The following is a 115,343-nucleotide window of genomic DNA, read 5'->3' as shown; positions in this document are numbered from 1 at the left end:
ATTTACTTCCGAAGGACCCTCTGGCTACGCGGTTGGCATGGATGCCACAGCAGCCTATGGTGGTGACAGCAAGGGTGCTACACCCATGGAATTGTTACTGGCAGGTCTCGGAGGTTGTATGGGGATCGATATCACGATGATTCTGGACGCTTTCCTGGACAAAATTACTGGCATTGAGATTGAAGCACAGGGTACACGTAGTGAAGGTATGCCGAAAGGATTTACTTCCATTGACCTGATCTTCAAGGTGGACGGCGATATCCCGGATTACCGGATCTGGAAAGCCATCCAAATGGCTGAAGAGAAGTATTGTGCAGTTTCCGCTTCGCTTAGCGCTGATATTCATCCCATGCTGATTCTGAATGGGGTAGACACACCCCGTCCGTAACGGGACGGACATGGTTAAAGTATACAATGAAGAGGCACTTCCAATCATGGGAGTGCCTTTTTGATTGTTCTAACATTTCGACCATTAGGAAGTAAGGTCACGCTGGATGTTGAGCAAGGTCCCAGACACCCATAATTTCGGTGATAGCCTGATCAAGCGTTGCAAAAGGGATACCGTCCCGGGCTTGTGTAGAGATACCTTGCATAAAAGTATCAAATACGGTGGTCAGCATTGCCACATTCGTGGAGGCAGGCAGTTGGCCGATTTCCACAGCGCGCTGGATGCAAGCCTGCAGGCGGTTGCGAGTCAGCTTTCTTTTCTCGGCGGTTATGTCACGGATATGATTGTTTTTGGAAGAACATGTGCTGGCTGACAGCACAATTAAACAGCCAGATGGATGTGCGCTGTCTGTTTGCATTTTGGCGGTACTTCTTAAAGTTGTTTCAATCGCTTCTCTTGGAGATAGCGTAAGATCTGAGAAGCTTTCCGTAACGCGTCCAAATGAACCCATATATCGTTCTACCGCTTCTTTATAAAGAGCTTCTTTGGATTCAAAGGCTGCATAGAAGCTGGCTGCTGAAATATCCCCCATGACCGCTCGAAGTTGAAGCAATGAGGTGGCTTCAAATCCTTGTTCCCAAAAGAGCATCATTGCCTGCAACAGGGCTTCATCCCGATCAAAAATGCGCGGACGTCCGGTTCTTGCCATTAGAGATTCCCCCTCGTTTTTCTTAATTATATACTAATCGATCCAAAAGTCGTTGACAAGGTAGGAGAGGGTGGATAATATAAAGAATGATCGATCCATAATTCGATTCTATGTCCTATATTATCTAAAAAGGAGCTGCACAGATGTCCGATAAATCTTCTCAACGTTTCCCATGGTTGGGGCTACTGGCCTTGGCGATGGCTGGTTTTATAGCTATTATGACTGAAACTCTTCCCGCGGGGTTGCTGCCGCAAATCAAGGAAGGGCTGCAGGTCTCTGAGGCAGGGGCAGGGCAGCTTGTCACCTTTTATGCAGTAGGTTCTCTGATTGCCGCCATACCTTTGGCCGTGCTGACAAGGGGCTGGCGACGCCGTCCGCTTTTACTTCTAGCGATTATCGGTTTTCTGGTCTTCAACACGATTACAGCCCTCTCTTCAAACTATGTACTGACCCTTGTCGCTCGGTTTTTTGCCGGTGTTGCAGCCGGTGTCTCCTGGGGCCTGATTGGCAGTTATGCACTACGGATGGTGCCTGATCATCTCAAAGGCAGGGGCATGGCTGTTGCGATGATCGGTACACCGATTGCCTTATCATTCGGTGTTCCTGCAGGTACATTGCTGGGTTCCTTTATGGGCTGGCGCTCGGTATTCTGGCTTATGTCGCTGCTGGCGTTTGTATTGATCTTCTGGGTGCTCTGGAAAGTACCCGATTATCCGGGGCAGTCTGCTGATCAGCGCATTTCTTCAATAAAGGTACTGCTGACTCCTGGCGTAATTCCCATTCTGGCTGTCGTTCTGGCCTGGATGCTTGCTCATAATATTTTGTACACCTATATTGCCCCTTTCCTCGCCGATGTCGGTCTGGAATCAAAGGTTGGACTTATGTTACTTGTATTTGGCCTGATGGCATTGGTGGGCATCTGGATTACAGGTATTCTTATTGATCGTTGGTTGCGTATGCTGGTTCTCATCAGTCTTGCGGGCTTTGCCCTGATCTCTCTGGTATTGGGTCTTTGGAGCGAGCACATTGCCGTTGTATTTAGTTCAGTTGCGCTCTGGGGTCTAACTTTTGGCGGTGCGGCTACACTGTTGCAGACCGCCCTTGCCCAAGCTGCCGGGGAGCAGGGTGTGGATATCGTTATGCCAATTAATACGACCGTTTGGAATCTCGCTATTGCTATTGGTGGATTGGCGGGAGGTGTGCTTCTGAATCAATGGGGAGCCTCGTCCTTTACCTGGGCCATCCTGTTCCTATCACTTGTAGCTCTGGTTGTTGCGCTGCGTGCCAAAGGACACGGTTTCCGCTCAGCACGCAGCCGCTAAGCCATCTGTTTTTCTTCTTACATTAGAAATAGTTATACAAACTTCATGTTTGTTTTTCACTCAGCATACAGCCTTTTTTTGAAGCCCTCTTGTAGGGCTTTTGCTGTTATGTGGTATGATGAATTGGAAGGGCAGGCGTAATATGTACTGACCTTTATATGTAAGCGCTTATAAGCGACGGAAGGTGCAGATATGTTTAAAAGGCTCATACGAACATCCAACAATCTTAAATTAAAGCATAAATTGCTCATATCCTATGTACTAGTCGTCATGATTCCGGTACTGATTATTGGCCTGGCTGTAACCGGATACTTTCGGAAGCAGGCGCTGGATAATGCCATTGGACAGACGATTAACAACGTGGACAAAGTCAAAAGTCAGACCACCACATTGCTGCGTGTGCCTACGGATATTTCCAACATTCTGATGTTCAATAATGATTTGAAAGAAATTGTGAACAAACAATACCAAAGTGTTGTGGAGCTGACCTCGGCTTACCTCGCATACAAAGATTTTCAGGAATACAAGCGTCTGTACCGCGAGGTTGCGGGCATCCGGTTTTACTCCACCAATCCGACGCTGATCAACAATCTGGAGTTCATTCCTGTGGACAAGCAGACCGAGGAGAGCTACTGGTACCAGAAGGCACTGAAAACGACGAGCATCGGCTGGTTTTATATTCCTGACAAGGGAGATAATCCGGTGCACAAGCTAAGTCTGGTGCGCAAAGTGCCTTTTGCCGAATATCGGACCGAGGGTGTGCTGATGATTGTAATCAATCAGGATGAGCTGAATGGATTATTACGTCAGGAACCGTTCGAGACGTTGATTACGGACGAACAGGGTTATGTGGTTGCGGCCAAAAATACCGAACTAGTGGGCAAGACGCTGGACGAGCTTGATTTTGGTGTAGATCTACAAAATCAGACCAAAGGCACAATTGAAGCAGATTTTCGGGGGGAGCCATCCAATATTGTCATTGATGAGCTGCGCCCTGGATCGAGCATGAACAGCCTGAAGATCATTTCGGTTTTTGCCACCAAAAATATTGTCAAAGACGCCAATACCATTAGCATGATCGGTATGCTCTTCATTACGCTTGTGCTGGTCATTGCATTGTTGCTTGTATATATCATTTCATTTCTCACATCGAACCGATTGTTACGCCTTAGCAAACATCTGAATAAGCTCGCACTGGGTGATCTGAACGTCACCTCCCGCATTGACGGGAATGATGAGATTGGGCAACTGTCGAGGCAGTTCAATTACATGGTGAAGAGCATTAATGAACTGATGACTCAGGTGGTGGAGGCAACGGAACAGAACAATCAATTGGAAATCGCACAGAAAGAGATTAAACTGAAAATGATGGCCAGCCAGATCAATCCTCATTTTTTGTTTAATGCACTGGAGTCGATCCGCATGAAAGCCCATATCAAAGGCGAGGCGGAGATTGCCAATATTGTCAGGCTGCTAGGCAAACTGATGCGCAAGAGTCTTGAGATTGGCAGCGGCAAAACGACGTTCAGAGCCGAACTGGAGATGGTACGTTCTTATCTGGAAATTCAGAAATTCCGTTACGGCGACCGGCTTGCTTTCCAGATCCATATCGATCCGGAGGTGGAGAAGATGTACATTCCTCCTTTGATCATTCAGCCTCTGGTTGAGAATGCGATTGTGCATGGTTTGGAAAATAAAGAGGGCACGGTCCGTGTGAATATAAATATTCGTTTGGTGGAGGATGTCGTTCAGGTGCGTGTCGATGATGATGGGGCAGGCATTACGCCGGAGCGTCTGGCTGAAGTGATGCAGTTCATCTGTGGACCGGAAGAACAGGAGAAGAGCCGGATTGGCATGCGTAACGTACATCAACGTTTAACGTTGACCTACGGTGAGCCATACGGATTACAGATTAAGAGTGTGTACGGGGAAGGAACAGAGGTTTCTTTCACCTTGCCAGTAGGAGGAGACCAGCATGTATAAAGTGTTATTGGTAGATGATGAACCTAGCATACGTGAAGGACTGACAACGATCATTGATTGGGAAAAATACGGCTTTCAGGTGATTGGTACAGCTGCCAGCGGGCGTGAGGCCATCACCCGCTTCGAAGAGCTGGAACCGGACCTGACGATCATCGATATTCGCATGCCCGGCATGACCGGGCTGGATGTGATTGAAGAAGTGCGGCAGCACCATCCGGAGTCGCACTTTTTGATCCTGAGTGGGTACGCGGATTTTGATTATGCCAAGAAAGCCATCAGTTTTGGCGTGGATGGGTATCTGCTCAAACCGGTGGATGAAGAGGAGATTATCAGTGAGCTGGAGCGGATCTCTGTGATGCTGACAAGGGAGCGTCTGACACTGGCCCGCCATGCTGGTGAGGATACAGCCTACCGGGAGCACCAGATTGAAGCATTGCTTTTTGATAGCCTGGAAGGTACAGAAACGATGGAAGCAAATGCTCTAGGATTGAATTGGTCGCAGTATCAGGTTGTGCTGCTGGAGATGCATGCTGAACCTGATTTACAGCGTGGTAGTGTGGTGAAACGCAGACTGGCGGAAGCTTTTGACCAGAAAGATCGGGGCATTGTGTTTTCGTTCCATTCCGGACTGGGACTGTTATGTAAAGAGCCTATTTTGACTGTCCAATCTGCCCAGAGTTTATATGATGAGTTGGAAGGGCTGCTGGGAGAATGGAATATTCACATGTACGCGGCAGCAGGTCAACCTGTAAACTCCACAGCAGACATCGCACATTCCTATAATCAGGCCAACGGCGTATTGGGCGGACGTTTCCTGTTCGCGGAACAACGTATTATGTTATGGAACGAAGGCGAGAAGAGCAAAAGTGCTTCTGGGCCGGTTATTGCGCTGGATGAAGTTAGTGGTGAACCGGATGAAGCAGAATTGGCGGACAAGCTGTATTATGCGCTCGACATTCGGAGTAGCGAGTCCGTGATGCGTGTGCTGACCGAGATCGAGGAACGTCTGATCCCCCATCATCAGACAGAACAGGCGATTAAGACGGCGTTCTCCCAAGTGTTTTCATTGGCTATTAACAAACTTGCGGCAACGAATCAGCATATGCAATCTATTATGCAGGAGCATTCCGTTCTAATTACGGAGGTCTACCATCAATTAACGTTACTGGATCTCAAAGTAATGGCTGCTCAACACCTGAACCGGCTTATTCAGCGCATGGGTGGAGGAAGCAAGGATACGGTACTGAAACAGATGATTGAATTTATCCGTCGTAATCCCGGCGAAAATCTCAAGCTGGAGGTACTCGCTGAGGTATTTAACTACAATAGCAGTTATCTGGGCAAGCTGTTCAAAAATCATACCGGAGAATATTTCAATGCATTTCTCGATAAGGTCCGAATGGAGAAGGCGAAGGAACTGCTCGATGAAGGCTTAAAGGTGCACCAGGTTGCCGCGAGGGTGGGGTATGCCAACGTGGATTACTTCCACGGCAAATTCAAGAAGTATGTAGGGGAATCGCCTTCCGCATACAAACATGCTAGAGAGCTTGCTAGATCACAGCCCAAAGATTCTTCAGGAGAGCCAGAACGGGAGTAGCCCATGTTTCAGAGGATGGTACTTCTGGAGTTTGGTATTTCTCCTGATTAGGTAAAAAACGTTTTCGAACTAATAGTCTATTTGAAGGACCCTGGAGGTCCTTTTTCTTTTTAGTTTTACATGAAGTAAACGATTTCTATAAAACGTTTTCGATCATTACCAATTTCAAATTAAATTCTCTTGTAATTTCAATAATTATTAATAGATAGCGTCATTATCACTAATTTTATAGATATAATATCGGATTTTATAAGGGGATATCTAATTTTCATATGATTTTCTCTAAAATCCAGATGGTATTTTGAAAACGCTCTATCAGGTATGATTATTTTATAAATCAGAGGAGGGGGAACGGAGATGGAAACGCTAACAGAAAAATCCGCTTCCGCGAAAAAAAGCAGTGACCCCAATCCGCCAACACAAAAACGGCGGAACAGAGTTTGGGACAGTATGAAACAGCAAAAGTATCTCTATCTCATGTCATTGCCATTCGTAGCTTGGGTTTTTGTATTTAACTATCTGCCACTATGGGGATGGACGATGGCTTTCCAAAACTATAAACCGGCCAGATCGTTCGGTGATCAACAGTGGGTTGGTTTTAAACACTTTGCAGAGCTATTCAGCGATGATCGCTTCTATCTGGTACTTCGAAATACGCTTGCAATGAGCTTGATGGGACTGGTTATCGGTTTTATCGTGCCGATTTTCTTTGCGATTCTCTTGAATGAGATGAAAGGCATGTTCTTCAAGCGCGCCGTGCAAACGGTATCATATCTGCCTCACTTTGTATCCTGGGTCGTAGTGGCAGGGATTATTACCAAGATGCTCTCCACCGATGGCGGGATTATCAATGACCTTTTGGTAAACCTAAACATTATCGATCAGCCGATCCAATTCATGGCTAAGGGGAACCTATTCTGGTACATTGTAACCGCTTCAGATATGTGGAAGGAAACCGGCTGGAATGCGATCATCTATCTGGCGGCCATTACCGGTATTGACCAGGAGCTTTATGAAGCTTCCCGTGTAGACGGAGCGAACCGCTGGAGACAAATGTGGCATATCACGTTGCCAGGCATTCGGACTACGATCTCTGTACTGTTCATCATGTCCATCGGTCATCTGATCAGTATCGGTTTCGAGAAGCAATTTTTGCTGCAAAACAGTCTAGTGCTAGACTACTCGGAAGTGCTTGATCTATACGCGCTCAATTATGGTTTGAATATGGGACGATTCTCGTATGGTACAGCCATAGGCATATTCAACTCCGTTGTCAGTATCATCCTTCTGTTTACAGCGAACGGATTGTTCAAAAAATTCACCAAAGAAAGCATCATGTAGGGAGGGGACGACATTATGGCGAACAAAGCATTCAATGCTACTCGGGGCGATAAGCTGTTCGATATTTTCAACATCCTCGCGATGACCCTGGTGCTGATTGTAACACTGTATCCATTCCTGAACGTACTGGCTATCTCACTCAATAACTCGACAGATACCGTACGTGGTGGAATTTACTTGTGGCCTCGTGATTTCACATTGCAAAACTACAAAACGATCTTCCAATACGATGGATTGCTGCAAGGTTTGCAGGTATCCATTCTACGTACAATTGTAGGTACCGTGCTCGGTTTGATCAGTTCCTCAATGATCGCATTTACACTGAGTCGTCCTGACTTTAAGTTGAGAAAGTTTGTTTCTACTGCACTTGCACTCACGATGTATTTCTCCGGTGGTCTGATTCCGGTGTACATCCTGATGCGTGACCTGAACCTGATCGGTACATTCTGGGTATATGTATTGCCAGGTATGATCAGTGCGTTTAACGTGTTCATTATCCGTTCCTTCATTGATGGTCTGCCGTATGCATTGCAGGAATCAGCCAAGCTGGATGGTGCGAATGACTTTAAGATCTATTACAAAATCATTTTGCCGCTCTGTAAACCGGTACTTGCAACCATCGCGTTGTTCCTGGCTGTAGGCCAGTGGAATGCTTGGTTCGATACGTACCTGTATAATGGTTCGAAGGCGCATCTGACCACGCTCCAGTACGAGCTGATGAAAGTACTGCAAAGTACACAGCAAGGCTCGGGAGCCGGACGTAACGCCAATGACATGGCACAGCAGATGACACAGATTTCACCGGAATCCATCAAAATGGCGATCACGATCGTTGTTACGGTTCCAATCCTGATTGTGTATCCATTCCTGCAAAAGTATTTTGTTGGTGGTATGACATTGGGTGCAGTAAAAGCTTAAGCAAGTTTGTACAGGCCGCCACATAGATAGAGTGGCCGTATAATAAAAGAAGCATCAGAATGCCCGAAGCGCAGCCATTTGGCCTGCGCTTCACCGTATAGGGCTGCGGAGTGGCATTCATGAAGCTATAGACAGGGACAAAAAAGTCCCGGATAGACAGACATATGAAACGGGAGGATTACCATTATGGCAAGAAACAAAATGAAGATTGCACTGGCTCCAGTGCTTGCGATGTCTTTGCTCGCAGGTTGCGGTGGAGGAAACAGCGGCGAAACGTCGTTTAAGGACACTAGCGGTGATACGTCTCCGATTACTTTTGACTTTTTTAGCGTCGATCCCAGTCCGAACTGGAACGGTATGAAGGATGAAGTGGGCAAGGTCCTTACAGAGAAAACAGGAGTAACCCTTAACGGTGAGTTTGCCGTCAGTGGTGGTCAGGATAAAGTGTCCTTAATGGCAGCAAGCGGAGACTATCCGGATATCGTGTCACCCAAAGGAGAGCTAAGCAAGCTCGTGGATGCTGGGGCAATGGTCGATCTGACCGATCTGATCGAGCAATATGCTCCCAATCTGAAGAAGCTGTATGGTAATTACATGGACCGGCTGAAATATAGCAACGAAGATCAAGGAATTTATGTACTGCCTACGTATTATGCGGTAGACCAGAAGTATTTTGATGCAGGCGGCGGATTTGGGATTCAGCAGCGTGTATTGAAAGAGCTGGGATACCCTGAAGTGCGTACACTGCAGGATTATGAAAATGTATTGAAGGCATATAAGGAGAAACATCCAACGATTGACGGTCAACCAACGATTCCGTTATCCCTGGACGCAGATGACTGGAGAATCATGATTACGGTAACGAATCCGGCCTTCCAGGCAACAGGTGCTCCGGATGACGGCGAGTACTATATTGATCCTGAGACATATGAGGCAAGTCTGCATTACAAACGTCCGGAAGAGAAAGAGTATTTCCGTTGGTTGAACCATATGTACGCAGAAGGACTGCTTGATCAGGACAGCTTCGTACAGAAAACAGATCAATACAAATCCAAAATTGCAAGTGGACGTGTTCTGGGCGTCATAGACCAGGATTGGGGTTATTCCGATGCGGAAAACGCATTGAAAGCAGCGGGCAAAGATGAAGCGACCTATTCACACTTCCCGGTAACTCTGTCTAAAGATATCAAGGATCATTCCTTCCAGGACCCTGGTTTTGTATCTGGATGGGGTGTAGGGATTACAACATCTAATCCGGACCCGGTTCGTACAATTAAATTCTTTGATTACCTAGCTTCTGAGGAAGGCCAAGTGTTGATGAACTGGGGTATTGAAGGTGAGCAGTACGAAGTGAAAGATGGCAAACGTGTGATTCCGGCCGATATTCAGGACCAAAAAACGAATAATGCTGCCGTATTCCAGAAAGAAACAGGTATTGGCCTCTATACCAATATGTCTGGTCACTATGGAGATGGTGTCAAGGATTCAACGGATAACTATTACACAACGAATTTCCCTGAACAGATTGTAGCGGCGTATTCCGATGCAGAGAAAGAGACACTCAAAGCATACGGCGCAACAACGTGGAAAGATCTATTCCCAAGTGAAGATGAGTTCCCGGTTAAACCATGGGGAGCAGCGTACAATATGCCAACTCCAGGTGACTCGGATTACAACGTTATTTTCCAAAAAACACAGGATATTATCCGTAAACGGATTCCTGAAGCGATCCTCAGTTCCCCTGAACAATTCGATGCCATTTATGATGGGATGATTGCCGAGCTGAATAAAGCCGGAGCAGAGGACATGGAAAAACAATACACTGAGCTGGTACAAAGCCGTGTTCAATTGTGGAGCGGTGAAGAGAGCAAGTAATGCTTTTCAGCAGAATAGTTTTTTCGAAAAAAGGGCCCAGGAAACTGGGTTCTTTTTTATACCTAAAACGTTTTCCAAAAAACGTTTTCAATTTTGTGAATTCACTATTGACAAGGACTTTTAGAGGGATTATTATTCAAATATGAAAGCACTTTCATTAGTGATTTATCAAGGCATGTACATGAATCTCTTCAGTCAAAGGGAGTACGGATTAGTTCCTCAAATTACTGGATAGAGTGAGTGTTTTTCACTTCATTTTAGAAAACGCTTTTTATGTTATAAAATCAAACCTTTTACAATGAGAATCACCCAATTACGGTATGTGCAGGTCAGCCTGTTCTACAATAGATAGCTTCATTTTATCCATAAGGGGGATTACACATGAAGGGCAAAACACCAAAAACATTCGCAATGCTTCTGTTAGCCAGCGCTCTTGCCATTACAGCAGGATGCAGTGGTAGCGGAGGAGGAACTACGGCTTCAGAAACACCAACGGACACAGGGGATACGACCAGTCCAATCACCTTCACGTTCTTTGGTGCTGACGCAAGTCCAAACTGGAACAACATGAAGGACGCAGTCGGCCAAGAAATTACGAAACAAACAGGTGTTACAATTGAAGCTGAGTATGATGTGAATAATGGTGGCGACCAAAAGATACCTTTGATGGCTGCCAGCGGTGAATACCCTGATATTATCTATCCTAAAGGTAACTTGTCTAAACTTGTGGATGCAGACGCGATGCTTGACCTGACAGATCTGATTGACAAATACGCACCTAACCTGAAGAAAATCTATGGGGACCAGATGAACCGTCTGAAATACAGTTTGGAAGATCAGTCTATTTACACGATCCCAACGAACATGGGTGTAGATAATGTTGCGTTTGATGCTACAGGCGGATTCGAGATTCAGCAAAAGGTATTGAAAGAACTCGGCTACCCAGAAGTGAAAACGCTTGAGGATTACGAGAAAGTTCTGAAAGAATATTATGCAAAACATCCAACACTTGACGGACAGCCAACCATTCCGCTGACGCTGAATGCAGATGACTGGAAGATTATGATTACGGTAACGAATCCAGCCTTCCAGGCAACAGGTGGACCGGATGACGGTGAATATTATATTAACCCTGAAACATATGAAGCGGTGTTGCACTATAAACGTCCAGAGGAGAAAGAATACTTCCGCTGGTTGAACAAAATGTACAATGAAGGCATTCTCGACAAAGATACATTTGTGCAGAAGGACGATCAATACAAATCCAAAATCGCAAGCGGTCGGGTACTGGGGCTGATTGACCAGGAATGGAACTATGGTGAAGCTGAGAATGCTTTGAAATCAGTTAAAAATGGCGAGAATACCTACGCTCACTTCTCTGTATCCCTCAACAAGGATATTGTGGATCATACGTTCCAACCAACCGGATTCGATGGATATGGCATCGGAATTTCCAAAACTGCAAAAGACCCTGTACGTATTATCAAATTCATGGATTGGCTCGCTTCGGATGAAGGCCAGGTGCTGAGAAACTGGGGGATTGAAGGCGAACAATACAAAGTGGAAAATGGCCAACGTATCATTCCTGAGGATGTACAGGACCGCAAGACCAATGACAACTCGGCGTTTACCAAAGAAACAGGAGTCGGTATGTATAACATCTTCAGCGCAAGATATGGCGATGGTGTCAAAGATTCCACAGGCAATTACTACACAACGAACTTCCCTGAGCAGATCCAAGCAGGTTATACTGCGGCAGAGAAGGAAACATTGAAAGCTTATGGCATTACAACGTGGAAAGATTTCTATCCTTCTGAAGACGACTTGAAGCTGAAAGATTGGGGCGCAGCATATAACATGCCTGTACCTTCGGATACGGATTATAACGTAACGTTCCAGAAAACGCAGGACATTATCCGTAAACGTATTCCTGAAGCCATCCTTGCCAAACCTGAGAAATTCGACCAAGTGTATGATGATCTCCTGGCTGAACTTGATAAAGCAGGGGCGGTAGATATGGAGAAACAATATACCGTTTGGATCAAGGAACGTGTATCTCTCTGGACAGGTAAAGACGTGAAATAATACTGAAAATAAGGCATGATAAACGATCATTTTCAAAGCAAAATGGGTCCCCTAAAAGGGGCCTTTTTTGTTGTTGACGAAAGGGGGAGGATAGCATATAATCGTTAATGTAAGCACTTTCAGTAAGCGTTTTTAATTATTTTTCGAAAACGTTTTATGTAAGTTAATAAGAGAGATTTCATGGGTTTAGATTTTGATAAAAAGAGTGCAAATTTAATTTTTAGTAAGCGCATACAGAAATGCGTCTTATAACGGTATCCTCAGGCTTAAAGCCTGTTATACAGATAAAACCTTCATAAATAATAGGGGGACTAGACAATGAGAGGCAAAATGAAAGGCAATACACCCAAGACGTTTGCAATGTTGATGCTCGCAAGTGCAATGCTGGTTACAGCTGGCTGCGGAAATTCGGGAAGTAAAGAAGCCTCAGAGTCCAGTGGAACCGAACCGGTTACTTTCACATTCTTTGGTGCGGATGCGAGTCCAACCTGGAACAAGATGCAGGATGCAGTCGGTAAAGAGATTACCAAGCAAACAGGCGTTACGATTGAAGCTGAGTATGATGTAAACAATGGTGGAGACCAGAAAATTGCACTTATGGCGGCTAGCGGTGAGTACCCTGATATTGTTTTTCCAAAAGGTAACTTGTCTAAACTAGTAGATGCAGGGGCAATGCTTGACCTGACGGATCTGATTGAGGAGCATGCTCCAAACCTGAAAAAAATATATGGGGACCAGATGAACCGGCTGAAATACAGTTCGGAAGATCAGGCCATTTATACAATCCCAACGAATATGGGTGTTGATAATGTTGCGTTTGACGCAACAGGCGGATTTGAAATTCAGCAAAAAGTACTTAAAGAGCTCGGATACCCTGAAGTGAAAACACTTGAGGATTACGAGAATGTATTGAAAGAATATGTGAAAAAACACCCAACGATTGACGGTCAGCCGACCATTCCATTGACGCTGAATGCAGATGATTGGAAGATTATGATTACAGTAACGAACCCGGCCTTCCAAGCAACTGGAGCACCCGATGATGGAGAATATTATATCAACCCTGAAACATATGAAGCGATGTTGCACTACAAACGTCCAGAGGAGAAAGAATACTTCCGCTGGTTGAACAAAATGTACAATGAAGGACTGCTGGACAAAGATACATTTGTCCAAAAAGATGACCAATATAAATCCAAAATCGCAAGTGGTCGCGTACTCGGTCTGATTGACCAGGAGTGGAATTATCAAGAAGCAGAAAATGCACTCAAATCAGCGGGCAAAGATGACAGCACATATGCTCACTTCTCTGTATCCCTGAACAAGGACATTGTGGACCATACATTCCAGCCAACCGGATTTGACGGATATGGCATCGGGATTACAACTTCTGCCAAAGATCCGGTTCGTATTATCAAATTCATGGACTGGCTCGCTTCGGACGAAGGTCAAGTTTTGAGAAACTGGGGCATTGAAGGTCAACACTACAATGTAGAGGATGGTCAACGGGTGATTCCTCAAGATATTCAGGATCGTAAAACCAATGACAACTCCAACTTCACCAAAGAAACAGGAATCGGTATGTATAGCGTGTTTAGTGCGAGATACGGTGATGGCGTGAAAGATTCCACGGATAACTTTTACACAACGAACTTCCCAGAGCAGATCCAGGCTGGTTATACTGCCGCAGAGAAAGAAACGTTGAAAGCATATGGCATTACAACATGGAAAGAATTCTATCCTTCTGAAGATGATTTGCAACTGAAAGACTGGGGCGCAGCATACAACATGCCTGTACCATCAGGTACAGATTATGAGGTAACGTTCCGAAAAACACAGGATATCGTGCGCAAACGTATTCCTGAAGCTGTTCTGACTACAGCTGCGAACTTTGATAAAGTATACGATGATTTCCTCGCCGAGTTGGACAAAGCTGGCGCAGTTGAAATGGAGAAACAGTACACTGTTTGGGTTAAGGATCGTGTTTCCCTGTGGACAGGTAAAGACGTTAAATAACTTATGTTTTAATTGAATAGGCAAATATACAAAAAAGGCCCTGAGCAAGGGTCTTTTTTGCTGTCCATGTGATGTTTAACATTGACGCAAATTTCGAAATCAAATATAATTTTCTTACTGTAAGCACTTTCAGATAAACGACAATTTAGCCTTGTAGGTAAGCGGATTGCGATCAAGTAAAACAGTATTTATATTGGTTATTTAGTTATACCGAAAACGTTTTAGTAATGAATGAAAAATAGCTGATTAGGAACAGGAGTTATCTATGTCCCCATTTAATGAGAGAACAAAAGAAAATCGTCTGTGGTATCGTCAGCCTGCTACTCGCTGGGAAGAGGCGTTGCCTATCGGTAATGGTCGCCTTGGCGGTATGGTATACGGCGGAGCATCGGATGAACAAATCCAGCTAAATGAAGATACATTGTGGTCCGGATTTCCACGCGACACCATTCAGTACAGCAGTCAGCGGTATCTGAAACAGACCCGTGAACTGATTATGTCCGGGCAATATAGCGAAGCTGAACAATTGCTGAACCGCGAAATGCTGGGACGTGATGTGGAAGCTTATCAGCCGATGGGCCACTTTAAGTTGCAGCACGATGAACTGGATGGGATCCCGTACGATGAATTTGAGCGGGAGCTTGATCTCCATACCGGCATTGCAACGACGAAGTATTCATATAAAGCCATTCGTTATGTACGTGAAGTATACGCCAGTGCAACAGATGATCTCATGATCTGTACCATCACTGCTGATCGTATGGGCTCTGTAAACGTCAGTGTTTCGTTGGACAGTCCACATCCTTATAATGTTCAGGCTTCGGGCGATGCACTTACTTTGTTCAGTCGCTGTCCAAGTCATGTTGAATCGAATTATTTCAGGGATCATCCGGAGTCTGTCATCTACGAAGAAGATCGTGGAACGGCTTATGCTATGCGACTGGCCGCGACTGCGACGGGCAAGAATGCCGAAGTAACGGTTATGGACGGAAGACTTCATATTCAGGGAGCTGACCAGGTTATTTTTTATCTGACAGCGGCGACCGCCTTTGAAAGCTATGATGTGGCGCCTGTTAAGGATGGTGTGCATCTGGATCAGGAGTGTAGGGAGGTAATCACTAAAGCGATGGCTCATGGCATGAAGGCTCTTCGGGAGCGACATGTCCTGGATCATGGGACTTTATTTTCAAGAGTATCTATTGATCTCGGCGCTTCAGCCAATGAAGAATTGCCTACAGATGAGCGACTGCAAGCGTACCAGGCTGGAGCCAATGATCCTGGCCTGGAGGCACTCTATTTTCAATATGGTAGATATTTGTTAATGGGTAGTTCACGTGAAGGGAGCCAGCCAGCTAATCTGCAGGGAATTTGGAATCATCAGGTGGAGCCGCCCTGGCACAGTGATTACACGATTAATATCAATACCGAGATGAATTACTGGCCGGCAGAAGTATGCAACCTGAGTGAATGCCATGAGCCGCTGTTTGGCTTGTTGGAGGATCTAAGCGATACCGGGAGAAGAACGGCACGTATTTTGTACGGAGCACGTGGCTGGACAGCCCATCATAATGTAGATATTTGGAGGACATCCACGCCTACAGGCGGAGACGCAAGTTGGGCGTTCTGGCCAATGGGCGGCGTGTGGCTGACTTCACATCTATGGGAGCATTATCTGTTTACCCGTGATCAACAATTTCTCGCGGAACGCGCGTATCCAATCATGAAGGAAGCGGCACTCTTCTGTCTGGACTGGTTGGTGGAGGGACCAGACGGATATCTGGTTACGGCTCCATCGACCTCTCCGGAGAACAAGTTCCTGACTGAGGAAGGAGAGGCTCGCAGCATCTCCATGGCTTCGACGATGGATATGACATTGATTCGTGAGTTGTTCGATCGGTGCATTGAAGCAACGGAGCAGCTGGATGTGGATCAGCAGCTGGCGAAGGAGTGGAGCGAAGCACGCAGCAAGCTCTATCCATTCAAGATCGGAAGCGAGGGGCAGCTGCAGGAATGGTTTAAGGATTTTGCCGAATCCGAACCAGGGCATCGTCACGTCTCCCATCTGTATGGTCTGTATCCGGGGGAGCAGATCAACCGACTGGATACGCCAGAACTGGTGGAAGCAGCACGAGTGTCACTTGAACGTCGCATCTCACAAGGTGGCGGGCATACAGGTTGGAGCTGTGCTTGGTTGATCAATCTGTATGCGAGGCTGCTGGATAGCAAGCTGGCACATCAATTTGTCCGTACATTGTTGGCTCGATCCACGCATCCTAATCTGTTCGATGATCATCCGCCGTTCCAGATCGATGGCAACTTTGGTGGCACTGCCGGTATTGCCGAGATGCTATTACAAAGCCACTTGGGCGAATTACATCTGCTGCCAGCGCTGCCTGAGTACTGGGCCAGTGGCAGTGTGAAAGGGCTTCGGGCACGAGGTGCATACACAGTGGCAATCGCGTGGGCAGATGGCAGACTCTCAAGCGCCGAAATTAAGGCTGATCACGCTGGTTCGATAACCATTCGGAGTGCATACCCAATGCGTGTGGAAGGAAACGATCAGCCTAAGGCGCAGTTAACACCTCAGGGTGATTATGTAGTGATTTTAACCATGACCGCAGGACAGACGATCCGCGTGTCATCATGAGACGGAGGAGTAGACGATGACGATTTTTAAATTTCCACAAGATTTCCGCTGGGGAACAGCAACAGCTTCCTATCAAATAGAAGGTGCAGCGCAGGAAGGCGGACGCGGGGTATCCATCTGGGATACGTTTGCCCGTACACCCGGCAAAGTATTCAATGGAGATAATGGTGATGTCGCATGTGACAGTTACCACCGCTATGAGGAAGACATCGAGCTGATGAAAAAGCTTGGGATCAACACCTACCGATTCTCGATCGCCTGGCCGCGTATTATTCCTGATGGAGATGGCGAGATCAATCGGGAAGGATTGGACTTCTATCATCGATTCGTAGATAAGTTGCTTGAAGCGGGAATCGAACCTTTCTGTACGCTGTATCATTGGGACCTGCCTCAGACGCTGGAGGATATCGGAGGTTGGGGCAATCGTAGGACGGTGGATGCATTTGTAAAATATGCTGAGGTCATCTTTAAGGAGTTTTCCGGTAAAATTAATTTCTGGCTGACTTTCAATGAACCATGGTGTATTGCTTTTCTGTCCAACTTGCTCGGCATTCATGCACCAGGAAATAAGGACCTGCAAACATCCATTAATGTTGCTCACGGACTGCTGGTTGCTCACGGTAAAGCCGTTCAGTCGTTCCGTCGCTTGGGTACAACAGGACAGATTGGTATTGCACCCAATGTATGCTGGGCTGAGCCTTACAGCAAATCTCCAGAAGATCAGGCAGCCTGCGACCGTTCCATTGCACTGAATACCGATTGGTTCCTAGACCCGATCTACAAAGGATCGTATCCACAATTTATGGTGGACTGGTTCGCTGAAGCTGGAGCTACCGTACCAATTCAGGAAGGTGATATGGAAATCATCTCGCAACCCATTGATCTGTTGGGCATTAACTATTACACCATGGGAATCAATCGTTTCAATCCAGAGGCGGGTGCATTGCAATCCGAAGAGGTCGATATGGGACTTACTAAGACAGATATTGGCTGGCCTGTGGAATCACGCGGACTGTATGAGTTCATGCATTACTTGCAAAAATACGGAAATGTGGATGTCTACATCACAGAAAATGGTGCATGCATCAATGATGATTTGGAAAATGGCAAAATCAATGATGATCGCCGGATTGCATACTATGAGCAGCATTTGGCCCAAATTCATCGGATTATCAACGACGGAATCAACCTGAAAGGCTACATGGCTTGGTCTTTGATGGATAACTTTGAGTGGGCGGAAGGATACCGCATGCGCTTTGGTCTTGTGCATGTAGATTACCGTTCATTGGTCAGAACACCTAAAGAAAGCTATTACTGGTATCAAAATGTGATCAAAAATAATTGGTTGGAAACGCGAATTTAAGCTTTAATTTCAATATTCCAGGAAGAAGTGCTCAGAACCTGACATAACTAAGTAATTACGTTATTTCAATTGTTAAATACAGGGACATACATGTTTATTCAGAATAAAGACGGTGGTTCGGTAATCCGAATCAACGTCTTTTTTAGTGTTTTATTTTCAGCCATGACTCACATGTTCATGAAGGTTTCATAAGGTCTAAGCTGTTTCATGTTATGAGGAGAGCGTTTTTGGGTTATAAGAAGTAAGAAGAAGTGATCTGGTGCTTGTCAACAGTTAAAATACAAATAAAGTGTCCAAATTGCGAAATAAATTTGAACATTTGTTGACTAAAAATCATACTGATGTGGTATATTGGTATAAGGAAAGCACTTACAAAAAGGGAAAAGGAAGTGTTTACTATGGCATCGAAGACAGCAATGGTAAGCCAATTGGAACGCAAAGATAAAAATATGCGGCGTGCAGTGCTAACGATGACAGTTCTGGCTTGGATTGCCCTCATTACGGGAGTAGTCATGTGCCTGATCAACCTGAATGATTTTAATGATCGTAACCTCGGATTAATGGTGGGTATCGGTTTCTTGGTTGGCAGTGTATTTATTTACGTTATTGCCAAATCGATTGGACTTGTTCATACACGCCGGGAAGACGAAGGCGCCGATTAAATAATCTTGCGTTAATTCGTTCATAATAAGACTGGATGAGCACCCGGAATCCCAGTCAATAAAGCCCTTTGCGGATTCGTTGATACTGTTCAACGGGACTGCAAAGGGTTTTATTTTGTGACTTGAAGTGTAAAGATTACAATGAGGAAATATCAAGTATGCAAGTGATTTGTGAGAAAAAATTCACACATTTAAGGTGTAAAATCGACAAATTTGTTAACATGAACAAAAAAGTTGCTCATTTCTGATATCTTTAGAAGGAAGAGAGTAGTATACTGTTTTTTCAGTATGAGCGAATTTAAGGAGAGGGGATCAAGATGAACAAGAAACCTAGGTCGCTAATTCGGATAATCATTCCGGTTGTCCTGACGTTGGTTACAATTGCATTGATTGTCTGGCCAATGCTGGCAGGCGGGCAGTACGTTGTTCTGGATCCGAAAGGGCCTGTTGGCGCTTCGCAGAGAGATTTGATTGTCATTTCGACAATTCTGTGTGCAGTCGTTATTGTGCCTGTATTGATTTTGTCTGCTGTAATTGTATGGCGTTACCGCGACAAACCGGACAATAAATCTGCTTATGAGCCTAACTGGGCTCATAGCACTAAAGCGGAGGCTATCTGGTGGACCGTTCCGATTATTATTATTGGGTTGCTGGCGGTTGTAACAATCCGCTACACCTATGATCTGGAACCTTCGAAGCCATTGGCTTCTGAGAAAGCACCGGTGACCATTCAAGTATCTTCACTGGACTGGAAATGGTTGTTTATGTATCCGGAGCAAGGTATTGCAACGGTCAACACGTTGAATATCCCGGCAGACCGGCCCGTAAAATTTGAGCTCACCGCGGATTCACCGATGAACTCGTTCTGGATTCCGCAGCTTGGTGGACAGATTTATACAATGTCGGGTATGGCGATGACCTTGTACTTGCAAGCTGATCATGAAGGTCAATATTGGGGTTCAGGTGCCAACTTTACCGGGGAACACTTCGCCCAAATGCGTTTTGACGTCAATGCTACATCGGAGGAAGACTTCGACAAATGGGTGACTGAAGTGAAACAACAATCCCAACCGCTGACGCAAGAAACGTATAAAACACTGGCGGAACCGGGAACAAGCAATGTAGCTTATTATTCTTCCTTCCCTGAAGGACTGTTCCAAGACATCGTGACCAAGTATGTTATTGACGGTCAAAGCGCTCACAGCAAGCACGGTGAAGCTTCAGGTGCCAAAGAGATTACTACGCAAGACGTGGACAAGAGTGCTAACTAAAGATTCGAAAGGAGGCCCCCAATGTTAGAGAGACTTAAGGAGTTTGCATCGGAGTTTTTCGTTACCGGTGATCCGCTGATTTATGGTGCGGACGTGGCGATCGGAATTACGATGATTACCATCGTAGCGGTGTTGACTTATTTCAAAAAATGGGGCTGGCTCTGGCGTAACTGGTTAACTACCGTCGATCACAAAAAGATCGGTATTATGTATATTATTGCTTCCATTATCATGCTTTTCCGTGGTGGTGTGGATGCACTGATGATGCGTCTTCAGCTAGCTATGCCTAACATGGATTTCTTACATCCTGAGCATTATAATCAGGTCTTTACGACTCATGGTACGATCATGATCTTGTTCATGGCGATGCCGTTTATGTTCGGTTTATTTAATGTTATTGTACCGCTTCAAATAGGGGCAAGGGACGTTGCGTTCCCATTCCTTAATGCACTAAGCTTCTGGTTATTCTTCCTGGGAGCAATGCTGTTCAACCTGTCCTTCGTTATCGGTGGTTCACCGGACGCAGGTTGGCTCAGTTATCCGCCTTTATCGGAGCTATCGCATAGCCCGGGGGTGGGACAAAACTTCTATATATGGGGTATTCAGATTTCGGGTATCGGTTCCCTGGCTACCGGTATCAACTTCCTGGTTACCATCATTAAAATGCGTGCGCCAGGCATGAAATGGATGAAAATGCCGATGTTTACATGGTCGGTATTCTCCACTTGTATTATCATTCTGTTTGCATTCCCAATCTTGACAGTGACACTTGCATTGCTCTTCCTCGACAGGTTTGCGGGGGCGCATTTCTTCACACTTGATCTGGGCGGTAATCCGATGATGTATATCAACTTGATCTGGATGTGGGGTCACCCTGAGGTATATATCGTTGTCTTGCCGGCATTCGGTGTGTTCTCCGAGATTGTAAGTACATTCTCGAAGAAAAAATTGTTTGGTTACAAATCAATGGTATTTGCGATGCTGATCATTAGCTTCCTGTCCTTCTTTACATGGGCGCATCACTTCTTCACGATGGGTTCGGGAGCAGACGTTAATGCATTCTTCGCCGTAACCACGATGTTGATAGCCATACCAACAGGGGTTAAAATCTTTAACTGGCTGTTTACCATGTTCCGGGGAAGGATACGCATGGATACCCCGATGCTATGGACACTTGCATTTATTCCATGCTTTATCGTCGGAGGTATGACGGGGGTTATGTTATCCGTTGCACCTGCTGACTTCCAGTTCCACAACAGTTACTTCCTGATTGCCCACTTCCACCAAGTATTGATCGGTGGTGTAGTATTCGGATACTTTGCAGGTCTGTACTACTGGTGGCCTAAAATGTTTGGATTCCAACTGCCAGAAAAACTGGGTAAATGGGCTTTCTGGACTTGGAATATCGGTTTCTATGTCTGCTTCATGCCGCAGTACGCTGTCGGTTTGATGGGTATGACACGTCGTCTGAGCACCTATGGCTGGGATACCGGCTGGTGGGAACTGAACTTTGTATCCACAATCGGGGCTTTCCTGATGGGTGTCGGATTCTTGTTCCAGGTAGCACAAATCGCAGACGGCATTCGGAAATACAAAACACTCAAAGCATCTGGCGACCCTTGGGGTGGTCGTACGCTCGAGTGGTCGATTCCTTCACCTGCTCCTGAATATAACTTCGCCATTACACCGCGCGGAGATGATATTGATGAGTGGTGGGAAGAGAAAGAACGTCGTGCCAAAGGCATCTATCCACCTGAACAGCCGCTTGAGCCGATTCATATGCCTAAAAATTCCGCGATTCCGTTCATCATGTCTATATGCTGGTTCGTTGCCGGTTTCGGCTTTGTATTCGGATGGCTGTGGATGGCGATTCTTGGACTCGCTGGCGTAGGGATTTGCATGATCGCTCGTTCATTCTCATACGATACGGATTATTATATTCCGGTTGACGAAATTAAGCGTACCGAAGCGTCGTTAAGGGGGTCGGTATAAATGGCTCAAGCAGCCGCGAAGCACGGTCATGACCATGCACATGATCATGACCATGGTCACCATGACCCGCAAGAATTGAAAATACTCGGATTCTGGTTCTTCCTGATTTCCGACGTTATCCTGTTCTCCGTGTTGTTCGCAACCTTTATTGTGTTGCGTGACAATTCGGCGGGCGGACCTGTATTGTCTGAACTGATCAAAATGCCTGGCGTTATTGCCGAGACATTTATCTTGCTCACAAGTTCATTCACAAGTGGACTTGCGGTTCTTGCCATGAATCAGGGCAAGGTGAAGCAATTGATCAGCTGGCTGGCAGTTACAGCTGTTCTGGGTGCGAGCTTTATCGCCCTGGAAGTAACGGAGTTTATTGAGTTGATTCATGAAGGGTTCAGTTATACAACGAGTGCAGCTTCTGGTGCATTCTTCACCCTTGTGGGAACTCACGGACTTCACGTATCGCTCGGTCTGATCTGGATGATCGGATTGATGCTTCAACTGAAAAAACGTGGAATTACCGATGTTACTCGCGGTAAAATCAACGTAATCAGCTTGTACTGGCACTTCTTGGACGTCGTCTGGATTTTCCTCCTGTCGATCGTCTATCTGATGGGGGTGATGTAGATGGCAGAGCATAACTCACATGAATCCCATGGCCACGAACAGCATGGTTCACTCAAGTCCTATGTCATCGGCTTCATTCTGTCCGTTGTCCTGACCATTGTCCCTTTGGTAGTGGTTCTGAATGACATGATGGGCAGAACAGCAACACTGAGTGTCGTTCTGGTAACAGCAGCACTTCAGTTTGTGGTTCAACTCTTCTTCTTCATGCATATCCGTGAATCGGAGAAGCCGCGTTGGAATGTAATGGCTTTGATCTTTGGTCTGTTGATCATGATGACCATCGTTATTGGTTCCATCTGGATCATGTTGAACAATACAGTTGCACATTAAGTTTTATAGGTTCAGGGATCTCCCGACTTTATTTAAAAGTCGGGAGATCTTTTTTTTATCCTTTTTACATCCTGAATGCGGGCAGAATAAGGGAAGGGACGCATGAGATACAAAAAGTCGAAAATATTGTCGAAAAAAGTTCTTGATTTTTTTTCTTGAATCCGTATACTCAGAAATATAAGTAATCCGAAACGTTTTGGAGGAAAGCAATTGGCTACAATCAAAGACATATCACAAATGACGGGATTTTCGATTACGACCGTATCCAGAGCTCTGAATGGGTACTCGGACGTCAGCGATAGTACGCGCAAACTGATTAAAGAAGCCGCCGAAACCCTGAACTATAGTCCAAATGGTCTAGCGAGAGGCCTGGTCATGAAGGAAACCAAAACGCTGGGGTTGCTCGTATCAGGCATGACGTACAAAAACATCGATAACAACTTTGTTTTCGAAGTGCTTTGCGGTATTAATGATAGCGCTGCCAATTCGGATTATGATCTGATTTTGTTCAGCACAAATACAGCGAAGCAAAAGATGAAAACGTACACACAGCTGTGCAGGGAACGAAAGGTGGATGGTGTCATTCTTCAGGGTGTGAAGACGGATGATCCGTATTTGCAGGAAGTATTGGATAGTGACATTCCTTGTGTATTGATTGATATCCCCATTCACAGTGAGTATGTTGGTTTTGTATCAACGAATCACAAACAAAGTGCACAGACTGCTGTAGAGCACCTTATTGGTTTGGGTCATCGGCAGATTGCCATGGTGAACGGGTACCCCGAGGCTTTTGTATCCAAAGAGCGTTATGAAGGATATTCCGATGCAATGCGAAATGCAGGGTTGAGCTTGAAGCCTGAATGGATCGTAAACGGGAATTTCACGGAAGAGGAAGCACAGCAACAAGCTTCTGAATTGTTGAAGACATATCCGGAAATTACCGCAGTCTTTTGCGCAAGCGACATGATGGCTTTGGGTGTAATGAAGGCTGCGAATGAAATAGGCATCTCTATACCGGATGAATTATCTGTAGTAGGATTTGACGACATTCCAACAGCCGCTTATTTTCAACCACCACTCACCACCATCGGCCAGAACATGTATCAGTTGGGACATGAAGCTGCAAACCTGTTGATGGGCATGCTGAGATCGGAAGACAGTCCCAAATTTAATATTTTGCAAAATGAATTGGTTTTGAGATCCTCGACAGCCAAACCAGGTCGCTGAGTTTAGCTGAGAAACGGTTCGCAAGGGGTTGCAAAATGAACGAGATGAAGAGAGCACCGAAATGTTTTATTAAATCCGAAACGTTTCGGTATTATTTTCGCTCAAATCCAAAACGTTTCGGATACAACATAAGATAGACATAGGGGGAATACAAATTGCTGAAATACGATGCAGGACAAGGAGAATGGAGTAACTGGCTGGTAACTGAAACCGGGTTTGATCCGGCTCATCAAGGGAAAGGCGAAGCTGTGCTCTCACTTGGAAACGGCTACATGGGACTTCGCTCCGCAACGGACGAGAATTATGTTGGACAAGTGCGGAACTGGTTCGTAGCAGGAACCTTCAATAAGTTTGATGAGCATGAAGTAACAGAACTCCCTAATGCAGCGGATGTAACGGAACTTTCAATCACCCTGAATGGGGAAACCTTCAGCTTGGAAAAAGGAAGAACGATCAGCTACAGTCGTCAACTCAATCTCAAGAACGGTGAGCTGACCCGTAACGTGGTATGGCAGAGCCCAACTGGAGAAAGCTTCGAACTTCAATTCCGTCGCTTTGTTTCCTTGAGCAACCATCATTTGGTTGGTTCATCCGTAAGTATCAAGCCACTGGATGGTCAGGCACGTGTTCACATTGCGTCTGGTATTAACGGACAATGGACGAACTCGGGTGCGCAGCATTTCACGGAAGGCGAAAAACGGATATTTGAAAAGACTTATATTCAAATGACGTCAACGACGACACAATCGGCTGTTGATTTTGTAACCAATACGGTGCACCACTGGCAGCTGAATGGTGAAAAGGTTGAGCCGGAATTGCGTCAAACGATGGGACGCCGCAAGGTTGGCATCGAAGGCACAGTAACCGTGGAAGCCGGACAAGCGGTAACACTGGAAAAAATCTCGAATGTGCATACCAGCCGCGATCTGGTTTACAACAACGGTGGGTATTCACTGGAGCAAATGCGTGAATCGGCGCTGACGGAGCTGAAGCAAGAGTCGCAAAAAGGGTATGATCAGCTGTTTCATGAAAGCGCTAACGCCTGGGCGGATACCTGGTCCACATACAACATTGAAGTGGACAGCACAAGCGGATATGACCAGCTTGCTATCCGTTTCGCCATCTATCATCTCGTCATTATGACACCTGCTCATGATAATCGTATGGGTATCGGGGCGAAAGGATTAAGTGGTGAAGGGTACAAGGGACATTCCTTTTGGGATACGGAAATCTTCATCCTGCCTTTCTTCATCTACAGCAATCCCAAGATCGCAAGATCCTTGCTGGAATATCGATATCAGGGGTTGGATGGAGCTAGAAGCAAGGCCAAGGAGAACGGATTCGAAGGGGCCATGTATCCGTGGGAAGCAGCCTGGATCGAAGATGGCGAAGTTACACCGGTATGGGGAGATGTAGATATCGTAACTGGAGAACAGACGAAGATCTGGTCCGGCTTCATTGAACAGCATATTACCTCTGACATCGCTTATGCCGTTTGGCATTACGTCCAGTCTACAGGCGATGAGGCGTTCATGGATCAATATGGCTACGAGATCATTTTTGATACAGCAACGTTCTGGGCCAGCCGTCTGGAGTGGGATGAGGCCAAGGGCCGCTATCACATCAATGAGGTTGTTGGACCGGATGAATATAAGGAACATGTGGACAACAATGCATTCACCAATCATATGGCTCACTTCAATATGGAACTGGCCATTCAATATTATGAAAAGCTTGAGCAGGAAAAACCTGAATTACTCAAGGCATTGTCTGGGAAGCTTGACCTGACATCAGCTCGAAAAACATGGAACAAGCTGGATCAAATGTATCTGCCAGGGCCAAATGAACAAGGACTTATTCCACAAGATGATACCTACTTGCAGAAGAAAGTCATTGATCTTACCCCTTATAAAAATCAGACGAAAGTCGCCAGCATCTTCAATGATTACAACCTGGATCAGGTTGGTGAAATGCAAATTTCGAAGCAGGCTGACATCATGATGCTGTTCTTCCTGCTTGAGAATAAATTTGAACCCGCTATCAAACGTGCGAACTATGACTACTATGAGGAAAAAACATTGCATGATTCCTCATTGTCGCTGTCAACGCACAGTATCCTTGCCAGTGACTTCGGTAATCGTCCGCTCGCTTATGATCTGTTCCGCCGGGCGTCCGAGATTGATCTGGGACCGCATATGCACTCTTCGGATGCAGGCATCCACTCAGCTTCTCTGGGCGGAATATGGGAATGTGTCGTGATGGGATTTGCCGGAGTTCGCATGTTGGATGGCCAGCTTCATCTCGATCCGAAGCTGCCAGAGTCCTGGAGCAGTCTGAAATTCCCGCTTTACTGGCAAAACCAGCTGTTGCATATCACAATCACGTCCGAGGGTATTCTAATCGAGAGTGATGCAGAGGAAGAAATTTCTCTCCTTCTGTCCGGTCAGCAAGTTACTCTCAGCAAACGGTTTCAAACCTTGGTTTAATATAAATCCATGTGGAGGTCATTCAAATGAAAAAAGGGTCCGCAAGTTTGGTCATGATGCTGATTTTGGTATTAGTGTTATCCGCGTGTTCTTCAGGTGGAAGCAACAGCGCGGAAGGCGGAAAAGGAGAAAAAGTAAAACTCACCTTCTCCGTATGGGGAGATGTCAACTCCGGTGCGGATGAAGTGAAGCTTGCGGAAGAGTTCAATGCTGCACACCCGGATATCGAAGTGAAGTTTGAGCCTATTCCAAGTGAAGGTTATGGAACAAAACTCACTACATCTCTGGCAGCAGGTCAGGCACCAGACGTATTCCTGGTTGGTGAAGGCGACTACTACAAATACGTTGATAAAGGTGTAATTGAGCCACTCGACGATTATTTGAGCAAAGACACTGCCTTTAATCTGGATATTTTCCAAAAGGATCTCATTGAAAATATGAAAATCGAAGGCAAACAATACTACTTGCCTAAAGATTTCAACCCACTTGCACTTTGGTACAACAAACGCATGTTTGATGAAGCGGGAATCCCTTATCCAACAGATGAATGGACTTGGGATGACATGATTGCAACTGCACAGAAACTGACTAAAAAAGATGGAAAAAAATATACTCAATTCGGATTCAACGCAGGCAAATGGGAATATCCGATTTATACGTACCTGTGGGATAACGGTACAGACATCGCGAATGAGGATGGAACAGCTGCGGAAGGCTACATGAACAGTGAAAAAACGATAGCGGCAATGGATAAATATGTATCCTGGTCTCAAGGAGATAGCCGTGTATCCCCGACGCCACTGGATTCCGAGACACTTGGCGGAGATTCATCGATGTTCATGACAGACAAGCTCGCCATGATGATTACAGGTCGTTGGATCAAAGGTGATCTCGACAAATCGGATGTTCAATATGGTTCTGCACTGATTCCACAAAATACGGACGGTACTCGTTCAAGCATTATCGCAAGTGCAGGTTGGGCGATCAACGCAGCCGGTAAAAATAAAGAAGCGGCTTATGAACTGGTGAAATGGCTCTCGGGTACAGATGCACAGAAGCTTCGTTCTGCGAACGGTAAAGTACTGCCAGCGACTGTGAAAGAACTGGACGAAGTCAAAGCCAAAGAAGTAGCAGACAAACCGGTCATCGAAATGATGGATTATGCTAAAAAACCGGTTACCATGCGTTCTACAAACGGACCTGTGTTTGTTGAAGAATTCACCAAGGCGCTGGAAAAAGTGCTGCTTGGCAAACAGGATGTCAAAGGCGCTCTGGATGAAGCTGCGAAGAACGTTGACAGCAAAATCAAGTAAAAACCATGCGGGTGAGTCGGCGGCCATGCTGATTCACCCTCTTCATCAAGGAGGCTGCTATGCGTAATTCTAAATCCGAGCGTGCCGGGTATTGGTTCATATTGCCCTGGCTTATAGGCTTGTTGCTCTTTACCATTGGTCCAATGTTATTCTCCCTGCTGCTGGCATTTAGTAAATGGGATATTATCACCGGCGTACAATCGATCGAATGGGTCGGTCTGGATAACTTCAAAACGATGTTTCATGATGAGCTTTTCTATCAATCGTTGAAAGTTACCTTTATCTTCGCTCTGGTATCCGTACCACTATATCAAGTGGCATCACTGCTTATCGCCTTGCTGCTGAATATGCGGAACAGAGGCATGAAATTTTTCCGATTGATCTATTTCATGCCATCCGTCATTCCAGCTGTAGCGGCATCAATGATGTGGATTATGATTTTCAATCCGGAATACGGCATTCTGAACCGGGCGCTTGCCTTTTTCGGCGTACAGGGGCCAGCTTGGCTTCAAGATCCGAGCTATGCGCTGGGCGCACTGATTGTCATGGGTTTGTGGGGCGTCGGCAATACGATCATCATTTATTTGTCCGGCTTGCAGGGCGTTCCTGAAGAGCTGTATGAAGCTGCCAATCTGGATGGCGCGGGACCGTTTCAACGGTTTTTCAACATTACATTACCTATGATTTCCCCAACGGTGTTCTTCAACGTAATTATGGGTATCATCGGTGGATTCCAGTATTTTACACAAGCATTTGTTATGACCAACGGGGGACCGCTTAACTCGACCTTGTTCTATAACTTGTATCTGTACAATAAAGCTTTTACCGATTTTGAAATGGGTTATGCTTCGGCATTGTCCTGGGTATTGTTCATCATCATTCTGGCGTTTACGTTGCTGGTCATCCGCAGCTCTTCGATGTGGGTCTATTACCAGGGCGATAACGAAAAGGATTGAGAGGAGGACAAATGATGAATCAAGCAACGACACGGAAACCGGTCTACTCGAAACTATTCTCTATGCTCATGCTTATCGCTGGTGCAGCCGTCGTGCTGATCCCACTGTTATGGACGTTTGCAACGTCTCTTAAAACACCTGCCGAGGTGTTCAAAGATGATTTTTTCCCGGCTGTATGGATGTGGTCTAACTATAAAAATGCCGTCTTGGCCATCCCGTTTTTTACATTTTTGAAAAATACGCTGATTATTCTGATTCCGGTATTAGTCGGTACCGTATTCTCGTCTGCCCTATGTGCGTATGGTTTCGCCCGGTTTAACTTCCGCGGCAAACGCACGCTGTTCCTGGTGCTATTGGCGACGATGATGCTGCCTTCGCAGGTAACGATGATCCCGATGTTCATCATGTTCAAGGAAATCGGCTGGGTTGATACATTTTTACCACTCATTATCCCTGCATTCTTCGGGGGCGGAGCGTTTAACATCTTCCTGATTCGCCAGTTCATGCGCGGTATTCCGCGTGATCTCGATGAGTCTGCTTTTGTAGACGGAGCCAATAAAATGCAGATTTTCACTAAAATCATGCTGCCGCTTTCCATGCCGCCACTGATTGCCGTATCGATCTTTACCTTTATGGGCGTATGGAATGACTTCCAGGGACCACTCATTTATCTGAACTCCAGTGAGAAGTATACGCTGGCTCTCGGATTGTCCATGTTCAAAGGGTTGTATAACGTGGAATGGAACATGCTAATGGCTGCAACGATGCTGATTATGCTTCCGCCACTCCTTGTATTCTTTGTTGCACAAAAATACTTTATTGAAGGCATTTCCATCTCTTCTGCAATCAAGGGCTAATCGTCCGTATGAATAGAAGAGATGAGCGGTGAGCCAAACCGCAGAGGAGGACTATCATGGCCACATTAACAAGCAGACATCCTTTTAATTTGTATTATAACGCAGGTGAATATGTAAAGATTTGCGGTACCCAGGACGGATACTTTCCCGACTTTGGGCATCATATGGCTAACGAAATGGGCGGTGTATGGCTGCATCCGATCAAGCTGCTGGACGGCTTCTGGCTGAAGGTAACCGATCTGGATCGCAACATTGCGGTATGGGCAAGGGCAGACGGATTCACAAGTGAATCCTGGGGCGGAAGCCGGTTCGATTATGATCACGGATTGAGCCACATTCCGGTATCCATTGAACGCAACCAGTTTGCCCCCGATTATGAAAAAGGCATGGTCGCAGAATATGAGATCAGCGCTTACGGCAAAGGAACAACCCGGCTCAAGCTGGAGCTGCTGTCACGTACCGATCTCCGTCCAGTGTGGTATTCCGATGAGATCGGAATTATCCCAGGAGCGGGTGAAACGGCAGAAGCTATTTCTTCGCGCAAAGTCATCGTCAAAGATGATGCCCAAGACTGGTATGCCATGATTGGAAGTGATCTGCCTGGAACGGTAATGACGGTTGGTCCTGAGATTTACGGACCAGAACTGACGGCAGGCAAGGGCACAGGCATTTCTTTTGTAACCGAATGCACGCTGGAGGAGAAGGATGTGTTCCGCTTCCGGTTATTTGTTGCCGGTTCGGAGTCGTCCCGTGAAGCCTGTGAGCAGACTTATGCAGTCATCGAACGTGACTACGTCAGCTTGAAAGAGCAGAAGCAGCAACTCTACGACAAGTTGGATCAGCGCGCAGTGCTGACCATTGAAGGCGAGGATGAGCTGAACGAGCAATTTGCCTGGGTGAAGCGCAATAATCAGTGGCTGGTGCAACAAGTAGACGGCATTGGTCGTGGATTGACGGCAGGTGGACCCATATATCCGTGGTGGTTCGGCTGTGACAGTACGTATGCGCTTCAGGGTGTGCTTGCTACGGGAGACCATCAACTGGTGCGGGATACGCTGAATTTGTTGCTGGAGAAATCCAAGGAAGCAAACGGTAATGGACGTTTTGTGCATGAAGTGACCACGATAGGAGCCGTGTCTAATCGCGGCAACACGCAGGAGACGGCACACTATATCGCCTTTGTATGGGAAATGTTCCTGTGGACCGGAGATGATGCACTTCTGCGCGAGCATTATGACTATTGTGTTCAGGGAATCGACTGGCTGCTGGGTGAGATGGACCCGGACGGAGACCTGTTCCCTTCTGGTTACGGCATCATCGAGATTGCCGGATTGAATATGGAACTGATTGATAGTGCCGTATATACAGCCAAGGCTCTTCAGGCGCTGGAGCACATGAGTCTCTATTTGGGTGAAACGAAGCGGCATCAGACATATCAAAAACTGGCTGAAAGAGCGGTACGCGCAGTGAATGATGTGTATTGGTCTGAAAAAGACAGCCTCTATGCGGATGCCGTTGCACCTGTTTCTGATATTGTGCCCAAGGTGGATTACATGGTTTCTCTCGCTGAAAAGCAAGGGATCACAGACTACCGGGAGTACGTGGAAGGATTGCTTGCCGATGCAGGTGAGGATCAGAAAGATCGCGGTTGGTTGCTGAACAAAAACTGGGTCATTGTCACTCCAATGGAAGCAGGAATTGCCGATCAGGACAAAGCACAGCGTGCTCTGGAAGCGATGCGAAATCGCGACTTCATTGGTGAATACGGTACTTATCTTGCTGCCATTTACCAACAGGGCACGATGACAATCTCTACCGGAGCACATGCGGTTGCAGAAGCGGCGTACGGGCATCCGGATCACGCACTGGATTTACTGCGTCGGATGGGGAAAAGCTTCTCACGTGTAGTGCCAGGTTCTTTCTCGGAGATGTCTCCGGACTACGGCTGTGTAGTGCAGGCGTGGACCATCTATGCACTGGCTGTACCGGTCGTACGACATTTCTTCGGCGTTCAACCGGAAGCACAGCATCGCCGTTTAACCTTATCACCTAATATGCCGCAGGCATGGGATAACAAAACATGCAGTCTGGAGCATCTGATGGTAGGCGATGCAGAGTTCGATATCCATTTTGAATCCCGTGAGGGCAAACGTTATGCGAGCATTTCCAACGCATCGGGCTGGACGGTTGTTCTGGACTGGAAGGGCGAGAAACGGGAAAGCAACGAGAAACGAATTGAATGGCAACTAGAGCAATAACATGGGGAGGAACGGGGAAATGAAAGGGAACGGAGCACTTCAAGCCGTTATTTTTGATTTGGATGGTGTCATTACCGACACGGCGGAGTACCATTATGTAGCGTGGAAGAAGCTGGGGGAATCGCTGGATATTCCGTTTGATCGGGAGTTCAACGAGCAGTTAAAGGGCATTAGCCGCGGGGAGTCGCTGGCGCGCATTTTACGTCTGGGTGGCAAGGAAGAGACATTTTCGGCTGAGGAAAAGGAAGAATTCGCACAGCGTAAAAACGAACATTATGTCTCGTTGCTGGACTCGTTGACACCGGAGCATACCTACCCTGGAATTCGGGAATTGCTGCTTGAGCTGCAAGCCTCCGGCATTCCTGCGGTGATCGCCTCGGCCAGCAAAAATGCTCCTCAAATTCTGAAGGCGCTGGAGTTGGACTCGCTGTTCCGCTATGTGGTACATCCGGATTCCGTACCAAACGGTAAGCCAGCACCTGATCTGTTCCTGCGTGGAGCAGAAGAAGTGGGTGCTCACATTAAGGCCTGCATCGGCATCGAGGATGCGCAGGCGGGTATTGAGGCCATCAAATCCGCAGGCATGATCGCCGTGGGTATTGGTGAAGAAGCTGTACTTAAAGGTTCCGGAGCGGACGTGGTGCTGAAAGATACTACACAGCTCACGCTGTCCTTCCTGGAGCGTACGTTGCAGGAGCACAGCCATTAAGCAGAAAAGGGGAGATGCAGCATGAACCGGGCATGGTGGAAAGAAGCCGTGGTATATCAGGTCTACTGGCGGAGCTTCCTGGATGCGAATGGAGACGGCATCGGGGATTTGGAGGGCTTGATGCTCAAGCTGGACTATATCAAAAGTCTGGGTATTGATGTCATCTGGCTTAATCCCATCTATGAATCGCCGGATAAAGATAACGGATATGACATAGCGGATTATTATCGCATCATGGCGAAAGCCGGAACGATGGAGCAGTTCAAGCAATTGCTGGACAAGGTACATGAACTGGGCATGAAGCTCATTATGGATCTGGTGGTCAATCATACATCAGAGCAGCATGCATGGTTCGAAGAATCACGTTCATCTGTCGATAATCCGAAACGCGACTGGTATATATGGAAGCCAGGGAAACCGGATGGCCCGCCGAACAACTGGCGATCCTATTTTGAACCTTCAACGTGGACTTACGACGAGCGGACGGGAGAGTATTATTTCCACTCCTTTGCCAAGGAGCAGCCTGATCTGAATTGGGAAAACCCCGAGCTGCGTGAGGAGATTTACCGGATGATGCGTTTCTGGCTGGATCAGGGCATTGACGGCTTCCGCATGGATGTAATTAATCTGCTCGCCAAGCTGGAAGGTTTCCCGGATGCGGAGCACCCGGAGAACATTGATTATCTGGGCAATAATCCAGGCATTCATGAATATTTGCAGGAAATGAACCGGGAGGTTCTCCAGCATTACGACATCATGACTGTAGGAGAAATTCCGTTTGTCACACCAGAGGATGGCCTTCTGTATGTGGGGGATAACCGGAAAGAGTTGCATACGTTATTCCATTTCCAGGTGGCGGATGACATGCCTACTTGGGATCTGAAACGGTACAAGGAAATTCAGGAGAGCTGGTATGAAGCTTTCCGACATGAAGGTTGGAACTCCCAGTTCCTGAACAATCATGATCACACCCGACAGGTTTCAAGGTACGGGAATGATGGACAATACCGTGTGCAATCCGCCAAACAACTGGCGACCATGATTCATACCCTTCCGGGAACACCGTATGTATTCCAGGGAGAGGAGATCGGCATGACGGGTGTCCGGTTCTCTTCCATTGATGAATATCACGATATTGCAATGAAGAACAAATATAAGGAAGAAATCGGTAAAGGCCGTGCGCCAGATGAAGTGCTCCACAGTCTTCAGCCGCTGAGCCGGGATAATTCCCGCACGCCGATGCAGTGGGACAGCAGCAAGCACGCCGGGTTTACCGAAGGGCAGCCGTGGATGAAGGTGAATCCCAACTATGAAGAGATTAATGTGGAGCGGGATTTGGCTGCGCAGGACTCCATATTTGCATATTACCAGCAGCTGATTGCCCTGCGTAAAACACACGCGGTTATGGTCTATGGAGATTATCATGACCAATCGGCAGGGGAAGAGCATGTATATGCATATAGCCGCAGTCTGGATGGAGAGACATGGCTTGTCATTCTCAATCACTCGGACCGGGAGCAGTCCTACCGTCTGCCTGCTTCATTCGCTGATCGAGCTACGAATGCCCGCTTGATCATTGGCAATCTGGATCGGTCAACCTCCGATGAGCTTAGAGAAGACCATCTTCGTTTGCGTCCTTATGAGGCGCTCATTTACTCCTTGTAATACATCGCAAGATCACCAGAGCCTGGCGGGGATTTTCCCGTCGGGTTCTTTTTTTATAAAAAAAGGTACACAAAAGATACATAATGAACTAAAATGAACTTATATGAACATTATCTGACTAACGAAAGGAATGGATTAATGATGCAAAACCGTTATGCTGCACACCCAAATGAAGTGAAAAACTATGATACCTCCCGTCTGCGCGAGGAATTTCTGATGGAGCAATTGTTTGCCACAGATGAGTTGGTAACAGTTTACTCTCATGTAGATCGTTATATTGTAGGAACGGCTGTACCTCAAAGCAAGGATATCGCACTTGAAGTAAATCTGAAGGATATCGGAACGAACTTTTTCCTAGAGCGTCGTGAAATCGGTATCATTAATGTTGGAGGCCATGGAACCGTGACAGCTGACGGTCAAGGCTACGAGATTGGTGCGAAAGAATGCCTGTACATCGGCAGAGGTGTAAAAGAAGTCGTGTTTAAGAGCAGCGGCAAGGATCAGCCGGCTCAGTTTTATTTTGTATCCACACCGGCTCACCACACATATCCAACAGTAAAAGCAACGCAAGAACAAGCTCAGCCGAACCACCTCGGCAGCATCGAAAGCTCGAATGAACGGACGATCTATCGCTATATCCATCAGGGAGAAGGCGGGATTCAGAGCTGTCAGCTGGTGATGGGCATTACGGAACTCGACAAGGGCAACATGTGGAATACGATGCCTGCACATACCCACAACCGCCGTTCCGAAGTATACTTGTATTTCAACCTGCCGGAAGATGGCGTCGTATTCCATATGATGGGCGAGCCAAATGAAACACGGCATCTGGTTGTACGTGACCGTCAGGCCATCATCTCTCCTAGCTGGTCTATCCACAGTGGTGTCGGTACGAGCAGCTATACCTTCTGCTGGGCAATGGCTGGTGAAAACCAGACGTTCGAGGATATGGACGGCGTGGCGATGAAGGACCTGAAATAGGCGCGTAAATTCCAAAGAAACAGGAAGTTGATCTGTGATGAATCCATTGAAAAGACATGAAAAAATTATGGAGGCTCTGCTGGAGCGGCAGGAAGTCACCGTGAGTGATCTGAGTGAACTGCTGCAGGTGACGGGCAAGACCGTACGGGAGGATCTCGATAAGCTGGAAGGTATGGGGTTGCTCGTACGTGTCCACGGGGGGGCGATGCTGGCTCAGAACGACCAGTACGGCATCCTCACGAGTCGTGGGGCTACGGAAAAGCATCATTCGGAGAAAACGGAGATTGCCGAGCGAGCCCTTGCGTATATCCGACCAGGAGATATTGTTGCGCTGGATGGCGGGAGCACTACGTTGGAGATGGCGAAGAGATTGGACAATCAGCCCATTACGGTGGTTACCAATGATCTGTTCATTATTGCTGAGCTGACCAAAAAGGAGCAGGTGCGACTGGTTGTGCCCGGTGGGGCAAGAGTCCGCAATATGCTGGTGGGAGACGATACGGCGGCCTTCATTTCCGGTCTCAACATTCATAAAGCGTTTATCTCCACGACGGCACTTCATCCGGAATTTGGACTTTCCATATATACAGGAGATCTGGTGCCACTAAAAAAAGCAATGATCTCTGCTTCTCAGCAGGTCTATGGCGTCGTGGATCATTATAAATTCGGACAATTTGCCCTTCGGACCTTTGCACACTGTTCGGAGCTGGACTGTATCATCAGCGATAGTCGCTTGGATGAGGAGACAGCAGCCCTATACAGACAAAATGGCATCGAAGTGGATTATCAGAGCTGACCTTCAGTTCCACAGTGGATACGTGACTGCCGAGACTGAAGACACGGTTTGCAACCCAATAACCATGCGGAGGAATCATTTATGAATCCATTTGATTTAAGCGGACAAGTTGCACTTGTCACTGGTACGTCAGGAGGACTGGGGCAAGGAATGGCGATTGGCCTTGCTGAAGCCGGCGCGGATGTTGTGCTGGTTTCCTACTCCAATCCATCGAAAACAGCGCGTGCTATTGAGGCTCTCGGACGTAAAGCGTATGTGATTGAAGCTGATTTGAGCCGTGAGGACGAATTGACCGGGGTGTTTGAAAAGGCATTAGCCTTTCAAGGGAGAATTGATATTCTGGTCAACAATGCAGGAATTATTCGTCGCACACCTGCAGCCGATCACGGTCAACAGGACTGGCATGATGTCATTGGTCTTAACCTGAACACGGTATTTTTCCTGAGCCAGTTGGCTGGCAGACATATGATTGAACGGGGAAGTGGCAAGATCATTAACATTGCATCCATGCTATCTTATCAGGGTGGAATTAATGTACCGGGATACACAGCCAGTAAACATGGGGTAGCCGGTTTAACGAAAGCACTCGCGAATGAATGGGCAGGCAAAGGTGTTCAAATCAACGGGATTGCACCAGGCTATATGGAAACAGACAATACAACTCAGATTCGCGCCGATGAAAATCGGTACCGTGACATCACGGCACGGATTCCGGCTGGACGCTGGGGAACACCTGAGGATCTGAAAGGTCCGGTTGTTTTCCTGGCATCGGCGGCTTCGGATTATTTGAATGGTCACGTACTGAATGTGGATGGCGGCTGGATGGCTCGTTAACGCTGTCAGCGATCGATGCAAAGGAGGCAATGACATGAAACTTGGTATTCTTGCGCATACGTTTGGTAAACAGCCTACAGCACAGCTTGCACAGACCATCGCAGATAACGGATTTAATTCGGTCCAGCTGGCATTAGCCAAGGCCTTGTCGGATGTGGACTCGGCCAACGGCAAGCTGAGCCCTGGACTTGCGAATGAGATCGCAGATCAATTTGCACAGCGCGGAGTCAAGATTGCGGTACTAGGTTGCTACATTAACCCGATTGATCCTGATCCTGTGGCTCGTCGTGCAGACATTGAACGATTCAAGGAGCATCTGCGTTATGCCCGGGATTTCGGTTGCAGCATGGTGGCAACGGAGACAGGGGGCCTGGATACGTATCGCGACACTCATCCGGATGCATATGAAGAAAAGGCATGGACGGTGCTGCGGGAGACGGTAGAGGAACTGGCGGAAGAGGCGGAAAAGTGGGGCGTTCATGCGGCGATTGAGCCAGTATCTACCCATACGCTTCATACACGTGAACATATGATCCGTCTGTTTGAAGAAATTCCTTCATCCAATCTGGGCATGCTGTTCGATCCTTGTAATCTGATTAAACAGCCTCATGTGGCTGACCAGTCTGCATTCCTGCGTGAAGTGATGGAAACGCTGTATCAGCGTATCATTGTCATTCATGCCAAAGATGTGGCTTTCAATGCGCAGGGTGAAAAGTTCAATCCGGTGCCGGGTGAGGGCATTCTGGATTATCCGTTATTTTTTGAACTATTGAAGACCTATAAACCACACATCGATATTTCACTAGAAGGGGTAACGGCGGAAGAAGCTGTCCCAGCGGCCAAGCATTTACGTGAGATATGGAGTGGCGTTCGGGTATAAACGGTATAAATTCGCGCAGAAGTTCAGCAGGTGATGGTTGAAAAAAATCCGAAAAACCTTTGCGGGAGCAAAGGTTTTTTTGGTGTAGCAGTCTTACTGATACATATTTAATATTTCTCATCGGAAAAATCGGAAATATTTCTTTTCAAAAGCGACATCTTGTGAGAGAATATGGAAAACATACGCCACCATGTCATGACATCTAGGGATTTGCCAAACGTATAAGTTAAGGGAGGAAACAGATTTATGTCAAACGAACGTGAGCTTTCATTTGAAACATTGGCAATTCATGCCGGCCAGGAGATTGATCCGACCACCCATGCACGTGCAGTACCGTTGTACCAAACAACATCCTACGGATTCCGTGATACGGAGCATGCAGCCAATCTGTTTGGATTGAAAGAGTTTGGCAATATCTATACACGTCTGATGAATCCGACCACGGATGTGTTCGAACAACGTATTGCTGCACTTGAGGGAGGCGCTGGTGCACTGGCTACGGCTTCCGGTCAGGCAGCGATTACGTTCTCCCTCTTAAACATCGCAGGTGCGGGAGATGAGATTGTTTCCGCAGCGAGTCTGTATGGAGGAACGTACAATCTGTTCTCAACCACACTACCGAAACTTGGCTTAGATGTAAAGTTTGTAGATTCCAGTGATCCTGAAAATTTCCGGGCGGCGATTACGGACAAAACCAAAGCATTGTACGCTGAAACGATTGGTAATCCGCAAGGCAACGTACTGGACATTGAAGCTGTGGCAGCTATCGCCCATGAACATGGCATTCCTTTGATTGTAGACAATACATTCCCAAGTCCGTATCTGCTTCGTCCAATCGAACATGGAGCTGATATTGTCGTTCATTCGGCTACCAAATTTATTGGCGGTCACGGTACTTCCATTGGTGGAGTTATTGTGGACAGCGGCAAATTCGACTGGAAAGCGAGTGGCAAGTTCCCGGGACTGACAGAACCGGATTCCAGCTATCATGGTGTCGTATATACAGAAGCGGTTGGACCGATTGCTTATATTATCAAAGCTCGTGTACAATTGCTGCGTGACTTTGGTGCTACGATCTCACCTTTCAATTCATGGTTGCTCATTCAAGGGCTGGAGACACTGCATCTGCGTGTAGAACGTCATAGCAGCAACGCACTGGCTTTGGCGCAATATCTGGAGAAACATGAGGATGTGGAATGGGTAAGCTACGCAGGTTTGCCGAGTCACCCTTCCTATGAACTGGCACAGAAGTATTTGCCGAAAGGCCAGGGAGCCATTCTGACCTTTGGTATCAAAGGCGGAGTGGATGCAGGACGTAAACTGATTGAAAATGTGAAGCTGTTCTCTCACCTTGCCAACGTAGGTGACTCCAAGTCACTGATCATTCATCCGGCAAGTACGACGCATCAACAGCTGACAGAAGATGAGCAGACTGCAGCCGGAGTTAATCCTGAGCTGATTCGTCTATCTGTGGGTACAGAGAATATTCAGGATATCCTCTACGATCTGGAGCAAGCCATTAAGGCTAGCCAGCAATCAAGCGTTAGTGTTTAATTCATAACGTGAATAAATTAAATTCATACGAGCCGCTTGTCCTTATGGACGAGTGGTTTTTTTAATTTTACACCGGCTAAGGTGAAAAACCCATTTACAAATGCAAAGCACAGGCATATAATGAATCAAAAGTTGTATTTGGTAAAAATAATTGCATAAGTACAAAAATGATTATCATTCTCATTCAAAATGATTTGAAAATCATTCGACAACCATTCAATAACCATGCTGCTGCGGGATTCCCGCAGCAGCATGTGTCATTTTTAGGGTATTAACAATGGCTCTCATTCTCAATACGACTTCAATACACGGGACATGGATGCAGCAAAATGCACTCCACAACCCGACATTCAGAAAGGATTGTGATTCATATGCAAGCGATACACCAACCCATTCAAACCCAAGCAAAAGCTGAACAGCGTTCAGCCAATACACCTGGCCCAGGCCGAGGGCGCAAACCAGACTTTCGGGCTATGCTGCGCAACAAGGAAATGCAAGCTGCTCTGGGCAGTGGACTTTTGATGCTTATTGCCTGGGCGACGGCATCATGGTCTAACCCGTTATCCGTACTTCTATATATTGTTGCTTATGCCATAGGTGGATGGACTAAAGCCAAAGAAGGCATAGAGACACTGGTCAAGGATCGTGATCTCGATGTGAATCTGCTCATGATTGCAGCATCGTTGGGAGCGGCAGCCATTGGCTACTGGAATGAAGGCGCCATGCTGATCTTTATTTTCGCGTTAAGTGGTGCACTGGAAAGCTATGCAACGGAGCGCAGTCACAAGGATATTTCATCACTGCTGGCGCTCAAACCGGAAACGGCGCTGCGTATTGAGGACGGTAAAATGAATCGTGTATCCATCGATGATTTGCAGCCGGGGGATCTGTTGCTGGTGAAGCCGGGCGAACTGGTTCCGGCGGATGGTGTTGTGTACCGAGGCAGCTCTTTTATCAATCAGGCCTCGATTACAGGAGAATCCTTACCCGTAGACAAAATTGCTGGTGACGAAGTATTTGCAGGTACTGTGAACGGCGAAGGTGCCCTATATGTGGAGGTGACCAAATCCGCTGAAGGATCGTTGTTTGGCAAAATCATTAAACTGGTGGAAGAAGCGCAGACGGAAGTGCCGGATTCCCAACGCTTTATTGAGCGATTCGAGGGAATATACGCCCGTATTGTTGTCGCCGTAACGGTGCTGGTTATTGTGGCAACACCGCTATTGCTTGGTTGGACGTGGAATGAGGCGTTTTACAAAGCAATGGTCTTTCTGGTTGTAGCTTCACCTTGTGCCCTGGTTTCTTCCATTATGCCGGTCATGTTATCAGCGATGTCCAGCAGTGCACGTCGCGGTATTCTTTTCAAAGGTGGCGCTCATGTGGAGAACATGGCCCAGACCCGGGTGGTTGCTTTTGATAAAACAGGAACATTGACGATGGGTACACCACAGGTGACCGATATTATAACGGCAGACGGATATGACCGTACACAGTTGTTGGGAGCGGTAGCTGCCATTGAGAACCTTTCGATGCACCCACTGGCTCGGGCTATTGTGGAGCAGGCAAGCAAGGAGGACATCAACCTCCCGATTGCTGAACAGGTTCAAGCTCTGACGGGCTGGGGGATTGAAGGGAAAGTAGACGGCGTTCTCTGGAAAATTGGGAAAACGGATGAGTTGGATACGCATCATATCACTGAGGTAAATAACGCAAATGATACAGAGAAGCAATTTATTGCTTCTAATATGGACGATCTTGCTGTGTGGTATGGCATACGTGCCCAACTTGAGGGAGAAGGCAAAACCGTGTCTGCCATAACAGCGAACGGGCAAATGGCCGGATTGATCGCGATGAGGGACACCGTGCGCCCACAAGCGGTTGCAGCGGTGAAAATGCTGGAAGCGATGGGTGTGAAAGTGGCTATGCTGACAGGTGATCGTCCCGAATCGGCAGCAGTGATCGCCCGTGAGACAGGTGTAAGCCTGGTATACGCAGGTTTGTTACCCGAAGATAAAGTGAAGCAGGTGCATCTGCTTCGCGAACAGTACGGGCAAGTGTTGATGGTTGGGGATGGTGTGAATGATGCGCCTGCACTTGCAGCGGCAACGGTTGGCATGGGCATGGGTGTATCAGGCAGTGGCACTGCACTGGAAGTAGCGGATGTTGTACTGATGAATGATAATATTGAAGAAATCGCCTGGGTAATCAGGCAGGCACGTCGGGCGCAGCGGACGGTGAAGCAGAATATGTTTTTTGCCATCACGGTAATTCTGGCTCTAATCGCGGGTAACTTCTTACAAGATGTTGCATTACCATTGGGTGTGGTAGGCCATGAAGGCAGCACGATCCTGGTTATTCTGAATGGACTAAGACTCCTGCGATAACGATATCCAATTAAAAAAAACGGCGTTTGAACCTTGGGTCAGCGGGTAATGAATCGAAGAGACGATTCCAGAGGAAGGTTCTACATGGAATATGACTAAGGGAACGTTGTTATTGAAACATTACCATGCAGTGCGGCAATCTGCCGCTGCAACGACATGACAATAAAGGGAGCTGTGAAATATGGGACGTTACGTACAAGTGGAACCGAATGTGAGTGTATTTGTTGAAGATATTGGCCAAGGAACACCGGTTGTCTTTTTGCACGGCTGGCCAGTTAATTATAAAATGTTTGAATATCAATTAAATGTACTGCCTAATCACGGCATTCGTGCCATTGCCATAGATTTCAGAGGGTATGGCAAGTCGGACGCACCGTCCACAGGCTATGACTACGACCGGATGGCGGACGATGTTCGTGCTGTGATTGATGATCTAGAGTTGAGTGACGTGGTACTTGCAGGTTTCTCCATGGGTGGAGCGATTGCCGTGCATTATATGGCCCGCCATGCGGGACATGGTGTATCCAAGCTAGCGCTATTGTCAGCGGCGGCACCGGTGTTCACGCAGCGTGAGGGTTATCCGTATGGCCTGACTGCAGCGCAGCTTACCGAGCAGATTATTGAGCCGATCTTCGTTGATCGTCCGAAGCTGCTGGAGACGTTTGGCGGCATGTTTTTCGCGAAGCAGCATAGCCAGCCGTTTATGGATTGGTTCCATGCACTCGGTATGGAGGCCTCGTCTTACAGTACGATTAATAGTGCGATTGCCCTGCGGGATGAGGATTTGCGAGGTGACCTGAGTTCGATTCAGGTACCTACAGCCATTTTGCACGGGAAGAAGGATGAGATATGCCCGTTTGAGTTCGCCGAGGAGATGCACAAAGGCATTGCCGGTTCTCAATTGATTGCTTTTGAAGAGAGCGGTCACGGGGCGTTCTATGATGAATTGGAAAAATTCAATGCCGAACTGATTCGATTTATCAAATCCGGATTGTGATCGTCCAACGACCTTTACAGATCATTTCAACTATTTCATTGAATCTTCATTTGTGAACAAAAAAAGAACCTGGAAGTTCAGCGAGCCGCTGTGCTTTCAGGTTTTTTGCCGTCCATTCTTGTGTTCATGTGAGGACTTTCCTATGTTCTTTCTATTAAAAGAGTTCAGTCAGGCCAATCATCGTGATCAGTCCAAGCAAAAAGGAAACCGTTGCCGCCCGTGCATTGCCGTCGCCGTGGCTTTCGGGAATCAATTCCTTGTACACGATGAACATCATCGCACCCGCTGCAAAGGCAAGACCGTAAGGGACCAGACCGGAGACCAGACTACTGAGTGTGTAACCAATCATGGCTGTAACAATTTCAACTGCACCCGTCAGCGTGGCGATACCGAGCGCCTTGAAGCGACCGATGTTCTGATTGACGAGGAAGAGGGCGACCAGGAATCCTTCCGGCGCATTCTGCAATCCAATGGAAAAGGCAATCAGATTGCCAAGTCCTGCGTCACTGCTCGCGTAGCTGACACCTACCGATAGCCCTTCGGGCAGGTTATGCATGGTGATGGCTGCAATGATCATGAAGGCTTTGGCTTCAATTTTGAAAGGCATCTTCTCGGGATTTTCCAGATCCACATGGGGAATCTTCATCTCCAGCACAAGCAGAACCATGCTGCCCAGCATGATACCAAGGGCAAGTACAAACAGATTGGATTGCCCGAGTGCTTCCGGTATGAGATTGTACACCGAGGCAGAGGTCATGATGCCTGCTGCGTAGGCAAGCAAAATATCACGCAGACGGTGGGTTACTTTGCGCATAAATAGAATAGGTATGGCCCCAAGGCCGGTAGACATGGCTGAGATAAAGCTGCCAATGAGTGCATCGTTCATGCTTCCATTTTCCCTCCTGATGAAGACTTCTTCATAATCGCTGCCGAGCATTGACACCGTACATAAAAGAGATCATAATGAACAACAGATTAGAATGATTATAAATTAGAATTCCGTTTCTGCATAGGTTAATTGTCATAACGGGCAGGTCATGTGGACATGATGTAGGCTTTCGTTCTAGTGTATGCAAAAGCCTTTGCTTTTGATGCCGGAGAGCCTGACCTTTTTGCAGAACCCGGGGGAGGAACTATACATGTATAAATCAATTATTATTGGAACAGGCCCTGCAGGGCTGACAGCAGCAATCTATTTGGCACGTGCCAACTTGAGCCCACTCGTTATTGAAGGACCGCAACCTGGTGGTCAATTGACAACAACAACAGAAGTAGAGAACTTCCCAGGTTTCCCTGACGGCATTATGGGTCCTGAACTGATGGACAATATGCGCAAACAAGCAGAACGTTTCGGTGCAGAATTCCGTACAGGCTGGGTAAACAACATCGATATGAGCGAGCGTCCATTCAAAATTCAGGTTGAAGGTATGGGTGAACTCGTATCCGAAACCTTGATCCTGTCTACAGGCGCATCTGCTAAATACCTCGGTATTCCTGGAGAAGAAACGAATGTAGGCCGTGGCGTCAGCACTTGTGCGACATGTGACGGATTCTTCTTCCGCAACAAAGAAATCATCGTTATTGGCGGTGGCGACTCCGCGCTGGAGGAAGCGAGCTTCCTGTCCCGTTTCGGTTCCAAAGTGACCTTGGTACACCGTCGTGAAGAACTACGTGGTTCCAAAATCATGCAGGATCGTGCACGCAGCAATGAGAAAGTGGAAATGGCATTGAACCGTACCCCTCTTGAAGTGCTGGCTGGCGACAACGGCGTAACTGGATTGAAAGTACTAAACAACGAAACAGGTACAGAAGAAATCATTCCTGCTAGCGGTGTATTCGTTGCAATTGGTCACACACCAAACACTGGATTCCTGGGCGGACAGATCACAACCGACGAACACGGTTATATTCTGACTACACCGGGCACATCCGAAACCAATATCCCAGGCGTGTTCGCTTGTGGTGATGTACAGGATACCCGTTACAAACAAGCGATCACAGCTGCAGGTAGTGGATGTATGGCTGCGATGGATACAGAGAAATATATTGAGAGCTTGGAGCACAGCGCAGTAGTTCTGTAAGGGAAGAGCTGTTTTGATCAATAGATTATTCTATAAAATAACAATATGAGGTGAATAAACATGGAAAACGTAATTGTATACACATCAACCAACTGCCCAAACTGCAAATCGGTAAAAAGCTTCTTGGCTGACAAAGGCATCTCTTATGAAGAGCGTAACATCGAGACAAGCGATGAGTTCGCACAACAAGTATGGGATATGGGCGTACGTGCCGTACCTCTGACTGTTATTGGTGAACACCGTATTCTGGGTATGAACAAGACTCAATTCGCCAAAGCGCTGGACGCTTAATTTACCCTGTATAGGGTAAGTTCAAGTCAAATGCAGCTATTCCGGTTCGCGCGAGCCGTTTGAATATATATTGGAGAAGCCTTAGTCCGAATCAGGACTGAGGCTTCTTTAAATTGCAATATGAAAAATCCCCTTTCACAGCTACAACAGAGCACATGTTTCATGAACTCTTTTGTGGATGTAAAAAGGGATTTGACGTTAAAATCAAACATATTTTATCTAAAAAAATATACTCATAAAGGTCTGAAATACTACATACACCAGTACGCCTGACAGCATGTACATGAAACCAGCCTTCTTTTTGCTCTGAAACAATCGAAGTATGCCAAGGCTGAACAGCGGCGCAAGCACGATCAGGAACAGGAGTACGGTGACAAACATTTGCGCCGAGATATCTGAAGTATCCACGTAGGTCACGAATTTTCACTCCGTTTCGTCATCGGAATTAACACGGCGACATTCATGCCGCCATGACAAAAATCACATAACCCTATTATACCTCTGGATTTCTTTAACAAAAAGGGAGGAAATGGGGCAAAATGATGTCAATTTTCAGCGGTTATTAGACGGACACTCTTATTTTACCTAGAAATTGGGAAATTGCTGAGTAAGCGGCACCCACACGTGTGGACCGACTGCCCAGAGCAGCCCATTCAATCTGCAAACTGCGGCGGTGATAGGGCAACGTACGCTCCTCCACCACTTGTTTTAGCGCCGTTTCAATCCATGGTCCTGCTTCAGAAAGAGGGCCGCCGATAATGATGCGCTCAGGATTAAAACTGTTGACGATATTGGTGATGCCAACCCCCAGTTTGCGGCCGATTTCCTGGTATAATTTCAATACATCTTCATGGCCTTGCTGTGCATAATCAATCAATTCCCGTGTAGTATGTGCTGGCAAAAGCAATTGATGATCCGGGTGCTCATAAGCTTTCTCCGAAGCATATAACTCCCAGCAGCCACGATTGCCACAGGAGCAAGGTCTGCCCTCTGCTTCAATGGACATATGGCCTGTTTCTCCGGCATATCCCCAGGCACCTTTGTACAGCTCGCCATCCACCATAATGCCTGAACCAATCCCGATGCCTGCACTAATATAGATCAGATGACGTACACCGATACCCGCACCAAAATTCAATTCTCCATGTGCACCTGCATTCGCTTCATTGTCGATCGTGACAGGTAACTCGAATACTTCTTCCAGCATGGCACGCAGGGGAACCTTCTCCCACCCCAAGTTGGGTGCAAACAGCACCGTCCCTTCCTCGTCCACCATACCCGGCACCCCGATTCCAATGCCAATTACCCCGTGAGGGGAGGGAGGGGCTGCCTGAATCAGATGTTCTGCCGCAAGTTTCAGCTGTTCAAATACAGAGGAGACATCATGTTGTTCCAGCTTCACGGCGTACTCTGTGATGATATGACCTTCAAGATCGGTAAGCACACCCTTTAAGTGGGTCACGCTGAGTTCCAAACCTACGGCATATCCCGATGTACCGCGAAATAGCAACATCAGAGGTTTACGTCCACCGCTGGATTCCCCAGGGCCAATTTCCTGCAAGAGTTCATCATTGATCAGATCGGCAACCAGATTGGATACCGTTGCTTTGTTCAGCCCTGTAATCTCGGATACCCGTGCACGGGAGAGGGGGGCATGACGCCGAATCGTATCGAGGACGATCGACTTGTTTATTTTTTTGACCAGCATCTGGTCTCCGGTAATTTTCATATCCATAAGGCACTCCTATTCTTCTATAAAAGGGTTCAGACCCACAATCCGTAAACAAGCTATTCGACTATTATAGCGTAAACAAACGTGCGAAAAACATTTTTATTTTTACTTTGTTTAACCAATAGACAAAGTATAACCGATGTGTTAGGATAACGTTGTAAACGATTACTTTCAAAACTATTGAGGAGGCATTTTACATGGCCTATTTTGAATCCGTTAATAAAATTTCATTCGAAGGTAAAGATTCCACGAATCCATTTGCTTTTAAACATTATAATCCGGAAGAAGTTGTAGCCGGCAAATCGATGGAAGAGCACTTCCGTTTCGGCATGGCTTATTGGCATACATTAACAGCGGGTGGTAGTGACCCGTTTGGTGCGGAGACTGCTGTTCGTTCTTGGGATAAATACTCCGGTCTGGACCTCGCGAAAGTACGTGTGGAAGCAGCATTTGAATTTTTGGAAAAAATGAATCTCCCGTTCTTCTGTTTCCACGATGTGGACATCGCACCAGAAGGCAACAGCCTGCGTGAGTTCTACAGCAACATCGATACGATCGTTGACCTGATTGAAGGTCACATGAAATCCAGCGGCAAAAAACTGCTTTGGAATACAGCAAACATGTTCTCCAACCCACGCTTCATGTTTGGTGCAGCTTCCACTTGCAACGCAGATGTGTACGCTCATGCTGCAGCGCAAATCAAAAAAGGTCTGGAAGTGGGTAAACGTCTGGGCGCAGAAAACTATGTGTTCTGGGGCGGTCGTGAAGGTTATGACACATTGCTCAACACAGACATGCAACTGGAACAAGACAACATTGCCCGTATGTTCCACATGGCAGTAGACTACGCGAAGGAAATTGGCTTCGATGCACAATTCCTGATCGAGCCTAAACCGAAAGAGCCAACGAAGCACCAATACGACTATGATGCAGCAACATCCATTGCATTCCTGCAAAAATACGGTTTGGACAAACACTTCAAACTGAACCTGGAAGCTAATCATGCTACACTGGCTGGTCACACATTCGATCACGAGATCCGTGTTGCCCGCACAAACGGCATGCTCGGTTCCCTCGATGCCAACCAAGGCGACATGCTGATCGGTTGGGATACGGATGAGTTCCCGGTTGATATGTACGATGCTACATTGACAATGTACGAAGTATTGAAAAACGGCGGTATCGGCCGTGGTGGTGTGAACTTCGACGCCAAAGTCCGTCGTGGTTCCTTCGAAGCAGACGATCTGTTCCTGGCACACATCGCTGGTATGGATACGTATGCTAAAGGTCTGAAAGTAGCAGCGAAATTGATTGAAGATGGTGTATTCGATGACTTCATCGAAAAACGTTACAGCAGCTTCAGCGAAGGTATCGGTGCAGATGTGGTTGCAGGTAAAGCAACACTGGCTTCCCTTGCAGAGTACGCGCTGAACAACGAAAGCCCACGCAAAAACCAATCCGGACGTCAGGAATTGCTGAGAGCAAAACTCAACCAATACATTCTGGCTGACTAATAGCGGATTTCACTTGTGCAAGGTATGGCATGTAACCATGCCTGCCCTGTACAAGCTTGTACCACGGAACGCCTGAACAAGCATGACATTCGGACCGTTCCCGACTTTCCCCTGGGAAGGCGGGGGCGGTTTTTTGATCCTTGAACCGAATGAGTTTCTTGTGCATTATGGTTTGCGTGTCCACTACTAATGACAGATATAGGTCGTAGGCACGATTTTAGCTACAGAAACGAGTACGTTTTACTCGTTTCATATCCATGTGTGTCCATGATTAAGCATGCAGAACGGAGTGAGCAGAAAGGACCCGGAGGAAGCGAAGCGGTCGCATTTATCCCCGGATTTCTCCCATGTAAAAGGGATGAAGGAAATCCGGGGGTAACGGCGATCCAAGGGTTTTCTGATCACGGAGTGACTCTCATGTAAACTTGGATTCTTCGTGGATATAACCTGAGATAAACGAGAGGAGTTAACCCATGAGTTACGTAATTGGTGTCGATCTGGGAACAAGTGCAGTTAAAACGGTGCTGGTTAACCGTGAAGGGAAAGTGGCGTTTGAAGCTTCCGAGGCTTATCCGCTGTACCAACCCAAAGCTGGATACAGTGAGCAGAACCCGGAAGATTGGGTAGAGCAGACGATTGTATCGCTGCGCAAATTGCTGGAGGTGTCCGGCGTACATCCTTCGGAAATCGAAGGACTGAGCTTCTCCGGACAGATGCATGGATTGGTGCTGGTGGATGCCGAAGGTAAACCGCTGCGCAATGCCATTCTGTGGAACGATACACGGACAACAGCGCAGTGCCGCCGCATTGAGAAGGTGCTGGATAGCAAATTGTTAAGTATTGCCCGTAACCGTGCACTCGAAGGTTTTACCCTGCCCAAAATCCTGTGGGTACAGGAAAACGAGCCGGAATCGCTGCAACAGGCAGCTCTGTTCCTGTTGCCGAAGGACTATGTGCGGTATCGCCTGACAGGTGATTATGCGATGGACTATTCGGATGCAGCAGGCACATTGCTGCTAGACGTTGCAGGCAAGCAGTGGAGCAAGGAAATCGCGGAAGCTTTTGAACTGCCAGTATCCTTGTGTCCACGCCTTGTGGAGTCATTTGAGGAAGTGGGCACATTGCTGCCTGAGATTGCGGATCAAACCGGACTTGCAGCCGCAACCAAAGTATATGCAGGCGGTGCGGACAATGCATGCGGAGCCATTGGCGCAGGCATTCTGAGTGAAGGACAGACGATGTGCAGCATCGGAACGTCCGGGGTAGTGCTTTCTTATGAAGAGCGTAAAGATCTCGATTTCGAAGGCAAAGTGCACTTTTTTAACCATGGCGAGAAAGAGGCCTTCTATATTATGGGAGTAACCCTTGCGGCAGGATACAGCCTGTCCTGGTTCAAGGATACTTTTGCAGCAGACAAATCATTTGATGTGCTCTTGCAGGACATTGATGCGATTCCAGCGGGAAGCAACGGGTTGCTGTTCACCCCTTATATCGTCGGCGAGCGTACACCGCACCCGGATGCAAACATTCGTGGCAGCTTTATCGGCATGGATGCCGGACATAAGCTGGAGCATTTTGGACGTGCTGTGATGGAGGGCATTACGTTCTCACTGCGTGAGTCCATCGATATTCTGCGTAACGCTGGCAAAACAGTGAATGAAGTTATTTCCATTGGTGGCGGCGCCAAAAATGAAGCCTGGCTGCAAATGCAGGCCGATGTCTTCAATGCAACCATTGTGAAATTGGAAAGTGAACAGGGCCCAGCAATGGGCGCGGCAATGCTGGCGGCTTATGGCTGTGGCTGGTTCCCATCCTTGCAGGAATGTGCAGCAGCATTCATTCGTCCTGCCAAATCCTATGTGCCTAACCCGGAAACGGTTAAGGTGTATGACGGACTGTTTGCACTGTATCAGGATGTGTACGGGCAAACACGCAGCTTGAATGATCGTCTGGCAGCGTATCGTTGATTATTCAACCTCATCTATATTGAGATCTCAATAGGTCATTAACTATTAAACCAATGAAATATTCCATTAAGGAGGTACCTGCGAAAGCGGGTGCCTTTTTTGTCGTTGTTCATGAAAGAAGGGCATATCATATTTCAAGATTCCTAAACGTCATGAAAGGTTTCCCTGCCAGACATAACCCTGTTCCAGACGTGCATAGATTAGATATTGAGGTTAATAGAGGTTCAGCCAATTAATCATTCATATCACATCAATTATTACGCGTGACAGACTCAGCCTGGAGGTGGGGAGTTGGAAGATCGTGAAGCAACCACGAGGCCGCATGTCACCTTGTCCATGATTGTTCGCAATGAGGAGCACAGGTATCTCAGACAGGCGTTGGAGACTCACCGGCCGTGGATTGATCGTGCGGTGATCATTGACGACGGAAGTACAGACCATACCGTCGCTTTATGCCAGGAAATGCTGGAGGGAATCCCGCTTACGTTGATTGTGAATCCGGCCTCCCTATTTGCAGATGAGGTGAGTTTACGCAAGCAGCAGTGGGAGACAACAGTGGCTACAGGACCGGAATGGATCTTGAACCTGGACGCGGATGAAATTCTGACAACGGATTTTGGTATTGTACGGAATCAACTGTTGGGTGGAACGGAGGACGCCATTTATTTCAGGTTGTTTGATATGTGGAGTGATACACATTACCGGGAAGACCAATACTGGCAGGCTCATGCGTATTATCGGCCATTTCTGGTCCGATACCGACCGGAATGGAGCTATGAGTGGAAGGAAACCCCGCAGCACTGCGGCCGTTTTCCGCTAACGATTCAGCATTTTGCCTATGGATGTCACTCCCCTCGAGTGAAGCACTATGGTTGGGCGCGTGCAGAGGACCGGATTCGTAAATACGAGCGTTATCAAGCACTGGACCCGGATGCGAGATATGGCTGGAAGGAACAGTACGAATCCATTTTGGATGCAGATCCAATACTTCTGGAATGGTCGGAATAAGGGAAGGAGGACAATAGAGTTGAAGAAGGAAAAAGAAAAAGGTAAAGAAGAGCCAAAGGAAAAGATTCTTATCGCAAGCCCTGTTCGGCAGACGGCTGCGGTACTCCGTGAATTTCTCCAGTCCTTGGAATCGCTTGAGAGAACGACGGTAACGACAGACTATCTGTTTGTGGACGACAACGAAGAAGAAGCGGCATCCAATATGCTCCAGGAGTTTGTACTTCGGCATGAAGGCAACCTTTTGGATGCGAATGTAGATGAAACAGATGCCAATCAGGGAAAAGGAATTTACAACAAGGACGAGGGTGGGCACTATTGGCGTGACGAACAGATCTGGCGGGTAGCCGGACTGAAAAATCGTATTTTGGCATATGCCCGTGACCAGAAGTACGATGCCGTGTTCTTGATTGATTCCGATCTCGTCCTGCATCCACGGACATTGGAACAGCTCGTATCGAACAGGAAGGAGATCATCTCCAATATCTTCTGGACTCGATGGCAGCCGGGCACAAGGGAAATGCCACAAGTCTGGTTGCAGGATGAGTACGCCCTGTTTCGCAAGGGAGGCAAACGCAATACAGGGGAGGAAGCAGAGGACGAAGGTACACAGACGGATGCATTCCTGAGGCAATTGCGTACCCCGGGTTGTTATGAAGTGGGTGGACTTGGGGCGTGTACCCTTATTCGCAGGAACGTATTGGAGTCCGGAGTTTCCTATGACCAGATTCCGAATGTATCTTTCTGGGGAGAAGATCGCCATTTTTGCATCCGTGCTCAGGCACTGGGGTTCCGTTTATACGTAGATACACATTTTCCGGCCTATCACATCTACCGACTATCGGAATTGCCCGGAGTAGCTGCTTTTAATCGCAGAGCCATACGCGGAGAAGAATCGATCAGTATTTCGCTGTGTATGATTGTGAAAAATGAAGAAGCTTCCCTCTCCAGATGTCTGGACTCGGTTAATGGGATCGCTGACGAGATTGTAATTGTAGATACGGGTTCGACGGACCAGACCCGTCAGATCGCAGCTCGTTATACGGAACGTATCATTGATTTTGAATGGGTGGATGATTTTGCGGCAGCACGGAACTTTGCTTTTGAACAGGCAACAAGTGAATATATACTATGGCTGGATGCAGATGATGTGTTTGAACCGGATGACCGGGTGAAGCTCATTGAACTGAAGCGCTCCCTGGACCCTGCTGTGGATAGTGTGACGATGGATTATCATCTGTCCTTTACGGCGGAGGGGAAGGTGGCATATAGTCTGAGGCGGAACCGACTGGTGCGCAGGGATCGGAATTATCGCTGGATTGGTGCCGTGCATGAATATTTGGAAGTGGCCGGTCATCTGCTGCATAGTGACGTGGCAGTCACGCATAAGAAAGATAAGGAATACACGGATCGCAATCTAAAGATATATCGCAAACGCGAACAGGCAGGGGAGGAATTCTCTCCGCGTGATTTATATTATTTTGGCAATGAATTGAAAGACCACGGGCATCTTGAAGATGCGGTGCAGTACTATGGAAAATTTCTGGACACCGGGCTGGGATGGGTGGAGGATCAGATCGCAGCATGCCAGAAAATAGCTGATTGCGAGGTATCACTTGAACGTTCGGAAAAGGAAGTCTCGGCATTGTTGAGATCCTTTGCCTTTGATTTGCCGAGGGCAGAGATCTGCTGCCGATTGGGTGGATATTTTGCTGACCGTGCCGATTACCGCAAAGCCTTATACTGGTATGAACAGGCGACCCGCGCCGTACGCCCGACCGATCCAATGGTAGTATTGAACGAAGCTGCATGGACATGGATGCCGCATTTACAATTGTGTGTGTGTTATGACCGGATGGGCAATCGGGCAAAAGCCAAAGAGCACAATGACATTGCTTTGATGTACCATCCGACACATCCCAGCATGTTGTATAATGATAAGTATTTTAAGGATCTGGAGAAGGATAATAACGTGCTGGAAAATGCTTAGAGCAAACCTCTCTAATGGAATAAAGTGGATGAATAATCCCTTTCTCCATGGAGAGGTTTTTGTGTTCTTATTTAACTTTATACCGGAGACATTGGTGCACACACTCTCACAAGAAATTGGATCAAATGATTTCATCCAGGGGACGATATGCTTTACAATAGTGACTAACGGAAAAGCGGTGATAACGAATACTTGTCTTCGGCTGCCGAATCTATGAAACAAGGGGAAGTTGGCATGAATCTGACGGAAGTATTATTGGAATCGAGACTGGTGGCTATTGTTCGTGGTATTAGCCGTGAATCTGCTCAGGCAGCAGGGCAGGGAATGACATGGTGGAATCCGACTGATGGAAGTGACGCTGAACACACCTGGGGCACACGATATTATTGCAGACTGGCGTGCAAGGCATGAGGGTAAGGCTTATATCGGGGCGGGCACGGTACTCAATGTGCAGATGGCCAAAGAAGCCGTCGCAGCGGGTGCTCAATTTCTCGTGTCTCCGAATGTCGATCTGTCTGTTATTGAATATGCTGTAGAACATGGAGTGGAGATCTGGCCCGGTGCGATGACGCCAACGGAGATTGTGGCTGCCTATGAAGCAGGAGCAAGAGTGGTGAAGCTGTTCCCAATGGCAAGTCTGGGTATTCCGTATTTACGTGAAATTAAGGCTCCACTGAATCATATTCCACTGCTTGCAACAGGAGGAGCCACACTGGATAACATTGCAGATTATTATGCAGCGGGTGCGGCGGCAGTGGGGCTTGGAAGTGCACTTTTGCCACGAGAAGCACTTGCAGCAGGGAATGATGAGCAGATTGCCGCTTGCACACGTGCATTTGTGGAAATAGCGAAACTCGAGGGTTGAACCAGGAAACCAACAGAAGTGGACCAGACACATCGGGGTATATATAAGGAGAGCTTCTGTACCATTAGATAATATAAGAAGTGATGTGGATTAACGTCCTGTTAACCTTGCTGTCTTATGATGGAGTTAGGCCAGAAAACGGAGAGGAGTGACACCAGTGAAAGCTAAAACGATGATTGGCGGGATGATTGCTGTTGCCGCGGTAACTGCGGGTGGTTTATGGAAGGCAGCGGTGAATAGTCAGACCCCCAAAAAGATTCCGATTACGCTCACACCGCCCATGCCATTTGAGGATATAACCTTTGAGAGTGGAGGCGGGCGAGTGCATGGCTGGTTCATTCCGGCTGGAGCTCATATCCTGAAGCCTTGGCCTTTGGTTATTATTGCACATGGATGGGGCTCCAACCGATCACGTGTCCTCCGTTATGCTCGTCCCATTTGGGAAGCAGGTTATGCGCTCTTTATGTACGATGTTCGAAGCCATGGAGCCAGTGATCCAGTTAAAGCGGCTTCAGCTTACCTGTTCCGCGACGATTTGCTATCAGCATTGCAATATACGTCCTCACGGCCGGAAATTGATCCTGCTGCAATCGGTGTGCTTGGGCACTCCTTGGGCGGGCTAGGCACGATCCTCGCTGTGACGGAGGGCATTCCTGTATCAGCGGTGATCACGGACTCCATGCCATCCCAATTCGAGGTTATCGTAAGTTCCGAGCTGAGACGGCGACGTCTGCCTCTGTTTCCGCTGGCCCAGCTGATTCCGCGAATCTGGTTCTGGCGGCTTGGTGAATCTCTGAAAACGTATCGCCAGCGCGATCCAGTTATGCTGCTGAACGAACGGCGCAAAGGCATGCAGCTGCCGATGCTTATGGTGCATTCCAAAGGTGATAACTTTATTCCACCAAGCGAACTTGAATATTTTATGTCCAAAGCGGATCCGCCCGTGGAGCATCTATGGGTCAATAGCGGTGGCCATAGCTGTTCAGAAGAAGATCCCGCGTTCTGGAATACGGTGATTCCATTTTTGAAAACTCATGTACAGGTGCAGGCTCAGTCCAATGAATCTGTTATACCGAACGTTAATATAGAGAAAATTCAGCCCACTTGATGCTCAGGCTGATCGTCGAAACGCCAACCCAGTTGGCGTTTTTTTGCTGTTTCTATAAAATATGCAGAAATTCACATTTGTAAAATTGTTGGGAAAATGACGATTAAAAAGGAAGCTTATGGTATCATAGAATAGACTGGCAATATTCATGCGAGGTTATTTTGCATGCATCCTTGTATGAAATTGAAGGGAGAGGTCCAGATTTGAGTTTTGATTGGAATTTTAATGTGCGATTCAAAATGTTTACAGCCAAAGCGGCTACAGCAGCCATGGCAACTTTGCTTCTGGCATCACAGACACCAGGGTTTGCAGGCAGCGCGTCGGCAGCGACAGCGGAACAGGTAACAGAATCCGCAGCGGGGGAAACGGAACAACCACTTGGATTAACAGACAACGAGGTGCCTGAAGGAGCCAAAATCTCCTCCAAGCAAGCCAGCGAGAATATACTGAAATTATTTCCATTGTTAAAAAAGGCGACGATTTCATCTGTACGATTCGATTCACCGAACTCTTACCCACCACCGGATTACAAGGCGTGGGAGATTGGCTTTCAAATTGTCGAAGGAAATCATACGATGGGATTCAGCGCAACGGTACATGCGGGCACGGGGGAAGTGCTAAGCGTACATTTGCCTTCTGAATTACTGGATAAGCAGTCTACTGCTTCTGATGTCAAATTGACCAAAGACGAGGCTGAGAAGTATGCAGAGGCATTACTATTCAAAGCTATTCCCGGATTGAAAGAAAATGAGTATGCTTCTCTTGGAGATGTGTATCAATTCACTGCACAGCAATCTTTGTTTGGCAGAACGGAATATCGATATGGTTACCAACTCAAGCATGAAGGTTTGTTGTCTGAGGCAGAGACGATCTACATAAGTGTGGATGAAAGTGGCCTGGTGACAGGCTATTCAAGAAGTACAACCGGAGCTGAATATCCTTCATCGAAGTCGGCAGCATCGGAAGAGAAGGCCAGTCAACGATTTGAGGAGCAATTTGATGTACAGCTCGCTTATATCTCGAATGATCGTCTATCCTCGCTCAAAGGACAAAAGTATTATCTTGGTTATATGCCGAGGAATTCCAGCATGGTTCCGCTGGATGCTAATACACTGGAGCCGATTAACGCGATTACTGGAAAAGCTATTGGTGATGAAGATTCTTTACAGCAGAATAAACCTTTAAAAGGAAGTGTAGCTCCTTTTGTCGCAGCGAACGGCCAGAAATTAAATGCACAACAGGCTGAGAACATCATTAAAAAGAACTTTGATATTCCGAAAGGTTACAAGTTGGAGCATAGTCAGTTAAGCAAAGGTGAGTATGCGAGTCCTAACAATCAAGTCTGGAGCCTGAGCTGGAGCAATCGAAATGCGAATGTATCCTACATGTTCATGCGAGATATTTCAGCACAGGTAGATGCGCTTACTGGACAGATTTACAGTTACAGCTTGTATCAACGGGTGGAGCCGGGCACAGCGCAGGAGAAACCAGCGGATGAAAATGAGACTAAGTCCGTAACCCGGACACAAGCCGAGAAGCTTGCAATCAATAAGGTGATTGCATTGGTTCCGAGTGCATCAGAACAATTCCGATTGTCCAGCGTGCTTGAATTTGAAGGTGCACGTACATTTATGTTCCAGCGCTACATGAACGGAATTGCGATTATGGATGATACAGTACAAGTACAAGTTCTGAAGGATGGAGACATCAACGAATTTTATACAAGGATTGCTGCAACGCCTGAACAGTTGCCTGGAAACACCAAACCAGCCATCAGTTATGAAAAGGCAAAGGCGACCTATCTGGAAGCATTCAAGTTAACACTGGCTTACTCCCGCTACGGTGGTTATGCCATGAGTACAGGTCAGGTCGTTCCCTCGGGTGTAAACCTGGTTTACCAGCCTACACGAAATGGAAATTCGATTTCCGCCAGTTATGAAGTACTTGATGCTAACACTGGGGAATGGAAGTTTTTATACGGTACTGGAAGTGCCACAGCGAATGTTGAACCTAGTGATATTTCGGGTCATGTGGCGGAGGCTTCGCTTCGGAATATGACTCAACATGCCGTAATTCACTCAGATGAGCAGGGACGTGTATTCCCAGACCGGGTCATCACGAAGGGTGATTGGTTTACCTATCTGGCAAGAGCGGTTAACCCGAATATGGATATGTATTACAGTGGAAACGGGAGTGAGAAGCTATATGCTGACATTACCCCGGAGAGCCCTTATTACCAAGCTGTGCGGACATTGATCGATCAGCGCTGGTTAGCGGGTGCTGATTCTGAAACGAAGCTAAATCCAGAAGAGGAGATGACTCGTGAAGAGTTGGCAGTATTGCTCGTGCGCATTTTGCGCTATGAGAAACTGGCCGGATTCTACACATTGCCATCGGATCTTCCCAACCTGGCAGATGCCAGTGCAGTCAACAACAAGGGAGCGGTCTCCCTCAGCATCAAGCTGGGATTGTTGCCTTCGATTGAAGGACGATTCATGCCTGCACGCAAAGTGACGGTTGCCGAGGCGGCTCAGGTATTGGAACGTCTGGCCAAGCTTCAGGGCAAGACGGATACCTTTATGAGCGGCAATCGTTTATATTGATTGGAGTTTGTTGCATAAATGCCCGGAAGAGTCATATGATGAGGATAACGGGTAGGTTAGGGTGTTTTGCTGAAGACAGGGGGACCTTCTACGGAGGGTCTCTTTTGATGCTTTTCGACAAAACTAGAAGCCTGCCGTCAATCCCTTTTGTGATACAATGAGGCATGAGAACTTTGCAAAGAGAGGTGGTATCCTTTCATGGGCAAGCACGGAAAACGAGTGATAACCCTGCTATTGGCTGGTTGTCTTGTTGCTGTGGCACTGCCACATGCAGTCGATCTGGATCAGCTGTACGCGGCGTCGGGAACATCGGACATATCCACGAATACGGATCTGCGCGAGACGTTGCTGAATGCGATGTCCCAGCGTACGGAGGAACTTATTTTTACATACAAAGGCAATGTGAAAGGCCTCAAAAAACAGTTGCAGAGCTCCATTGACGAAGCAATGACCAGTGATCCTTATATTCAATATACCGTTAAAAGCTATGCATTTAACTATAAAGGCTCCAATGTATCCGCAGAGGTACATGTGAAGCTGGCCTATCGGGAAACGAAGCAGCAGACCGACTACGTGAACCGCAAGGTGACCAACGTGCTCAAAGAGATTATCGTGCCTGGCATGACGAATCATGAGAAAGTTAAAGTCATTCATGACTGGATTGTACTTAACCTTTCCTACGATACATCCTTGCAGAAATATACTGCATACGATGGACTTGTTACCGGCAGTACCGTATGTCAGGGATATTCATTGCTGGCTTATCGCATGCTGGAGCAGGTGGGTATAGAGAACCGGATTGTGGAAGGAACGGCTGGTGAGCAATTACACGCCTGGAATCTCGTCAAGCTGGATGGCAAGTGGTACCATATGGATACGACGTGGGATGATCCTACTCCTGACCGTAAGGGCAAGGTAAGTCACAATTATTATTTGCTCAGTGATGATGAGATGGCACGTGACCATGTATGGACAGCTAAAGGCAAGTATCCTGCTGCCTCTGCTCCCTATCGTGAAGCTTTGCAAACTTTGGTGAAGGCGGGAGGTAGCAAGGCAAACGCGTACCAGAAGCTGTATCATACACTGGAATACTCGCTCTACGACGAAAGTGATGCGATTAGTGGTCATTCCGCGCTGAAAACTAAAGTTCAGAGTGTGCTCAAGGATGGCGGAACCTCGCTGACTTTCAGATACAAGGGTACTGAAACGGGACTAGTAGAGGATTTGCAGGATCTGTATCAGCTTGGCATGAAGTCGATATCGTATTACGTGTCCAACATGGAGGATACCGTGGATCTGCGTGTGAAAATTACCTGGACCATGTGACATCAAACTTTGTATGAATGATTATAATAGGACACACCTTATGGTGAACAAGGACGCTCATGAATGAGCGTTCTTTTTTTGCTTGAGTGATAGCTATCTCGAAACTTGGACGAACCAAAAAGGCAACCTTCTCTCCATCGGAAGAAGGTTGCCTGTGCAATATCGTTATTCGTTTGTTGTTGTAAAATCACATTCCTGTAATGGTACAACTTTTGTTTTCTTAATAAATTTATAACCCAGCCATAAGATCAGGAACAGCGGAACGCTCAAGTAAGCGACGAGGGCTCCGCTCCAATCGATCTGATCACCCGTGAACGCCTGATAGTTCTGTCCAATAATGACGATGATACATAACACAAAAGCAAAGATCGGACCAAATGGGAACCAGCGTGCACGGTAGGGCAGATCGTTCAAATCCCGACCTTGGGCCACATACGCACGGCGGAAGCGATAATGGCTGATGGCAATGCCGAGCCAGGTGATAAAGCCACACATACCGGATGCATTAAGCAGCCAGGTGTATACAATGCCATCACCGAAAAGGGAGGCTAGAAAGGCGAGCATACCTACCGCTGTGGTCAAGAGCAGGGCGTTCATTGGAATGCCCTTTTTGTTCAGCCGACCCAAGAAGCGAGGCGCTTTGCCATCCCGGGCAAGAGCATACAGAACACGACTTGAAGCATACATGCCTGAATTCCCGGCAGACAGTACAGAGGTCAGAATAACGGCATTCATGACGGAAGCAGCAATGGCCAGACCGGCTTTTTCAAAGACAAGAGTAAACGGACTAACTCCGATGTTGTTCAGATCACCTTTAAGCAGATTCGGATGTGTGTAAGGAATGATCAGACTGATGACTGTAATTGCCAGAATGTAGAAGATCAGAATACGCCAGAACACTTGCCGAATAGCACGCGGGACATTTTCACGCGGATTTTCGCTCTCACCGGCTGCTACGCCAATGAGCTCCGTTCCCTGGAATGAGAACCCGGCAGCCATAAATACACCGAGAACCGCAAAGAATCCGCCATGGAATGGGGCGTCTCCTATAGTAAAGTTACTGAATCCAACCGCTTCTCCGCCGATAATGCCGAAGATCATGAGCACACCAACGGTAAGGAAGATGATCACTGTAGCGACTTTGATAATGGCAAACCAGTATTCCGACTCTCCGTACCCTTTAACAGACAGTACATTTAGGGCAAAGATTAATACGAGGAACAACAGACTCCACAACATGGATGAACTGTCAGGAAACCAGTATTTGATGAGTACGGTTGCTGCAGCGAGTTCTGCTGCAATGGTGACGGCCCAGTTGTACCAGAAGTTCCAACCCATGGCGAACCCGAGGGCAGGATCGACGAAGCGGGCCGCATACGTATTGAATGAACCGGAGTCAGGCATGAAGGTAGCCAGCTCTCCGAGACTGGTCATAAGAAAGAAGACCATGATGCCGACGGCAACGTAAGCAATCAGTGCACCGCCGGGGCCTGCATTGGAAATAGCGGTTCCGCTTGCGAGGAACAGTCCTGTACCAATGGATCCACCGAGTGCAATCATGGTCATATGCCTTGCGCGTAGTCCTTTTTTCAGGGTAGGTCCTGTGTTAGTTTGGTTGTTGCGGTCTTGCATGGAAACACTCCTTCTTTCAGCGTACTAATGGGTTCAGAACAATGGAAATAACCAAAAGACCGCAGGCATTAGCCTGCGGTCTTTATTATCAATCGTCCGCACCTCGTCCCAGATGTTTAAGATAGCTCAACACAGAAGAAATCATACCCTCCGAGGAAGGCATCATACATCTGTGACAGTTCTGCACCTTTCGGCAACAGCCCCAGCCGCGCTGGACAACGTAAGGAACCGTCCTGCGAGCTTCGGCGGGTGCACCTTTCGGCTGAATTCATAAGCGGCTCCTTAGCGCCTCCTTCAGCGTACTGATCGCACCCGCGACCTCTACCTCATCATCATGGATGAGGTGTATCTATTGTCTATGAAATTATAAATCACAGAACGTAACACTCAATGTCCTGTTTAGTAAACAGACAATCAGTATAACCCCCATGGTATTCCAGTGCAATAACAATTGTTGGATATGAATCGAAAGGACTATTCCGACGTCTTGTTACGCCCAGCCATCTGCTGCCATACGGTTCCAGCTGCCTGTTCCCCGGATTCAATCCGTTCCAGTGCCATTTTGGCTTGCAGGCTGACTTCAAACTCAGGATCTTCGGCTGCCTTCCGCAGAGCTTGCTCTGCTTCTTCGGTTCCCACTTCGTACAGGAAGCGGGCCGCACGCCAGCGTACAAGCTTGCTCTTGTCGGATAACGTAGCTGTCATGGCTGCCGTTGCTGCAGAATCACCGATATCGGAGAGGGTATCTCCGGCAGTTCGACGTACAGCAGGCGAACTATCCTGCAGAGCTTCGTACAGCAATTCCATCGCTTCCGGTGTACGGATATCACCAAGATATACAACAGCCAGCCGGCGTATCTGCATTTTATTGTCATGGAGTGCATGAGCAACGAGTGGCAGCCGTTCTGCTGTAGGTTCCATGCCATCAAATGCAGCATAGCGAACATTCCAGTCCTCATTATGCAGAGCCTCTTCAAGCTCGGCACCATCCAGCTGGCGGCGACGTTCCACGAATTCTTCGGCATTGGAGCCGTGCTCAATGGCTTGTTGAATCACGCGTTCCAGACGCTCAGGCGGATATGCTGCTTCCAGCTCCTGTTCAACTTCTCTTGCGATTTCAGGCAATTCACCGTAGCGAACGCCATAGTCACTCAGTTTCCGTTCCTTGATCAGCGTTGCACTGGCGACTTCAGTAACGGCTTTGACGAATCGATCCGAGAGCGAAATGCGCTCTTCCTTGGCGCCGGCTTTGACCCGAATTTGCATCGGTACACCTCTGAAAAATTGAACGAATACCTGTGCTTCACCGAAGTGCTCGCCAGAGGCATCTTCAGATTCAATCCAGTCCAGATCAATTCCCTGTTGGCCAAGACGGCTTTGGACTTCGCCAAGTATGACGGACCAATCCGCATTTCCCTTGCGGTCAAGAGCTACGAAGTCGGTCGTGTGGAATACACTTTTTACTCCGGGAATATGAAGCATCTGGCGAATAAACGCCGGAGCAGACCGTTCGTTATCCAGTGTATATGTTCTGCGGATCCCGTCCTCCAGACGTTCGTCCAGATGCAGCATCATCGTATTGGGACTGGGTGTTGGTTCAATGGAAACAATATTCATCGGTTCATAACCTCCTGTACCGGATTCATTCTTAAAGTTCCCGCAATGGACACGGGCATATCCCTATTTTACATGAATTGCCGCAAACTGCGAAATGGGTAATGAACCTTACACAGTTTGTTAAGACGTACGAAGATAGTTAACACTTCTTTTATGTTCACACACGAACATTTTTAAATGAAGATTGGCACAATAAGAAGAGAGAATGAACTGGAGGTTATACCTATGGAACCCATTACCGTACTTTCGGACGGAAGTCGTGGTATTGATTATGACAATATGATTGAATTGTTGAATGAATGGATAACAGACGAGCAGAGGGAGCCCGCAATGAAGAGAGAAAAGAACGTAAATAACGAGGAGGGGGAGGAATGGGGCACAGCTCACTATTGTATTGTGGATTATCAGGACGCTGGGCAAGCCGTATCAGCAGCGAATGCCATTCGGGCATTTATGCCTCAGATTCCTTTGCTGGTGATTACGGATTTTCAATCGTTGATTCGCAAGCGCCATTTGCAGCTTATTACGGGTACGGGCCTGATAAAGATGATCCTCTGGCAAGAGGAAGAACCAGATCGGCTGATCATGGAAATCCAGCGGTTGCTGCATTCTTTTGCATACAAAACAAAAACAGCTCAGCCCTCAACCCAGTCGATTAGACGATGACAGAGAGAGGACATGAGCCATTATTTCATTTCGGCGTGTACTAAATGACGTATTTATATCCCGTTCCCCAAACCGTCTTGATATACCTTGGATTTTTGGGGTCGGGTTCAATTTTTTTACGCAGGCTGGAGATGTGCACATCGATTGTACGGTCCAGATATGCCCGTTCTGAGCCTTTAATACGATCCATGAGTTCATTGCGGGTGAACACTTTGCCGGGATTTCGGTACAATTCCTTCATAATTTCAAACTCAATATGAGTGACCTCAATTTCAAGGCCATCCACAAACAAAGTTCTTCTGTACTCATTCACACTGACATGTCCGACAATTTCAGCCGGTTTGTCCTCTTTTATCGGCTTGTCCGGGTAGGAGATGGCCGATCTGCGCAATAATGCCTTAATTCGTGCGTCAAGCTCTTTTAGACTAAAGGGTTTACAAAGAAAATCATCCGCACCATTGTGCAATGCTCGGAGCCGATCATTCAGCATGGTGCTGGCTGAGATCATTAATATGGGTACAGTCGAGTGTTGGCGAAACGCATCAACCAGATCATTACCGTCTGTTTCAGGCAGCATCAAGTCAGTCACTACAATATCGGGCTGGAATCGTGGGAAAAGTTGAAGTGCTTCGCGTGCATGATGGACCCGTTCAGTTATGTAACCCTCCTCCTCAAGAAAGAAAGCAATCATGTCGGCCAGATTTTTCTCATCTTCTATAAGAAGAACTTTGATAGACATTGAGGTCACACTCCTGATGAAATGAATTTGTTAAGAAACTTCTTAGAAAAAGCCGTAATATGTGTGGAAATGCTGCAAATTTTTTAATGTTTGTATTCCAGAATATAGGATGCATATGTAGTAAGTTCTATAGGGTTTCAGCTAAACTTCAGTATTTTACCATGAATGCAGCTCAATTGCCGATCATTCAAAATTTTCCAAAGCTACATCGAGTAGTTATTACAGTATAATGTATCAGAACGGTTTGAGGGAAATAAAGTAGATCTTACGAGCTTTAATCCATAGGAGGTACCAACGTTGTTGTTGAATGCAAACATAGAAATCAGTCATAAGGCCAGCTGCCTATGGACTACATAAAGGTAAATAAGGTGTTGGAGTGGATGGTAATCAAACTCCGTATTCCGTGGTTGGGTACGGCCATCCTAATTATCCTTGGTACGCTGGGAACGATATTTCCGCTGACTCTGTTTTATGGGGTACAGCTGTTGTTCGGCACAGCCGCAACTTTTATTGCCTTGCGCTTACATGGAGCCATATACGGATTCACTTCTTTGATAGCAATCTGTACCTTGGGTGTATTATTCGGGGGTCTAGTCCCAAATAGTTTTTTTATGATTGGCGCTCATACTATTGAATTAATCTGGATGCTGGGATGGCAGATCCGATGGAAGAATGGAAGTGTCATGAAGGCCAATGCTGCATTCTGGGTCGTGATGTTATTGCCAGTGACCTTTTATGGATATTTCATGATGAGCATGAATCTTGAAGAATTAAAGTATGGATATATGCATGTTGCTGTGACTAGCATGGTGAATGCACTAATTGCAGGTATTGTGGTGGACTTCTGGATTACCAATGGCGAGCTGAAGTCGAAACGGACAGGAACCATTCCGCTCACACGGATTGCTTTTAAATACGTCGTAGCTTTTGTAGTCGTTGTCTCTCTTGTTCTGTTATCGGCCGATAGCCGAAGACAGCTAGGTCAGATCAATGACACCATTGTATCTAATCTAAAACATGCTGCGAATGCTGTGATCAAGGATTTAAATGATCGATATCTAACCCAAGAGAACATGCATCAAAGTATGGAGCGTTATCATCATCTACTGGGTGTGAATGTCATCATTCTTGACCCAAATGATAAGGTCATTGCTTCTGGGCTGGATACGCTCCAAGTGGGAGAATACCTGGATATCAACAAATATCGTGTTCTCAAGCCAGGCGAGAACAGCATACTATTTCATTCCGGGGATGCTTATTATAGTGATGTACTTACTCACTGGAAACAGGCATCGTTCATGTACGAAGCAGATATGACTACAAGCACTCCATATCGAGTATTTGTTGAGACCAACTCAGCCAATTATTACACTCGGATTGAGGCGATCTACTTGACCACACTTCAATCTCTGTTCATCATTTTTGTGGCTTCCATGATTGTCGCCGCTCCTCTCAGCCGAAAAGTAATAAGTCCATTGAAGCGTCTTACACGCATGACTGGTTCTCTTCCGAGGCTGTTATTTCGTAATGGGGAGATGGAATGGCCAACCAGCCATGTAACAGAAGTACAGATACTGATTGGTAATTTGCGCAAAATGGCTGATGTGCTTCTAGAGCAATTCGAACAGATTCGTCAGGACAAGCTCACTCTGGAGGACAGGGTTAGAGAGCGAACCAAAGAACTGAAGAATAGTGAGGAGATCAAACGCGCTATTATTGATTCATCCATCGATGCCATTATTGCTGTAGATTCAAACGGACTGATTATCGAGTTTAATCCCGAAGCCGAAAGAATGTTTGGTCTGAAACGAGAAGAAGTTGTTTTCGAGAAGGAGGCCCCTTCCCTTTTTCAAGGAGCGAGCTGTATGGAAATCAAAGAAATGCTGGAGAGATTCGAATATATCCGGGGTAAACGGCATGTCATTGTCGAAGAGATTTCAGGTATTCGTTGGGATGGTTCGGTTTTTCCGATTGAGTATAAAATTGTAGAAATTCAATTGGGCAATAACGAAACGCTGTATAACTTGTTTATCAAGGATATTACCGAGCGCACAAGGGCTGAAGAAGATCGTGTGCGTCATGCGCTGGCTCTGGAGAAGCTGAATGCGGAGCTGTTTCATGAAAAAGTTGCCATTCAGGAACAGCGTGACATCAGCGAGCATTTCATTGAATCCGTTCGGGAAGGTCTGGTCATGTCAGATCGTTCCGGCACCATCACAATAGTGAATAGAAGAATGGAAGAAATGTTTGGCCTCGGAGATTTTTCGGGCAGATCGATCGAAGATTTAGCCAATGCCATTGATACCCTGGTGTTAACCGCCGATTTCAATTTGGTTGAGCAGACTCGTGCTTTTCTGAACGGAGAACTGGCCTTTGTGGAGACTGAATTTATATTCAATGATGTGGAAAAGAGTGTATTTTCCCTGTACATGAAGCAAATGGATGTTCCCGGTAAAAACCATGGATTTCTCCTGGTATTCCGTGATCGTACGGAGGAAGAACGCCTGAATCGGATGAAAAACGAACTGATCAGCGTGGTGTCCCATGAGCTTCGGACCCCTGTAGCAACCATTATGGGCTATGTGGAATTAATGATGATGTATGATCTTCCCGCCTCACAGCGTCAGGACTTCATGGAGACCATTTCTTCGGAAGGCGCACGGCTGAGTAGTCTGCTGGATGATGTACTTGATATTCAACGTCTGGACAATGAAGGCATGACCTATCATAAGACGTATGTACCGTTGCTTGAGTTGGTTGAGGGTGTTGCTGAGCAATGGAATATGCAATCCATTCAGCGCATTTATGTACATGCGTTTAATGGAGACTTTTTTGCTTACGCGGACCAGAATCGGATGGTTCAGTTGCTGCATAATTTGGTAGGTAATGCAGTCAAGTACTCACCTGGAGCAGACCGAATTGATATTACGTTGTGGGAAGAAAAAGAATGGTTATGCATCGATGTACGTGATTATGGAATAGGTATTCCAGAGAACGTGCAGGACCTGCTATTTACGAAGTTTTATCGTGTGGACAATTCGGATCATCGTCAGATTGGCGGGACTGGACTGGGGCTTTACATTTCGCGCAAAATTGTAGAGGACCACCAGGGAACGCTTACCTTTATATCCGCGCCGCACAAAGGAAGCACGTTCAAGGTTCGATTGCCTAAGCAAGACGAACTTTTGTAAGGCAAGAGAAGCCTTTATCTAATAGGATGCTTTTATCCTGAAATAGATAAAGGCTTTTTTTGTTTTTCAAAATTTCCCGGATAAAAAAACAACTTCTTTTGCAAACTGTCTATAGAGCCATAATTTGCATGCCATGCAAAAGGAGGACGGCAGGTCTATGTTCCGTAAACAAGAGAAAACCCTTATTATCGTCTGCCTGGTCGCAGCCGTGATCGTGCTGTATGCCGTTGTCAAAAGTATTATCCGGATCATGAGTTATTGAGGCATATCGTCACACAGGCGGTATGAAGTCGTACATAACGATTATGTGAAAGAGGAGTGTAACCCATGTCATCCCTGGATCCTGTTCTGCTCAGCCGGATGCTGACCGGTCTTACCCTGTTTGTGCACATCATTTTTGCTTCCATCGGTGTAGGCGTTCCACTCATGATCGCCTTGGCTGAATGGCGCGGACTGCGCACCAATGATATCCATTACACCTTGCTGGCGCGCAGATGGGCGCGAGGTTTCGTTATTACCGTTGCAGTTGGTGTAGTTACAGGCACCTCAATTGGTTTACAGCTCAGCCTGCTGTGGCCGATGTTTATGCGAGTAGCGGGGCAGGCGATTGCCTTGCCGCTGTTTATGGAGACGTTCGCCTTTTTTATAGAGGCCATCTTTCTTGGAATCTACCTCTACACATGGGACCGTTTCAAAAAGAAATATACCCATATGCTGCTGTTGATTCCGGTGGCTCTAGGATCCTCTGCCTCCGCGATATTCATTACAACGGTGAATTCTTTCATGAACCAGCCTCAGGGGTTTACCCTGATTAATGGCATCATGAAGGACATCCATCCCATTGCTGCGATGCTGAATCCGGCTACCCCGACCAAGGTATCTCACGTGCTCGCCTCGTCATACACATTGAGTGCGGGTATATTGGCAGGCATCGCTGCATTCAGCTTGCTTCGGGGTCGGGATCATGTGTATTACAAAAAGGCGCTTAAGCTCACTACGGTATGCGCGCTCGTATTTGCGGTCAGCACCGTCATGATCGGAGATTCTTCCGGTAAATTTCTGGCGAAATACCAGCCGGAGAAGCTGGCCGCCGCAGAGTGGCATTTCAAAACGATGACGAAGGCGCCACTGGTCTATGGGGGTATCCTTGACGAGAACAATGAAGTGAAATACGCCATTGAGATCCCCTATGCACTCAGCATACTGGCGGGAAACAGACCGGACACGGAAGTGAAGGGGCTCGAAGAATTTCCGGCTGATCTGAGGCCGCCGTTGTCCATTCACTATATGTTTGACCTGAAAGTAACGACCGGCGTGATCATTCTGCTGATTCCGGTGCTTTATGTGTTCCGACGCTGGCTGCCGGGGCGCAAGCCTTATCCCAAATGGCTCTTGCTCGGCATCGTCCTGCTTGGACCCCTGGCCATGATTGCCATTGAGCTGGGCTGGATGTTCGCCGAGGTCGGCAGACAGCCGTGGATATTGCGCGGTTACATGAAGGTATCGGAAGCAGCAACAACATCGTCCTCCGTGGGCTGGATGCTGGTTCTGTTTATTCTGCTGTACCTGATCCTTTGCTTTTCAGCGATTCGGGTACTCAGCAAGCTGTTCCGTAACAAGGAAGCAGAGAAGGAACTGGAGTCTCTTGGTCTGGAAGGAGGGATCGTGCATTGAGCTTTGAAATTGCAGGCATCGCGATCTTGTGGACGTTTCTGTTTGGATATCTGATCGTGGCTTCGATTGATTTTGGGGCCGGATTTTTCAGCTTTTACAGCATATTAACCGGACACGAGAACAAAATCCATAACATTATTCAGCGCTATCTCTCACCCGTGTGGGAAGTGACGAATGTGTTTCTGATCTTTTTTGTTGTTGGTCTGGTCGGATTTTATCCGGATAGCGCTTTTTATTATGGGACAGCGCTGCTTGTTCCAGGTTCATTAGCGATTGTGCTGCTTGCGATCCGGGGCGTGTACTACGCCTATAATACCTATGGGAACAATGGTCAGAACAGCCGGATTTACATGGCATTGTATGGAGCGACGGGATTGCTGATTCCGGCGGTGTTTTCCACCATTTTGGCGATATCCGAAGGTGGAATTATTGAGCAGGTGGGAGATCAGGTACTTTTTCGCTGGCGTGAGTTTTTGACGAATCCGTATACCTGGTCTGTTGTATTACTTGCACTGGTAAGTGTGCTCTATATCTCAGCGATGTTTCTTTCCTACTATGCCAAGCGGGCGGAGGATGAGACAGCGTTTGAAGTTCTTCGGGAGTATGCACTCTTATGGAGTCTGCCTACGATTTTTGCCAGCTTTCTGGCATTTTTACAGATTAACAAACAGAATCCCGCACACTTTGAGCAGATGTTAAATATCTCATGGATGTTTATCGCATCTTTTATCTGTTTTGTGATCGCCGTCTCGCTGGTATGGAAACGTAAATATTTGGGCTGGTGTTTTATCGCCGTGATGCTGCAGTTCGCCTTTGCCTGGTACGGCTATGGGCGCTCGCATCTTCCATACATTCTGTATCCGTACATTAATATTTTCGACAGCTTTACGAACAAGACGATGGGTATTGCGCTCATTACGGCGTTCAGCCTGGGACTGCTGGTGCTCATTCCTTCACTCGTGCTCATTATGAAGCTGTTTCTGTTTGATGCCAATTATGTGCGAGGTAATGCTGGCAAAAAGAAAGGATGAGTCCGTTCATGCTTCCCAACAAGCTGTTCATCATGCTTCCACGGTTACTTCTCAGCTCTGACGAGGGAGTGAGGGGGATTCCCGGTATAACGGGATTAAGTTTTTTTGAGACCTTTACGATTATGTACGCCCCGCCACTGATTATCGTGGCTGCAATTGCGTTTTTGTTCGTCTACTTGGCGAAGTGCAAAAATCCAAAGGATTGATTCGTTGGTACGTACTTTCCAATTCGGGGTAATCTTTTGTTAAGATACGAGGAAGGGAGGAGGGCCCTTTCATGCCGAAAATCCGTTATAACAACATTGATAATGTAAGTACGGACAAAACGCTGAAGGAATTCAAGCAATGGAGGGAGCAACGGCGCAGCAAAGTTAAGGATTATTCCTACACCGTGCCCAAGCACCCACCTGAACTGGATTATCTGCACGCCAACCGGGCTGAAACCACGATTACCTGGATTGGTCATTCCACGTTTTTCATTCAATATCATGGACTAAACATCGTGACAGACCCGGTCTGGGCGGAAAAAATGGGGTTTCAGCGCAGACTCGGTGCCCCTGGCATTCCGATTCAGGATATTCCGCCTCTGGATGTCATTTTGATCTCGCATTCACACTATGATCATTTGCATCTCGCATCGCTGCGGAAGTTGGTCACAGCCAAGACACTGCTCATCGTTCCCGATGGTCTCAAGCGCAAAATGGTGCGCAAAGGTTTCCATCGGTGTCATGAGATGAAGTGGTGGGAACATATTACGCTTGGCGGGGTCAAAATAACCTTTGTACCCGCGCAGCACTGGACACGCCGAACCCTATTTGATACCAACACGTCCCATTGGGGCGGTTATGTATTGGAACAAAATCAACCGGCAGTCATTCCGTCGGAGGAGAGTGCCGCGACGAGCGAAGGACATGGTCATGAAATTTCCCGAGCAGCAGGAACGGATGAGTCAATAGAGGCATCGGCTGATCAATCTTCTGGCGGTCCGCCAATCATTTATTTTGTAGGGGATACAGGATACTTTCAGGGATTCAAAACGATTGGAGAACGCTTCGACATCGGTGTTACCCTGATGCCAATCGGTGCGTACGACCCGGAATGGTTCATGACATCCCAGCATGTGACGCCGGAAGAAGCGTTGCAGGGATTTGTAGAAACGGGTTCCCAGCTTATGGTTCCCATGCATTATGGAACATTTAAGTTAGCGGATGACACACCTAAGGAAGCGCTGGATCGAATGGAAGTTGAACGAGAACGACTTGGAATCAACGCAGAGCGCATTCGGGTGCTCGGACATGGGGAAACATTGCGTATTCGACACGAAGAAAGCAAACAGGACTAACAAAAGTGATCCAAATATGCTAATGTAAGGATATATCCGCATGAATAAACGATTACCAAATCTTTAACGAGTAAAAAGCGGCCAATTTTCGAATTTGCCGCTTTTTTGTGTTATAATATGGTGCCAGAATAGGCATCGGGATATTGAATCCAAGATTAATGCAAGTTGCTATTCATGCAGTATGCAGATTAATAAATAAAGGATGGTAATGCTTAATGATCAGTACAAGCGGCATCACGCTTCGCTACGGAAAACGTGCACTCTTTGAAGATGTGAATATCAAATTCACACCAGGCAACTGTTACGGCCTGATCGGCGCCAATGGAGCCGGCAAATCAACATTTTTGAAAATTTTGTCCGGTGAAATCGAATCGAACTCGGGAGAGGTGCACATCACCCCGGGCGAACGCATGGCCGTATTGAAGCAAAACCACTTCGAATATGATGAATATCAAGTGCTCGAAACGGTAATTATGGGCCACAGTCGCCTCTATGCCATTATGAAAGAGAAAGATACGCTGTATGCCAAAGCGGACTTCACTGAAGAAGACGGCCTGCGTGCCGGAGAGCTTGAAGGCGAGTTTGCTGAGCTGAACGGTTGGGATGCTGAGCCGGATGCAGCGGCACTCTTGATCGGTCTGGGTATCGATCGTGATATGCATGAGAAGAAAATGGTTGAACTGAGCGGTAACGAAAAAGTTCGTGTCCTACTTGCACAAGCCTTGTTTGGTCGTCCAAACAACCTGTTGCTCGATGAGCCTACCAACCACTTGGATCTCGAATCCATTCAATGGCTGGAAAACTTCCTCATGGACTATGAAGGTACCGTTATTGTAGTATCCCATGACCGTCACTTCCTGAACAAAGTATGTACACACATTGCAGATATCGATTTCGGTAAAATCCAGCTGTACGTAGGTAACTACGATTTCTGGTATGAATCTAGCCAATTGGCACTTGCTTTGCAACGTGATGCTAATAAGAAAAAAGAAGAGAAGATTAAAGACTTGCAAGCCTTTATTCAACGCTTCTCGGCGAATGCTTCCAAATCGAAGCAAGCGACCTCCCGGAAGAAACAACTCGACAAAATCACGTTGGATGATCTTCGTCCATCGAACCGGAAATATCCGTTTATCAACTTCAAGCCTGAGCGTGAAGCGGGTAAACAATTGTTGACCGTTGACCGTATCAACAAAACAATTGATGGTGTGAATATGCTGAATGATCTCAGCTTTGTGGTGAATAAAGGGGATAAGATTGCCTTTGTTGGCCCGAACGGTAATGCCAAATCATTGTTGTTTGATATCCTTATGGGTGAAACAGAAGCGGATAGTGGTGAATACACTTGGGGTATTACTACAACTCAAGCTTATTTCCCGAAAGACAACTCCAAATATTTTGACGGCGTAGATATGAGTCTCGTGGATTGGCTTCGTCAATATTCCAAAGATCAGGATGAAACGTACCTGCGTGGATTCTTGGGTCGTATGTTGTTCTCAGGCGAGGAATCCCTGAAAAAAGCAAGTGTACTCTCCGGGGGCGAGAAAGTTCGTTGTATGCTGGCGAAAATGATGCAAACAGGCGCTAACGCTCTGATTCTAGATGAGCCAACGAACCACTTGGATCTGGAGTCCATTACCGCACTGAACAACGGTATGATTGATTTTGACGGCACCATGCTGTTTACATCCCATGACCATCAGTTCATTCAAACCATCGCTAACCGGATTATTGAAATCACGCCAAACGGCGTTATTGATCGCCAAATGAGCTATGATGAGTACCTGGAAAGTGACGAAATTAAAGAATTGCGTAACAAAATGTATCCGGTAGAAGCTTAAGATAAGCTATTCTGTCTACATTGAGTATGGTTAACGTAGTTAACCATACGTTTTTATAAAAGATAAAAAGAACCGCAAGCTCTCCAGAGGAGGCTTGCGGTTCTTTTTTGGTCATACAGGGTGACCCTGTAACCATAGAAACATCTCATACAAGAGCTTCTTGCGGTCTAGGATCCGCCAGTACGGCGGCGCTGATTGTTAGGCTTTTTGTTGTTTTGGCTCTTCATTGCTTTAGGGCCGCCTTCAAAATAGGCACTGGATTGGTTACCCGTGTTTGCCTGTTCTTTCTTCTGTGCCAGTTTCTGGCGTATGGCATCCTGCAAACTGACCTTTTTCGGTTCGTTATTATCGCTCATCGTTATTTCCCTCCCGGTCTTACAGTAAGCCGTCCAAATTGGACGGGATGTACTCATTTTATACGTTTTACAAAAGCCCCACAAGGGCAACCTGATAAAATGCTGAAAACCTTCACTTTTTTGACTGAGCCAACATTTTTTCTCTTCACCTACAGCCCTGCGGTCTGGCAACTTTGTTTCGGCTTCCCTACAGCAATGCAGCTTGGCAACACTGTTTCTATAGACCCACACAGTACGCATTTGGTAACATGGAACAACCGTAATACGAAACGTTAAAGGAGTGTCGCCCGGTTTGAACGCCTACGAAGAAATACGCAAAGGAGAGCGCGGGGCTTGGGTCAGTATTGTGGCCTATCTGGTCTTGTCTGCTTTTAAATTGATCTGCGGATATTTGTTTGCTTCCAGCGCTTTGCTGGCGGATGGTTTTAATAACCTTACAGATATTGTTGCGTCGGTTGCTGTATTGATCGGACTTCGCATATCCCAGAAGCCACCTGATTCCGATCATGCCTATGGTCACTTTAGAGCGGAAACAGTCGCTGCCCTAATTGCTTCATTTATTATGGCCATGGTTGGCCTGCAGGTATTGGTTGAAGCAGTTCGTTCCTGGTATGAAGGAAACTTTGTAGCACCAAATCTGTGGTCAGCAGCAGTTGCCGTTGTCTGTGCGCTGGTAATGCTGGGCGTATATCGTTACAATCATCGTCTTGCCAAACAAATTAACAGTCAGGCCCTGATGGCTGCGGCCAAAGATAATCGTTCGGATGCCTGGGTCAGCATAGGGGCTGCGATCGGGATCATCGGTGCACAATTTGGCCTTCCTTGGTTGGACAAAGTAGCTGCAATTGCTGTAGGTCTGTTGATTTGTAAAACAGCTTGGGAGATTTTCCGTGATTCAACACATCGTCTGACAGACGGATTTGATCAGAAAGAACTGACAGACCTAAGATCCTCTGTGGCGCGGGTTCCTGGTGTAGAAATGATCAAGGACGTGAAGGCGCGTGTGCACGGCAGTCATGTACTGGTGGATGTGGTTATTGAGGTGGATGGAGGACTGAGCCTGATCGAAGGTCATCAGATCTGTGACCGGGTCGAAGAGCGCTTGAAACGTTCACATAACATTATGCATGTACATGTGCATGTGGAGCCGAAGATGGAAGAAGGAACGACGGAAAGTCCTTGAAATGGGTAGGGACAAACCGGAAATAAGCGCATTTTCAAATGAAAAGAGGACAGCCGCTGCCTGCGTGCTGTCCTCTTTACTTATCGTTAGAACGATTATACGATACTATTGAATAGCAACATGGATCCAAGCTTTACCTTTCCATGTATACACTTGTACCCATTGACCACCATCGAATCCATCTACAACTTCACCTGTCGTATCGATGACTTGGGAACCCAGTGCACCGATTGGTTTGCCATTAGGTGCATCATAGAACCATGTGCGCTCCAACAGGTTGAGCAGCATTGTAGGGACCAGAACCTCATCTCCTGCTTTCACAACAGGCTCATCAAAGATTTTGTCATCCTTTGTTGAAGTTGTTGTTTCAGTAGTCGTTGAAGTACCTTCTGTACCCGTTGTGTCTACTGTTGTGCCAGTTACGGTCTCAGCTGTGCCTTCTACAGTGTCTACAGCAGGTTTGTTCACTTCAACAGCTGGCGTTGTTGTGGTTGTAGGAGTTCCTGTTTCTGGATCTACCGTTCCGGTAACCGCTTCCTCAGCACCTGCGGCAGCAGCCATGGATCCCATCAAAGTCAGAGCAGCGGCAAAACTTACGATTTTTTTCATTTGTTTTTCCTCCTCGGTTAGGTATGTAGTTTGTTGTCCTGTGTTAAAAGTAACCAAGCAAGCTCACTTGTGAATCACAAATTATAACAATATTTTCTTGGATTCTCCAGTGTCAACTGGAGCATATGTGGGTATAAGGAGAGCCTGTAAATATCATACTTCGGTGGGAGAAAACCGGGTTGGCTATGTCATAATGGTCCTGTTTTTATGATGTAATCGGGGAGAAGCGATGAATAGACCAGAAGGGAGCGTAATACATAATAGAGAGAAGTCGTAATGTGCTTGGGGAAGAATTGTTGCAAAAAAAGATATTATGAACGCACAAAAGCCTACCGGCTTTTGCAAGCGCGATAGGCTTTTGTATGTATCGAGTGCTGTTCATAATTGGGAAGCCCTATTCATCGCATTCGACTGCGTCCCGTAATCAGGGAGATGACGAACAGTACAACAAAGATGAAGAAGAGTACTTTGGCAATCGAAGCAGCTGCTTCAACAATACCGAAGAATCCGAAAATACCTGCAACAAGAGCAATAATTAGAAATAGTACCGACCATTTCAACATGTGTATCATCCTTTCGTTTATAGAACTTGGTAGCGAGAAGTGTTCGTCTCACTGCCGTGTGTAGTTGTTCTTTAACCGAGGCCTTTAGGGTTGAAACATTGCGATATTTTACCAGGAGAAGTTGTTTTTACAGTTCATATCCTATTTGTTTCGCCTCGGAATGGGTCGGGTAACTAAGCAATAACAAAACCGATTTATACTGGAAAGTGAGGTTCTTTTATGATCTATCAAATTAGTGTGGCTTTAATTGCAATTGCATTTGCAGTACTTGTATTCTTTTTAATTCGTACCTTGAAGTCCGCTCAGGGTTCACTCGACAATGTGTCACAGACACTGCAGGAAGTTCAGAAGACCATTGATGAGCTTAGTTATGAAGTTAAACAGACGGTAAGGCATGCCAATGATATTACAGTTGATGTGCAGCACAAAATGAAACAAATTGATCCCGTTATGGAATCTGTACAGAATCTGGGTGAAGTGCTGAACGAAGTGACGGAAGCAGCAAAGCAGGTGTCATCCACTTTGATGGCCAAGTTTCAGACGAAACGCAGCAGCACTGAACAGAACAAACGTTCAGAAGTAGCGAATGTAGTACAGACGCCGCCTGCTACACCGACAGATCGGACACTGCAATCCTATGAAGCTACATATCATGATGATGCCAAAGGCGGAAAAGGCTGGCTGAAATATGTGGATGTAGCCGCTAATGTATGGCAACGTATGCGGAAATAGCATGACCGTTTTGTAATGAATAGAAGTCTTCAGAGCGGTGATGAACCTGATGAAAGGGTGAGAATCATGATGAAACTACTGCTTGTTATGTTTAGCGTAATTTCTCCCTTTTCCGTTCAACCGGCAGCGGTACCCGCTGCTCATGATATGCAATGGACGGTAGTGGAAGAGGAGACACCAGAGATCATTCTGGCTGCTGATCGATCCGGACCTGTCCAGCACTTTCGGACTCTGAATGACATTTCTCTGGATGACAGCATAAATGATATTTTAGCCAATAAAGGCAAACCGGTTCATAAGGAACTTGATCCATACCTGGGTTGCCCTGAGTATCAATTCAAAGATGTAACGGTTGGGCTCTGCGAAGATACAGGAGTGGTCAATTATGTGCATATTGATGCTTCCGAGAAACGTCTGAAGCTTAATCAGGAATGGATTGATATGAATATTGAGGCCATTCGAGATGTTTTGGGTAAGCCGTATTATGTAGCAGAGGATGGAGAAGTATTTCTTCGAGGAAGTCAGGCGCTGAAAGTATATATGAAGCCAGGCTCCAATTATATTGAAGGAATAGACCTCTTTGATGAATCGGTTTCCTAGGATTGGTTAATCCAGAAACGTTTCAAGCCGATATTGTATGGTTATATACTAAGTAGCTCGATAAAGAAGAATAATCAGAGGAGAGTGGAAACGATGAATTCAACCAATGCGCAAGCTTATGCAAAAGTGGTAGAAAACGGAGTCCAAGCGGTAGAAGCGGTGAAAGAATTGCAGATTACCGGATACCTTGCTGATCATATCTTCGTTCTAGCCCATGAAAAGGATCGTACAGATCGGATTGCCGATACGGCAGATGCCAAAGAGATTGGCATCAAGGAGGAAGGCGTATTTGATTCCTTGGCGAATCTGTTCCGCTCCCGCGGTGATGAACTCCGGGCCAAAATTGTTTCGATGGGCTTCACCGAAGCTGAGGCAGATTTTTACGAGAGTGAACTCGATAAAGGCAAAGTACTTGTGATTGCCAAAAAGAAAGAATAGCTTAGCCGATACAAACACGTAAGCTGGAGCCTTCTGAGAATGGACAAGCTTCAGAACCAAGTATTTTGCATCATTCAAAAGAGCTTTCAAGTTGATGACGCAGAATGCTTATCCAAAAACATAGATAAGGAATGGGGATATCCCCATTCCTTATCTATGTTTTTGCAAGTTTGGAAGCGGGATCAGGACGCAGCAAAAACAGGGTAACAAGCGGGTGAATTCTCCTGCGATGGTGCCATTTACTGATAGAAGTTTTTTGATAATACGATTATAGTTATACTAGGAATTATTATGTCTACCGCTGTGTTGTATGCGAAATTTGTATAATTAAGGTTGTTAGATGACCTGATAAGAATCGACAAACCCGGACGCCACAGATAAGGAGATAGAAATGAGAATACTTATTGTTGACGACAATCCGACGAATGTCATTATCATTCGAGAAATTCTGAAAAAAGAAAACTATCGTGACATTGTAACGGCAAGTTCTGCCATGGAGATGTTTGAAGTCCTTGGGATAGGTGGGGAAAACAATGAACTTCGTCCCAAGCCGTCGGATATTGACCTGATTTTGCTAGATATGATGATGCCAGAGATGGATGGAATCGAAGCATGCAGTATTGTGCAGAAATTTGAAAATCTCAAGGATATACCCATTATTATGGTAACCGCGATCGGAGATTCCAAGAAATTGGCCGAGGCGCTGGATGCAGGTGCATCCGATTATGTTACCAAACCTATTAACAAAGTCGAACTGATGGCTAGAATCCGTCTTGCGCTTCGTCTGAAACAAGAGAAGGATTGGCATAAAGAGCGGGATCAGCGGATTCAGGATGAACTGAAACTTGCGGCTATGGTACAGAATGCTGTGTTAAGCCCTGCTATTGAAGATCCATTGTTCCACGTTAATGCAATTTACAAACCTTCGTTTGAACTTGCGGGTGATCTGTATTCGTGGTATCCGCTTGGTGAAGGCAGATATGGAGTCCTATTGCTGGATATGATGGGGCATGGGATATCTTCATCCCTATTTACCATGTTCATTGCTTCCGTGCTGAAAGACACCGTTACAACGTATGTAGACCCGGAGAAGGTTATTCAGGAACTGAATCGTCGCTTTAATCAGTTGCATCTGGAAAAACAGCTGGTGCAGTACTATTTTACAGCGATATATCTGGTCGTAGATACACGAATGAAGCGAATTGATTATGTTAACGCAGGTCACCCGCCAGCACTCTTTTTCCGCCAGGACGGAAGTGTGACAACGCTTGACAGCGTCTGCTGTCCTGTAGGCCTGTTCGACAAGATGGATATTGAACCACAGACCATTCACTATGAAGGCGAGGGGCATATCGCCCTTTATACGGATGGTTTGACTGAAGCCGTCCAGGGTGATCAGGAAATGCAGCAGGCATTTTTGAAGGAAAAACTGGCGGGTTCCCATCAGTGGGATGAAGCGGCCATGCAGGCGTTGTTCTTCGATGATGAGATTCCGCAGGAGCGGGATGATGATAAATGTTTGGTATGGATTACCTTAAATAAAGGGGTCGAAGCTGAATGAAGATCAGAAATAAACTGCTGATTGGCTTTACAGCTCTGATGGCCATTATGATTGTGCTTACGTTTGTGAGTTACGAACGGCTGAACAGCAGCAATAAACAGATCGATCAGATGTATCAGGAGCGATACCTCAAAGTCAGATATACTTCTGCTGCACGTGGAGAGGTCAATGATATAGCCAAAGTGCTGGCTAACTTGTTGCTGAATCCCAACAATTCGATAAGTGCTGCAGACGGCGATTTGAAGGAGATGCAGAAAAAAGGCGAAGGCTACCTTGAGGAAGTGCGGGATCGGGCGGACAGCGCACCAGAGCATCAACTGGTGGATCGTGTGAATACGGCCTGGGAAGCTTATAATGCTTATGCTAAAAGACAGGTCAGTTTGATGTCTCAGAATCGGGCAGAGGATGCCAATAACTACCGGAACTCAATCGGTTTGGCAGTGCAAAAGGAAGCTGTAGACAGCCTGAATGCCCTATCCCGTTATCAAGACCAGGAGATAGATACCGAGATTAAGGATGCGAACGCAGCCTATATGCGCGCGGTACAGATTACAGTAGCCATCATGATTGCCGGATTACTACTCGCGTTGGGTGTCATTATGTGGGTGCTGCCAAGTATTACACGCGGTCTGAATACCGTGTCCATGATGATTACCAGTTTTGGCAAAGGGCGTTATCGAACCATTCGCCGCATACAGGTGAAGTCTACCGACGAGATTGGTCAGATTGCCAGTGTGTTCAAGGATGTATCCAATGATTTGGAAGAAAAACTGGAAGTCGAGAAAGCTTATTTACAAGCACAGCAAGATCAGAATTGGATGAGTTCGAACATTGCTAGAGTTCCAGAATTGTTGCGGGGTATAGGGTCGATTCGTCAGATCTCGCAGATGTTTATCAGCGAATTTACACCTGTGCTTGGAGCTCAACTAGGTGTCGTATACCTGATCGATGAAGAGAAACATCCAGACGAACTGAGACGTTATGGGGCTTATGCGTTTGAAGAAAATGAAGATGTTGGCAAAGAGGTTTACCGTATCGGCGAGGGGTTAATTGGTCAAGCCGCATTGGATATGACACCAATTATTCTGGAAAAAACTCCAGAGGATTATGTGAACATCGGGTCAGCAACGGGATCATCGCGTGCTTCTGGTGTGATGATCTATCCTGTCGTATTTGAGGATGAACTGATTGGCGTTGTCGAACTGGCTTCGTTTGAAGGGTTCACGAATCTGCATACACAGTTGTTCTCACAACTGATTATGAATTTGGGCGTTATTCTTAACAACGTTCGTCGTCGTTTGCGGGTGGAGGAATTGCTGCGTGAATCCCAGGCGCTCACTGAGGAATTGCAGGTGCAATCCGAAGAGCTACAGACACAGCAAGAGGAGCTGCGCCGTTCGAATGAGAATCTGGAAGAACAGACGGGAGCTCTCAAACGTTCTGAAGAGCTGTTACAGCGTCAACAGGAAGAATTGGAGCACTTCAATACTGAGCTGATTGCCAAGACTCGTGCACTGGAAGAACAGGTACGTGAAGTGGAAGAGAAGAACGACGAGATTGAGAAAACCAAAACTCAGTTGGAACAGCAAGCCATGCAATTGTCGATGACGAGTAAGTACAAGTCAGAATTTTTGGCAAATATGTCGCATGAATTGCGCACACCACTTAACAGTCTTCTGATCCTGTCCCAATTGTTATCCGAGAATAAGGATGGAAACCTGAGTGTTAAACAGCAGGAATATGCCCAGACGATCTATATGTCCGGTGCGGATTTGCTGAAAATGATTGATGAAATTTTGGATCTGTCCAAGGTGGATGCGGGCAAAATGGATATCAATTATGAGACGGTGCGCATGGAAGAACTGACCAGCTTTGTTCAACAAAATTTTGGCCCAATGGCGAACAAAAAAGAACTCAACCTGAACATTGAGTTCGACAGCAATTTGCCGGAATGGGTATATACCGACAGCCACCGCGTCAAACAGATTTTACGGAATCTGTTGTCGAACGCGTTCAAGTTTACGAACCGTGGATCTGTAAGCCTGATTGGGCGGAAGATGAAAATGGAAGAGCTTCCTGGATACCTGAATACGAACCAGGAATACGTAGGCTTCACCGTGAATGACACCGGCATCGGAATTCCATCGGACAAGACGGATCTGATCTTTGAAGCATTCCAGCAGGTAGACGGTACAACCAGCCGCAAATATGGCGGCACGGGCCTGGGATTGTCCATAAGTCGCGAACTTGCCCGCCTGCTTGGCGGTGCTATTCAGGTAGAGTCTTCCGAAGGTGTGGGCAGTAGCTTTACCTTGTTCCTGCCGGATAATCACGAAGAGGAGGTTCAGGTGGACGACTCGGCAAGAGAAGCTGCTGCTGCTTCTGAGATTGAAAGCTTCGGAAGAGAATCACATACGATGCGTTCAGGCAGACAGACCTTGCTGACACCTGATACGGAAAGCATTTCAATTATGGAGCTGCCTCAATCCGACTCCCCTGTACCTGTACAATTGGAGGATGATCAGGAAAACCTCTTGGAAGGTGACAAGATTCTCCTCATTATTGAGGACGATGTGAATTTTGCGCACATTTTGATGGATATGGCGAGAGGCAGAGGATTTAAGGCTATTGTGGCGCTTCAGGGAGACATAGGACTCGAAATGGCCCGTCAATATTTGCCGGATGCGATTATCCTCGATATCCAGTTGCCTGTGATGGATGGCTGGGCGATTCTGGGTGAGTTGAAAAGCAGCTCGGCGACACGTCATATCCCGGTACATGTCATCTCAGTTATTGATGATATGAAACAAGGTTTGATGATGGGAGCCATTGCTTATCTGAAAAAACCTTCCAGTAAAGATTCGCTGGATAAAGCTTTCTCGCATATCGAATCCTATACAGAGAATCAATTGAAACGCCTATTGATTGTGGAAGATGATGAAATACAGCGGAAAGCCATCATTGAACTGATTGGCCACGATGATGTTGCAATCACAGCAGTGTCCACTGGCAGTGAGGCCTTGAATGAATTGCACAGTCAACGCTATGATTGCATGGTTCTGGACTTGATGCTGACAGATATGACCGGATTCGAGCTGCTTGACCAGATTCGGGACGATCAGTACTTGAATGATCTTCCGATCATTATTTATACAGGCAAAGAGCTGGACAGCAAAGAAGAGATGAAGCTTCGCAAATATGCGGAGTCCATTATCATCAAAGACGTGAAGTCACCTGAACGTCTGCTTGATGAGACGACCTTGTTCTTGCACCGGGTAGAAGCTAACCTGCCGGAAGACAAGCGTCGAATTCTGCAGAAGCTGCATAATAAGGAAACCTTGTTTGAAGGCAAGAAAATATTGCTAGTGGATGACGACATCCGTAATGTATTTGCCCTTTCAAGCGTGCTTGAAGGCTATCGCATGGATGTGACATTTGCGGAGAACGGCCGTGAAGCTCTGGAGATTCTGGATAAGAACCCGGAGATCGATCTAGTATTAATGGATATGATGATGCCGGAGATGGACGGTTATGAGGCCATGACACGGATCAGACAGATACCGAAGTTCGAAAAATTGCCAATTATCGCCTTAACCGCAAAAGCCATGAAAGAGGATCGTGGCAAGTGTATCGAGGCTGGAGCGTCCGATTATGTAAAAAAACCGATCCAAACGGATCAATTGTTATCCCTAATGCGGGTATGGCTGTATTCGTAACCCGATAGTTTGGGTAATGAAGGACAATACATCTATTACGCAAGTAACAAATGAAGAAGTGGAGAGAAGATATGACACCGTGGGAACCTACCGAGGCGGAGGCAGAATCGATCCGCATGCCGCAAGATGAAGAGCGTGAACTGATCGAGATCGAGTTGCTATTGGAAGGTATGCACCGTTTATATGGATATGATTTCAGGAACTACGCGTTACCGTCGTTAAGACGTAGAATCTGGCATTATGTACATGCCGAAGGACTAAAGACCATTTCAGGTTTACAGGAAAAAGTGCTTCATGACCGTTCTGCATTTGATCGTTTTGTACAGAATCTGTCCATCCCTGTAACAGAAATGTTTCGTGATCCAACCTTGTTTCGGTTCTTCCGGGAACAGATTATTCCTGTACTGAGGACTTATCCATACATCCGGATATGGCATGCTGGCTGTTCTACAGGAGAGGAAGTCTATTCCATGGCGATTATGCTGCATGAGGAAGGACTATACGACAAGGCAAGAATATACGCAACAGATATGAATGATCGCTCATTGCAGCAGGCCAAGGAAGGCGTATATGGCATTGAGAAAATGAAATTATATACTACAAATTATCTGGAAGCCGGGGGCACCCGCGCTTTCTCGGAGTATTACACTGCGAAATATAATTCCGTTATATTTCATCCTTATTTACGGAAAAATATTATTTTTGCCGAACATAATTTGGCAACAGACCGGTCATTTAACGAGTTTAATGTGATTTTTTGCCGCAATGTCATGATTTATTTCAATGATGAATTGCGAAACCATGTGCACGGACTTTTTCATGAAAGTTTGAGCCACTTCGGCATCCTTGTTCTGGGATCTAAAGAATCGATACATTTTACGGAATTCAGCGATGCCTACGAGCCGTTAGACCGGACGGAAAAAATATACCGGAAGATTAAATAGGGGGTTAAGCTTAGTCATGGGGCTCAATGAACCAATCCACATATTATTGGTAGATGACCGCCCCGAGAACCTGCTCGCTCTCGAAGCGGTTCTGGAATCGGAACAGTACAAGCTCGTCAAGGCAACCTCCGGGGAAGAGGCACTTCGCTGTTTGCTGAAAGACGAATTTGCGGTCATTGTGCTGGATGTGCAGATGCCTGGGATGGACGGAATTGAGACGGCAAAGTTAATCAAGGCGCGTGACAAGTCCAAGGACGTGCCGATTATTTTCATCTCTGCAAATAGCAGAGAGGCAGAGCACTTATTTGCAGGTTATTCCGCAGGAGCCATTGATTATATGGTCAAGCCGTTTATCCCTCAAATTTTGAAATCCAAAATCGAGGGCTTTGTAGAAATGTTTATCACGAATAAACGTTTGAAAACACAGACGATGCTGCTGCATCAGAAGACGCAGGAACTGGAGAAAATGAACCAGCAGCTCGTTCAGGCCAAAGAGGAAGCGGAAATTGCTGCAAATGCGAAGACCGAGTTCCTTGCCATGATGAGTCATGAGATTCGTACGCCGATGAATGGCGTTATCGGTATGGTTGATCTGTTGATGGAAACGGATCTGAAGGAAGATCAGAAGGAATACGCGGACATTGTACGTCGTAGTGCCGATGCACTCGTTACGGTGATTAACGATATCCTCGATTTCACCAAGATGGAATCCGGCAAAATGGAGCTGGAAGAGCATCCGTTCGAACTTGTGTCCTGTATACGTGAAGTACTGAGACTCTTCGCGGTTGAAGCTGGCAAAAAGAATATTGAGCTGGAATATTTCCTGGAAGATTCGGTACCCGAACTGATCTATGGAGATATGGCAAGGCTGCGCCAGGTTTTGTTGAATCTGATTGCCAATGCCATCAAGTTCACGGACCACGGTGGCGTGTATCTGATCGTATCCGTTAATGAAGAAAAAGACGGGCGAATGACGCTGGAGTTTGCTGTAAAAGATACAGGAATAGGCATAGCACCAGACAAAGTAGATCGTCTGTTCCAGCCGTTTTCCCAACTGGACACATCCATGACGCGTAAGTATGGTGGAACGGGTCTGGGGCTGGCTATATGCAAAACGCTCGTTGAAATGATGGGTGGAAAGATATATCTGGATACGTCAGAGCTGCGTGGGGCTACGTTTGTATTTACCATTCAAGCGCAGCGGTATGTTGAGACTGAGCTGACGACAGGTATGGGGGAAGATCAGCTTACGGACATTAAAAAAAATTATGAAATGCATCCAAGCGTATTAATCGTCGATGATCATCCTATTAATCAGAAACTAATGTCTATTATGCTGGGCAAGCTTGGACTCGTCGCAGATATCGCCGAAGATGGCAAGAAGGCGCTGGAGATGGTTTTAGCGAACCGCAATTATGATTATATATTTATGGATTTGCAAATGCCCGTGATGGATGGATTGGAGTGTACACGCAGAATTCGTGAGAGCCTTCCTCAAGACCAGCAGCCGGTTATTGTAGCGATGACCGCCAATGTCATGGATGGTATTCAGCAGCGATGTTCCACTGTAGGTATGGACGATTACATCAGTAAACCTGTGAAAATGGGCAATGTGAAACAGAAGTTGTCCCGATTTCAGGAAGAAAGACAAGGGTTCAAATCCAACGCATCGGCCATAAATCAGGCGAATTGAAATATTTGCTAATTCGATTACTGTTTCATATGTGCTGTAGATGGGTTATTAGGTAAAGAAACCATTGATCAGGAGAGAGATGTCTAATGAATACAAATAAAAATGAAAAATTCAATGTAAGAACAGAAACACTTGATGGCGTGTGCACGGTGTATCTGACTGGCGAACTGGATTTGTCGGTTGCTCCTGAATTCCGTTTAGTGATGGAGCCGCTTGTGGACAACAAGGAACAAGATTTGATTATTAACATGCAAGACTTGAAGTACATCGATAGTACAGGGATTGGTATCCTGTTATCTGTTCTGAAAGCACGGCATGGAATGGAAGCTCGCTTTGAAGTACAGGAAGTTCCTGCGCAAATTCAGAAACTTTTTGATATGACGGGTATTGCCAAATTCTTTGTCTCACAGAAGAATTCCCAATAGGAAAGGATCGAAAAAGGAATGAATGCAGAAGTTCAAAGAGTCACCCTTAATTTACCGGCGACAGCTGATTACGTTGATATTGTAAGACTCAATCTTTATGGTGTTGCGTCCAAAATGGGATTTTCTTATGAGGACATTGAGGATATGAAGGTTGCTGTATCCGAGGCCTGTAATAACTCTGTACTGTATGCTTACTCACACGAAGGCGGCATGGTTGAGGTTGTGTTCGAAGTGGATAATGACACGCTGGCTATTACCGTCAAAGATGAAGGAGCCAGCTTCGAGAACATTAACCCGGCGGTATCCCGTGCAGGCCTTCATGACAAAGAACTGACAGATGCCCAAATCGGTGGACTTGGATTTTACCTGATGCAAGCTCTGATGGACGATGTCAGTGTGGAAAGTGAGACGGGCAAAGGTACGAAAGTAGTACTCGTAAAACGTCTTGCAAGAAGTGAGGAGAAAGTATGAATGAAAAAGTGACTCCCCCAGAGTCCATGTCTGAAGCAATAGGTTTGATCTGGGAATACCAGCAAACCCAGGATAACGAAATTGCAACAGTTCTTATCCGCAAATATGAACCGATGGTGAAGATGGCAGCAGGTAAAATTGCGCGGAACCGCCCCGATCTGTATGAGGATTTGTATCAGACCGGGCAGATGGCCCTAATTCGTTTGCTTAAGCAATACGATATTAATCTGGGTATTCCGTTTGAACCTTATGCCATGAAGAGCATGATCGGTCATATGAAGAATTATTTAAGGGACAAGTCCTGGTATATTCAGGTGCCCCGTAGAATTAAGGAAAAGGGAGCACTTGTCCAACATGCCATTGATGAATTGACAGTGAAGCTGGAGCGTTCACCAGGTGTGAACGAGATTGCTGAATACCTGGATTTAACCCCTGAGGAAACCATCGAAGTCTTGGCTGGTCGGGAATGTTATCACTATGTGTCACTGGATTCTCCACTATCACAGGATGAGAGTGCAGCCACTTTGGGCGAACTAATCAGTTCTGATGTGAATGACTTCGATTCGGTTGAGAAGCGGATGGACTTGCAGCAGGCATTGGGACAATTGAAGGAACAGGAACAAAAAGTGCTTATTTTGGCATTTCAGGATGGTCAGTCGCAGCGGGCAATTGCTCAGAAATTGGGAGTATCCCAAATGAGTGTATCTCGTATCCAGAAGCGAGCCACTGAGAAATTAAAACAGATTATGTCGAATGCTTCATTATTATGAGATGTAGATCGGTGACGATATTGAGCACGGCATAGAGAAGGACACGTGATTCCAATGGAATGCATACGTGTCCTTTTTTTGGGATCAATGATTTTCTAATGAACAGTATGAATGCAGGAGTGGATGTTTGTGATTGTGGATAAAGTCAAGCTGGAAGCGCGTCGGGACAAACTTACCTACTCAGACCATTGGGAATGGTGGGATTGGGTTGCACCTGATCAGGAGAGTATGGCTGATGCCTTGGAGGAACTAACGAACGCATTTCCAGAAATGCAGTATTGGCTTCGCAAAATACCGGAGGTAGAGTCCAACTACCTGTCCGTCCGCTTCATGAACGGCACGGAGCCCGTGATATTCGGGTCATTATTATATGCGGTCAAGAATGAAAGAAACGATCCACGTAAAGATAATCAGATGTTTTTCTATGTGGATCAAGAAAGACTGGTTACCTTGAATGTAGATGATAATACCAGAGGTATTATGAATACAGGTGAACGTGCAGCCATGTTACAACAGTGCAGTGAAGCAAGGGACGGCATGTTTGTGCTCTTTCGCGCGATATTGCATTATTACCATGTGGGTATGGACCATTTTGAGATGAACCTGAGGGATTTGGAGCGGACGATGGAATCCCGCAATGCACGCACGTTGATGGATCAGATTCTTGCGGCTAGATTTGAGCTGCTGTATTGGAGTAACCTGTTCATTCCGTATTCCGAATTGATGGCTGCTGCCAGGGAAGCCTACCTAGATGAATTGAAAGAGAATCGCTTTTTCCAGCAGCTCCAGCACCGGATCGAACGGATGGAGCGTTTGTTCAAACATTATGAGACAGAGATTGATACATTGATCTCCATCGATAATGCCATTTCAGGGGTGCGGGGCAATGAGATTATGAAGACACTGACCCTTGTAACCTCGGTATTCACGCCCGCAACGGCTGCAGGAGCCATATGGGGAATGAACTTCGAGAATCTGCCTTGGATCGACAAAACATGGGGTGTTGTACTCGTCCTTGCGCTTATAATCATTAGCATGATCGGCATGTATGTATGGATGATGATGAAGGGCTGGACAGGGGATCTGCTCAAAGTGAAGTCTTCCCAGCCGTCGGCCAAAGAAACAGAGAAGCATGCCAAGGGCAAACGAAGGCGATGACTTTGTCAGCCTCACCCTGTGCCTTTTATTTTTTATAATCTTCAATATATCCCAGTAAGTCAGCAATATATTGTCCTACAATTGGCATGTTCACGAATTGACTGAGAATAAAAGCGAGCAGACCAAGAACGACGAAGGTCCCTACCGTCAAACCCAAACCACGTGCCATACCAGCGGTGAAGTTGGTAATGATACGTTTTTTGGGACTGCTGTAGTTTTCGATAATATCCTTGATTTGAGATTTTTCCAAACTGTCTGCAATCTGATCCAGCCGAGTATTCAGACGTTTGACCTCATGTCGCAATTCAAAAGGGTGTTCTGTTGTATCATACTGTTGTGCGGGTTTTCCTCCGGTTATGGGCGTATTGCCGTTCATTGTGACTTTACTCATGTTCTTCCTCCTTTAATCTCGCCGTGGATAAAAAATAGCCAGCTGGAATACAGCTGGCTATTGGTCACTCGATCCAAAGCCTTACAGGCTGGTCGAGTTCAATTCTTTACGTGCATCTTCCTTCGCTTCTACAGAAGCGGTAGCCACTTCGTCCGACGCTTTGGATGCTTCATTCGCTACATCAGCGGAAGCTTTTCTTACGGAGTCCATAACGTCATTACGGCCTTGGTTTACCGTTTTTGCAATATCAGAAGTTTTGGAAGAGACCGTTTTAGCCAGTTCGGAAGCTTTATCACCGACAACCGCTGCAACTTCTTTTGTGCGATCTGTAACGATCCCCACTTTCTCGGAAAGGTCATCACGCAATTCGCGTCCTGGTTTAGGGGCAAAGAGTAGTGCTGCAGCTGCTCCCAGCAAACCTCCGATGAAAATACCTTTGGCGAAAGTGGAACCGCTTTGTACAGGATATTGTTCTTCTGCTTTATTCATGTCAAATCACTCCTTCTTCAAATTTAAGAAACGAATACGAAACAACGAACACCTTGTTGCACCGATCAGGCAGCCTGTCTGAACAGTCTGGACACAAGCCCCAGCAAAAAGACAAAGACTGCTGTTCCAATGATAGCAGGAATTACGGCAAAGTTACCGATGACCGGTCCCCAGTTACCAAGCAAGAGTGCTCCCAGCCAGGCTCCGGCAAATCCGGCAACCATTGCACCAATAATTCCTCCAGGCATGTTATGACCGGCAAGTGCATCACCGATTACACCGATAATGACTGCCATCACAACGCTGATAATAATACCCCACATAACAACCGCCTCCTTTGTACTTGATGTAGGATGGTGTCTGTTCGCGTTTGCTTACTTCGTATATAAACGCCGTGCTTCCAGGTGAAACAATCAATGTAGGGAGATCTATACTGGAAATTATAGGATAGTACAATTCAGACGGAACGTTGAATCCCTTTAATCATACAGAAGATCCAAGCCAGTCCTGCAGCAAATCCGGTGAAAACGTCGGTTGGAAAATGTACACCCAGCATGATGCGGCTGAGGCCGACCAGAAATATAAATGTGATTCCGCAAATGACAGGCAGTGCAACTCCAGACATACGTTGATGTCGTTCAATCGCCCAGATGACAAAGAGCATGCCATAAAACCCCATCGAGATCATCGCATGACCACTTGGAAAACTATATCCATGAACAACCAGCAGATGTTCCAGCTCAGGTCTACTACGCCTGAATATTTCCTTCAATAAGGTGTTGAGAATCCACATCATGGCAAAACTGCTGAGTAACGCATAACCATATATGAGGAAACGGGGACGACGCTGCCACAAGAAAAGAATTGAAAAACCGATAGCTGCCATGGCAGAAAGTCTGAAAGAACCGAGCGCAGTAATGAATGAAATGAAAGGCAACAGATGAAGACGTGAATCTGAGTTCAGATAAAATAACTGCTGGATCCTGTCATCCAATGAAAGGATAACATCGTTACCCAGCAACGCTCCCAGAGCCGCCAGCAAGAAGACGACCGAAACGCTGGCTATAATTCCGACACCAGCCCAGTTGAGCAGTGGACGTACTGAAGTTTTGCGAGCTAACCCGGAAGTGGGTAATTGCGTTTTGCGCAGCATAAATAAGTATCTCCTTCAGTAATGGTAGTAGGTAGATAAAGATTGATAAAGGATTACCCGAAATGTCTGTCGAAAAAACTGTAAAAACGTCGCTTTTGTACTATACTATTTAAGATATCCCATGCGGCGTCGTGACGCAAAGCAGAGATGAATTCGGGAGTATAAAGGAGAGAACTCGCATGGAGAGTGCCCTGTTAATTAAAGAATACCGTGCGGGCGTTATGGAATGCGCCCATTACGGACACATAAGCATTACGGATGAGAACGGCAATGTTGTATATTCAGCCGGAGATCCGCATTTTAGAGCGTTTACCCGTTCATCTGCCAAGCCCTTTCAGGCCATTCCGGGAATTCGTGCTGGTATTGCTGGGCATTACGGTCTGACAGCTCAGGAGATTGCCATTATGTCTTCCTCACACCGTTCGGAGCCGATGCATATTCAGGTGTTGGAGCAGATAGAAAGCAAAATAGGGTTGGGTGAAGAGTGCTTGATTTGCGCACCGAGTTACCCCCTCAATGAAGAAAGCCGAAATCAATGGCTACGATCTCAAGGAGAGAAGCGTCGTATTCTCCACAACTGCTCCGGTAAACATCTGGGCGTTCTCGCATACACTCAGATGAAACAGGCCGATTTGGGAAGTTATGCAGAACCAGAACATCCGGTACAGCGTGAAATTCTTGAGACCATGGCCTATATGGCAGGGATTGAACAGAAAGAGATTAAACTTGGGACGGATGGCTGCGGCTTTCCGGTATTTTCGTTGCCGTTATCGGCTTTGTCGAACGCATATCTGAAGCTGGCTTGCCCGGATCTGATCGAGGACCCATCTACACGTTCGGCGGTAGAGACCATTACTGGAGCCATGAACGAATATCCGTTAATGGTAGGAGGAACGCAGCGTGTGGATTCCGTGCTGCTTGAAGACAGCAACATTGTAGCCAAAGGTGGCTTCAAGGGTGTATTTGGTTTTGCCCTGAGAAAGGAACGCCTCGGAATTACGTTCAAAGTGCTTGATGGTTCGGAAGAAGAATGGGCCTATATTGCCCAATCCATTCTGGAGCAGATTGGCTACAGCAATCGAAAAACCATCGAACGACTGGCAGAAGTATATCCACCTGACATTCGGAACGACGCAGGTAAAGTCGTAGGGCGGGCAGAGAGCGTATTCAAGCTTCACTCACCTGAAGAAGAAAGCGTATAACCATATGCAAGGGGCGTGATTAGAATTCCCGGACCACGGGTAAAGATGACATACCAACTGGTATTGATCTATAGAATTCTAAATATACACGCAAGAACTGCTGCGACAGTGCGGCAGCTCTAAACCCTTGGAGGTGGATGAACATGATTAAAGTAGTGACATCGGAAGAAAGGCACACGTCGGATCGAGGTTGGATACACAGTGAATTCAGCTTTTCCTTTGCGGACTATGATGATCCAAGCAATGCCCATTTTGGTTGTCTTCTGGCTCATAATGACAACACACTGATGCCGCAGGAAGGCTTTAAGCGACATCCACATCATGACTTGGAGATTGTTAGTTATGTCATATCAGGTACGTTGAAACATACGGATAGCATGGGAACGGAGCAATTGTTGGAACCGGGAACAGTTCAGGTCATGAGTGCGGGCACCGGCGTAGAGCATTCAGAGACTAACCCGTCAGAGGATGAACCGGTACGCTTTCTACAGATGTGGTTCCTGCCATCCCAGCGCATGTTGAAGCCCTCGTATACTAATCGTCGTGTAGAGGCTCAGGAGCATCTGAACCGTCTTTGTCCGATTGTATCGGGGCAAGGGGGAGAAGGAGCCGAGGGAGCATTGCCTATTTCACAGGATGTAACTTGTTATCTATCCCATCTGGAATCCGGTCAAAAATTAATGTACCCTCAACATGAAGATAGGCGTACACATCTCTTCCTGATTAGTGGCCATATCGAGATTGTATGTTCAGACGGCAATTTCAATCTCAAGCCGGGTGATGCTGCACGAATCCGCAAAAGCTGTGATCTGCAAATTACAGGTACAGGCAGCGAGACGGCTGAATTTGTATTGGTGGATTTGCCTTGACGAAAAAAACAAACGCAAGAGGACCTGTCTCCACTGTGATGTGGAGAACAGGTCCTTTTTGTACGGCTTGTTGTAGCTGCCTTCGTAAAAGAGTCTCTCAAAGTTTGCTGGGCGATGCCGCCCTAGGATTTGCGGAGATTGCCCAGTTCGGAAGCGACAGCTTCCACTTCAGAGATACTCAGATGTTCTTTGCTTAGGACCATTTCATACAGGTCAAACAAATCTTCATACTTCGCAAGTGGGAAAGACGAAGCCTGCATGGCAGCTCCACTGGCCATCCGCAACTTCGTTTTGATTGCTTCAATCATATATTCCATGTTGGCTGCGCTTGCTTGCGTTAAATCCATCGTTATGTCCATCCCTTCCGTATCGGAAACTGTTGTCATTGTATCATGATTGGACAGGCTCAGGCCAATGCTTTTGCGACGAAATCAAGCATCGGGTAAAATGAGGAATATAACAATAGAGACTCAGGCAGGAAGTACATGTGTATAAGGAGGTAAGAGATTGGCCGTATATAAGCGGGAATTGGTTCGTCATCAAAGTAGGGAAGCCCGCCGCAATGTGCAGGGAGAAGACTTGGTATTATTTTTCAAGCACATCTATAAGCTTCATTCACCGGATGAAATCACCTTTGTCTGTATCGGGACGGACCGTTCCACCGGAGATGCTCTGGGCCCACTGACAGGCAGTCTACTGCAGGAGTATGGAGTGAATCACGTTGTAGGAACTCTAGCTTCTCCTTGTGATGCGGATACACTGGAGAAGAGGCTGGCGCTTGTCCCGTCACATCATGCCATCATCGCCATTGATGCTTGTCTGGGTCCAAAACAGGCAACAGGTACATACTATCTCGCAGAACACCCACTGATTCCGGCAAAATCGGTTGGAGGCAAGCTGCCGCCAGTTGGTCATTATAGCGTGGCTGCTGTAGTGAATGCTAATGGACCGAGACCTTATTCCATTCTACAGATGACCTCGCTTCATTTCGTTATGGGCATGTCCAGATCGATTGCAGAGGCGGTCGCCGAAGCAGTGAAATACAGATAAACGTTTCATTAATGATATGCAGGCTTAATAATATACAACTTGAATTAATTTAATTCGCGCAGAGAGAGGGATTTATATGGAAAAAGTGATGTGTGACGGAACGACGATTTGTTATGCCGAACAGGGTAAGGGAGAAGCACTCATTTTGCTCCACGGATACTGCGGCAGTTCATCCTACTGGGATGAAGTGGTGCCTGAGCTTGCACGCAGCTATCGTTGCATCGTACCCGATCTGCGTGGACACGGCAAAACGGACGCACCTGTAGGTAGTTATACCATTGATCAGATGGGCAATGACGTATTGCAATTAATGGACGAGCTAAAGGTGGACAAGGCTTTCCTACTCGGTCACTCCATGGGCGGATATATCGCACTTTCTATCGCACAGCGCCACCCAGAACGATTGAATGCCTTCGGCTTGATTCATTCCACAGCCTATCCGGATAGTGAAGAAGGCAAAGAAAAACGCCTTCGTGCAGTATCCACCATTCAGACGGAAGGCATTGTTCACTTTGTAGATGGGCTGGTTCCTGGTTTGTTTGCACAAGAACATGTGGAATCGCTATCGACGCAAGTGACTCGTGTGAAGGAAATTGGATACCAGACTGCACCACAAGGGGCAACTGGAGCTGCACTGGCTATGCGGGAACGACCGGACCGTCGTGATGTATTGTCCGCTACACCGCTTCCTGTCCTGCTGGTTGCCGGAGAGAAGGATGCCGTCATTCCGCCGGAACGTACATTCACAAGTGACAAACCACATATTACACAAGCCGTGATTGCTGGAGCAGGACATATGAGCATGTATGAAGCTCCGGAAGAATTAATTCAGGTCATTAAACAATTTTTGACGGGATTATCGAAATAATAATGGAACATGAATAGAGTATCGGATGATTTCGCCTCCTTGGCGGAGCGTCGGTATTTTGCTAAACCCCTGCAACGTTCGCTCAAGAACGGCAGGGGTTTTATTTGTTCAGGGCCAGAGCATAGGACGAGCCATAGACCATGTTTTGGCTTTTTGTCATGGCATGAATTAAAATGATGAGAATGGATCATGCAAGTGAAACTGGAATGTACACGATCGAATGATGAGGGGGCACATAGCATGTTCAGGAAAGATTATCTGCTCCGCATGATGGAGGAAATGACAGAAGCGATCGGCAAAGTATTTACACTTAAACAACAGCGAAAACACACGGAGGCTCTATCCGAGCTGGACGAGCTGCTGCGTAGGCAGTTTGGACTGAATTTATCTCTGCTGAACTCACTGCCGGCCGAGGATGTCATTGAAATGTTCCGTTTTCGCGGCGTCATTGAAGTGGACAATCTGCAACAAGCCGCCAGGCTGATCGAAGAAGAGGCGTACATTTATAATGAAAAGGCCAAAGTAGAGGGCATAGATGACCAGGAAAAAATGGAGTCGGAGAATGAAGCACTTATTCGTCTGATGAGATCACTTCATTTTTACCTGTACGCACTGAATAATGGGGCTAATCCGAAGCTGCTGGATGCACCAGATCGTGTGGAGGGAATATTGGAGCAGACGAAACAATACGAACTTCCGGCACGAACGGAAAAGCAGCTTGCCCTGTATCGTGAACAGCAGGGGCGTTATGATCAGGCTGAGAATAGCTGGTACAGACTGCTGCAGGTAGATGACAGCCATCCCATTCAGTATCGGGGTGAGGTACAGGCTTTCTATGAAAGGTTAAGACAACTGGGAGATGAGCAATTGCAACAAGGTGGTTTGCCTCGTGAGGAAGTGGAAGAGGGGCTTGCCGAGCTGAACCGTTAAACCGATGAATAGGCCCGTTAACTTGGAGAGGGAACGGAATTGTGTTATGGTAACGGTTGACCAAACCAAACCGAAAGTGAGATGTACCCCCGTGGATTCATTGCGAAAGCTTATACAAGACATCTTTGAACAGAATTCGCTGATTACAGCGACCTGGAGCCAGCTGCGCAGACGGGACAATGTCTCGTATACGAAAGTGCAAGTCAAGCCGGTAACGCTCAAGAATCAGCTTCATTATCAATTCGCATTTCATTATACCAACAAAGTGCTGCACGAGAATTTGACTCCGGATGAAGCGGCAGAGCGCATGACTTTGCTATGCGAAGAGACGTTTCGTCAAGGACTGCTCTGTACTACAGACGCAGACTATCAAATTTTGATCAGCAAAAAATATAAAGTGTCCATCTTGACCAAGTCGCCTTCCAAGACTGCGGTGGACCTCTCGCATAATCGCAAAAAGCAATATGTGCTGGAAGATGGAGTTCCCGTTTCGTTCCTGGTCGAGCTGGGGATTATGAGCGAGGAAGGCCGCGTTTTGGCTCGCAAGTACGACAAGTTCAGACAGATCAACCGTTTCCTCGAAATGGTTCAGGACGTCATCCCGCATCTGCCGGAGGGCCGTCCACTTACCATTGTTGATTTTGGTTGCGGGAAGTCTTATCTCACCTTTGCTTTATATCACTATTTGTCCGTACAGCAGCGCAGATCGCTTAAAATTATTGGCCTCGACTTAAAAGCCGATGTTATTGAACACTGCAACGATCTGGCAAACAAATTGCATTACGGTGACCTGAAGTTCCTCGTTGGAGACATCGCTGACTATGACGAGTTGAATGAAGTGGATATGGTTGTAACGCTGCATGCCTGTGATACAGCAACCGATGCTGCTTTGGAGAAAGCCGTTCGTTGGGGCGCTTCGGTCATTCTGTCTGTACCGTGCTGTCAGCACGAGCTATTTGACCAGATTGATTCCAACGTGATGAACCCGTTGTTGTCACACGGTATTCTGAAGGAACGTTTCTCCGCTTTGGCAACCGATGCCATTCGGGCCAAGCTGCTCGATCTGATGGGATACAAAACGCAGCTGCTTGAATTTATCGACATGGAGCATACGCCGAAAAATATTTTAATCCGTGCCGTACGAGGGCAGGCTGGACAGACTGCTGACATGTGGAACGAATATACCGCATTCCGTGATTTCATTCACGCAGATCCTTATTTGGAGCGGGCTTGTGCGGACTTGCTCCCAGGTGGCGGCAAGCTGAAAGAAGCTGCGCCGAACCATGGGGCAGATGCGAGCCAGGAGAATTCAAATGGGGAATCCATCAAAGATGCCAGTCACTGTGATCACTGTTGAATGTGAATGTCTATGGAACAATGAAGAGTGATGCATAATGTTTGATGGCAGATGGCAAGAAGGATGATACATGATTGAGTTGCTTGTTCCTTTGAGACGATGCAGTTCGTCTGCCATCGCCGATGACGGGACATACTGATAAGAGGGTCCCGTGAAAATATATATAATGTGCCAAAGGCATGTAATCAGGCAGAAGACCCTAATGGGGCTTCTGTCTTTTTTTGTTTGAAATTAATTAAGAAGAATACGGAGACTGGAGAAAGGAGAGGGACGTATGAAGGGAGGGGAATCAGATGAGAAAGCCAAGTGGGGTTCAGAATCGGCATTAACGGCAGTTCTTGGTTTACTTGCAGTGGTTTTACTGTTGACAGGATGTCTATGTAGGGGATTGTTTTATGCTACGGACGTATATCCTCTGGTACTGATGGCATCAGGAAGTGTACTTATTTGGTTTGTTTTGTTCATTATGTGCTTCAATGCACCGAAGACGAGAGGGCAGTTAGGGATTGCTCAGTGGTTGGATTACCTCAAACGACTATATGAGGCGATTATGCAGTATGCTCACTTCCGCTGGATGCTTTGGCCCCTGGCAATAGCAGTCTGGTTTGGCCTGCATGTATGGATGGGCTCTGTCAGCGTACAGGGAAGTTTGGATGAGATGCTGCGCTGGAGCCTTCTGGCGATATTTGCGTTGCTAACCGTCATACTGGCATCACGCGCGAACGGAACGCGTTGGTTTGCCTGTGGCTGGCAATTGGCAGGCGGCCTGTTTGTTCTAAGCGGAGTGCTAGCCGCGTGCGGTGTGCTGCCGATGCCTTATGGGGTCATGCGAACCGCTGACCCCGAGATCAGCTCCGCTGGAGCCCGGCTCGGCGGATTGCTGCAGTACCCTAATGCGTACGGTGCCATTGTTGGCATGTACGCATTGGAGCGGCTGGCTGCCGCCGCGCGAGCCATAGCCCGGCCGTTGTCGGCCGGGCGGCTCATCGCGGCAGCACTGCCGCTCATGCCTGCGCATGCTGCGCTCCTGCTGAGCGAGTCGCGCGGCGCTTGGCTGGCGACCGGCTGCGCCGCGGTCGCCGCCTTCGCTTTGCAGCGGCGCGGTGCCCGCCTGCCGCTGCTGCTGGCCACAGCCGCGCCCTTGGCGTGCGCGGCCTGGCTCTACCGCCAGCTGGCTGCGGCCCAGCTGGCGCCTGCACCCGTGCCCGGCCTGCTGGCACTGGCCGGAGCATGGGCAGCTGCGCTGCTCGGCACGCTGCTGCTGTGCCGTTTGTGGCATAGCGGCGCTCGTGCGCGCGCCGCTGCCCTCACGGCCACAGTGCTGGCGGGAATCGCCGCCACCACTGTGGCCGTGGCCTCCACAGCCGACCGCATGGCGGCTGGTGTCGGCACAGGGCTGTCCCGCCTTCAGATGTGGCGGGACGCCCTGAAGCTCTGGACCGAGGCCGCATGGCTGGGCCACGGGGGAGAGACATGGCGCAACATGTTTCGCGCCATCCAATCCTCGCCTTATGTCGGAGGCGAGGTCCACAACGGCTTCCTCGATCTGGCCCTCGACACAGGCGTGATCGGGTTGCTGCTCATCGCCGGATGGTTCTTTTCCACCCTGCGAACGATGTGGAGGCATGCACCGCAGCTGCTGCCTTCGGTTATTGTTTTTGTCCTCCATGGCGCTATGGACTTTGACTGGAGCTTCACCTTCAATTGGATGCTGTTCATTTGGCTTGGGGGCTGGGCCCTCTCGTCGTCAACTCTTCAGGAATCCGTGGCTGACAAAAAACGGTCTCGTTTTCTCCGTCCGTTAAGCCCGTGGCCTCAAGGGATATTAACCGGACTGTTCGTCATGTTTTGGCTTGGCGGCACAGTCTGGCTTGCTGGACAACAAGTGGCGGCAGAACAACAATATCGTTTAGCCATGTCAAAAAATACAGGAAGTGCTGAACAAAAGGTGCTGCTTACTGCGGCGTACAAGTTCAACCCCTACAGACCGGATATCGCCATCTCCCTGTCCCGTACGCTTCCAGCGAAAAAGGCTGACTCCATATTGGTGCAGAGCTTGTCCTTTTCCCCTGTTTCACCCCAACTCTACGGAGAGCTGGGGCGGTTAGCCGCTCAATCGGGTAGAGGAGAGTCGGCCGGGAACTATTTTGAACAAGGCCTGGCCCAGAATCGTTTTGACGCGTCCAGCCAGTCCCAAGCCCTGTATTGGATGGAACAGGCATCACGGAGGGAACTGGCGTCAGGGTATGCTGAACGAGGAAGGCAGACCGCTGCTGCTGGAGTAAGGATATATGAACGTTACAGACAACTGGCAGAAAAAGTAGCATCAGAGAAGGATAGAAATGATCGGCGTTTTGAGCTTGGAGAAGACGCATTACGTTACGGGGATAATCTGCGCCTCCTTGCTTTTGATCCAATTGCTTCAGAGGTGACCAGAAAGATTCCCTGAATATCTGACCTCATCCAACGCTAAAAGAGAACGAGATCCATGAAAACAATGATTCAACTTGTAACGGCATGAACGATCTCGCATGGATCCAACGAAAGTATTGGCTTACGCCTCAGTTCGGGTTATTCAAAATCGAACAAAATGCTGCACCATAAGCTGTTCGTCTACCTGTTCATTGCTCCCAACCTACAAGCGATATCCGCCAAACGCATTCTTAAAGGCAGCTTGCAGCGGTTCTACCTCTACACCCCATAGAGTCGCAATCTCTAAGCTGACATCCGCGTTCCACCATTCGCATAATTTTTTGCGATTATCCCGATTTTCTCCGATCCAGAGCAGATTGGCGATGACCTTCCCATAATACAATTCTTCCGCCTGCTTCATCAGCTCTGGGGAGATATATACCTTTAGCTTTTTGGCTGTTCGATACAGCTCTTTGCTGCATGCTCTTCGGATACCGCGGGCAGAAGGCAGTTTCTGGCCTGGGGTGTTATGTTTGACCGGGGGAGTACCGGGTGCTGATTTGAATGACATCTTCTCACGCTCCTCTCCCGATACCATATGCAAACGCCTGCCTGCGGGACACTATCCCAGACGGGTGAAGTAGCAACAGCTACAGGCCTGTGATAAAATAGGGACGAACATCCATGGTGCGGAAGGGCACTGCCAATCAGGATGAAGAAAGAGGGTCGAGATGGACGTTATTCATAACATTGTCAATCAATTATTCGATTGGATTCAGAGTCTTGGATACTTTGGAATTATGCTTGGACTAATGCTTGAAGTTATTCCGAGTGAAATTGTACTGGCATATGGAGGTTTTCTCGTTTCACAAGGCCATATTAATTTTTTCGGTGCATTGATTTTTGGTACCGTGGGCGGTGTCATAGCCCAGCTATTTATTTACTGGATTGGCCGTTATGGCGGAAGACCTGTACTTGAACGCTACGGAAAATACATACTGATCCAGAAAAAGCACATCGACCATTCCGAAGAGTGGTTCCGCAAGTATGGGACAGGGGTCATTTTCACGGCGCGTTTTGTTCCGGTCGTAAGACATGCCATATCGATTCCTGCCGGTATATCCAAAATGCATACGGGTCGATTTATTTTGCTGACAACCCTCGCTGTTATACCGTGGTCTGCATTGTTTATATATTTAGGGATGATACTTGGAGATCAATGGCAACATATCAACGAGAAAGCGGCACCTTATATTATGCCGATTCTGCTCGTTGCTCTCGCACTTATGATTGTTTATGTACTTATTAAATGGATGAATGCTCGTAAAAAGAAGGGAAGTGTCTAGTTATGGGAAAACCAAACTTGTCTCACAAATTCGGTAAAGGTCTGCCACCGAAAGATTTCATTGAAAGCATGACGAAGAACCAAAGTGAGTTTCAGGCAAACTATGACAGCTTTGTATGGCCAAGTGAGGATGATCGTGAATTTTTCGAAAGCCTGAATCACCGCGATGATTTGCGTGTGTTAATTTTGGCTGCTGACTGGTGTGGAGACGTGGTACGCAATGTTCCGGTCGTGTTCCAGGCGCTGGAAATCTCCGGCATTCCGACAGAAGTTCTTATTTTGGAAAATCACCCTGAAGTGATGGATGAGTTCCTTACGATGGGCGGACGCTCTGTTCCTGTCGTTATTTTTGCAGATACGGGCGGACATGTACTGGGTCAATGGGGACCTCGTCCGCAACATGTGCAGGAAGTTATGGTTGAATTCAAACGTCTCAACCCGGACCGTGAAGCAGCAGATTATCAGGATAATTTGGCTGTAGCACGTCAAGAGATTGGTAAACGTTATGGGGAAGGAACGGAGTCAAATGCAGCTATTATTCGTGAGTTGCGTGAACTGATTTCGGGTTACTGAGCCGATATGCTTAACATTCGTACATTTTCTTTGGGACCGCTCCAGACCAATGCGTATCTGTTGCAGGGTGATGATCCAGGTAAAGCCGTAATCATTGACCCTGGAATGAATCCGGGCTCATTACTCAAAGCTATTCAGGACCTGGAGATCGAAGCGATCCTGCTTACTCACGCGCATTTTGATCATATGGGCGGCGTGGATGAAATTCGCAAATTGAAAGGCTGTCCCGTTTATTTGCATGACTTGGAGAGTGATTGGCTTACGACGCCGAAATTGAATGGTTCTTTGAACTGGCCGCAGGCTACCCCGCCGCTTTCGACAGATCCAGCTGAATATGCCTTGGACGAAGGGCAGACTCTGAACTTTATTGGTCATACGTTCAAAGTGTACCATACACCGGGACACTCCCCAGGCAGTGTAAGTCTGCTGTGTGGTGACGATCTGTTTGCTGGTGATGTTCTGTTCCGTATGGGTGTAGGCAGAACGGATCTGACCGGAGGTCGTGAACGGGATCTGATTGATTCCATCCAGAACAAGTTATACACCTTCGCGGATGAGGTCAAAGTGTATCCAGGTCATGGTCCCAAAACGACAATCGGATATGAGAAGAAGAACAATCCTTACGTGTCTGCAAGATGATCCGACAATTTATGTGAAGAAAGTCTGGACAAGTGACAACTTTTTCATTAGAATAGCAATTAGTTGTTACAAGCGTTAAAGCACCATCTAACTGAAGCAATACAAAGAAACACCCTAACTTGCGAAGCACGCAGACTGTGGTCTATACCCGGTTTGCGTTCTTTTTTTGTTTTCAGCCACTTTTTTATCAAAGTTACATCCGTTTAACCCTACATACAGATCGTTGACAAGTATCTACAGAAGATCGTCTAATGAGAGCGAGGAATTAGAAGTGGAGAAAAAGCGAGTGATTCAGTTTGGACAACGTGCCGAGAACCTGATCATCGAAGAAAACCGTCTAGCAATGGAAAGTGGCAGAATAGAAGCAGTTACCCAGCGTCCTCAACTACATAACTACATGAATAATGAGATGAATCCAATCAAGGATCAACAGCAAAATATATGGAGGAGTCGTTTATTAAGCAGTGGAGCCCGCAACCAACCGTGGTTCGACAAACTGCAAGATTACCGAAATGAAGTCTGATTGCCCGGGAAATTGTCGGCTTCAGATTTTTTTTGGATTGAATTGAACGTTTCTGCAGAGCCTGTCGTAATAACATAAGACTGAGCGGAGAGCAGGTGATGATGCAGATGGAGGCAGCCGAACTGGAAGAGGTACAGAGAGCGATACAGGGGGATGACAGTGCACTGGCAGAACTACTGCAGCGTCACTACGCCTTTGTGTATAAGTATCTTGTCAAAGTAACGATGGACCCCAACGTTGCTGAGGAGACGGTGCAGGATACGATGATTCGATGTATGGAAAATATTTATAGATACGATGGCTCGTCTGCCTTTTCGTCATGGATGATTACGATTGCCACCCGTATATATATCGACAAGTCCAGGCACAGACGAAGAGAACAGATTTGGCTGGAAGCCATTCGTAATCAGGCTGTACGGAAATTGCGGTGGCAATTTGAGAGCCGGAATGAAGAATGGACAGATGTTATGGATGCTATGACAAGGTTAACCCCAGAACATCGTATTGCCGTCCTGCTGAAGCATTATTATGGTTATGGCTATGATGAAATCGGTGAAATGCTGGGTATTCCATCCGGAACGGCGAAGTCTCGAACTGCCTATGGCCTTCGTCAATTGAGAAAGGAGCTGGGTTGAGCATGAGCAGATCTGAGGAACAGGATGAACAAGAGATTCTGAAGCGGATGCAACAACAGATGAGAGTGCTCGATGATGCATATGAGCCTGTAAACATTCCTTCATTAGCCTCCATTGAAGCCCAAGTCAAGGAACGAAAACAAATGAGACGACGAGCCAATCGGATCGAAATGATTTTGTTCTGGATTGTGGGATTGTTCATTATCGCTTTTGGTGCCTTATTGTTCCATTCGGCTCCAGCTCTATATTTGGGTATCCAGGCGATTAGCTTGTGCGCAGCGATTGCCGTGGGAGTAATCTGGTCAGGGAGACGCCGGAAGGAGACTCGTCATGAATGATCTGCATTATTCTTTAAATGAGATTCCTCTCATATGGCTTATTCTGATTGCCGTTCTTTTGCTAATACAGGGAACATGGATCTTTCAGGATGCACGCAGACGTGGCCGTTTCCCCTGGTTATGGGGATTGTGGGGCATTACCGGATTCCCAACACCTTTGATCATATATTGGTTCATTGTGGTGCGAGCAGATCGCAGACCCCCTAAGCAAACGTCGGACAAACCATAGAGTTCACGGGTTGGAAAAAAGATTTTGCACAAATGTTTTGTTTAATTCTAGTAATCGTAGACAGCGCTATTCTTTTCTAGTAGACTATACAAATAATAAAAAGATAGACTACCAGGAGGTTAGACGATGCTGCGATTAGGAGAGAAGGTTGTCATCGTCGCGGATGCGTTTGAGCAGAATCTTCCTGTGGGGGAATATGGTTTCATCATCGCTTATGACCGGAATCCGGACAATGCGTTCGATTACGTGCTTCGAGTGCCGCAGGTGAATCGGAACTTTTTTGTTCCATCCGGCGACGTCGATCTAGAAGAGGTTCTGCTGAAGCAGGAAGCTGAGCGGGTCGAGCGAGAAGCGTTGATAGATTACGCCCTTGCGACACACAATGAGAAACTGTTTCATCATCTGATGAACGGAGATTTTCAAGCTGTGGAAGAGGAAGAGGAAACCGCGAACGATGTTATGTCCCAGGCGGATTTTATAAAGCAGGTTAACCTGCGTGCATGGATTTAGAATTTTAAGAGTCGGCTGATGCCGGCTCTTTTTTGATTAGACTGGAACATATGAACGTTGAAGCTCCTCATTATCCTGGTTAACGCGTAAAAATTCAGTTAATAGGTTTTGAAATTCGCATTAAAGGAAGACTCCCCTGATGTGGTGTTATTTTGCATATTCGGTAACTCGGGTCATTTGCATTGAATTGTCGAACTATCTCACCTATAATGAAAAAAGTTATCTTGGGACTTTAGCCCGTTAAACGGACGATTCGTTTTCGGCGGTTTCAGGAATTAGAACGAATGAAGGAGGCATCCGGAAATGAGTATTTCGAATAATGACGTTCAGCATGTGGCCAAGCTGGCCCGGCTTAATTTGACTGCTGAAGAAGAGCAGACCCTGACAGGGCAGCTGAACGCGATTTTAAAATATGCTGAGAAGCTGAATGAACTGGATACAGAGAACATTGAGCCTACCACTCACGTGCTGCACGTCAGCAATGTGATGCGTGAAGATGAGACGAAAGAAAGTCTGTCGATTGAACAGGTCATGCGCAATGCACCAGATGAAGAAGACGGGCAATTCAAAGTGCCTGCTGTAATGGAATAACGGATAACCGGAAGGAGGACGAATTACGTGAGTTTATTTGAACAATCGTTGCCGGAGATACATAACAAGCTGCACGCCAAGGAGCTGTCGGTCAGCGATCTGGTGAATCAGGCATATCAGAACATTGGTGAACGGGATGAAAAGGTTAAGGCTTATCTGGCGCTGGATGAAGAACAAGCACGTGCACGTGCACGTCAACTGGATGATCGTCTCGTCAGCGGTGAGGAGAAAGGTTTGCTTTTCGGTCTGCCAGTCGGCATTAAGGACAACATCGTTACGAACGGACTGCGCACAACATGTGGCAGCCAGTTTCTGCGCAATTTCGACCCGGTGTATGATGCAACCGTTGTCGAGAAGCTGAAAGCAGCGGATACCGTGACGATCGGGAAGTTGAACATGGACGAATTCGCCATGGGCGGCTCCAATGAAAATTCAAGTTTCTACCCTGTACGTAACCCTTGGGCACTCGATCGTGTTCCAGGCGGCTCCAGTGGTGGATCTGCTGCGGCTGTTGCGGCAGGAGAAGCTTATTTCACATTGGGATCAGATACAGGGGGCTCCATCAGACAGCCTGCATCCTATTGCGGCGTTGTTGGTTTGAAACCGACCTACGGACTCGTTTCCCGCTTTGGTCTGGTTGCATTCGCATCTTCCCTGGATCAAATTGGTCCTTTGACGAAAAATGTCGAGGATTCTGCCTATGTGTTGCAAGCCATTGCTGGTTATGACGCCAAAGATTCGACATCCGCGAAAGTGGATATCCCGGATTACCTGAGCGGACTGACAGGGGATGTCAAAGGACTTCGTATTGCTGTTCCGAAGGAATACATTGGTGAAGGCGTTGATCCTCAAGTTAAAGAAACCGTCCTGTCTGCCCTGAAAGTCCTCGAAGGACTCGGTGCAACATGGGAAGAAGTATCGCTTCCGCATACCGAATATGCGGTGGCTACGTATTATCTGCTCGCTTCCTCAGAGGCTTCTTCGAACCTGGCTCGTTTCGACGGCGTGCGTTATGGTGTTCGTGCAGACAATCCGGAAAACTTGCTGGATTTGTACCACCAGTCCCGTAGTCAAGGTTTTGGTCCTGAAGTGAAACGACGCATCATGCTTGGAACCTATGCACTCAGCTCGGGTTACTACGATGCGTATTATTTGAAAGCTCAGAAAGTGCGTACGTTGATCAAACAGGATTTCGACGACGTATTTGCCAAATATGATGTCATCATTGGACCAACTGCGCCAACAACGGCATTCAAACTTGGTTCCCAAGTCGATGACCCACTTACGATGTATCTCAACGACATTCTGACTATCCCTGTCAGCCTGGCTGGTGTACCTGCAGTCAGCATCCCTTGCGGATTCTCGGATGGACTGCCTGTTGGCATGCAGATTATCGGTAAAGCTTTTGATGAAACGACCGTACTGCGCGTAGCGCATGCGTTTGAACAAAATACGGAATTCCACAAGCAGCGTCCGCAGCTGTAGACTGCCCGGAACGGAGGAATATAGAAATGTCCGCATCTAAATATGAAACGGTCGTTGGACTTGAAGTCCATGTCGAGTTGCATACAAACTCCAAAATCTTTTGCGGCTGCTCCACTGCCTTTGGAGCTCCGCCAAATACACATACTTGTCCGGTCTGTCTCGGACACCCAGGCGTATTGCCTGTATTGAATCGCCAGGCTGTAGATTACGCGATGAAAGCAGCCATGGCCCTTAACTGCACTGTTGCTGATGTCAGCAAGTTTGACCGCAAAAACTACTTCTATCCCGATTCTCCGAAAGCATATCAGATCTCACAATTCGATCAACCGATCGGTGAGAATGGCTGGATCGATATTGAAGTCAACGGTGAAACGAAGCGAATCGGCATTACGCGTCTTCATCTGGAAGAAGATGCAGGGAAGCTTACCCACGTGGACGGCGGCTATGCTTCATTGGTCGATTTCAACCGTGTTGGTACGCCGCTCGTGGAGATTGTCTCTGAGCCGGAGATTTCTTCTCCGGAGGAAGCTCGTGCATATCTGGAGAAATTGCGTGCCATCATGCAGTACTGTGATGTATCCGACGTGAAGATGGAAGAAGGCTCACTGCGTTGTGATGCCAACATTAGTTTGCGTCCGCATGGACAAGAGAAGCTGGGAACGAGAGCCGAACTGAAAAACATGAACTCCTTCCGTGGCGTTCAGCGTGGTCTGGAGTATGAACAATTTCGCCAAGCGGAAATTTTGGACGACGGCGGCGAAGTGGTTCAGGAAACTCGTCGCTGGGATGAGGCTCAAGGGAAAACACTGTCGATGCGTGGTAAAGAGCAAGCGCATGACTATCGTTATTTCCCAGACCCGGACTTGGTGAAGCTGCATATCGATGCAGCCTGGAAAGAACGGATCAGAGCTTCCATACCGGAGCTTCCGGACGAGCGTAAAGCCCGTTATACCGCTGATTATGGACTGCCTAATTATGATGCGGAGGTTATTACCTCTTCCAAAGCGGTCGCTGATCTTTTTGAAGATAGTCTGAAATACACCAAGGATGCCAAAGCCGTATCCAACTGGATTATGGGTGATTTGCTTGGTTATTTGAATACCAGCAACCTTGAATTGACTCAGGTGCCACTGACTGGCCAAGGTCTGGGTGAGATGATTGGATTGCTTGAAAAAGGTACAATTAACAGTAAAATCGCCAAAACGGTATTTAAGGAAATGCTCGAGAGCGGCAAGCTTCCACAGCAAATTGTTGAAGAAAAAGGTCTGGTCCAGATTAGTGACTCAGGTGCCATTCTCGCGATTGTGGAGCAGGTTGTTGCGAACAACCCGCAATCCGTGGAAGATTACAAGGCTGGTAAGCAGAAGGCCATTGGCTTCCTCGTTGGTCAAGTCATGAAAGAAAGCAAAGGCAAAGCCAATCCGGGACTAGCCAATCAACTGCTTACAGATGTACTGAACCGCTGATCCATCCGGTGAGGCCGGACAGAAAGAGGCTCGTCCCTGTGACAGCCTCTTTTTGTTAGGGCATAAGTTTGATTTTATTGTCCTGGATTCAGTGGACGTACGAAGGAGATGAGGTAGGTTATGAAGATTCAATCTTTGTCATTGAATGATCTGGAGACCGTAGGGCAGCTCTGGCGACTGCAGCATGTAGCTTATCGGCTCGAAGCCGAGATCATCGGGTTCCAGGAAATTCCGCCTTTGATGGATACGATGGAGACACTTCAGAACTGTGGAGAGACTTTTTATGGCTATCTGGACACGGATGGGGAATTGCTTGGTGCGATTGCAGTGGATGAGGAAGAGATCAATACGTTGACGATCACACGCATGATGGTGCACCCTGATCATTTTCGTAAGGGGATTGCTGCTGCTTTGATGACGTATGTGTTTGAACAGTATCCGGATCTTCCGCGTTATATCGTTTCCACAGGAACGTTGAACCAGCCAGCCGTGAAATTGTATACCAAATTCGGTTTTAAGCCCGTGGAGGTTGTACAGATTGCACCTGGAGTGGAATTAACGACATTTCATAAGAATAAAGATTAATGATGTGAACAACTGGAGGAGGAATACCGGCTTTGGGCAATCCCTGGTTAATAGATGAGTGGCACATTTTATTGCGATTATTACTGGCTATGCTGCTTGGAGGGCTTGTAGGCCTGGAGCGGGAGCGTTCCAATCATGCTGCCGGTCTGCGTACCCATATTTTGGTATGTCTTGGATCTGCACTAATCATGATGTTGTCTATTTATGGTTTTAAAGATTTTGCAAATGAATTAAACGTAAGAATTGATCCGGCCCGTCTGGCTACAGCCGTTATTACAGGCGTTGGGTTTCTCGGAGCGGGCACGATTCTTTTTACCGGCAAATCGATTACCGGACTGACAACGGCGGCTTCCATTTGGGTTGTGGCAGCCATCGGACTAGCAACAGGCGCAGGATTCTTTTTTGCCTCCATCGTGTCAACCGTCTTGGTATTACTTAATCTCTGGGTATTCAACAAGTTGGAGCTTAGGTATATACGAGGAAACAAACTGCATGTCGTTACACTTCATACTTTGTCTGAGCCCGGTTTTCTGGAACAGGTATCTTCTTTTATGGAGCAGGAGAAGATCAAAATCCGTAAAATAACGGTGAATGAACAGGATTTGGCTTATGCTGAAATGATATCGGTTGAACGCAAAATTGAAATTGTGCTGCATGTCTACATGCCACATGAATTGAGTGCAGTGCATCTCGTATCCAAGTTAAGACAGTGGGAACATGTAACGAAAGTGTCAGTCGAATAATTGAATTAAACCCTCTGAGGCCTTTAGTGCCGGAGGGTTTTTGCTCATAACCATATTTCTTCCAGTTACTCTCCCGGCTCTTTAGGGTACTATCTAACCAAATGCATGAAGAGCGGGAACATCAGCCCGGAAGAAAGGAGTCGTTTATGAAACGGAAACGTCAGTCGAACAACACTTCCAGCGGAACGCGCGGAAAACCTGTCCGAAATCGAACTCACAAGTTTATTGCCGGGTTACTAAGTGCGGTTATTCCGGGTCTGGGCCATATTTATCTCCGATTATACATGAGAGGTCTGACTTTCATGATGCTTGTACTACTGGACCTGTCAGCACTCTTGTACTTCTCAACCATTGGAATACAGATCAATGTACCATTGCTTATCCTGTTGGCGTTGTTTATTCCGGTGATTTACTTTTACAATGTATTCGACGTATTGCAATCTGCGGACTGGGTGATGATGCGCAGGAGAAGAGCGGTTACCCACAATAGCTCGGACAAGCCCATTCCTAATGAACGTTCTGCAGGGGAAGCCATGATGGTGTGGGAAAGAGGCATTTCGTTTGGATTGCTCCTGATTGTAGGGGGATCGCTGCTGGTATTGTTCTTTCGTAAACCACGTTGGTTTAAAGAGTTAATCGCTGTGTATGGCGGATACACTTTTGCTGTTCTGATGATCGCAGGAGGACTAATCCTTTTCGGACGGGAAATCTGGGTCATGCTTCGCAAGAAGAAAATCTAGTGTGAACTATTCAAGGAGGGATAGCCATGAACCGTAAAGTCCGGGTCGGCCGCTATACGGCTGCCGCCTTACTCGTAGCTGTCGGTGTGCTGTTGATTTTGGATAAACGGTGGGGAACGGACTATGTATATGAGATGGTCGATTGGTGGCCCCTCTTGCTCGTTGTGTTAGGTGTAGAATACATACTGTTGTTCTTAGTGACACGTCGAAGAGGGAATGCAGGTTCAGACAACCAAGGTGAGAAAATTAAAATGCGCTTCAGACCCGATGCGAAGGGTATCCTGACGTCCCTTGTCCTGACGGCTTCTGTATTTATCGTTTCTGAGCAGGATCATTATATGCATTTGTGGAACAGGGTGAGTCTTAATCTCGGAGCGGCATCCATGGACTATAGTCAGGCAGCAGGATATATGGAAGATAAGGGCACGATTCGGGTGCCTGTAGGTATGGATACATCGGACCTTGTTGTTGAGGGAGTGAACGGGGATATCTCGATACAGCGGGGGGATACGGAAGAGATTGAAGTGCGCACGGTAGTTTGGGTGGATCAGACAACTGAAGTACAAGCCAAAGCAGTGGCGGACGCTTCTTTTGTTGAGGCAGACGGGACAAAAGTGATTCATATCAAGACTACAGGCAAAACGTATGGAGAGAACGAGAAAACACAGCCGCGGATGAATATCACCATAACGATCCCGGATGATCGTCGTTTCAATCTCGATATTCGGACGTCCAATGGAGCCATATTGTTGAATCGTCCGGAAGCCATTAGTACCATTTTGGCCGAGACCGGAAATGGACGGATAAGAATTACGAATGCCGTAGGTGATATTTCCGGTAAAACGCTGAATGGTGATGTCGTTGTGGCAAATGCGATCGGAAATGTGGACTTGAACAGTAATCGTGGGGACATGAAGGCCCGTGGGGTTTCTGGAAATGTGAATCTGACTACACAAGTCGGAAGTATTAACATCACGGACTCCGTCGGAGAGATCACAGCGGATACACGAAACGGAAATATCAATGTAGACGGCGCAAGTTTGGCAGTTAAAGCTCAATCCCTCAATGGCAGTATAAGTATTGTATCCGCCAAAGTAGGCGGTGACTGGGACATTTATAGCGCTGTAGGAGCTATTAACATTCTGCTTCCGGAGCGGGGGGATTATAGCCTCAGTGGTTCCAGCAGTTATGGAGATCTGCAAACGGATCTGCCGTTTAAAGTGAAGAATAAAACGATTGAGGGCCAGCTTGGTGAAGGAGAGTATACGGTTAAAGTTGAGGGGAACAGCAACCTCACGATTGATCGTAATCCTGCAGTGCCTCCTGTTGGAACGAATTCACTGGATTCGGAAGATACAGACGATAACTTGGAACAAATGACCGAAGACGGACAGAATTCCCAAGGCGAAACGTCCGAAGTTCCCTGACTGGCGCGTTGACAATAAACTTGCAATCGCCGTACAATAAATATAAACTGGCAAGGTTACACGGCAGGAAAATGTAATGTCGTTGTTCCAGCCGAGGATCAACTCTGAATGAAGAGAACATGTGATCATACATTCTGTCTCTGCAGAGTAATGAAAGGTAAGGCGGTGGGTTTTATGGCAACACGTGTCCAACATGCGTTGGAGCATCTGAAAACGACCGGTGTCCGTATTACACCCCAGCGTCATGCCATATTGAACTATCTGATGGAATCCATGGGGCATCCGACAGCCGATGAAATTTACCGTGCGCTTGAACCCCAGTTTCCCAGTATGAGCGTGGCGACTGTATATAACAATTTGAAGATGTTTCTGGAAGCGGGCATGGTCCGGGAGTTGACATACGGGGATAACTCAAGTCGCTTCGATGCCAATGTGACGGATCATTACCATGTTATCTGTGATAAATGCGGCAAGATTGAAGATTTTAGTTATCCTTCGCTAAAAAGCGTGGAGCTCCAGGCGGAGTCAAGTACAGGATTTGAAGTACATGGTCACCGATTGGAAGTATATGGTGTTTGTAAAAGTTGCAGGGATTAAGAGAGATGAATTACAATATAAACGTGCAGAATTCAGTTTGGATTCTTCACGTTTTTTGTTTTTAGGACGATAGAATGTATATAGTCTTCAGCAGTTTAGCTATTTCATGATTCAGCATGATTAACGGAGGTAGACGTTTGAGTAGAAAAAGCAGATATACACGTCAGAAGCGCCGCTCGTTCTGGCCTGGATTTTTGGCTGCCTGTGTTGTTGCAGGCGGTGCTTATTGGCTAATAACGAATGTTTGGCTTAATCAGATTCACGAAGACCCCGACTGGATTGGTATGAATCAACCTATTTTTGTAGACGGACAATTGATGGATGGCGAGGCTTCAGGAACGGGAGATCAGCTTAAATTGCCCGTATCGGTGCTGCAAGAGGCGATCGATTCCGGAATACGTTATGAAGCAGACACAGGAGATATCATTATTGCAACACCGCAGCGAGTACTCCATATGAAGGAAGGCAGTACGAAAGCGGAACTTAATCATCGAGATTATCCCATGACGGTTAAACCGGAGGTGGTTGGGGGAGAAGCTTATATTCCGCTCAAACCATTGAAAGAAGTATATGGGATAGCTATACAGGAAGATGTTACAACGGGTGCCGTTCTGCTGATGCGTGGAGGTGACACGATTCAGTATGCGGAGATTAATACATTGTCTTCCAAGGCAGACAAAACGGTTCCTTTGTACAAACGCGGGGGAGAATCTTCTCCCATCATCGCCGATATGGAGCAGGACGCACGAGTAAGGGTATGGCAGTCAGGTGATGACCAGAGCTTTGTTCAGTTGGATAATGGTTATGCCGGTTATGTGGCTAATAAGTATGTCACTCTTACGGAGAAAAAGGAACTGGACAAGCCTAAATTTACCCTGACTGCGGCGGAGAAAAAGTGGCAGAATAAACCGGTCAACCTGGTTTGGGAAGCCGTATACAACCGACAGCCTGATGTGTCTTCGATTGGCAAGATGCCTGGAGTTAATGTGGTAAGCCCCACATGGTTCCATATTACAGATGGACAAGGCAACGTAAAAAGTAAAGGGGATAAAGCATACGTCAACTGGGCTCATCATTCCGGCATGGAAGTATGGGGCTTGATGGATAACAGCTTTGATCCGGATGTTACGAAAGAAGCCGTGGCCTCATATGAGACACGTACGCGTATTATAGAGCAGATGCTAGAGTATGCACAGACGTATCATTTGGACGGCATTAACATTGACTTTGAGAATGTCTATACAGACGATGGACCGAATATCACTCAATTTGTCCGCGAAATCAAAGCAATGGCGCGCATTCATGGTTTGATGCTCTCGGTTGATGTGACGCCGAAATCGAACAGTGAGATGTGGTCTGCTTTTCTGGATCGTCGCTCGTTAGGCTCTTTTGCCGATTATATTGTCGTTATGGCGTATGACGAGCACTGGGCTGCGAGTCCAAAGGCCGGTTCGGTTGCCTCGCTTCCTTGGACCGAGTCTTCTATGAGAAAGATCCTGGAAGAGGATGAAGTACCATCGAACAAATTGATTATGGCTGTGCCGCTATATACTCGAATCTGGACGGAAGAGACCAATGATCAAGGAGAAGTGAAAGTGTCCTCCAAAGCGGTAGGCATGAGCACCGTCGCAGACCTGATCAAGGAAAAGAAACTCAAACCTGTTCTGGATAAACAAAGCGGACAGAATTATGTGGAATATTCCGAGGATGGGGCCACTAAGAAAATCTGGATAGAAGATGCCGTTTCGCTTCAGGCACGTGTTGATTTGGTTGCTTCGTTGAAATTGGGTGGAGTAGCTGCATGGAATCGAAGCTTCGCCGATGCATCAGCATGGGAGACGCTAAAACAGGCAGGGTATTCGAAATAAACATGAAATAGCTCTCTTTGAACTTATATAAAGTCTTTTCTGAAATTCAAAAAAAGGTCCGGTGAAGATACCGGGCCTTTTTTCTGTCTCTGGGCTTTGATGAAAAGAACATCTAGCTGTTGGAACTCATGCCATGATCTGTGTCGGAAGGGGATGGAGGTGTGGAATGCGCTTTCAGTTGTGAACTGGTAGTATTGGCCTGATTAGGGTCCAGGGTAAGGATGGTGTGACAGAACATACAACGATCCGTCTTGCCGAGCATTTTGGTTAACTTGCCACATTCCGGACAGTCCACTTGTACTGCGCTTGTGGAAAGCATACCAGCCCAGAAATAAATGGCCAGACTAGCCATCATGGCGATCAGGCCGATGACGAGTCCCACAGCGGCAAATACTTTGCCTGCGTGTCCCCAGAACACAATTCCGGCAGTTCCCAGTACCATTAGGCCCATGCCTAGCATGGTAAGCAGTAGTCCCCAAGTGCGAAAAGCATTAATTTTTGCTGATTTAAAAATCATGAAAAATGCTCCTATCGTATGAGTAGTATCGGACCTGGATAAGAAGGAAACTTCAGCCTACATGTAGAATTACATTATAACTGACTTGGCGCTTATCTGCCATGAATTGTATGGAGGGAATCGTGGAACTAAAGAACCTTGCTTTTTTGTCCGAACAGTCGGAAGAGACAGGGGCAGTTGGGGCTATCGCTTATTCCCACCCGGGAGAGCGATTCCACGGCTCCCTAATCCAGGATTTTGAATTGCTCGTACTTGTTGTTCATAATACCGACCAGTTGATATCCAAGGTTGGACACTACAAATATGGTGATCTTCGTTATCAAATAATCTATGTCAGCCGTCATGAGCTGCAGAGCAGTGTAATCACGGGGGATAACAATAACATCATGCAGTGCCTAATTGAAGGTGAGATCATCTGGGAAGCGGATAACGCCTTGAGTGATTTGCGAGAGGAACTATCTGCTTTTGGAACCGAACTGCGTGAGCAAAAGCTGCTACATGAATTCGCCAGTTTTTTGAGAATGTATGTGGAAGCCAAACGTTACATTCAAGAGGGCCATGTTGTTGATGCCTATTACAATGTACTTGAGGCTCTGGGGAACTGGGCAAGAATTGTACTTATTGAACAGGGGATCTACCCAGATCATGCGGTCTGGACACATGTGCAGAGTTTGGATCGTGCTTTGTGGAAGCTCTATCAGGAGCTTACAGTAAGTTCAGAGACTCTGGAACAGAGAGTTGAGCTTGTGCTGCTTGCTTGTGAATTCTCAGTGATGTCCAAAATGAGCGATTGCTCTGGATTGCTTCTGCGTGTGCTGGGAAGTAGAAGGGAGCCGTGGGGTATGGATGAACTTGTCCATCACCCACAGTTGAGATTTGTACGGGAGGATTTGCCGCTCATCCTTCGTAAGCTGGTGTTTCGTTCTATAGTAAAAGAATCGGCAGGATGGCCATCCTTTATAGGAGGAGATGGGCGGGAAATCCGCTATTGGATTGAGGCGTAGTTACTCGTGAAGCCTGACGTTATATGGATTATAAAGTGGGAGGGGAAACCTTCCTTTTTTGTTTGTTTAATAATTTATAAAAAGAGGTTGACTCTTATTCAGGAAATATGATACATTATATTTCGTTCCTCAAACGAGCTTATCGTCAACAAATGATAAATTCTGCATAGGAATTAGTGAAGAACGGAAGCTTCAAAAAAAGAAATTAAAAAAAGTTCTTGACGAAAACAAACGAAATGTGATACATTATTTAAGTCGCCGCCGAAAACATGGTTGAGACGAAAAAGAGTAACACAAATCGAGTTTGATCTTTGAAAACTGAACAACGAGTGAGTAACGATCTTGCTTGCAAGATC

The 115,343-nt window shown here is 46.9% G+C and carries 102 protein-coding genes, 1 pseudogene and 1 riboswitch (1 of these 104 running past the window's edge); of the genes and pseudogenes, 86 read left to right on the top strand and 17 right to left on the bottom strand.

All coding sequences use genetic code 11. The features are described 5' to 3' along the window. Positions 1-388, top strand: the 3' portion of a protein-coding gene (locus tag AC4PM4_RS25415; protein ID WP_090954798.1) for an OsmC family protein. The gene continues 35 nt to the left of window position 1, outside the view; 388 of the gene's 423 nt are visible here — the last part of the coding sequence; the start codon falls outside the window, past its left edge; the stop codon is at positions 386-388. Positions 389-485: 97 nt separating this feature from the next. Here AC4PM4_RS25415 and AC4PM4_RS25410 read toward each other — a convergent pair whose 3' ends face one another. Beyond that, a complete protein-coding gene (locus AC4PM4_RS25410) occupies positions 486-1,097 on the bottom strand; it encodes a TetR/AcrR family transcriptional regulator (RefSeq protein WP_090954796.1) in 612 nt (203 codons plus the stop codon). A 143-nt stretch (positions 1,098-1,240) separates the two neighbouring features. On the opposite strand from AC4PM4_RS25410, the gene AC4PM4_RS25405 reads away from it, so the two are divergent. The 30 genes from AC4PM4_RS25405 (at position 1,241) to AC4PM4_RS25260 (ending at position 43,017) form a co-directional block, all read left to right on the top strand. After that, complete coding sequence (locus AC4PM4_RS25405) at positions 1,241-2,419, top strand: MFS transporter (protein WP_491614815.1); 1,179 nt, start codon at positions 1,241-1,243, stop codon at positions 2,417-2,419. A 192-nt stretch (positions 2,420-2,611) separates the two neighbouring features. Then, positions 2,612-4,402, top strand: a complete 1,791-nt coding sequence (locus AC4PM4_RS25400; RefSeq protein ID WP_079697115.1) for a sensor histidine kinase — start codon at positions 2,612-2,614, stop codon at positions 4,400-4,402. Beyond that, positions 4,395-5,999, top strand: a complete 1,605-nt coding sequence (locus AC4PM4_RS25395) for a response regulator transcription factor (protein ID WP_072735567.1) — start codon at positions 4,395-4,397, stop codon at positions 5,997-5,999. Before AC4PM4_RS25400 ends, AC4PM4_RS25395 begins: the two co-directional genes overlap by 8 nt. Before the next feature lie 357 nt (positions 6,000-6,356). After that, positions 6,357-7,340 carry an ABC transporter permease gene (locus AC4PM4_RS25390; protein ID WP_063566552.1) on the top strand — a complete coding sequence of 328 codons (984 nt, stop codon included), beginning with the start codon at positions 6,357-6,359 and terminating at the stop codon, positions 7,338-7,340. A gap of 15 nt (positions 7,341-7,355) precedes the next feature. After that, positions 7,356-8,258, top strand: coding sequence for a carbohydrate ABC transporter permease (locus AC4PM4_RS25385; protein ID WP_063566553.1), 903 nt, complete (start codon positions 7,356-7,358; stop codon positions 8,256-8,258). Between the two features lie 186 nt (positions 8,259-8,444). After that, entirely contained in the window at positions 8,445-10,133 is a 1,689-nt protein-coding gene (locus tag AC4PM4_RS25380; RefSeq protein ID WP_063566554.1) for an ABC transporter substrate-binding protein, read from the top strand. Positions 10,134-10,514: 381 nt separating this feature from the next. Beyond that, positions 10,515-12,218, top strand: coding sequence for an ABC transporter substrate-binding protein (locus tag AC4PM4_RS25375; protein WP_063566555.1), 1,704 nt, complete (start codon positions 10,515-10,517; stop codon positions 12,216-12,218). 330 nt (positions 12,219-12,548) lie between these two features. Continuing rightward, entirely contained in the window at positions 12,549-14,234 is a 1,686-nt protein-coding gene (locus AC4PM4_RS25370; RefSeq protein WP_063566630.1) for an ABC transporter substrate-binding protein, read from the top strand. 265 nt (positions 14,235-14,499) lie between these two features. After that, positions 14,500-16,881 carry a glycoside hydrolase family 95 protein gene (locus tag AC4PM4_RS25365; RefSeq protein ID WP_491614814.1) on the top strand — a complete coding sequence of 794 codons (2,382 nt, stop codon included), beginning with the start codon at positions 14,500-14,502 and terminating at the stop codon, positions 16,879-16,881. Between the two features lie 16 nt (positions 16,882-16,897). Next, positions 16,898-18,244 carry a GH1 family beta-glucosidase gene (locus AC4PM4_RS25360; RefSeq protein WP_063566557.1) on the top strand — a complete coding sequence of 449 codons (1,347 nt, stop codon included), beginning with the start codon at positions 16,898-16,900 and terminating at the stop codon, positions 18,242-18,244. 398 nt (positions 18,245-18,642) lie between these two features. Next, complete coding sequence (locus tag AC4PM4_RS25355; RefSeq protein WP_024631414.1) at positions 18,643-18,906, top strand: hypothetical protein; 264 nt, start codon at positions 18,643-18,645, stop codon at positions 18,904-18,906. A gap of 317 nt (positions 18,907-19,223) precedes the next feature. Beyond that, positions 19,224-20,177, top strand: a complete 954-nt coding sequence (gene cyoA, locus AC4PM4_RS25350; RefSeq protein ID WP_465117725.1) for a ubiquinol oxidase subunit II — start codon at positions 19,224-19,226, stop codon at positions 20,175-20,177. A gap of 21 nt (positions 20,178-20,198) precedes the next feature. After that, positions 20,199-22,169, top strand: a complete 1,971-nt coding sequence (locus tag AC4PM4_RS25345; RefSeq protein WP_063566559.1) for a cbb3-type cytochrome c oxidase subunit I — start codon at positions 20,199-20,201, stop codon at positions 22,167-22,169. Continuing rightward, positions 22,170-22,790 (top strand): cytochrome o ubiquinol oxidase subunit III, encoded by a 621-nt coding sequence (gene cyoC, locus AC4PM4_RS25340; protein ID WP_063566560.1) that lies wholly within the window; start codon positions 22,170-22,172, stop codon positions 22,788-22,790. Beyond that, positions 22,791-23,120: a cytochrome o ubiquinol oxidase subunit IV gene (cyoD, locus tag AC4PM4_RS25335; protein WP_063566561.1), complete on the top strand. Its 330-nt coding sequence runs from the start codon at positions 22,791-22,793 to the stop codon at positions 23,118-23,120. It begins immediately after the preceding gene. Between the two features lie 210 nt (positions 23,121-23,330). After that, positions 23,331-24,347 (top strand): LacI family DNA-binding transcriptional regulator, encoded by a 1,017-nt coding sequence (locus tag AC4PM4_RS25330; RefSeq protein WP_063566562.1) that lies wholly within the window; start codon positions 23,331-23,333, stop codon positions 24,345-24,347. 155 nt (positions 24,348-24,502) lie between these two features. Next, a complete protein-coding gene (locus tag AC4PM4_RS25325; protein ID WP_491614813.1) occupies positions 24,503-26,833 on the top strand; it encodes a glycoside hydrolase family 65 protein in 2,331 nt (776 codons plus the stop codon). A 26-nt stretch (positions 26,834-26,859) separates the two neighbouring features. Then, the gene (locus AC4PM4_RS25320) at positions 26,860-28,146 is read left to right on the top strand and encodes an ABC transporter substrate-binding protein (protein ID WP_064640611.1); all 1,287 of its coding nucleotides are present in this window, start codon (positions 26,860-26,862) and stop codon (positions 28,144-28,146) included. Positions 28,147-28,205: 59 nt separating this feature from the next. Then, entirely contained in the window at positions 28,206-29,102 is an 897-nt protein-coding gene (locus AC4PM4_RS25315; protein WP_053780124.1) for a carbohydrate ABC transporter permease, read from the top strand. Positions 29,103-29,116: 14 nt separating this feature from the next. After that, on the top strand, positions 29,117-29,959 hold the full coding sequence (locus AC4PM4_RS25310) for a carbohydrate ABC transporter permease (RefSeq protein ID WP_063566566.1): 843 nt from the start codon (positions 29,117-29,119) through the stop codon (positions 29,957-29,959). A gap of 56 nt (positions 29,960-30,015) precedes the next feature. Then, entirely contained in the window at positions 30,016-32,217 is a 2,202-nt protein-coding gene (locus AC4PM4_RS25305) for an alpha-L-rhamnosidase-related protein (RefSeq protein ID WP_491614812.1), read from the top strand. A 19-nt stretch (positions 32,218-32,236) separates the two neighbouring features. Continuing rightward, positions 32,237-32,926, top strand: coding sequence for a beta-phosphoglucomutase (gene pgmB, locus AC4PM4_RS25300; RefSeq protein WP_064640609.1), 690 nt, complete (start codon positions 32,237-32,239; stop codon positions 32,924-32,926). Positions 32,927-32,947: 21 nt separating this feature from the next. Next, positions 32,948-34,591, top strand: coding sequence for a glycoside hydrolase family 13 protein (locus AC4PM4_RS25295; RefSeq protein WP_491614811.1), 1,644 nt, complete (start codon positions 32,948-32,950; stop codon positions 34,589-34,591). Between the two features lie 141 nt (positions 34,592-34,732). After that, positions 34,733-35,572, top strand: coding sequence for a 5-dehydro-4-deoxy-D-glucuronate isomerase (gene kduI / locus AC4PM4_RS25290; protein ID WP_053779017.1), 840 nt, complete (start codon positions 34,733-34,735; stop codon positions 35,570-35,572). Positions 35,573-35,609: 37 nt separating this feature from the next. Further along, entirely contained in the window at positions 35,610-36,368 is a 759-nt protein-coding gene (locus AC4PM4_RS25285; RefSeq protein WP_063566570.1) for a DeoR/GlpR family DNA-binding transcription regulator, read from the top strand. A gap of 81 nt (positions 36,369-36,449) precedes the next feature. Continuing rightward, complete coding sequence (gene kduD / locus AC4PM4_RS25280; protein ID WP_090811430.1) at positions 36,450-37,202, top strand: 2-dehydro-3-deoxy-D-gluconate 5-dehydrogenase KduD; 753 nt, start codon at positions 36,450-36,452, stop codon at positions 37,200-37,202. A gap of 34 nt (positions 37,203-37,236) precedes the next feature. Next, positions 37,237-38,082, top strand: a complete 846-nt coding sequence (locus tag AC4PM4_RS25275) for a sugar phosphate isomerase/epimerase family protein (RefSeq protein ID WP_491614810.1) — start codon at positions 37,237-37,239, stop codon at positions 38,080-38,082. Between the two features lie 246 nt (positions 38,083-38,328). Continuing rightward, positions 38,329-39,636: a homocysteine synthase gene (locus AC4PM4_RS25270; protein WP_491614809.1), complete on the top strand. Its 1,308-nt coding sequence runs from the start codon at positions 38,329-38,331 to the stop codon at positions 39,634-39,636. A 371-nt stretch (positions 39,637-40,007) separates the two neighbouring features. After that, positions 40,008-42,020 carry a heavy metal translocating P-type ATPase gene (locus tag AC4PM4_RS25265; protein WP_491614808.1) on the top strand — a complete coding sequence of 671 codons (2,013 nt, stop codon included), beginning with the start codon at positions 40,008-40,010 and terminating at the stop codon, positions 42,018-42,020. 181 nt (positions 42,021-42,201) lie between these two features. Continuing rightward, positions 42,202-43,017: an alpha/beta fold hydrolase gene (locus tag AC4PM4_RS25260; protein ID WP_491614807.1), complete on the top strand. Its 816-nt coding sequence runs from the start codon at positions 42,202-42,204 to the stop codon at positions 43,015-43,017. A 154-nt stretch (positions 43,018-43,171) separates the two neighbouring features. Here AC4PM4_RS25260 and AC4PM4_RS25255 read toward each other — a convergent pair whose 3' ends face one another. After that, positions 43,172-43,903: a ZIP family metal transporter gene (locus AC4PM4_RS25255; protein WP_053779008.1), complete on the bottom strand. Its 732-nt coding sequence runs from the start codon at positions 43,901-43,903 to the stop codon at positions 43,172-43,174. 253 nt (positions 43,904-44,156) lie between these two features. On the opposite strand from AC4PM4_RS25255, the gene trxB reads away from it, so the two are divergent. Both trxB and AC4PM4_RS25245 read left to right on the top strand, forming a co-directional pair. Then, positions 44,157-45,098 (top strand): thioredoxin-disulfide reductase, encoded by a 942-nt coding sequence (gene trxB, locus AC4PM4_RS25250; protein WP_063566574.1) that lies wholly within the window; start codon positions 44,157-44,159, stop codon positions 45,096-45,098. Between the two features lie 60 nt (positions 45,099-45,158). Beyond that, on the top strand, positions 45,159-45,389 hold the full coding sequence (locus AC4PM4_RS25245) for a glutaredoxin family protein (protein ID WP_024631391.1): 231 nt from the start codon (positions 45,159-45,161) through the stop codon (positions 45,387-45,389). A 219-nt stretch (positions 45,390-45,608) separates the two neighbouring features. Here AC4PM4_RS25245 and AC4PM4_RS25240 read toward each other — a convergent pair whose 3' ends face one another. Further along, entirely contained in the window at positions 45,609-45,806 is a 198-nt protein-coding gene (locus AC4PM4_RS25240) for a hypothetical protein (protein WP_053779005.1), read from the bottom strand. Between the two features lie 145 nt (positions 45,807-45,951). Then, entirely contained in the window at positions 45,952-47,118 is a 1,167-nt protein-coding gene (locus AC4PM4_RS25235) for an ROK family transcriptional regulator (protein WP_064641135.1), read from the bottom strand. A 200-nt stretch (positions 47,119-47,318) separates the two neighbouring features. Here AC4PM4_RS25235 and xylA point away from each other — a divergent pair, with 200 nt between their 5' ends. From xylA to AC4PM4_RS25195, 8 genes and pseudogenes are all read left to right on the top strand, one after another. After that, the gene (gene xylA, locus AC4PM4_RS25230) at positions 47,319-48,635 is read left to right on the top strand and encodes a xylose isomerase (RefSeq protein ID WP_491614806.1); all 1,317 of its coding nucleotides are present in this window, start codon (positions 47,319-47,321) and stop codon (positions 48,633-48,635) included. Positions 48,636-49,108: 473 nt separating this feature from the next. Continuing rightward, positions 49,109-50,602 (top strand): xylulokinase, encoded by a 1,494-nt coding sequence (gene xylB / locus AC4PM4_RS25225; protein ID WP_491614805.1) that lies wholly within the window; start codon positions 49,109-49,111, stop codon positions 50,600-50,602. A gap of 291 nt (positions 50,603-50,893) precedes the next feature. Continuing rightward, entirely contained in the window at positions 50,894-51,610 is a 717-nt protein-coding gene (locus tag AC4PM4_RS25220; protein WP_240321507.1) for a glycosyltransferase, read from the top strand. 19 nt (positions 51,611-51,629) lie between these two features. After that, entirely contained in the window at positions 51,630-53,597 is a 1,968-nt protein-coding gene (locus tag AC4PM4_RS25215) for a glycosyltransferase (RefSeq protein WP_256338071.1), read from the top strand. A gap of 234 nt (positions 53,598-53,831) precedes the next feature. Further along, a pseudogene (locus tag AC4PM4_RS25210) lies at positions 53,832-54,462 on the top strand (bifunctional 4-hydroxy-2-oxoglutarate aldolase/2-dehydro-3-deoxy-phosphogluconate aldolase). 157 nt (positions 54,463-54,619) lie between these two features. After that, positions 54,620-55,570 carry an alpha/beta hydrolase gene (locus AC4PM4_RS25205; RefSeq protein ID WP_491614804.1) on the top strand — a complete coding sequence of 317 codons (951 nt, stop codon included), beginning with the start codon at positions 54,620-54,622 and terminating at the stop codon, positions 55,568-55,570. Positions 55,571-55,773: 203 nt separating this feature from the next. Beyond that, positions 55,774-58,173: a YcdB/YcdC domain-containing protein gene (locus tag AC4PM4_RS25200; RefSeq protein WP_491614803.1), complete on the top strand. Its 2,400-nt coding sequence runs from the start codon at positions 55,774-55,776 to the stop codon at positions 58,171-58,173. Positions 58,174-58,371: 198 nt separating this feature from the next. Continuing rightward, positions 58,372-59,499, top strand: a complete 1,128-nt coding sequence (locus tag AC4PM4_RS25195; protein WP_491614802.1) for a transglutaminase domain-containing protein — start codon at positions 58,372-58,374, stop codon at positions 59,497-59,499. Positions 59,500-59,664: 165 nt separating this feature from the next. Here the strand turns inward: AC4PM4_RS25195 and AC4PM4_RS25190 are convergent, their stop codons facing one another. After that, the gene (locus AC4PM4_RS25190) at positions 59,665-61,131 is read right to left on the bottom strand and encodes an amino acid permease (protein WP_072735555.1); all 1,467 of its coding nucleotides are present in this window, start codon (positions 61,129-61,131) and stop codon (positions 59,665-59,667) included. 114 nt (positions 61,132-61,245) lie between these two features. After that, a riboswitch (Lysine riboswitch) is annotated at positions 61,246-61,463 on the bottom strand. 142 nt (positions 61,464-61,605) lie between these two features. Further along, positions 61,606-62,748, bottom strand: a complete 1,143-nt coding sequence (locus AC4PM4_RS25185; protein ID WP_064640596.1) for a virulence factor — start codon at positions 62,746-62,748, stop codon at positions 61,606-61,608. 225 nt (positions 62,749-62,973) lie between these two features. Here AC4PM4_RS25185 and AC4PM4_RS25180 point away from each other — a divergent pair, with 225 nt between their 5' ends. Continuing rightward, the gene (locus tag AC4PM4_RS25180) at positions 62,974-63,414 is read left to right on the top strand and encodes a hypothetical protein (RefSeq protein ID WP_090811386.1); all 441 of its coding nucleotides are present in this window, start codon (positions 62,974-62,976) and stop codon (positions 63,412-63,414) included. Between the two features lie 40 nt (positions 63,415-63,454). On the opposite strand, the gene AC4PM4_RS25175 is transcribed toward AC4PM4_RS25180, so the two are convergent. Further along, positions 63,455-64,153: a response regulator transcription factor gene (locus AC4PM4_RS25175; RefSeq protein ID WP_064640594.1), complete on the bottom strand. Its 699-nt coding sequence runs from the start codon at positions 64,151-64,153 to the stop codon at positions 63,455-63,457. A gap of 380 nt (positions 64,154-64,533) precedes the next feature. On the opposite strand from AC4PM4_RS25175, the gene AC4PM4_RS25170 reads away from it, so the two are divergent. The 6 genes from AC4PM4_RS25170 to AC4PM4_RS25145 all read left to right on the top strand — a co-directional run bounded on the left by AC4PM4_RS25170 (position 64,534) and on the right by AC4PM4_RS25145 (position 73,232). Further along, positions 64,534-67,344, top strand: a complete 2,811-nt coding sequence (locus AC4PM4_RS25170) for an ATP-binding protein (RefSeq protein WP_177031289.1) — start codon at positions 64,534-64,536, stop codon at positions 67,342-67,344. Between the two features lie 327 nt (positions 67,345-67,671). Then, positions 67,672-69,018: a cytochrome ubiquinol oxidase subunit I gene (locus AC4PM4_RS25165; RefSeq protein WP_063566586.1), complete on the top strand. Its 1,347-nt coding sequence runs from the start codon at positions 67,672-67,674 to the stop codon at positions 69,016-69,018. Beyond that, positions 69,015-70,049 (top strand): cytochrome d ubiquinol oxidase subunit II, encoded by a 1,035-nt coding sequence (locus AC4PM4_RS25160; protein WP_491614801.1) that lies wholly within the window; start codon positions 69,015-69,017, stop codon positions 70,047-70,049. Before AC4PM4_RS25165 ends, AC4PM4_RS25160 begins: the two co-directional genes overlap by 4 nt. A gap of 8 nt (positions 70,050-70,057) precedes the next feature. Then, positions 70,058-70,255 (top strand): cytochrome bd oxidase small subunit CydS family protein, encoded by a 198-nt coding sequence (gene cydS, locus AC4PM4_RS25155; RefSeq protein WP_063566588.1) that lies wholly within the window; start codon positions 70,058-70,060, stop codon positions 70,253-70,255. 71 nt (positions 70,256-70,326) lie between these two features. Next, a complete protein-coding gene (locus AC4PM4_RS25150; protein WP_491614800.1) occupies positions 70,327-71,391 on the top strand; it encodes an MBL fold metallo-hydrolase in 1,065 nt (354 codons plus the stop codon). A gap of 215 nt (positions 71,392-71,606) precedes the next feature. Continuing rightward, complete coding sequence (locus AC4PM4_RS25145) at positions 71,607-73,232, top strand: ABC-F family ATP-binding cassette domain-containing protein (RefSeq protein WP_063566590.1); 1,626 nt, start codon at positions 71,607-71,609, stop codon at positions 73,230-73,232. A 167-nt stretch (positions 73,233-73,399) separates the two neighbouring features. Here the strand turns inward: AC4PM4_RS25145 and AC4PM4_RS25140 are convergent, their stop codons facing one another. Then, complete coding sequence (locus tag AC4PM4_RS25140; RefSeq protein ID WP_063566591.1) at positions 73,400-73,588, bottom strand: hypothetical protein; 189 nt, start codon at positions 73,586-73,588, stop codon at positions 73,400-73,402. A 292-nt stretch (positions 73,589-73,880) separates the two neighbouring features. Between AC4PM4_RS25140 and AC4PM4_RS25135 the strand changes: the two genes are divergently transcribed. Then, positions 73,881-74,771: a cation diffusion facilitator family transporter gene (locus tag AC4PM4_RS25135; protein WP_063566592.1), complete on the top strand. Its 891-nt coding sequence runs from the start codon at positions 73,881-73,883 to the stop codon at positions 74,769-74,771. A 105-nt stretch (positions 74,772-74,876) separates the two neighbouring features. Here the strand turns inward: AC4PM4_RS25135 and AC4PM4_RS25130 are convergent, their stop codons facing one another. Further along, the gene (locus tag AC4PM4_RS25130) at positions 74,877-75,380 is read right to left on the bottom strand and encodes a hypothetical protein (RefSeq protein ID WP_491614799.1); all 504 of its coding nucleotides are present in this window, start codon (positions 75,378-75,380) and stop codon (positions 74,877-74,879) included. 398 nt (positions 75,381-75,778) lie between these two features. Beyond that, positions 75,779-75,943, bottom strand: a complete 165-nt coding sequence (locus AC4PM4_RS25125) for a DUF1328 domain-containing protein (protein ID WP_017692264.1) — start codon at positions 75,941-75,943, stop codon at positions 75,779-75,781. Positions 75,944-76,162: 219 nt separating this feature from the next. On the opposite strand from AC4PM4_RS25125, the gene AC4PM4_RS25120 reads away from it, so the two are divergent. The 12 genes from AC4PM4_RS25120 (at position 76,163) to AC4PM4_RS25065 (ending at position 88,451) form a co-directional block, all read left to right on the top strand. Beyond that, entirely contained in the window at positions 76,163-76,675 is a 513-nt protein-coding gene (locus AC4PM4_RS25120; RefSeq protein ID WP_063566593.1) for a DUF948 domain-containing protein, read from the top strand. Between the two features lie 66 nt (positions 76,676-76,741). Then, a complete protein-coding gene (locus AC4PM4_RS25115) occupies positions 76,742-77,275 on the top strand; it encodes a hypothetical protein (protein WP_491614798.1) in 534 nt (177 codons plus the stop codon). A gap of 93 nt (positions 77,276-77,368) precedes the next feature. Beyond that, positions 77,369-77,713, top strand: a complete 345-nt coding sequence (locus tag AC4PM4_RS25110; RefSeq protein WP_064640589.1) for a YflT domain-containing protein — start codon at positions 77,369-77,371, stop codon at positions 77,711-77,713. A gap of 39 nt (positions 77,714-77,752) precedes the next feature. Beyond that, complete coding sequence (locus AC4PM4_RS25105; protein ID WP_491614797.1) at positions 77,753-77,920, top strand: hypothetical protein; 168 nt, start codon at positions 77,753-77,755, stop codon at positions 77,918-77,920. 184 nt (positions 77,921-78,104) lie between these two features. After that, positions 78,105-79,274 (top strand): PP2C family protein-serine/threonine phosphatase, encoded by a 1,170-nt coding sequence (locus tag AC4PM4_RS25100; RefSeq protein WP_079697098.1) that lies wholly within the window; start codon positions 78,105-78,107, stop codon positions 79,272-79,274. After that, a complete protein-coding gene (locus AC4PM4_RS25095; protein ID WP_491614796.1) occupies positions 79,271-82,990 on the top strand; it encodes a response regulator in 3,720 nt (1,239 codons plus the stop codon). The genes AC4PM4_RS25100 and AC4PM4_RS25095 overlap by 4 nt, the downstream gene beginning before the upstream one ends. A 71-nt stretch (positions 82,991-83,061) precedes the next feature. Beyond that, positions 83,062-83,934, top strand: a complete 873-nt coding sequence (locus tag AC4PM4_RS25090; RefSeq protein WP_063566598.1) for a CheR family methyltransferase — start codon at positions 83,062-83,064, stop codon at positions 83,932-83,934. Positions 83,935-83,950: 16 nt separating this feature from the next. Continuing rightward, the gene (locus AC4PM4_RS25085) at positions 83,951-85,627 is read left to right on the top strand and encodes a response regulator (protein WP_063566599.1); all 1,677 of its coding nucleotides are present in this window, start codon (positions 83,951-83,953) and stop codon (positions 85,625-85,627) included. 86 nt (positions 85,628-85,713) lie between these two features. Continuing rightward, on the top strand, positions 85,714-86,052 hold the full coding sequence (locus AC4PM4_RS25080) for an STAS domain-containing protein (protein ID WP_491614795.1): 339 nt from the start codon (positions 85,714-85,716) through the stop codon (positions 86,050-86,052). A gap of 18 nt (positions 86,053-86,070) precedes the next feature. After that, entirely contained in the window at positions 86,071-86,523 is a 453-nt protein-coding gene (gene rsbW, locus AC4PM4_RS25075) for an anti-sigma B factor RsbW (protein ID WP_063566601.1), read from the top strand. Beyond that, the gene (locus tag AC4PM4_RS25070; RefSeq protein ID WP_024631358.1) at positions 86,520-87,293 is read left to right on the top strand and encodes a sigma-70 family RNA polymerase sigma factor; all 774 of its coding nucleotides are present in this window, start codon (positions 86,520-86,522) and stop codon (positions 87,291-87,293) included. The genes rsbW and AC4PM4_RS25070 overlap by 4 nt, the downstream gene beginning before the upstream one ends. 123 nt (positions 87,294-87,416) lie before the next feature. Continuing rightward, positions 87,417-88,451 carry a magnesium transporter CorA family protein gene (locus AC4PM4_RS25065; RefSeq protein WP_491614847.1) on the top strand — a complete coding sequence of 345 codons (1,035 nt, stop codon included), beginning with the start codon at positions 87,417-87,419 and terminating at the stop codon, positions 88,449-88,451. 25 nt (positions 88,452-88,476) lie between these two features. Here the strand turns inward: AC4PM4_RS25065 and AC4PM4_RS25060 are convergent, their stop codons facing one another. The 4 genes from AC4PM4_RS25060 to AC4PM4_RS25045 form a co-directional block, all read right to left on the bottom strand. Next, entirely contained in the window at positions 88,477-88,842 is a 366-nt protein-coding gene (locus AC4PM4_RS25060; protein WP_082935221.1) for a DUF5665 domain-containing protein, read from the bottom strand. An 81-nt stretch (positions 88,843-88,923) separates the two neighbouring features. Then, positions 88,924-89,331, bottom strand: coding sequence for a YtxH domain-containing protein (locus tag AC4PM4_RS25055; protein ID WP_063566603.1), 408 nt, complete (start codon positions 89,329-89,331; stop codon positions 88,924-88,926). Positions 89,332-89,396: 65 nt separating this feature from the next. Beyond that, positions 89,397-89,654, bottom strand: coding sequence for a GlsB/YeaQ/YmgE family stress response membrane protein (locus tag AC4PM4_RS25050; protein WP_491614794.1), 258 nt, complete (start codon positions 89,652-89,654; stop codon positions 89,397-89,399). A gap of 134 nt (positions 89,655-89,788) precedes the next feature. Continuing rightward, entirely contained in the window at positions 89,789-90,484 is a 696-nt protein-coding gene (locus tag AC4PM4_RS25045; RefSeq protein ID WP_072735550.1) for a phosphatase PAP2 family protein, read from the bottom strand. Between the two features lie 179 nt (positions 90,485-90,663). On the opposite strand from AC4PM4_RS25045, the gene AC4PM4_RS25040 reads away from it, so the two are divergent. Together AC4PM4_RS25040 and AC4PM4_RS25035 are read left to right on the top strand one after the other, a co-directional pair. Continuing rightward, positions 90,664-91,686, top strand: coding sequence for an asparaginase (locus tag AC4PM4_RS25040; RefSeq protein WP_491614793.1), 1,023 nt, complete (start codon positions 90,664-90,666; stop codon positions 91,684-91,686). Between the two features lie 143 nt (positions 91,687-91,829). After that, the gene (locus AC4PM4_RS25035; protein ID WP_063566607.1) at positions 91,830-92,555 is read left to right on the top strand and encodes a pirin family protein; all 726 of its coding nucleotides are present in this window, start codon (positions 91,830-91,832) and stop codon (positions 92,553-92,555) included. Positions 92,556-92,677: 122 nt separating this feature from the next. On the opposite strand, the gene AC4PM4_RS25030 is transcribed toward AC4PM4_RS25035, so the two are convergent. Then, positions 92,678-92,902: a DUF1128 domain-containing protein gene (locus AC4PM4_RS25030; protein WP_063566608.1), complete on the bottom strand. Its 225-nt coding sequence runs from the start codon at positions 92,900-92,902 to the stop codon at positions 92,678-92,680. A gap of 160 nt (positions 92,903-93,062) precedes the next feature. Here AC4PM4_RS25030 and yyaC point away from each other — a divergent pair, with 160 nt between their 5' ends. The 5 genes from yyaC (at position 93,063) to AC4PM4_RS25005 (ending at position 99,209) form a co-directional block, all read left to right on the top strand. Then, positions 93,063-93,605, top strand: a complete 543-nt coding sequence (gene yyaC, locus AC4PM4_RS25025; protein ID WP_491614792.1) for a spore protease YyaC — start codon at positions 93,063-93,065, stop codon at positions 93,603-93,605. Between the two features lie 76 nt (positions 93,606-93,681). After that, positions 93,682-94,473, top strand: coding sequence for an alpha/beta fold hydrolase (locus AC4PM4_RS25020; RefSeq protein WP_491614791.1), 792 nt, complete (start codon positions 93,682-93,684; stop codon positions 94,471-94,473). Positions 94,474-94,713: 240 nt separating this feature from the next. Then, entirely contained in the window at positions 94,714-95,403 is a 690-nt protein-coding gene (locus AC4PM4_RS25015) for a DUF6483 family protein (RefSeq protein WP_488732253.1), read from the top strand. Between the two features lie 46 nt (positions 95,404-95,449). Next, positions 95,450-96,760: a class I SAM-dependent methyltransferase gene (locus tag AC4PM4_RS25010; RefSeq protein WP_491614790.1), complete on the top strand. Its 1,311-nt coding sequence runs from the start codon at positions 95,450-95,452 to the stop codon at positions 96,758-96,760. A 274-nt stretch (positions 96,761-97,034) separates the two neighbouring features. Then, the gene (locus tag AC4PM4_RS25005) at positions 97,035-99,209 is read left to right on the top strand and encodes an O-antigen ligase family protein (protein ID WP_491614789.1); all 2,175 of its coding nucleotides are present in this window, start codon (positions 97,035-97,037) and stop codon (positions 99,207-99,209) included. 186 nt (positions 99,210-99,395) lie between these two features. On the opposite strand, the gene AC4PM4_RS25000 is transcribed toward AC4PM4_RS25005, so the two are convergent. After that, positions 99,396-99,743, bottom strand: a complete 348-nt coding sequence (locus tag AC4PM4_RS25000; RefSeq protein ID WP_064640579.1) for a hypothetical protein — start codon at positions 99,741-99,743, stop codon at positions 99,396-99,398. 160 nt (positions 99,744-99,903) lie between these two features. Here AC4PM4_RS25000 and uptA point away from each other — a divergent pair, with 160 nt between their 5' ends. The 17 genes from uptA (at position 99,904) to AC4PM4_RS24915 (ending at position 113,466) form a co-directional block, all read left to right on the top strand. Next, positions 99,904-100,518, top strand: a complete 615-nt coding sequence (gene uptA, locus AC4PM4_RS24995) for an undecaprenyl phosphate transporter UptA (protein ID WP_063566612.1) — start codon at positions 99,904-99,906, stop codon at positions 100,516-100,518. Positions 100,519-100,520: 2 nt separating this feature from the next. Then, complete coding sequence (locus tag AC4PM4_RS24990) at positions 100,521-101,090, top strand: thioredoxin family protein (RefSeq protein ID WP_079697089.1); 570 nt, start codon at positions 100,521-100,523, stop codon at positions 101,088-101,090. Positions 101,091-101,096: 6 nt separating this feature from the next. Further along, positions 101,097-101,729 carry an MBL fold metallo-hydrolase gene (locus AC4PM4_RS24985; protein WP_274568509.1) on the top strand — a complete coding sequence of 211 codons (633 nt, stop codon included), beginning with the start codon at positions 101,097-101,099 and terminating at the stop codon, positions 101,727-101,729. 271 nt (positions 101,730-102,000) lie between these two features. After that, entirely contained in the window at positions 102,001-102,252 is a 252-nt protein-coding gene (locus AC4PM4_RS24980; RefSeq protein WP_143021589.1) for a hypothetical protein, read from the top strand. A 98-nt stretch (positions 102,253-102,350) separates the two neighbouring features. Beyond that, positions 102,351-102,887, top strand: a complete 537-nt coding sequence (gene sigY, locus AC4PM4_RS24975) for an RNA polymerase sigma factor SigY (protein ID WP_491614788.1) — start codon at positions 102,351-102,353, stop codon at positions 102,885-102,887. Positions 102,888-102,889: 2 nt separating this feature from the next. Further along, positions 102,890-103,225 carry a YxlC family protein gene (locus AC4PM4_RS24970; RefSeq protein WP_063566616.1) on the top strand — a complete coding sequence of 112 codons (336 nt, stop codon included), beginning with the start codon at positions 102,890-102,892 and terminating at the stop codon, positions 103,223-103,225. Continuing rightward, positions 103,218-103,454: a hypothetical protein gene (locus tag AC4PM4_RS24965; protein WP_063566617.1), complete on the top strand. Its 237-nt coding sequence runs from the start codon at positions 103,218-103,220 to the stop codon at positions 103,452-103,454. Before AC4PM4_RS24970 ends, AC4PM4_RS24965 begins: the two co-directional genes overlap by 8 nt. 126 nt (positions 103,455-103,580) lie before the next feature. Next, positions 103,581-103,964, top strand: a complete 384-nt coding sequence (locus AC4PM4_RS24960; RefSeq protein WP_024631336.1) for a hypothetical protein — start codon at positions 103,581-103,583, stop codon at positions 103,962-103,964. A gap of 303 nt (positions 103,965-104,267) precedes the next feature. Further along, complete coding sequence (gene gatC / locus AC4PM4_RS24955; RefSeq protein WP_063566618.1) at positions 104,268-104,555, top strand: Asp-tRNA(Asn)/Glu-tRNA(Gln) amidotransferase subunit GatC; 288 nt, start codon at positions 104,268-104,270, stop codon at positions 104,553-104,555. A gap of 27 nt (positions 104,556-104,582) precedes the next feature. Then, positions 104,583-106,040, top strand: coding sequence for an Asp-tRNA(Asn)/Glu-tRNA(Gln) amidotransferase subunit GatA (gatA, locus tag AC4PM4_RS24950; protein ID WP_064640573.1), 1,458 nt, complete (start codon positions 104,583-104,585; stop codon positions 106,038-106,040). Between the two features lie 26 nt (positions 106,041-106,066). Beyond that, positions 106,067-107,506, top strand: coding sequence for an Asp-tRNA(Asn)/Glu-tRNA(Gln) amidotransferase subunit GatB (gene gatB / locus AC4PM4_RS24945; protein WP_063566620.1), 1,440 nt, complete (start codon positions 106,067-106,069; stop codon positions 107,504-107,506). Positions 107,507-107,626: 120 nt separating this feature from the next. Continuing rightward, positions 107,627-108,091, top strand: a complete 465-nt coding sequence (locus AC4PM4_RS24940; protein ID WP_063566621.1) for a GNAT family N-acetyltransferase — start codon at positions 107,627-107,629, stop codon at positions 108,089-108,091. A gap of 32 nt (positions 108,092-108,123) precedes the next feature. Beyond that, positions 108,124-108,834: an MgtC/SapB family protein gene (locus AC4PM4_RS24935; RefSeq protein ID WP_063566622.1), complete on the top strand. Its 711-nt coding sequence runs from the start codon at positions 108,124-108,126 to the stop codon at positions 108,832-108,834. Positions 108,835-108,980: 146 nt separating this feature from the next. After that, a complete protein-coding gene (locus tag AC4PM4_RS24930; protein WP_063566623.1) occupies positions 108,981-109,574 on the top strand; it encodes a hypothetical protein in 594 nt (197 codons plus the stop codon). Positions 109,575-109,600: 26 nt separating this feature from the next. Then, positions 109,601-111,001, top strand: a complete 1,401-nt coding sequence (locus tag AC4PM4_RS24925) for a DUF4097 family beta strand repeat-containing protein (protein WP_063566624.1) — start codon at positions 109,601-109,603, stop codon at positions 110,999-111,001. A gap of 174 nt (positions 111,002-111,175) precedes the next feature. After that, on the top strand, positions 111,176-111,598 hold the full coding sequence (gene perR, locus AC4PM4_RS24920; RefSeq protein WP_024631328.1) for a peroxide-responsive transcriptional repressor PerR: 423 nt from the start codon (positions 111,176-111,178) through the stop codon (positions 111,596-111,598). 137 nt (positions 111,599-111,735) lie between these two features. Further along, positions 111,736-113,466, top strand: a complete 1,731-nt coding sequence (locus AC4PM4_RS24915) for a glycosyl hydrolase family 18 protein (RefSeq protein ID WP_491614787.1) — start codon at positions 111,736-111,738, stop codon at positions 113,464-113,466. A 112-nt stretch (positions 113,467-113,578) separates the two neighbouring features. Here AC4PM4_RS24915 and AC4PM4_RS24910 read toward each other — a convergent pair whose 3' ends face one another. Continuing rightward, positions 113,579-113,983, bottom strand: coding sequence for a YgzB family protein (locus AC4PM4_RS24910; protein WP_053778954.1), 405 nt, complete (start codon positions 113,981-113,983; stop codon positions 113,579-113,581). Positions 113,984-114,105: 122 nt separating this feature from the next. On the opposite strand from AC4PM4_RS24910, the gene AC4PM4_RS24905 reads away from it, so the two are divergent. After that, a complete protein-coding gene (locus AC4PM4_RS24905) occupies positions 114,106-114,987 on the top strand; it encodes a nucleotidyltransferase-like protein (RefSeq protein ID WP_269054142.1) in 882 nt (293 codons plus the stop codon). Positions 114,988-115,343 lie beyond the last annotated feature (356 nt).

Source organism: Paenibacillus sp. MDV22-iso6 (assembly GCF_058408365.1).
This window is presented reverse-complemented; position numbering and strand designations above follow the sequence as displayed.

Coding starts and splice junctions, on each gene's coding strand:
- AC4PM4_RS25410 (WP_090954796.1), bottom strand. CDS start 1,097: ATGGCAAGAACCGGACGTCCGCGCATTTTTGATCGGGATGAAGCCCTG.
- AC4PM4_RS25405 (WP_491614815.1), top strand. CDS start 1,241: ATGTCCGATAAATCTTCTCAACGTTTCCCATGGTTGGGGCTACTGGCC.
- AC4PM4_RS25400 (WP_079697115.1), top strand. CDS start 2,612: ATGTTTAAAAGGCTCATACGAACATCCAACAATCTTAAATTAAAGCAT.
- AC4PM4_RS25395 (WP_072735567.1), top strand. CDS start 4,395: ATGTATAAAGTGTTATTGGTAGATGATGAACCTAGCATACGTGAAGGA.
- AC4PM4_RS25390 (WP_063566552.1), top strand. CDS start 6,357: ATGGAAACGCTAACAGAAAAATCCGCTTCCGCGAAAAAAAGCAGTGAC.
- AC4PM4_RS25385 (WP_063566553.1), top strand. CDS start 7,356: ATGGCGAACAAAGCATTCAATGCTACTCGGGGCGATAAGCTGTTCGAT.
- AC4PM4_RS25380 (WP_063566554.1), top strand. CDS start 8,445: ATGGCAAGAAACAAAATGAAGATTGCACTGGCTCCAGTGCTTGCGATG.
- AC4PM4_RS25375 (WP_063566555.1), top strand. CDS start 10,515: ATGAAGGGCAAAACACCAAAAACATTCGCAATGCTTCTGTTAGCCAGC.
- AC4PM4_RS25370 (WP_063566630.1), top strand. CDS start 12,549: ATGAAAGGCAATACACCCAAGACGTTTGCAATGTTGATGCTCGCAAGT.
- AC4PM4_RS25365 (WP_491614814.1), top strand. CDS start 14,500: ATGTCCCCATTTAATGAGAGAACAAAAGAAAATCGTCTGTGGTATCGT.
- AC4PM4_RS25360 (WP_063566557.1), top strand. CDS start 16,898: ATGACGATTTTTAAATTTCCACAAGATTTCCGCTGGGGAACAGCAACA.
- AC4PM4_RS25355 (WP_024631414.1), top strand. CDS start 18,643: ATGGCATCGAAGACAGCAATGGTAAGCCAATTGGAACGCAAAGATAAA.
- cyoA (WP_465117725.1), top strand. CDS start 19,224: ATGAACAAGAAACCTAGGTCGCTAATTCGGATAATCATTCCGGTTGTC.
- AC4PM4_RS25345 (WP_063566559.1), top strand. CDS start 20,199: ATGTTAGAGAGACTTAAGGAGTTTGCATCGGAGTTTTTCGTTACCGGT.
- cyoC (WP_063566560.1), top strand. CDS start 22,170: ATGGCTCAAGCAGCCGCGAAGCACGGTCATGACCATGCACATGATCAT.
- cyoD (WP_063566561.1), top strand. CDS start 22,791: ATGGCAGAGCATAACTCACATGAATCCCATGGCCACGAACAGCATGGT.
- AC4PM4_RS25320 (WP_064640611.1), top strand. CDS start 26,860: ATGAAAAAAGGGTCCGCAAGTTTGGTCATGATGCTGATTTTGGTATTA.
- AC4PM4_RS25315 (WP_053780124.1), top strand. CDS start 28,206: ATGCGTAATTCTAAATCCGAGCGTGCCGGGTATTGGTTCATATTGCCC.
- AC4PM4_RS25310 (WP_063566566.1), top strand. CDS start 29,117: ATGAATCAAGCAACGACACGGAAACCGGTCTACTCGAAACTATTCTCT.
- AC4PM4_RS25305 (WP_491614812.1), top strand. CDS start 30,016: ATGGCCACATTAACAAGCAGACATCCTTTTAATTTGTATTATAACGCA.
- pgmB (WP_064640609.1), top strand. CDS start 32,237: ATGAAAGGGAACGGAGCACTTCAAGCCGTTATTTTTGATTTGGATGGT.
- AC4PM4_RS25295 (WP_491614811.1), top strand. CDS start 32,948: ATGAACCGGGCATGGTGGAAAGAAGCCGTGGTATATCAGGTCTACTGG.
- kduI (WP_053779017.1), top strand. CDS start 34,733: ATGCAAAACCGTTATGCTGCACACCCAAATGAAGTGAAAAACTATGAT.
- AC4PM4_RS25285 (WP_063566570.1), top strand. CDS start 35,610: ATGAATCCATTGAAAAGACATGAAAAAATTATGGAGGCTCTGCTGGAG.
- kduD (WP_090811430.1), top strand. CDS start 36,450: ATGAATCCATTTGATTTAAGCGGACAAGTTGCACTTGTCACTGGTACG.
- AC4PM4_RS25275 (WP_491614810.1), top strand. CDS start 37,237: ATGAAACTTGGTATTCTTGCGCATACGTTTGGTAAACAGCCTACAGCA.
- AC4PM4_RS25270 (WP_491614809.1), top strand. CDS start 38,329: ATGTCAAACGAACGTGAGCTTTCATTTGAAACATTGGCAATTCATGCC.
- AC4PM4_RS25265 (WP_491614808.1), top strand. CDS start 40,008: ATGCAAGCGATACACCAACCCATTCAAACCCAAGCAAAAGCTGAACAG.
- AC4PM4_RS25260 (WP_491614807.1), top strand. CDS start 42,202: ATGGGACGTTACGTACAAGTGGAACCGAATGTGAGTGTATTTGTTGAA.
- AC4PM4_RS25255 (WP_053779008.1), bottom strand. CDS start 43,903: ATGAACGATGCACTCATTGGCAGCTTTATCTCAGCCATGTCTACCGGC.
- trxB (WP_063566574.1), top strand. CDS start 44,157: ATGTATAAATCAATTATTATTGGAACAGGCCCTGCAGGGCTGACAGCA.
- AC4PM4_RS25245 (WP_024631391.1), top strand. CDS start 45,159: ATGGAAAACGTAATTGTATACACATCAACCAACTGCCCAAACTGCAAA.
- AC4PM4_RS25235 (WP_064641135.1), bottom strand. CDS start 47,118: ATGAAAATTACCGGAGACCAGATGCTGGTCAAAAAAATAAACAAGTCG.
- xylA (WP_491614806.1), top strand. CDS start 47,319: ATGGCCTATTTTGAATCCGTTAATAAAATTTCATTCGAAGGTAAAGAT.
- xylB (WP_491614805.1), top strand. CDS start 49,109: ATGAGTTACGTAATTGGTGTCGATCTGGGAACAAGTGCAGTTAAAACG.
- AC4PM4_RS25195 (WP_491614802.1), top strand. CDS start 58,372: ATGGGCAAGCACGGAAAACGAGTGATAACCCTGCTATTGGCTGGTTGT.
- AC4PM4_RS25190 (WP_072735555.1), bottom strand. CDS start 61,131: ATGCAAGACCGCAACAACCAAACTAACACAGGACCTACCCTGAAAAAA.
- AC4PM4_RS25185 (WP_064640596.1), bottom strand. CDS start 62,748: ATGAATATTGTTTCCATTGAACCAACACCCAGTCCCAATACGATGATG.
- AC4PM4_RS25180 (WP_090811386.1), top strand. CDS start 62,974: ATGGAACCCATTACCGTACTTTCGGACGGAAGTCGTGGTATTGATTAT.
- AC4PM4_RS25175 (WP_064640594.1), bottom strand. CDS start 64,153: ATGTCTATCAAAGTTCTTCTTATAGAAGATGAGAAAAATCTGGCCGAC.
- AC4PM4_RS25170 (WP_177031289.1), top strand. CDS start 64,534: ATGGTAATCAAACTCCGTATTCCGTGGTTGGGTACGGCCATCCTAATT.
- AC4PM4_RS25165 (WP_063566586.1), top strand. CDS start 67,672: ATGTCATCCCTGGATCCTGTTCTGCTCAGCCGGATGCTGACCGGTCTT.
- cydS (WP_063566588.1), top strand. CDS start 70,058: ATGCTTCCCAACAAGCTGTTCATCATGCTTCCACGGTTACTTCTCAGC.
- AC4PM4_RS25150 (WP_491614800.1), top strand. CDS start 70,327: ATGCCGAAAATCCGTTATAACAACATTGATAATGTAAGTACGGACAAA.
- AC4PM4_RS25145 (WP_063566590.1), top strand. CDS start 71,607: ATGATCAGTACAAGCGGCATCACGCTTCGCTACGGAAAACGTGCACTC.
- AC4PM4_RS25140 (WP_063566591.1), bottom strand. CDS start 73,588: ATGAGCGATAATAACGAACCGAAAAAGGTCAGTTTGCAGGATGCCATA.
- AC4PM4_RS25130 (WP_491614799.1), bottom strand. CDS start 75,380: ATGAAAAAAATCGTAAGTTTTGCCGCTGCTCTGACTTTGATGGGATCC.
- AC4PM4_RS25125 (WP_017692264.1), bottom strand. CDS start 75,943: ATGTTGAAATGGTCGGTACTATTTCTAATTATTGCTCTTGTTGCAGGT.
- AC4PM4_RS25120 (WP_063566593.1), top strand. CDS start 76,163: ATGATCTATCAAATTAGTGTGGCTTTAATTGCAATTGCATTTGCAGTA.
- AC4PM4_RS25115 (WP_491614798.1), top strand. CDS start 76,742: ATGATGAAACTACTGCTTGTTATGTTTAGCGTAATTTCTCCCTTTTCC.
- AC4PM4_RS25110 (WP_064640589.1), top strand. CDS start 77,369: ATGAATTCAACCAATGCGCAAGCTTATGCAAAAGTGGTAGAAAACGGA.
- AC4PM4_RS25105 (WP_491614797.1), top strand. CDS start 77,753: ATGGACAAGCTTCAGAACCAAGTATTTTGCATCATTCAAAAGAGCTTT.
- AC4PM4_RS25100 (WP_079697098.1), top strand. CDS start 78,105: ATGAGAATACTTATTGTTGACGACAATCCGACGAATGTCATTATCATT.
- AC4PM4_RS25095 (WP_491614796.1), top strand. CDS start 79,271: ATGAAGATCAGAAATAAACTGCTGATTGGCTTTACAGCTCTGATGGCC.
- AC4PM4_RS25090 (WP_063566598.1), top strand. CDS start 83,062: ATGACACCGTGGGAACCTACCGAGGCGGAGGCAGAATCGATCCGCATG.
- AC4PM4_RS25085 (WP_063566599.1), top strand. CDS start 83,951: ATGGGGCTCAATGAACCAATCCACATATTATTGGTAGATGACCGCCCC.
- AC4PM4_RS25080 (WP_491614795.1), top strand. CDS start 85,714: ATGAATACAAATAAAAATGAAAAATTCAATGTAAGAACAGAAACACTT.
- rsbW (WP_063566601.1), top strand. CDS start 86,071: ATGAATGCAGAAGTTCAAAGAGTCACCCTTAATTTACCGGCGACAGCT.
- AC4PM4_RS25070 (WP_024631358.1), top strand. CDS start 86,520: ATGAATGAAAAAGTGACTCCCCCAGAGTCCATGTCTGAAGCAATAGGT.
- AC4PM4_RS25065 (WP_491614847.1), top strand. CDS start 87,417: ATGTTTGTGATTGTGGATAAAGTCAAGCTGGAAGCGCGTCGGGACAAA.
- AC4PM4_RS25060 (WP_082935221.1), bottom strand. CDS start 88,842: ATGAGTAAAGTCACAATGAACGGCAATACGCCCATAACCGGAGGAAAA.
- AC4PM4_RS25055 (WP_063566603.1), bottom strand. CDS start 89,331: ATGAATAAAGCAGAAGAACAATATCCTGTACAAAGCGGTTCCACTTTC.
- AC4PM4_RS25050 (WP_491614794.1), bottom strand. CDS start 89,654: ATGTGGGGTATTATTATCAGCGTTGTGATGGCAGTCATTATCGGTGTA.
- AC4PM4_RS25045 (WP_072735550.1), bottom strand. CDS start 90,484: ATGCTGCGCAAAACGCAATTACCCACTTCCGGGTTAGCTCGCAAAACT.
- AC4PM4_RS25040 (WP_491614793.1), top strand. CDS start 90,664: ATGGAGAGTGCCCTGTTAATTAAAGAATACCGTGCGGGCGTTATGGAA.
- AC4PM4_RS25035 (WP_063566607.1), top strand. CDS start 91,830: ATGATTAAAGTAGTGACATCGGAAGAAAGGCACACGTCGGATCGAGGT.
- AC4PM4_RS25030 (WP_063566608.1), bottom strand. CDS start 92,902: ATGGATTTAACGCAAGCAAGCGCAGCCAACATGGAATATATGATTGAA.
- AC4PM4_RS25020 (WP_491614791.1), top strand. CDS start 93,682: ATGGAAAAAGTGATGTGTGACGGAACGACGATTTGTTATGCCGAACAG.
- AC4PM4_RS25015 (WP_488732253.1), top strand. CDS start 94,714: ATGTTCAGGAAAGATTATCTGCTCCGCATGATGGAGGAAATGACAGAA.
- AC4PM4_RS25010 (WP_491614790.1), top strand. CDS start 95,450: ATGGTAACGGTTGACCAAACCAAACCGAAAGTGAGATGTACCCCCGTG.
- AC4PM4_RS25005 (WP_491614789.1), top strand. CDS start 97,035: ATGAAGGGAGGGGAATCAGATGAGAAAGCCAAGTGGGGTTCAGAATCG.
- AC4PM4_RS25000 (WP_064640579.1), bottom strand. CDS start 99,743: ATGTCATTCAAATCAGCACCCGGTACTCCCCCGGTCAAACATAACACC.
- uptA (WP_063566612.1), top strand. CDS start 99,904: ATGGACGTTATTCATAACATTGTCAATCAATTATTCGATTGGATTCAG.
- AC4PM4_RS24990 (WP_079697089.1), top strand. CDS start 100,521: ATGGGAAAACCAAACTTGTCTCACAAATTCGGTAAAGGTCTGCCACCG.
- AC4PM4_RS24985 (WP_274568509.1), top strand. CDS start 101,097: ATGCTTAACATTCGTACATTTTCTTTGGGACCGCTCCAGACCAATGCG.
- sigY (WP_491614788.1), top strand. CDS start 102,351: ATGATGCAGATGGAGGCAGCCGAACTGGAAGAGGTACAGAGAGCGATA.
- AC4PM4_RS24970 (WP_063566616.1), top strand. CDS start 102,890: ATGAGCAGATCTGAGGAACAGGATGAACAAGAGATTCTGAAGCGGATG.
- AC4PM4_RS24965 (WP_063566617.1), top strand. CDS start 103,218: ATGAATGATCTGCATTATTCTTTAAATGAGATTCCTCTCATATGGCTT.
- AC4PM4_RS24960 (WP_024631336.1), top strand. CDS start 103,581: ATGCTGCGATTAGGAGAGAAGGTTGTCATCGTCGCGGATGCGTTTGAG.
- gatC (WP_063566618.1), top strand. CDS start 104,268: ATGAGTATTTCGAATAATGACGTTCAGCATGTGGCCAAGCTGGCCCGG.
- gatB (WP_063566620.1), top strand. CDS start 106,067: ATGTCCGCATCTAAATATGAAACGGTCGTTGGACTTGAAGTCCATGTC.
- AC4PM4_RS24940 (WP_063566621.1), top strand. CDS start 107,627: ATGAAGATTCAATCTTTGTCATTGAATGATCTGGAGACCGTAGGGCAG.
- AC4PM4_RS24930 (WP_063566623.1), top strand. CDS start 108,981: ATGAAACGGAAACGTCAGTCGAACAACACTTCCAGCGGAACGCGCGGA.
- AC4PM4_RS24925 (WP_063566624.1), top strand. CDS start 109,601: ATGAACCGTAAAGTCCGGGTCGGCCGCTATACGGCTGCCGCCTTACTC.
- perR (WP_024631328.1), top strand. CDS start 111,176: ATGGCAACACGTGTCCAACATGCGTTGGAGCATCTGAAAACGACCGGT.
- AC4PM4_RS24910 (WP_053778954.1), bottom strand. CDS start 113,983: ATGATTTTTAAATCAGCAAAAATTAATGCTTTTCGCACTTGGGGACTA.